The sequence below is a fragment of the Bacillus sp. FSL W8-0102 genome, assembly GCF_038007225.1.
Lineage (GTDB): Bacteria > Bacillota > Bacilli > Bacillales > DSM-4216 > Bacillus_O > Bacillus_O smithii.
Map to the genome: position 1 here is coordinate 2487302 of NZ_JBBOWT010000001.1, position 115343 is coordinate 2602644.

The window sequence follows — 115343 nt, forward strand, 5'->3', positions numbered from 1 at the left end:
ATACACATAACGCAGGATATTTGCCGCTTCGCCAAGCCATTAGCCATTATGTACATAAAAAATATAATTTAACCTATTCGCCGGAAAGCGAAATCATTGTCACGATAGGAGCGAGCGAAGCGATTGACGTTGCCTTAAGAACCATTTTATGCCCGGGAGATGAAGTTATCCTTCCAGGTCCCGTCTATCCCGGCTATGAACCGATCATTCGGATGTGCCAAGGGGTCCCTGTTTTTGCCGATACTAGGGACAACCAATTTAAATTAACAAAAGACGTTCTTGAAAAATATGTCACCGCCAACACGAAATGCGTTATTTTGCCTTATCCGTCCAATCCAACAGGAGTAAGTTTAACAGAGGATGAGTTAAAAGAAATCGCTCTATTTCTTAAAGATAAACCTATTTTCGTGATTGCTGACGAAATCTACAGCGAACTTCTTTACGATCGTCCTCATGTCTCCATCGGCCGTTTTTTAAGAGAACAGACAATAGTCATCAACGGCTTGTCGAAATCGCATTCCATGACTGGATGGCGGATTGGCTTTTTAATGGCGCCGGAAAACATCGCCCAACATTTACTAAAAGTTCATCAATATAACGTGTCTTGCGCTTCTTCTATTTCTCAAATGGCTGCATTGGAAGCTTATACAAATGGAGAAGAAGACTCCGCGGCTATGAGGGAAGAATACAAAAAGCGCCGCGCTTATGTATATGAGCGTCTCGAAAGTTTCGGCTTGGAAGTGGTCCACCCGGACGGGGCATTTTATTTCTTTGTAAAAATACCTGATGCGATAAAACTGGATTCTTTTGATTTTTGCCTTCAATTAGCGCGGGAACAAAAAGTAGCCTTGGTTCCCGGGAGTGCCTTTTCCCACTATGGAGAAGGATACTTTAGGCTGTCGTATGCTGCCTCGATGAAAGAGCTTGAAGAAGGATTGAATAGACTGGAGAATTTTCTAAAAAGCAAACATATCCTGTAATCATTCTGCTTGCTTCGATAATATCGTAAAAATGTTGGCATTCAAAAACGGTAAAAAACTGGTCCTTTTGTGGACCAGTTTTTGCTTCTTTTTTTTATTCAGCCCAATATTTGATAAGGGCTTGCGTCCCACTTGATTCTTCTCCTTTTGCCGACAGTTCCTCATACATTTGTTTAGCCAGCGAAAGTCCCGGAAGTGAAAGATTCATTTTTTCGGCTTCTTCAAGAGCAATCTTCATATCTTTTATAAAGTGTTTAATGTAAAAACCCGGTTCAAAGTCTTCTTTTAAAATACGTGGAGCTAAATGAGACAACGACCAGCTCCCGGCTGCTCCTGTGGAAATGCTTTTTAGCACCATTTCCGGATCCAATCCCGCTTTTTTCGCATAAATAAGCGATTCGCACACACCGATCATATTAGTAGCAATAGCAATCTGATTGCACATTTTTGTATGTTGTCCGGAGCCGGCTTTCCCTTGGTAAACAATATTATTTCCTAAAACGTTTAAAAGATCTTGAACCCGATCAAAAATTTCTTTATCCCCTCCGACCATGATGGCAAGCGTCCCGTTTCTAGCGCCGATATCTCCTCCTGAAACAGGGGCATCTAATGTATAGATTCCTTTCGATTGGGCTGTTTGATAAATGTGTACAGCCAATGACGGCTTGGAAGTGGTCATATCGATAAAAATCTGTCCACTTCGGCCGTTTTCAATCAGTCCGTTTTCAGATAAATAAACTTCTTCCACATCACTTGGCATACCGACTATCGTAAAAACGATGTCCGCCTGTTTCACTAATTCTTTCGGACTGTTCGCCCATTTTGCTCCATTCTTTAATAGCTCATTCGCTTTTTCTTTTGTCCGATTATACACCACCAGCGGATAACCGGCCGCTAAAATATGTCCGGCCATACTTTTCCCCATTACTCCTGTTCCAATAAACCCGACAACCGGTTTCGTCATCCTCCTCCTGATTGACAAAATCCGTATAAACGGGCGAACTCCCATCAGAAGAGATTTCACATCTCCCCAGACCTTTACACCGTAAGTCTGATGTAATCATTCAAAAATACAGAATATTCCTTCTGCTATTCGAATACCCGTTTATATAATTGGATTTTGCAATCAGTTGTTCACCTCCTCCGTTTATTGTAAAACGAGCTGAACCTTTCCATAATAAAATGAACGATCTTAATATACCGAAAAAAAGAAGACCTGTTTCAACAGGTCTTTAAAAGAAAAGGGGGGTTGTGAGTGAGAATCTTTAAAATTCCTCTTTCATCATTAGAATTCCCCCCATTTTCTTTTTTAAACATGTTTTTACAAAACATGTGCCTGTTGTTTTCAATATCATATATTTGATGTTTTTTCGATTCGTCGAACGGTCTTTGAAAATATTAAATGGAACGGACCATGCCGCCGTCGACTAAGAAAGTGCTGCCTGTCATATATGTATTGGCTTCCGAAGCTAAAAACGCTACCACATTCGCAAATTCCTCCGGTTTTCCGTATCTTCCGAGAGGAATCTTACTTTTCATGATTTCTGACATTTCTTCTATGGAGATTCCTTGTTTTTCGGCGCCAATTTTATCCAGCTCGATAATTCTATCAGTTGCGATGCGCCCTGGAGCCACTGTGTTCACTAAAATATTGTACGGAGCAAGTTCCGTAGCCAGTGTTTTAGAAAGCCCTACTATCCCTGTTCGGAATGTATTCGATAAGATTAAACCTGGAATTGGCTCTTTAATGGAAGAAGAAGCAATATTGATGATCTTTCCGCCATTTTGTTTTAAATAAGGCAAAGCGGTTCGAATCATTCGTATATAGGAAAGCAGATTCAATTCAAACGCTTTTTGCCACATTTCATCCGTTATTTCTTCAAACGTTCCGGACGGCGGTCCTCCTGCATTGTTGACCAAAATATCGACTCCGCCATAAACGTCTACCGTTCGTTCGACCAGATGTTGAATATCAGCAAGTTTTGTCACATCGCAAGTTGTCCATTCTATCCGGCCGGGCAATGTCTTGTCCCATTTTTGTTTTAGATCTTTCAGCTTTTGTTCGCTTCTGCTGGAAATCATGACATTGGCTCCGTTAGCCGCGAGTTCCTCCGCAATAGCTTTTCCCAACCCTTGACTAGAAGCGGCAACGATTGCCTTTTTTCCTTCTAAACCTAACTTCAAGCAGAATCCCTCCTTTAACCAAAGTACTTTTATTATAAAACATGCAAAATTTTCTTGCATTTTTTTCGCTTCATTACCGTCTAATCACAAAGTCGCTCCGAAATGCCATGAATTTGGCAGAACAACACCAAACGTTTATTCCCTCCAACCACCAAAAAAGAGGCTGGAACTTTTTAAAACTCCAGCCTCCATAAAGGGGGAAATGAGAATAAAGATCTAAGTTGAGTATTCGTGTGGCATTTAACATTTTTACCCCTGATTAAGAATTTATACATCTTAATGGCTATATTGAGAAGACACTGCTTTTTCAACAAGTTCTACTACTTCAGCAGTAGTTCTTTTATTCAATGCTTCAGAAGCCAATTGTTCCATTTCGGATCGATTTAACTTTTTAATAAGAGATCGAGCTTTTAGAATGGATGTGGCACTCATGGAGAATTCATCAAGACCAAGACCGAGCAAGAGCGGAATGGCCGTCTCATCTCCTGCCATTTCTCCACACATTCCTGCCCATTTACCTTCTTTATGAGCGGCATCGATGACCATTTTCACAAGCCGTAAAATCGCCGGATTGTATGGTTGATACAAATAGGATATGCGTTCATTCATACGGTCTGCTGCCAGCGTATATTGAATTAAATCGTTCGTTCCTATGCTGAAAAAGTCCACTTCTTTTGCAAATTGATCTGCCATTACAGCCGTGGACGGAATTTCCACCATAATGCCGACTTCAATTGAATCCGAAACTTTCGTTCCATCCTGAATCAATTTTTCTTTTTCTTCTTCTAAAATAGCTTTTGCTTCACGAAACTCATTAATGGTTGCAATCATAGGGAACATAATTTTCAGATTGCCGTAAACGCTGGCGCGCAGCAATGCCCGAAGCTGTGTGCGGAACAGATCTTGATCTTCCAAGCATAAGCGAATAGCCCGGAAACCTAGGAACGGGTTCATTTCTTTTGGAAGATTTAAATATGGAAGTTCTTTATCTCCGCCAATATCAAGTGTGCGGACAACGACTGGCTTTCCGTTTAAGCCTTCCAATACCGTTTTATAAGCTTCGAATTGTTCGTCTTCGGACGGCAGCTGATCTCGTCCCATATACAGAAATTCAGTACGGAACAAGCCAACTCCTTCTCCTCCGTTATTGATAACGCCTTCTATATCTTTCGGCGTTCCGATATTGGCGACCAGTTCGACTTGATGGCCATCGCTGGAGTATGTTTTTTCATTCTTCAATTTGGCCCATTCTGCTTTTTCCTTAGCAAATTGTTCCGCTTTGTCTTTATAAGATTCAATGACTTCAGGAACAGGATTGACATGAACCTCTCCATTGATGCCGTCAACGATCACTAAATCGCCATTTTGGATTTCTTTTGTCGCTTCCTTTGTCCCCACAACAGCAGGAATTTCCATTGAACGCGACATGATAGCGGAGTGAGAAGTTCTTCCCCCTACGTCGGTCGTAAAACCTTTAACAAATTGTCGGTTCAATTGAGCAGTATCAGAAGGAGTTAAATCTTCTGCTACTATGATTACTTCTTCCGCAATCAAGCTAGGATTCGGAAGTTCCACTCCTAATAAATGAGCAAGAACACGCTTCGTTACATCTCTAATGTCAGCTGCCCGTTCTTTCATATATTCGTTATCCATGTTTTCAAACATGGAAACAAACATATCAGCTGTTTCTTTTAAAGCAAATTCAGCATTGACTTTTTCATTTTTGATTTTATCTTTAATAGAACCTGTCATCTCAGGATCGCTTAATACAAGAAGATGAGCTTCAAAAATGGCTGCTTTTTCTTCGCCCAATTCTTTTTTGGCATGATCCCGAATCGTTTCAAGCTCGCTTTGAGATTGACGGATTGCTTCTTCAAAACGTTTGGTTTCTTCTTCAGAATTCTGAATGTCTTTTCTTTCTACTTTTAAGTCGGGTTCCACTAAACGGTATGCTTTCGCAATTGCAATCCCGTTTGATGCTGCGATTCCTTTTAAAATCGTCGACATTATTCTGCCAAACCTTCTTTTTTCATAGTTTCTTCAATCGTTTTCAACGCATCCGCTTCATCGCTTCCTTCAGCGGAAATCGTTATTTGGGCGCCTTTTCCGATTCCTAGCGCCATAACACCCATGATGGATTTCAAGTTCACTTTTTTGCCATTATATTCAAGCTGAACATCGCTAGAAAATTTGCTTGCAGTTTGTACTAATTTAGTTGCTGGACGAGCATGGATTCCTGTTTCATCAATAACGGTAAATTGTTTTTGCACCATTTATCATCGTCTCCTTTACTTTTTCGTCATCAATACATTAACGAATCTTTCTTCATTCGTCAATACTGGTCTATACCACATGAAAACTCAATGCAATTCCCCCATGAAAGAATATCATGGAAAACCGGATAGTGACAATAAAGAAAGTGTGTCATTTCTATTATATCTTAAAGAAAGAAATCTTATTTTTTTTGGATTTCTGTAAAGAATTCGGACTATTTCATTCTGTTATGCAAATCACATTGGATTTAAAGGGTTAACTTAGCGCTTTCTCTCTTTTTGCAAGTGCCGTCATCAAAGAAGACTTCTCTTCATTTTTCTTTCAAAGAATATAAAAAAAATAGACCCTATGAAAGAAGTCTAGGATTTTGAAATCGCAAATTGTTTATCGTATTCATTTAATAACAGATCAAGTTCTTTGCTTAATTTTATTGTCTCTTCACTGTTTAACCCTTTTTCAATCCCGACCGCAATCATCGCGATTCTTTTTTCTTCAATTAACTGGATGAGTATAGCCGGGGAACGGTTAGTATTCACATTTCGTCACCACATTTCGAATTTTATCCCCAGAAAAATCGAAGTCTTTCATCTACAATAGATTACTATATTATTGATAATTTTACAATCAATGACATTGTGAATTTATATATGTTTTTACAATATTTGATAATTATATGAAACTTTTATTAACGATGGCTTTCTAACAACTTGTTCGAATCAAATGATAGGAAAAGTTACCAACGTGGGACATTCTTCGGTGCTTCCATCCTTAAAGGCAGGGGCTTTTTGTGGAAAATCGCCGGTCAAATGGCAGCCCAAAAAGGAGAACCGGATGATCGTATACTCCTTATTAAATATTTTTAAAGACATTTACTTTCGAGGTTCTTTATCATAATAAAACAGCACATCTCCCCCTCTTTGGGCCACTCCACGAAAATGTTTGAAATCCGGCCGCTTAACAAGATGGGAGCGAAACTGCATAAAATCCTCTTTTTTCACTAAAAACTCGTGAATTTCCTCGTTTTTCAATTTGTCCAAAATGGATTGTATTTCTTCTTCTTTCAAGAGATTCCCCCCTATTCGTGCTTATCTGCCAAATCCGAATATGGTCTTTAAGCTAGAAAGCGAGCGCAATAGGTTCGATCATCTTTTAAAGTTCAAAAAAACACCAAGACAGCAAAATCATCAATGCGCACAGTACAGCTATACGTTCGTAGTCATGATGATTTTAGAGTGAACTTTTCATTTTTGGAATTCATTATCCAAGCCAGCCGACGATGTTTCCATGTTTTGAGAAAAAGAAAGATCTCCTTCGAAAATAGCGATTTTCAAACAAAAATTATTATAAGACTATTGCTTTCAAAATGCTATAAAAAAGATTATTGAAAAATTATACATTTTTATGTAAAAAGACTTTACCTTTTGATTCTTATAGGGCAAACTATTATTAATTATTTTCCACATCTTGCAAGCAGGAATGCGGGCTTGCTGTTGTTTAATCGCGTCTTATGCAAAATTTGTACTCCGTCCTATGAGTGACTTATTTCGGACTATAATTCAAAGGAGAGAGGGTTATGATCAAAGCAGAAGTAGGAAATATCATTGAGTTTAAAGGCGGATTGAGGGGGATCGTCGAGAAGGTGAACGAAAATTCGGTGATTGTGGATTTAACTTATATGGAAAACTTCAGAGAGTTGGATTTAGAAGAAAAAACAGTGGTCAACCATAAAAATTATACGATCGTACAAAAATAGGTCCATGCTCTCACATCGAAGGTTTGACATCTATAGAAACGTCTTTTCGGAGAAAGCCCAGTATATCTTTTTTCAGTTTCGGCTTTACAAAAAAAGGATTTTGAACCGAATTTGAAAAGAAATTGTAAATCATTTGAAGCAGATTTCCTTTAAAATAGAATCAGAAGCAGAAACAGGCAATGTATATTCATTGAGATTTCCTGTTCTCAATGCTTATTCCCTGATGCCAATCTCGATGCATTGCCGGTTATACAACAAAAGGATAGAGGAGGAAATGGCATGAAAAGTTGGACCAACACTGTTCTTGCATTGGCATTATTGTCAACTCTCAGTTTAGCCGGATGCGGAACGAATGAAAAAACATCTGAAAACGAAAACCAGGCATCATCTAATACTGTCGAAACAAAAGAGCATAAGGACGCTGCAAAACAAGCCGTTCAATCAAACGAATCCAATCAAGAAAGCGAAAATCAAAATACCGCCAGCTCAGAAAACAAGCAAAATGAACAGGAATCAGCGAAAGCAAACGATTCCTCAAACAATCAGACTGAAAAAAAGGCTTCAACCAATGACAGCGTTCAACCTAAGGATAGCTCACAATCCAAAGACAGTACACAATCCGAAAACGTCCGCCCATTCGAGAAAAAAATTCAATATTCCATAGGCGGACAAAACAAAACCGATACAGCTGTATTGGAAGAAAGCGACAACCAAGGGTTTTCCATGTATGTTCTTCCCCACTATGAACTAACAGCCGAAGAACCATACAAAGACGTTGTGTACTTTAAAGACAAAGACCAGCTGTTTATGCGAATTGAATTAATGCAAAAAACCCAAAATTGGGATACATTTAAACAATCGGCTTTCGATCAGTTGAAAGCTATTAATGATGAGGTAAAAACGATTTCGCCGCCAAATACAAGCACGTTTAAAAACGCTACCGCCTATCGGACTAGCACTCAAGATGCAGTGGTCACTGCTTATGTGATACCATCGAGCACCCAGCCGATAAAGATTACCATTTATGATGACAAAGACAGCTCGCATTCAGATGCCTTTTTAAAAATGGCGGATACCATTCAAGTGAAATAACTTTCTTTAGGGAAGCTGATCATCGCTTCCCTTCCCTCTGCCTCTCCCCTTTCTCATTTCATTTATCACCATTTAATCTTTTTCTTTCGACGTTTTATCCCATAGCAGAGAAATCCCGCTCCCATTATTTGATAGGCTTTACCCAAAGAAGAAAGAAGAACAAAAAACTAAAGTATCCGAATAATGGATAAAGAAAAGATAACAATCGCCCGTAATGAAGCTGGCTTAAGCAAAAAGCAATCAAAAAAACGCTGATATAAAGAAGAATAGGCTGAATTGGCCAGTAATGACTCAATTGTCTTTCCAATCCATATATATTTCCGATAATCGAAGTAAAAATTTCTCCATAAATAATACATAAATAAATGCCTGAAATTCCATAGGCGACGTTATTCATAACGCTTGCCATCGGTATTTCCAAGCTAGTTACGTCAGGAAGCTGCAACAAAACAAAGTGGCTGGAAAGGAGAATGATCGTCAAAAATAATCCTCCAATGATTCCCCCCCATCGGATGGTTCTTTCGTCATTGATCTCTGCGGCAACAGGAACTAATACTGCTTGAGCAAGAGCCAAATTAAAAGCCGTATAAGCGAAAGGACTTACTATGGATTGAATACTAATATCGGAAGAAGCTGACGAAAAAAGAGAAGAAAAAAATTCCGGTGTTTGGGATGAAACCAAAAACACAATAAGGTTAAAAGTGATCATCAGCGGAACAACAAATGAATTGACAGCCAATAGTCCTTTCGTTCCATTGATGATCACAATAACCCCTCCAAAAATCGTCAACCAAATCCCCAATTGCTTCGATAATCCTAATTGTTCCTCAAAAAGCGCTCCAGCCCCAGCTAGCATAACGCCGGATACACAGATTAACATGAACAGCATGGCCATATTAAAAAAGAAAGCAAGTTTTTTGCCAAATAAATATTCATTTAATTCTTCATAAGATTGAGCTTTTAACTTGATCGATACTCTCATCGTCTTCGTTCCCATAACAATAAACAAATAGCCGCTTACCATGATTCCGAGGAACCCAATGAATCCAAACTGAGTAAAAAACTCCACGATTTCCTTTCCCGTTGCAAATCCCGCTCCAATCACTGTTCCTACGTAAACAAACGCAATTTGAAGAGCGCCATAAAAAGCCTTCACGAATACTCCCCCAATTCTTTCCCCTCTGTCCATATGTATGTGAAACCATCCCCTTTCATAAGCGGAAAGCAAAAAATTTTATTTTAAGAAACTGTAGTTGAGCAATTTTCATTACAATAATTACCATGTAAAAAGAGACAAACGGAGTACCCCTTATGCCACATGAAGCTGTTTTTTAACGACATCAATGGGAATATCTTGTTTCGCTGCATCGTAAATAAACTCCACGAGGCTATGTCCTTTCTTCTTTCGAAGGAAGTCAAGCCCGGTAGAGAAATCGCTGTTGGATTCGACCATACTGTACACATAAGCGAGTTGCACCAAGATCCAATACCGTTTCACCGCCCGACGCCCGCGAACGCGGTACCCATCGAGCTTCAGCTGGTCTTTCGCTTGTCGAAAAAAGCATTCGATCGACCAACGCTGGGCATAGTAGCGCAAGATCTCTTCATCGCTTAGCTCCCGGTCGGTGCTCAAGACGCAGTGAAGATGTTCAGGTGTCATCGGCTGATCGGCTTTCCAAGCCAACAACACAACGGCATCATCGAGACCTTTCAGCGCTCCCTCGTAGCGATACACGCGATAACGCTCTTCTCCCACCGTGACGAGATGGGTGTCGTTCGGTTCGATATAGCGGGCAAACTGTTTGGCTTGGATGGCGATGCCTTTTGGATAAAGAACCCGATTCGTCTTGAGCATCGCAATGACGTGGAATCCTTTTTTCAGGCAGGCTTCCACGAGTGTTTTCGATGGGTACCAAGAGTCCATGAGCACATAAACGGGTCGACTCACATCCAACGAAGAAAGCATCTCGATCGCGAGTTCCCCTTTGCTTTTCCCCGCCGTCTTGTCGTAGAGGCGAAAGGCAAAAGGAAACGCTTGGGTCATCGTATGAACCATGAGCCAAACGAGAGAATGTCCCCAGATCGACTTTTTCTCTGCGTGAGAATAGTGCCAATCACACCCTTGAATGGCGTGTGTTGCCCGTGACGAGGGCTTCGTTTTTTGGCAAATCGTATCATCGATCGAAACAAAAATGGGTTGATTCTCTCGTTTCGAGCTGCGTTCGACACGATGAAGCACCCACTGCTGGAGTTTGCGAAGCAACGTCTCTTCTTCCCATGGGCTTTTCGTGAAAAAATGGCTGAGTGTCGTGCGATGGTTCGGATGAAAACTCCCGTGATGTAGATCGGTCAGTGTTCCCGAAAAGCCCTTTGTAATCATCGCATCCACGATATGAACGAGATGCTTCATGACAGGTTTTGAGAAATAAAGTGCCAACCCCAACATCGTCAAAAACTTGTGGATTCCTAGGTGATGTGCTAATCTATTCATGAGACATGAACCCCCTTGTGAGTAGTTGTGGCACATCTATTCTAACCAAGGAATCGGGTTCATGTCTTCTTTTTTGTTTGGTTGTAAATTTATGTTAGCGAATTTGCTCATCTACAGTTAAGAAAATCACTTCGTGAGGGTGAGAAAAAAATTTTTTAAAAAAGAACAAAAAAATTTCATCAAAACACTTGAAAGTCAAAAATGGTCAGACTATAATAAAAGCGAAAGGTCAAATTTAGTCAAACTTTTTCGATGATCTTTGACGAAAATCAGTTAACGCTAACAGATGATCCTTTTAAATTCATCTGCTGTTTACGAGCATCTTAAAAGTCAAAGTTAGTCAAAGTCAAAGCCTTTTAAGGAGGTTGAAATAAATGCTCTGTGAAAAATGCCATCAAAAACCTGCCAATATAAGCCTTCATTTGCAAATCAATGGACAATCGAAAGATTACCATTTTTGCGAAGAATGTTATGAGAAAGAAAAACAATCGATCGCTCAATTGCAAGGAGGGATGCCTATGTTCATGAATTTTGGTGGATTTCCGTTCGACGATTTCTTTAAAGGCTTCGGAGAACAACCTCCATTTGAAAACGGAACGCTAAACGCTTTTCCATACCAAGCACAGCCAAAACAAGCCGGAAACGGCAACAGTTTTCTTGACCAGTTTGGCCGCAACTTAACAAATGCAGCAAGAGCCGGCATCATCGATCCTGTTATTGGCCGCGACGAAGAAATCAACCGTGTGATTGAAATTTTAAATAGAAGAAATAAAAACAATCCGGTTCTGATCGGTGAACCAGGTGTCGGAAAAACGGCAATCGCCGAAGGGTTGGCTCTGAAAATCGCCGAAGGATCCGTTCCTTCCAAATTGAAAAATAAAGAAGTATATTTGCTGGATGTCGCTTCACTCGTCGCGAATACAGGAATTCGCGGACAATTTGAGCAAAGAATGAAACAATTAATTGCAGAACTGCAAAAAAGAAAAAATATTATACTCTTTATCGATGAAATTCATCTTTTAGTGGGAGCCGGATCCGCTGAAGGGTCTATGGATGCCGGAAATATTTTGAAACCGGCGCTCGCACGTGGAGAATTGCAAGTGATCGGTGCTACCACATTGAAAGAATATCGACAAATTGAAAAGGATGCTGCTTTGGAACGCCGCTTCCAACCGGTTCAAGTGGATGAACCAGCACCGGAAAAAGCCTTGGAAATTCTGAAAGGTTTGAAGAAACGCTATGAGGATTACCATGGCGTCCAATATACGGATGATGCGCTAGCAGCCTGCGTCCATTTATCACATCGTTATATCCAAGACCGATTCTTGCCAGACAAAGCCATTGATTTAATGGACGAAGCTGGTTCCAAATTGAACTTAACCATTACGACAAACGATAAAGACGCCATTCAAGCGCGGTTGAACCAAATAGCGAAAGAAAAAGAAAAAGCTTTGCAAGAAGAACGCTATGAACTGGCTGCTAAATTAAGAGACGAAGAAGCCAGCCTTGAAAAACAACTGAACAGCGAGGCGGATTCAAACATTCGTCCGGTCGTCACTGTCGCTCATATACAAGAGATTATTGAAAAGAAAACGGGAATTCCGGTCGGCAAATTACAGCAAGATGAACAAGAAAAAATGAAACATTTAGAAGAAAACTTAGCGAAAAAAGTCATCGGCCAAGATGAAGCAGTCAAAAAAGTGGCGAAAGCCATTAAAAGAAGCCGCGCTGGCCTTAAAGCGAAAAATCGACCTATTGGCTCTTTCTTGTTCGTCGGTCCTACCGGAGTTGGGAAAACGGAATTAAGCAAAACGCTTGCCGAAGAATTGTTCGGTTCAAAAGATGCCATGATTCGTCTCGATATGAGTGAATATATGGAAAAACACAGCGTGTCAAAATTGATCGGTTCTCCTCCTGGCTATGTAGGTCATGAAGAAGCTGGTCAATTAACAGAAAAAGTTCGTCGCAATCCATACAGCATCATTTTGTTGGACGAAATTGAAAAAGCCCATCCAGACGTTCAACATATGTTCTTGCAAATTTTAGAAGATGGCCGGTTGACAGATAGTCAAGGACGAACTGTAAGCTTTAAAGACACCGTTATTATCGCAACAAGCAACGCAGGACAATCGGTTAAAACGATTACGGTTGGATTTGAAAAAGGAAATGACAAAAGCGAAAGTTCCGTGCTGGATTCGTTGAAAAATTACTTTAAACCAGAATTCCTCAACCGTTTTGACAGCATTATTGAGTTTAAACCTTTAGAAAAAGAAGAATTGAAGAAGATTGTCGATTTGATGTTGGCGGAATTAAACGAATCATTAAAAGAACAAGAAATGACGATCGAAGTAACCCCTGAAGCAAAAATGAAACTAGCTGAACTCGGCTATCATCCAGAGTTTGGCGCCCGTCCGTTGCGCCGAGTCATTCAAGAACATTTAGAAGATCCGATTGCCGATTATATGTTGGACCATCCGGATGTAAAACATTTAAAAGCCGTGCTGGAAAATGATCACATCGTCATTGCTGCAAACTGATATTGGTCTTGAATGAAAAGAGGCAGACACTAAAAGAGGATACGGTCTATTAAATAGATTTAACTCCACAAAGCCGTATTCTCTCCGTGTCAGCCTCTTTTTTTACTTTACAGCAAGCCAGAAGGATCATCGAATCGCATAAAAGCCTTTTTGATTCGAATGAAAGAGCGAACAGACGGAATGAAGAATTTTCCTATAGAAAATATGGGTTCTATGTGGATAAATCCTTCACGGCAAGTCCAATTTTTTTTAATAAACGGATAGCCGTTTCTTTCTCCTCGTCGTCCAGAACGCTCATCAGTGAATGAATGTTTTCAGCATGCTTTGGAAATATCTCTTCAATAACGGCCCTTCCTTTTTCCGTAATGGCAGCATATGTCACCCTGCGATCGGTAGGGCATGCGACCCGCTCTACCAACCCCTTTTTTTCTAATTTGTCTACTACATAAGTAATACTGCCGCTCGCCAGCAAAATTTTGCTTCCAATTTGCTGCAACGGTTGCGGGCCTTTATGATACAACAATTCCAATACGCCAAATTCCGTAGGATTTAACCCATTTTGATAAATCCATTCATTCGTTTCTTCATTGACGACTTTATATGCTCTTGACAGTACAACAAATAGTTTCAAGGACATTTGTATGTTTTTTTCTTCCATTTTCTCAATCAGTTCCTTCTATTCATAAATTCTGCATTCTTTGCGGCTCAATCACTGTCCAATCATCATGATGGCCAGCAGCTTCGTCTATTTGTACTTGTTGAATTTCGGCAAGTAATCGAGCATGTCCCCATTGCTGATATCATCTGTTTTTCTTTTATACAAAACAGATTTTCACCAATGCCACCGCACCATCACCTATTAACGTTTGCAACATTTGTCCAGACAAGACTTTTTCCTCATTGTAACATAATCTTTCCATTCTTTGGCCATGAGGTTTCGCAATATTGATCAAAATTCCTTCCTGCATATCAACATTATATTACTTAGACTTTGGATGAATAAACAAAGTGGTCATGCCAATTTTTTATTTTTCAATCAGAAAATCACTGCAGACCGTTGAAAGCGCCATTTTTGACGTCTTCTCTGGCAAATAAAATCGTCCATGAATGCTCGCAAACCATTTCCGGTTCTCTTCTGCTTTTTAAAATATAAGCCGCTTTCCAATCTTTCGTCTGTCAAAAGGTCTCATCAAATTCATGCAGAAATCTTGTAAAAACACGACCACTCCTTCAGTTTTATACTTATCCCATAAGAATGATTTCACCCTTGTCAATTTTAAACGTTTGCTCCTATTAAAAGATGTTTATATTCAAATTACTTTTTTTCGATCATTTTAAAGGGAAAACAACATTAAACGATTGATTTTCTCTCATTTTGACTTTTTCCCAAAGGTTTTTTTCTAGCACTTCTCATTTCAAAGTTTCTGATATAATAAAGTAGATTTCAACATCGCAGAAACATTGAATCACGAATCTGCGGGAACCATAATAGTAAGGGCGAATTTTGATGCGAAAAAACAAGAAAAAACAAAAATGGATTTATTTTTGGGTTGTAGTGGTACCAAGTATTCTAACCATCATGCTGTTCTACCGTATTTTATTAGACAATGAAAGAGACAATTATCGTCAACATATTGAATGGATCGCCTCCATTCATCAAAACCAAATCGATCAATTTATAGGGGAAACGATCACGGGATTAAACATTTTAGCTTATAGTCTGGATCCGATGCTGAATGATTTGGATTCGGTCAAAATGATCTTAAAAAAGACTCAAAACCAGGATCCGCGTTATGGAGGAATGTATATTCTAGATTTAAAAGGCAACGTGGTCACCGGAACAAACGACTTGTTAAAACACTATAATTTTAGATATATGGACTACTTTCGAGAAGTTCTTTTAACCAAACATACGGTCGTATCCGATCATCAAGAAAAGATTGATAATCAGCATGTTATTGCAGCCGCTTCTCCCATTTTGTCGAATAATAAAGTCATAGCGGTGCTGGTAGCCCATATACAAGTCGATTATATAAGAAATATCATGAAACAATTGACTCCCGATCAGGCTATATCATTTGAGAATTCAAAAGGAAAGACCATTTTTACTGTCAACAAACCACCGAAAAATAACGATACAGAAAATAAGATTCGTTATCCGCTTGAGCAATTGCCTTGGAATATTGTTCTTACGGCAGACAACCGTTATTATCGGGATGTGATTCGTTCAACCATCTTATTTGCTATCATTCCGTTTATTTTTTTTCATATTCTTTTCCTTGTCTTTAAATATTTTATGCTCAAAAGACAAACGAAACTGGAACGGGTTCAAATCGAGGCTCAAAAACTGGAATTGATAGGAACGCTTGCAGCCGGCATTGCTCATGAAATTCGAAATCCTTTAACTGGAATTAAAGGGCTTGTTCAGCTTTTAAGCGAGAAATATCAAGATCAAACGGATCGTTTTTATTTTTCGGTTATTAATAAAGAAATTGCCCGCATCAATCAAATTGTCAGCGAATTTCTTATTTTAGGAAAGCCGACGGTTCAAAAAATGTCGTACACCGATATTCGTGACATTATTGTTGATTTGAATCCATTGATTTATTCAGAAGCAAACTTATACAACGTTCAATATGAGTATTCACTTCCAGATGAGCCTGCGATTCTATACTGCACGGTGGATCAGATGAAGCAAGTGCTCTTAAATTTAACCAAAAATGCTCTTGAGGCGATGAAAGATGGGGGAATTCTCCAATTAACCGTCACGAAAGCAAGCCGTTCTTGTTTGATTACGATCGCCGATAACGGAGAGGGGATCTCTCAAGAAAACTTGGAAAAGATTTTTACCCCTTTTTTTACATCGAAAGAAAATGGAACAGGGCTCGGCCTGGTCGTATGTAAACGTATCATTGAATCTTTTGGCGGAGAAATTGCGATTGAAAGCAAGCTCAAAATAGGCACCCAAGTTCGGATTACTTTGCCGCTAAAAGAAGATACAAGGGATGATATAACGAAATAATCGAGTAGGAGGGGGTGATTAACCCCCGTCCTCTCACACCACCGTACGTACGGTTTCGTATACGGCGGTTCAATCAAGATAAATGACGCAAGAATTCATAACGTTTCTGTAGACTTTTAAGCCCTTGGTTACTCCAATAGGAGTTTCCAAGGGTTCTGTGTAATATGGGACTTTTTGAGATTCGCCAATAACCTTTGCGACTGTTCCCCCATTCATAAGCTTTCCATTCAGGAACTCCTAGTTTTATGAGGTTGCGTATCCTGGTCTTTGAGGTCTTCCAGTTTTTCCATAAACACATCCGGAGTCTTCGTCGAATCCAGCCATCCAAATCTTCAAAGATACTCTTTGTGTCTGCTAATGCAAAATATCCACACCATCCAAGTAGATATTGGTTAAGTTTCTTAATCCGATATTCCATTGGGTATGGTATTTTTCTTGACGTGATTTCTCGCACCTTTTTCTTCATTCGTTTTAGACTTTGCTTGGCAATCCGAACTTTTGGCTCTTTTGAAGGTGTAAAACTAAATCCTAGAAACTTTCGTTTCCATGGTCGGTCAACCGCAGATTTCTTCTCGTTGACTTTTAGACGAAGTTTTCCCTCAATAAATCGTTTGACACTAGCCATGGTTCTTTCACCAGCCCGTTTTGACTTCACGTAAATATTACAGTCATCGGCATAACGAACAAATTTATGCCCTCTTTTCTCTAATTCTTTGTCTAGTTCATCTAGTACAATATTCGAAAGTAAAGGGCTTAGGGGGCCACCTTGCGGCGTCCCTTCTTCTGTCCTAGATACCACACCATTAATCATGACACCAGCTTGTAGATATTTGCGGATTAGCTTCAATAGTGGCTTTTCTTTAATAGTCTTGGCTAATGTACTCATCAGCCTGTCATGATTCACTCGATCGAAGAACTTTTCTAAATCCATGTCTACTACCCATCTATAACCATCTCTGATATAGCCTTTTGCTTTCCTAACTGCGTCATGAGCACTTCGATTTGAACGAAACCCATAACTATGTTCGGAGAACATAGGGTCATATATCCTCGATAATACTTGGGCAATTGCTTGTTGAATCAAACGGTCTGTTACGGTTGGAATACCTAGTAACCGAACACCGCCATCAGGTTTCGGGATTTCGACTCTTCGAACAGGCATTGGTTCATAGGTACCCTTGAGAATTGCTTCTTTAATGGATATCCAGTTTTCGACTATGTGCTGACGTAGGTTTTGTACGGGCATCATATCTACTCCATGGCTACCTTTGTTCTTTTCTACTCTTTGTAAAGCTAAAAGCATATTCTCCCGTGACAGGATTTGATTCAAAAGCATTGTTATTCTTCCTTCCGTGAATAGCTTATCTTCTTATGCCAGTGGTCACTCCACCCTCCAAGAGGTCCCCCACGGGATTCACCGTTTCCTTCCTCAAGTGAGGTACTACGTTTTCTGTGTTCAACATGACACACTGAATGCAAAGGGCTATTCTCTCTTAATTGTTCAGTCCTTCCGAATTGTTCTAGACCAATTCGTACTATGACCTCTGCTGACTTCTGATGGCTCAGCTACTTATCACTAAGTAGGTTATGAAGGGTACTTCACGTATCCATCAGACCTCCCCGGGTAAGAGTGTAATCTTTCCTTCCATCCATCTGCTTCATTTACTCTGTATCACCTTCGGCAGAAAGGGCTTTGTTTTGTTGTGCAAACTCACCCAGTGATACCTAGCCTCATATGAAGTTCGTGTTCCTCAGATCGGAAGTTTGCCGCCCGCTTCCTTCAGATTCCGCGTCACCACGGACACCCTTGCGTTAAGCTAACTGCTACTTCTGCCTTCGCAGCTCGGGACTTTCACCCTATAGATTACACCCATGCCGGGCGCACACAAAAAAGCCAGGAAGGAAATCTTCTCCTGCCTGGCTTAGCTATCCACAGTGTCAGACCATACTGGCCATACAAGAAGAAAGTGTCGCTTTTCGAATACGGACTGCCACTTTTTTTCCGGACCGGTATCTTTTGATCGTATTGGTTTGCGTTTTGTCGTAGAAGTATTGATAACGATTCAAAAGCTGATCCAATTCTTGGCTGCATTGAATGGTTTCTTTAGCATCAAGTCCCATTAAACTGCCAAGCCGAATCATCTCTTCTCGTTTTTCCTGAATTTTTTCCATCAAATACGCCTGATCATACCAAAAACAATCACTCACTTTACTTCCCCCAGATTATTCTTTTTTTCCAACACAGACGTATCATAACGCTTCGAGATCCGCTAAATTCTCTCATCTCTCGCATTTCATAAGTATTTTACCGTAGGATTATCTCAAGATTTTTCGAAAATGTAAATAGGTTCGGAAAAATAAGACATAAAATGGCATTACTGATCATATTTTGACATATTTTGATTGATCCGTCTGAATCTTTCATCCCATTTGGAAGAAAAACTCTCTCATACGTTTGAAATCCCAAACATGTATACATCCATAAAACTGTCACACCATCATAAACAGACTCGTTTTCTCGAGTTCTAAAAGAATGGCTTTTTTATCAATTTGTTTTCCGGCATAACCAATCAACTGATTGTTTTTCCCGATCACTCGATGACAAGGGATAATGATCGGCATCGGATTGGCTTTATTCGCTTGTCCTACCGCTCTGACGGCATTCTTATTGCCAATCGCTGCCGCAATCTCTTGATAGCTTCTCGTTTCTCCATAAGGAATATGAAGAAGTTCGTTCCATACTTTAAGCTGAAATTCCGTTCCTTTCAGAAAAATTGGAAGCTGAAAAACCTTTCTTTTTCCGTCAAAATACTCCAAAAGCTGTCCTCTGGCCTCCAATAATAAGGCGTCTTTTTCCGCTTTCTTTATCTCTTCATTTTCCGCTTTTTCACCAAATTCCAGTCCGATGATTCGTTCTCTGCTCGATACGATCGTCAAATTTCCGATCGGACTGTTCATCGTTAAAAATAATTTCATCTTTCTCTCTTACTCCTTTTTAACAGGCAAATAAATATAAAATGTTGTTCCCTTGCCAACACTACTTTTTACTTCCACTTTTCCATTATGTTCTTTAATGATTTTGAAGCTGACCATTAAACCAAGCCCCGTCCCCCGTTCTTTTGTCGTGTAAAACGGCTCGCCTAGCTTCTTGATCTTTTCTTCCGGAATGCCCGTCCCTTCATCCGATATCATAATACAAATATACTCTTTTTCCACTTTGCTTTGAATCAAGACATTCCCGCCTTTTGGCATCACTTCAATGGCATTTTTAATAATATTGATAAATACTTGTTTTAATTGATTGGATTCCGCATAAACAACCGGCAAGTTTTGATCCATTTCCATAATAAGCTGAACATTGGTCATTAAGGCCTGTGGCGTAAGGAGGTCAACTGTATGTCTGATGACTTTTCCAATATCGACTTTTTGGAATTGAACCGCTTGAGGCTTGGCCAATATTAAAAACTCGGTAATGATCGATTCAATTCTTTCCAATTCTGTTTTAATGACTTCAAAATACATTGCATATTGACCATTTAAATTATGCTCCAACAGTTGGATAAACCCTTTCATCGCCGTCAAGGGATTCCGGATTTCATGGGCGATGCCTGCCGCCAGCTCGCCGACCACATTCAACGTATCCGATTTTCTCAACTGCTCCTGTATTTTGATTTGTTCCGTCACGTCCCGAATCACCGTTAAATTCAGATGAGTATTTAAATATAGTTTGGAAGCCAGCTCAAAATATTTCGTCTCCTCACCGCATTTTTTCGTTAAAAGCAATTTCGCCTGTCCATGTTTTTTTACCTGACAAAAGTAATTTCTCTCTTCTTCTCTACTGGCATAAGATTTCATAACGTCCCTTACGTCCTGATTCAGGAACGTTTCTTTTTCCGCTTTTAACAAGCGGCAAGCCACATGATTAATATCTTTAATCACATAATGTTCGTCCCATAAAATCATGCCGTCCATCGATTCTTCAAAAACTTTGCGAAAACGCTCTTCACTCTCTCTCAATTCTTTTTCCATCCGATAACGGTCACTGACATTTCGGAAAATACTAAGATGATATTGTCCATCGGATGGCATTTTCACTGTAAATTCCAGATGCTTCTTTTGTCCATTAGGCATTTGAAAAAGCATTTCTTCCCTGGCTTGTCCATCTCGGTTCAGCTGCTTAATCACTTTCTCGTAGTCATCTATGTTATCAATAAAATCAATAAGGTTTCTGTTGAGCAGTTCTTCTAAAGTGCATTCAAACACCTTCAGCGCTGAGCGGTTCGCTTTAATGATCGAACCATCCCGGTTCCAAAACACGATCGCATCTACAGCTTCGTTAAACAATTCCTCAAACATTTTTTCGCTTTTTTTTAATCTGATTTCCATCTGCTCATGTTCGTTCATGCCTTGCATGATCGCCAAATTGATCCCTAAGTCTTTGACGGGAATCACAATATAATCGAAAATCGTCATACCGTTGGCATGGATCATCGGGATTTCTCCGACTGTTTTTCTCCCCAGCTGAATCATCTCTTGAATCTCTTCAAATTGGTTTTGATATTCTTTTGGAACAAAAGAAGCAACCGTTCTCGTTTTTGCTTCCGACATGGTAACAGACATTTCTCGGCAGAACGCAGGATTCACATCCAATATGTTGCCTTGGCAGTCAAACAGAAGAATAGCATTCGATGCGTGTCTGTAAATATTTCTCAACATCATGGAAGTTGTAACAGCAAAGCGATCTTTTTCTTTTAAGTAGGTGATGTCACGCAAATAGTATATAACCATTTGGAGATTTTCATCGCGTTGAATTGTGATTTGCACGAATTTCATCGTGCCATCTTTTAAATGAAGGACCGTTTCATCTTCCAGTTTACCGTGTTCATGCAGCTCCTCGTTAAAATAAACCAAAATTTCCTCTGGAACAGCCGGAAAAAAATCCTTCCATTCATGCTCCATCAATTCACGTTTCGTCAAATGCACCAAATCAGCAGCCGCTTGATTGGCATAAATGATTTCTGAGTCCATAGTAGTGACAATGATAGCTTCCCTTGAGCCTTCCAGTATCTTTTGATAGAATTGCAAAGTGTTCTCATCGGACAGCCGTTCTGCGACCTTTTGCCGTCTCTCCTTCTTTTCCATTCCTTCGCCTCCTAAGTTTTGAAAACACTAAACGTTTATTCCTTAAGCAATCGAGTTTATATGAGTGGTTGTTAGGGTATAACTATAAATGTTTTTGGCCTTTGCGCCATGATGGATACTTCATAATGAAGGTGATCATTCGAATGTCAAAAAGAGATTTCTACTTTGACAACGCAAAATTTATACTCATCTTTTTCGTTGTTTTCGGTCATATCATACAGTCTTATATTCATGACAATTCCATGATTACAGCCTTGTACATGACCATTTATACGTTCCATATGCCGGCGTTTACACTCGTTTCCGGCTATTTCGCTAAAGGGTTTTACAAAAAAGGATATGTAAAAAAATTGGCGAAAAAATTATTGATTCCTTATTTGATCTTCCAAGTGATATATACCATTTTTTACTATTTCCTTTACCAAGAACATACTTTTCAAATCGAGCCGTTCGTTCCACAATGGTCCTTGTGGTTTTTGCTCAGTTTATTTTTCTGGAATGTACTGCTGATTTTGTTCGTGAAAATCTTTCAATTAAAAGAAAGTCTTTCTCTTTTTATTTCTTTGGTTTTTGGCCTTGTGGTTGGATGTTTTGAAGATCATTTGGATGTTCTCAGTTTTTCACGGACGTTTGTGTTCTTTCCGTTTTTCTTGCTCGGATTTTATTTAAAGAAAGAACATTTTTCGTCTATCATCACGACAAAAGCAAGAATCCTTTTTCTAATGGTTTTGTTGACCGTCCTGGTGTCGGTTTATTTTCATCCGAACTTAAATGAAAATTGGCTTTTGGGGTCCAAGTCTTATGCGCAGCTCCATTCTGATAACTTTACCGGGATGGTTTTACGAATTGGCATATACGCCATTAATATTTTGATGGTTTGCTGCTTTTTCGCTTTTGTTCCCCAACGAAAATTTTTCTTTACTCATTGGGGGAAAAATACGTTATATGTGTATCTTCTGCACGGCTTTTTTGTCAAAACTTTCCGTGAAAGCGACATGAAAAATTCGGTGGAGTCTGTCATTCTTTTGCTGATCGTATCGTTTTTGCTGACTGTCTTTTTGTCCAGCTCTTACATGACAGCCGTCGCACAACCAATTATTGAGATGAAGTGGGGAAAATTAAAAAAGATGATCCTCCATTTGAAAAAATCATCGAAATACATGGAAAGCTAGCATCGTTTTCGTACATAAAATAGTATTCGGAAAAAAATGGACATTTCCTGCTAAACAATAAAAAAGACCATTGTTTTTTGTTTTACTAGCTGGACGATACCGAAAAACCGTCTCCCTTCCAAACGACGAAAAATTTTCCCGATGTTGGAAGGGAGATTTATTATGGAAACTTTTCTATATGTTGTCCTTTTTTCCCGTACTTTTATAAAATAGATTTAGTGATTTTCGCACGTTTGAACAAATGAAAAAATATTGAAATCGAATAGAAAAAGGAGTAACATCGATGCGCATAATTGTCAGTACATTGAATGCTAAATTTATACATATGAACTTGGCGATACGCTATTTAAAAGCGTATGTTCAATCAAAATACAATGTGGAAATTGCGGAGTATACCATTAAAGATCCCGTCATGAATATTGCGACCGATTTGTTCAACCGAAAACCCGATGTATTAGGATTTAGCTGCTATATTTGGAATATCGAAGAAACGATTAAAGTAATCAAATTAGTCAAAAAAATTATGCCAAATGTAATCATTGTCCTTGGCGGTCCTGAAGTTTCTTACGATGTCCCTTATTGGCTCAAAAGAATTCCGGAAGCAGATTTTATTGTGATGGGCGAAGGGGAAAAAACGTTTGAACAGCTGCTTGATGAAATCAACGGGAATCAAGATTTCAGCACAGTTCCCGGAATCGGATTTATCAAGGAAGGTAAAGTCCAGATCAATCCCCCTGCAAACAAGCTTGATTTAAGGGAAATGCCGTCGCCGTTTCGATTCGAAGAGGATATACCGGATCTTCCCAACCGGATCGTATATATTGAAACGAGCCGTGGATGTCCTTTTCAATGCCAGTTTTGCCTTTCCTCGATTGAAGTGGGAGTTCGTTACTTTAACCGTGAAAAAATAAAAGATGATATCCGTTACCTGATGAAGAATGGAGCAAAGACTATCAAATTTGTAGACCGAACATTTAATATTAGCCGAAGCTACGCCATGGATATGTTTCAATTTTTAATTGAAGAACATCTCCCGGGCACCGTGTTTCAATTTGAAATCACCGCAGACATTATGAGGCCGGAAGTGATTGAATTTTTGAACCGTGAAGCACCCCCTGGAATATTTCGGTTTGAAATCGGCGTTCAATCGACCAATGATTTAACGAACGAACTGGTGAAAAGAAAACAAAATTTTGCAAAACTGACACGGACCGTCACGATGATAAAAGAAGGCGGGAAAATTGACCAGCATTTAGATTTAATTGCCGGCCTTCCGGAAGAAGATTACCAATCGTTCCAGAAAACGTTCAACGACGTATTTGCACTTAGACCGGAAGAACTCCAACTTGGTTTTTTAAAAATGCTCCGGGGAACCGGTTTGAGAATCAACGCCCGTAAATACGGATATATTTATATGGATCATGCTCCGTATGAAATTTTGCAAAATCATGTTCTGGATTTTGAAGATATTGTCAAAATCAAGCAAGCGGAAGATGTTCTTGGAAAATATTGGAACGATCATCGAATGGATCATACGGTAGAATTTCTCGTCTCCCACGTTTTTCCGTCTCCATTCGATTTTTTCCAATCGTTTGGCAGCTATTGGGAAGAGCGAAAATGGTCAAGAATAGGCCATCAACGAGAAGACCTTTTCTTACGGCTTAAAGAATTTCTGCAAAATGAACGAGTAGAACAATGGCCTTTGATTGAAGGATTCATGAAATACGACTTTTTGACTAACGCTCGCTACAAGCCGCGAAAACCATGGTGGAACACCGTTTTGGATAAAAAAGAACGGGCAGCGGTATATGCACGCTTATTAGAAGAACCGACATTATTAGGCAAAAACTTTGCAAGTCTCAATCTGGATGAAAAAGATTTGTACAAACACACAATTTTAGAAAAAATTCCTTTCGATATAGAGCATTATTTTCAAACAGGAAACATTGTCGATTCGCCAAGCTATCTTCTTGTCTATTATCAGCCCGCTACAGGTGAACCTGTTTCTTTTTTCTTACATGAAAAGGAATGCTGAGCGCTCAGCATTCCTTCTTTTTATTTTGCTTTTTTTTCGCTTCTTTATGGGTGATATCATATAATTTAGAGGCGTTCACATCTCCAAATTCAAGGCCATACTCTACTTGCAATGAAGGTTTCTTTTTTTTCATTATCCTCTACCCTTTCTTCCCTGTTTGGAATTGCGGTTGGCATGTTTGATTGCTTCTTCGCCATTGGCAAACTCAACGGAAAAATCCGTTTCCTTCACATTTTCTTTCGGTGTTTTGCTGTATTTTTCCACCGCATTCTTTTCCGCTTTTCGCTTCGGCAATAAAAGTACCTCCCTTCCATTCGGTTATTTTCTATCATGACCAAAATAAAAACGATTATCCTGACCTACACACGAATAAACAGATCGAACAGTTCATGAAGAAATGCTTATTCCAAATTTTTGTTTCATGATTTGCCGTCATGGGGAAAAAATAAAATTGAATGGACCATTGAACACGAATGGTCTAATATTAAAGTTTTTAAAGGAGGATGCACCAATGGCAGGCAGTCGAAATAAATTATTAATACCAGGAATTGAACAATATCTTGATTCTATCAAATATGAAATTGCCGAAGAATTCGGCGTACAGCTAGGCTCCAACACTGCTTCCCGCTCCAACGGGTCTGTCGGTGGAGAAATAACAAAACGACTTGTGAAGCATGCCCAATCCGAACTAGCTGGATCACAAAATCAAGAATCATGACGTTCAACTAATAAGGAAATTTCAAGATCAAGACCTTCACTCGAGAAGGTTTTGAAAAGTCGCTTTCAAAACATTTTTCAGAACCTATAAAACCATAACAAAAGAGGCTAGACCATATCGAATATGAATAAGTCCGCCTCTTTTGTAATGCTTGTCTTCATTCTTCTTATTGTCTACCAAAATTCTCTTTAACCATTTCTTTTTTTCGCGACACCACATAACCAATAATGGCGATGGCAATCAAAACACCCCAGAAAACGGATTTCCAGCCGATAGATTCCGGAAAATGCTCGTCTAGAATATGAATTTTAGGATGAGCAAGCGTGAAAACAATCAATTTTACACCAACCCACCCCACAATTAAAAAGGCCGCTGTTTCCAACGTTGGATATTTTTCTAGCAGCTGGACGAACCAAGAAGCGGCAAATCGTATTAACACTAACCCAATCATACCGCCAAGAAACATGACGATAAATTGTCCGCCGTCAATTCCACCTATTTGGAACGAGCCGATAGGACTTAATGTGATGGCCATCGCCACAGCTGCCAACATCGAATCGATTGCAAAGGCAATATCCGCTATTTCGACTTTTAGAACCGTCAACCAAAAAGAGGTTCCTTCCAAATTTTTTGGACTTTCCGATTTTTTCTCCTCACGTTTCCATTTTTTGATTAAATGATTGATCATGATATACAGTAAATACAATCCTCCGACGGCTTGAACTTGCCATACATTCACTAAATAGGAAATTAAAAACAAAGCTAAAAAGCGGAAAAGAAACGCCCCGGCCAAACCGTAAAACAGCGCCTTCTTTTGATCTTCTTTTGGCAAATGCTTGACCATCACAGCCATAACAACCGCATTATCAGCTGCCAAAATTCCCTCCAATACGACCAGAATCAACAAAACCCATCCATATTCCATCAGCAATGCAATATCCATTTTTCTCCTCCTCCCTTGATTTACAAAAGTTTCACAAAAAAAGACCTTTGCCCGTTATCGTACAGGCAAAGGTCTTGCGATGCATGATCCAATGTTCATGCCAACAAAGCCGATGGAAAGCTCCATGAATTGACGACTTTGTTGTAGGCTGAATCAGCCCAATGCTACTCCCCTTTGACTTAAAAGCCAAGGTATTCATATTGTTATTAACATTATATGTTTCGAAACAGAAATTGTAAACATTATTTTTTCTGAAAATGCAACAAAAAGATTCTCATCAGTATACCGGCGACCACGCCAAGAAGCAAAAAGAGCATCGGAGTAAATATTGGACCTAAAAATGCAGAGCCAACATAGACTTTCGGCGAGTAAATCAAGCCTAGTGTGACGGTATAAGCTGAAAAAACAAATGGAAAATACGCATATTTTTCTTTCTCATTCGAAGCCATTTTATAGGCATCCCACATCGAAAACATATACAAACACGGATAAAACATAAGCCACTGATAATCGACAATTTCAGCTGCTTTTTTCGTTTTTCCTAAAAAACTAAGTATAATACCTTCATTAAAACGACTAAGAAGGTTAACGCAAATTTCCAATACAACCAATAAAATCCCTTTTACCCATTCACCTGCTAAAAGCTGAGGAAAGCCGGGAAACGCGATGCTCCAAAGCACTGCCTCCAACTTTGTTAGCCTTTTCATATTTTCTTTCGCCGGTTGGCAGCCAGTTGATCTTCTTGAAGTTGAAAAATTCCGCTGCTCATAGAACCTGCCTCCTGATTTCTGCTTATCCATAGTTTATTCGTTTTAAAGCAAATTAAACATCAGCGTAAGGTTCACTTTGCAAGACGGATTTTCCTTTTGCTGCAAAAAGATTTTCCGCTGTCGAATTCATGACCATCCATACAAATTCGAATGATCTTTTTTCGCTCTCGCTTAAAAGGGGCCCATCCATTGACGGCCCCTTGCTTCAAAAAAGTATTTAAAGTTTAGCAACAATAAAAGATTCGTCCTTTAGTCCATTGGATTATATAAATGAATATCGGGATTTTTTTCTTGAAACCAGCGAAGTGCGAAATCATTTTCGAATAAAAAGACCTTTCTGTCAAAGCGATCCTTCACCAACAAACTGCGGCTGCTGGATAAAGAATCATTCACGGCGTCTTCATTTTCAATCCAACGTGCGATTTTGGACCCCATCGGCTCCATTAATACTTCTGAGTTATATTCGTTTTTCATCCGATGTTCAAATACTTCAAATTGCAATTGTCCGACAGCTCCGAGAATATACTCTTCAGTGCGATAAGTTCTAAACAACTGAATGGTCCTTCTTGAACTAACTGCTGTATCCCTTTATGGAAACTTTTTTGTTTCATCACATTTTTTGGAGACACTTTTACAAACAGCTCCGGTGTAAACTGCGGCAGTTTTTCAAAATGAAATAATTTTTTGCCCTCTACAATCGTGTCTCCGATTTGATAGGTCCCGGTATCATATAATCCGATAATATCGCCGCTTACTGCTTCGTCCACAGTACTGCGATCATCGGCCAAGAACTGCGTAGATTGACTAAGCTTCATGCTTTTCCCCGTTCTGGATAAGGTCACTGACATCCCTCTATTGAATTTTCCGGAACAAATTCGAACAAACGCAATTCGATCACGATGAGCGGGATTCATATTGGCCTGGATTTTAAAAACAAATCCTGAAAAAAGATCACTGCAAGGATCTATTTCCCCTTGATCAGATAGCCGAGGCTGAGGTTCGGGGGCAAATTGCAAATACGTCTCTAAAAAGGTTTGTACGCCGAAATTGGTCAAAGCACTTCCAAAAAAGACCGGAGTCAATGTTCCTTCTCTGACACGCTCTTCTGAGAATTCATTTCCCGCTTCATCCAACAGCAAAATTTCTTCCAAAGTTTGTGTATATAAATCGGATTCTTTTATGGGATGGTCGCCGATGATTTCTCCGTTTTCGTCCAGAGAAAGGAACCGTTCTTCTTCCTCTACTCGAAATTGTTCAACGCGGTGATAAAAACGGTCATAAATTCCAAAGAACTCTTTACCCATGCCAATCGGCCAATTCATCGGGTAAGAGTCGATTCCCAAAACCTCTTCTAATTCAGACAACAGTTCAAGCGGTGGTTTCCCTTGCCGATCAAGCTTATTAATAAAAGTGAAGATCGGAATGCCCCGCATGCGGCATACTTTGAACAATTTAATCGTTTGTGCTTCGATCCCTTTCGCCGCATCGATAATCATGACGGCGCTGTCAACGGCCATGAGTGTACGATATGTGTCCTCGCTAAAATCTTGGTGGCCCGGTGTGTCTAAAATATTGACCCGGTAGCCGTTATACTCAAATTGCATAACGGACGAAGTGACGGATATTCCTCTTTGTTTTTCTATTTCCATCCAATCGGAAGTAGCATATTTTCCGGTTTTCTTTCCTTTTACCGTTCCTGCTGCCCGAATGGCGCCCCCAAAAAGAAGCAGCTTTTCCGTAAGAGTGGTTTTTCCCGCATCCGGGTGAGAAATAATTGCAAACGTTCTTCGCGAACGGACTTCTTCCTGTAATGATGCCATATAGAATCAATTTCCTTTCCAAAATTCAACTTAAATGGCCCAAGAATGGCCTTAAGATCGTTACCTTTTCTATCATATTCTTTCAAAATCAGAATTTCAACGTGATTTCACCATAAAAAAGACTTTGAAATCAGGATCTCGGCATGTCTAACGGAAAAACGGCCTTTAATCTAATCTGCTCACTTGCTTCCTTACCGGTCGCCAAATATGTTCCAACAATAAAGCCAGAAGCATTCCAATCATGATACCGTTGCTGGCCACATACTGCACAATGGCCGGCAACCCTTGAAACACAGATTGAGGTAAAAACATAATGGCCGTTCCTAGCGAAAGAGACATGCCGACAATCGTCAAGCGTCTTTCATCCAGAGGGGATTTCAAAATAGAATTCAATCCAATTCCCAACATTTGAGTAAATGTTACTAACATGGCCGCGTATGCAATCGGACCCGGCAAAAGCGACAACGCTTGATAGACAGCCGGTAAAAATGAACTGACAATCAAAAGTACACAACCGATCATATAAGGCTTCATACGGGTTTGGCCCGTCATACGGACAAAACCCGCCGAAATGGACAATGGGACAACCCCAACAGTAGAAAATAAGGAAGACAACAGATTGTTAACCCCGCTGATGATTCCGGCTCGGTTCAGTCTTCCCCTTTCCTCTTGCCGATCAACTACTTGCTGCATGGCCGCCACACTGGCAATAATATTGCTGATTAATACAAAAGCAACTAAAACAGCGGAAACCGCCATGCCTGCGTCCAATTTTGGCCATCCCCAAGCGAAAAACTTAGGAAATGAGACAACTGAAGAGACAGCCGGAGCCTTTTGTTCAAATCCATTTAGCATTATAAAGGTTAACCAGCCGAGAAGAATCCCAATGAGGACAGCGTAACTTTTGAAAAATCCCCTTCCCCATACAGACAAAATAAATACTAATATAAAGACGATAAAAGAAACGAGCACATGGCCTGCTTTTATTTCTCCTCCGGAATCGCCAACACCGATCATACCTTTTAAAAACACACCGGAAAGTTGGAGGGATAAAAGAATTAAATAGACTCCTGTCACGAGAGGCGTAAACAACTCAAGCATATAATTCATCAGCCCCATGGCTCCAATGACAAGCAATACCCCTCCCGCAACTAACATTCCGCCTTCAAGCAATTGTAAAACTTGGAATGGATGAGAATCCCCCGCGGCTGCCATTTCCCCCATCAACACGAAGATGCCAAGCCAAATTCCCGCCGGCCCATCGGCAACCGGCAATCGGTGACCAATCCAGCCGGAAAGCAGGGAAGATATGCCAACAACCAAAAAAGTCCGCTGCAAAAGTTCGGCAATCTGATCGACGGACAAGTGGTAGACTTGTCCAACGACAATAGGAAGTACAATGGAATTGGCAAGTAAAAAAATAAACCACTGCAGTGACGCAACAGCGGTTTCCACTGTCCGTTCTTTCATAAGGGGTCCCTTTCTTTCCATTGAGCGGCACCTCACATCCCTACATCTCTCTTGTCCATTGATAAATCCGCTTTGCCACTTCATCTGATTCGTTTTCTGACAATGCCTTTGACAAAGAATCACTCATTTTCCTTAAAAGCGGTTCCTTTTCCTCTTCGTATGTAAAAAAGATGGACCATTCTATTTCAGGAATAGAAACGACGAAGTAATCCTCTTTTTTATTTTCGTAAATAAAGATATTCGTTTCATTTCCGTTTATTTCTGTTTTACGAATTTTCATTTTGTTTTCCCCTTCCTATAAAAATGCAGTCATTTCAATAACATTGGATGCTGCACTTTCTTCGTATAAATAAGCATCGTTTTTATTTTTGAGCAGGACACGCTGTCGATAAAGGCAGTCATTACTTTTTAGGTCACACTTCTTCAGCCATTGGCGAGTATAAATAGACATACAGCAACTTTTCCGTATTTTCGATTGCCTTTTGATGAGTTCGTTCGAATGCATGGGAAGAATCGATTCCAGGGCCGATCAGACCGTGGACGAGATTGCGTCCCGCTCTCATGGCCGCAGAAGCATCCGAGCCGTAGAAAGGATAAATATCGACTTTATATTGAATTTGATGTTCTTTTGCCAGCTGAACTAAATGCTTTCTTAGTCCGTAATGATAAGGTCCGCTGGAATCTTTCGCACAGATTGACACAGAATACTCGTCTGAAGACTGTCCGTCCCCGATTGCCCCCATATCGACCGCCAAATATTCCTCTGTCTCTTCCGAAATATTGGAATTTCCGCCATAACCGATTTCTTCATTATTAGAAAACAAAAAATGAGTCGTATATGGCAATATACGCTCTTCTTTTTGAATCCTCTTCAAAGTTTGAATTAAAATCGCCGCACCTGCTTTATCATCAAGATGGCGCGATTTTATAAAACCCGACGCTGTCATTTCAACCCTCGGGTCAAATGAAACAAAATCACCAACTTGAATTCCCAGCGATTGAACATCGTTTGCAGATTTTACCTCTTCATCGATGCGCACCTCGATATTTTCATCATTTCTTTTTGCCTCTCCCGCTTCTTTATAAACATGAACAGACTGTTGGTGCATCAGTATCGTTCCTGTATACACGCTGCCGGAATCGGTATGAATACAGCAATATTCGCCTTCAACGGAATTCCAGCGAAATCCGCCGATCATCGTTAATTTCAGCCGTCCGTCTTTTTTGATTTCTTTAACCATCGCTCCTAACGTATCAACATGGGCAGTTACAAACCGGTGTTTGGATGAATCTTTTCCCGGCACCGTCACCAATAAGCCGCCTTTTCGGGTTTTTCTGATTGCAAACGTTGTGTCTTTCAACAAAGACTCCACATATCGAATAATGTTTTCTGTATACCCTGTCGGACTGGGAATCGATACAAGCTCTTGAATCAATTTCATCGTTTCATTGACATCTTCCATCCAGCATACTCCTTTCCATCGATATGATTATACAATATGTATTTTACCTGAATCCGTGACAAAACATCTTTACAATGGTCGCAAACCGTTGATACGATAAGGGAAAACGACGTTGACGATTTTTCATCAAGTAGGTGATGTGATGAAAGATTTCCCGATTCGGTTTGTATTGACAGATGAAGCGATTACCCCAAGTGCTGGGCTTGCTCTCGTTGGCTACTTACTCCATCGAACGAAACTGGATAAACGGGTAAACGCACTTCGGCTTCCAACGGTTCGTCGAGAAGTGCACATTTCCCATAGCGATGTCATTCGCTCGATGATTGGCTTGCTTGCCACAGGAAAAACGGATTTCGATCATATCGAAGCGTATCGTCAGGACGATATCTTTTCGGCATCGATGGGGATTCAGCACGTGCCTTCCTCTCCAACCTTGCGACAACGACTCGATCAGCTCGCTTGTCTTCCGATGACCGAAACGATTCTTTGGGAGGAGTCCATACGTCTGTTGATTCAACGACATGCCACTTTGTCCCCTTGTTGGACCAAAGGAAAGACGACATGGCTTCCCCTTGATATAGATGGTTCCCCATTTGACAACTCCGATACGAAAAAAGAAGGAGTCAGTCGAACGTATAAAGGATTTGACGGTTTTACACCGTTGTTTGCGTATGCAGGGAAGGAAGGGTATCTCGTTCATGCCGAGTTGCGTCCAGGGAAACAACATGTGCAAGACAACATGCCCTCGTTTTTAGTCACCGCTATCCGTCGAGCTCGTCAACTGACTTCATCTCGTCTGCTTGTTCGCATGGATGCAGGAAACGATGCAGAAGCGAATGTGCACGTATGCCTAAAGGAAGACGTGGACTTTGTCATCAAGCGAAACTTACGCCGAGAATCGAAAGCGCTTTGGTTCCAGATCGCTTCGCAAAAGGGCAAACGTGTCGATGATGGACAAAGCGAAGGAGTACAAACCTATGAGCTATGCCTTCCACAGAAGGCAGCGATCGATGGAAACACGTATACGTACGTTCAAGTCACCCAAGTGACGGAACGGACGATGGAACGCAATGGACAGCTGATGCTCGTTCCTGATTATGAAGTGGAAAGCTATTGGGTGCGGCTCAAAGGATACGAGCATGTTCGAATGAGCGATGTGCTCGCGTTGTATCATGACCATGCGACATGCGAACAGTTTCATAGCGAACTGAAGAGCGACTTAGATTTAGAGCGGCTTCCATCTGGGAAGATGAAAACGAATGCGCTCGTGTTGGTCATGGGAGCCTTCGTTTACAATCTTCTTCGTCTGATTGGACAAGATCTATTAAGCGATCCGAGACATCCGTTGCACCACAAAGTGAAACGCCGCCGCATCAAGACGATTATTCAGACGGTGATCACGATGGCAGGGCGACTCGTCCGTCGATCACGACAGATCTGGATGAAACTGACGCGAAGGAGTGGCTATAGCGAGCCCCTACTGAACGTCTATCAGAAATGGAGAGAGGTAAGATAACGAACGAATGTTCGGGCACTAATGTCCAACGTCACTCCCTGTGCTTTTTTGTCTATTTTTTTGGTTCGTATACCTAAAAAAGAGATTTGTTCCATTTTCGGAAATAGAGATGACATAGGTCATAAGCATAAAAAGGGTTTTATGGATTATCAATCCATCAAAATTACAACAAAATCAAAGTCGATTTCAATTCATCACGGATTCAGGTTTTAATAAACATGGAAAAGCGATAACAAGTTGTCAAACATGCAACTTTATTCCAGTATTTAAAATCATCGTGATTGGGGAATACTTCAAATAAAGGAGGAGTGATGAAGATGTTATCGTTTATTCTATATTTAATTGTTGGAGGAATTATCGGCTGGTTAGCCGGTCTTATCTTAGGGAAAGACATTCCCGGGGGAATCATTGGAAATATTATTGCTGGGATTATTGGGGCTTGGCTTGGAGGTTTGATATTGGGACATTGGGGCCCTGATATTAGCGGTATCGCGATCATTCCAGCCTTAATAGGATCCATTATTCTTGTTTTTATTGTTGGCTTGATTTTAAGAGCAGCCAGAACTTAATCAGTACTTCTAATCGCAAACCTATACCTCCACTTTGTTTATATGAACACTTTGCGGGCAGTTCAATTTCCTTTTTTCATTCTAAAAAGGAATTTTTCTGCCCTTTACATATATACCCGGTCCAAAAGCCATTTCAATTATGATCAAGGCCTCTCTAACATCTCCATCCTTGGTGAGTTAGAGAGGCTTGTTTTCCTATTCACTGTTTATAGGCCAGCTTTCAAAACTATATGAACACAACCGATGACTCTGGTTATTCCAGACGTAAAGGCCCTTTATCTCGATGAAAGCATTATACGTATTTCAAGGCATGGTCCAAATCCCGAATCAAATCGTCCGGGTTTTCAAGGCCAACAGATAAACGCAACAGCCCGTCTGTAATTCCTCTTTTTTCTCGTTCTTCTTTTGGCATTGCCGCATGAGACATTTTAGCAGGATATGACAAAATGGATTCCACCGCTCCCAGACTCACTGCAAACACGGGGATTTCTGCGTGTTGTACAAAAGTTCGAACCGCTTCTTCGTCTTTCAACGCAAAGGACAAAACGGCTCCCGCACCTTCAGATTGGCTTTCATGGATCAAATGTCCTTCATGGAATTTCAATCCCGGATAGTAAACATGTTCGACTTTTGGATGTTGAGCCAAAAATTCAGCAATTTTCAAAGCTGAACGGGAAGATTGCGTCAACCTCACATGCAAAGTTTTTAATCCTCTCATGACTAACCAAGAATCGTGCGCCCCTAATACAGCGCCAAATGCATTTTGCAAGGCATACAGTCTGTCCGCCAATTCTTTCTCTTTTACAACAGCCAGCCCGGCCAACACATCACTATGACCGGCTAAAAATTTTGTCGCACTATGAAGAACAATATCAACTCCAAAGTCTAAAGGTCGCTGCAAGGCAGGCGTCATAAACGTATTATCAACGAAAGTAAGACATCGATTCGCTTTTGCCAATTTTACAATTTCTTTTAAATCCGTAATTTTTAATAATGGATTGGAAGGTGTTTCTACATAAATGACCTTCGTATTCTCTTTTATATTTCTCGCGACGGCATCCAAGTCCGTCATATCTACAAACGTATGTTCAATGCCGAATCTATTTAATACAGTTGTAACCATGCGATAGGTTCCGCCATAGACATCCTCTGTCACCAATACGTGGTCGCCTTGGGACAATAACAAAAAAGCTGTTGAAATCGCCGCCATTCCCGATGAAAAAGCAAAACCTCTCGAACCACCCTCAAGCTGGGCAATCACTGACTCAAGAGCCTCGCGTGTTGGATTTCCTGAACGACTGTAATCGTATTTTCCAAATTCATCAAAACTAGTTTGGTGAAAAGTGGAAGCTAATTGAATGGGAACACTCACTGCCCCCGTAACCGGATCGAATTTATGGGAATTATGGAGCAACTCTGTTTGAATGGAAAATTTTCGATCGATCAATTTTTTATTACTCATGCGGATCACCCTTTCATATTTTGAAACGCTTGTTTTAAGTCGGCTAACAAATCTTCCACATTTTCAATGCCGATGGAAAAACGCAGCAGCCGATTGTCAATCCCGTTTTTAATGCGAATTTCTTCCGGAATATCCATATGTGTTTGCGTAGCCGGATACGTAATAAAGCTTTCGACTCCTCCTAAACTCTCAGCAAAAGAAATTAACTGCAAGCTTTGTAAAAAAGGGTTGACCCATTCCTCTTTTTGCAATCGGAAAGATAGCATTCCTCCTCTTCCGGGATATAAAACATCGGTCACCTCGCTACAACATCGCAAAAATTCACTGATTTTCCGGGCATTTTCTTCATGCTGCTTCATTCTTAATCCGAGCGTTTTCATCCCTCGAATCAATAGCCATGAATCAAATGGAGATAAGACCGCTCCGATCGCATTTTGATATTCGCCGATTTTTTGGGATAATTCTTCTCCTTTTGTAGCGACAAGTCCTGCAAGGACGTCATTATGTCCGCCAAGATATTTCGTAGCGCTATGGACGACAATATCGGCCCCTTGAAGAAGCGGCTGCTGCAGAATGGGGGTATAAAACGTATTATCCACAATCAATAAAAGCCCGTATTCTTTTGCTAATTTTGCTGTTTGCTCTATGTCTGCTTCTTGCATTAGGGGATTGGTCGGCGTTTCAAGAAAAATCGCTGCTGTCCGGTCCGTGATTTTTTCTCTTACTTTGGCGATATCTTGAAAATCGTCATATATAAACGTTAAACCAAACTTTTTCCAATTTCTTTCAAACAAACGATAAGTGCCGCCGTATAAATCTTTGGAAACAATCAGTTCATCACCGGATTGAAACAAACTCAAAACCGTTTGAATCGCTGCCATTCCAGAACTGAATGCAAAACCCGCATCGCCTCCTTCCAAGTCGGCAATGGCTTTTTCAACGATTTTTCGCGTCGGATTTCCTGTTCTTATATAATCATATCCAGTCGATTGACCTATCCCTTTATGTCGGTAAGCGCTCGATAAATAAATGGGAGGATTGATCGCGCCGGTGGATTCCTCGCTCCGGTTGCCTATTTGGGCCAGTTTGGTTTGCAAATGATAACGTTCCATTGCATGCATCTCCTCTTGAAATGGTTTTGATAGGACGACATGATGGAAAAAAGAAATTTTTACAAATCAAGTCGATTTCCTAACGCTGTTCATGAACAGTTTCAAATAAAAAAGCCTTCTAAGAAGAAGGCTTTTTTATGACAGTCCTCTTCTTATCTTCCGGATAAATCCGCTGGATTTAGCACCTTGACAGCAATCGTGGATTGCAGCAGGTTGCTGAGGTTTCACAGGGCCAGTCCCTCCACCTCTCTCGATAAGAACGAAATTATTCGAATTTTTCCATCTTTTAATTAAATGTAACCGATCAGGTAAAAAAAAGCAATGATTTTTTATCATCGTTATGGAAAGGTTGAAAAGATGACAGCCTTTCATCCATTTCCTCTTTTGTTTCACATCTGCCAAAACGGTTCGATCAAAACGCCGTTCACTTGTGAATATTTTCCCATTTTCAGCAAAATCCTTCATCGAATCTTGTCATTTATGAGTCTATATTTCTCATGTCCTGTTTTTCTCCCATATGGTATAATTAAGCATATTTTGTGAAAAGGATGTGGGATTGTGCTAGAAGTCATCAAAGCGATTGTGCTAGGATGCGTGGAAGGGCTGACCGAATTTCTTCCGATTTCTTCCACAGGACATTTAATTCTTGTGGGTCATTTTCTTTCATTTACAGGCGACAAAGCAAAAACTTTTGAAATTGTTATCCAATTGGGTTCGATACTTGCCGTGGTCGTTCTTTATTTCAAACGGTTCCTTTCACTGTTTAACTTCAAAAAGCGATCCGGTTTAAACCTTCTACATATTATTATCGGGATGATTCCAGCCTCTGTATTAGGTTTTCTCTTTCATGATGTCATTAAAAACGTACTTTTCTCTCCCTTCACCGTCGGTATCGGTTTATTTTTGGGAGCTTTTTTAATGATCTATGCGGAAAAAAAGAGCAAAACCGAATCTACCCAAGATTTGGATCACTTATCGTATAAACAGGCTTTCATTATCGGTTTGTATCAATGCCTGTCCCTATGGCCTGGTTTTTCAAGAGCAGGATCGACCATCTCAGGAGGACTCCTTGCTGGTGCCAACCATAAAACCGCTGCTGAATATTCCTTTTTGCTAGCTGTCCCCATGATGGTCGCTGCCAGCGGACTTGACTTGTTAAAGAGCTATCAATACTTATCGATTCATGATTTGAACTACTTTGCTGCAGGCTTCATTACCGCCTTTATTGTTGCCATGCTAGCCATTGTCTTCTTTTTGAAAATTTTATCCAAAGTGAAACTCATTCCGTTCGCAATCTATCGAATCATCATCGGAATCATCGTCATCGCATACTTTATTTAAAGCATTAAAGGGGCCTGGCCCCTTTAATGCTTTAAAAATTTATTGTTGGATTATTTGTGGTCTTTGGGTTAAAATACATACTGCTGGGTTGGGTGATAGAAAGGTCTAAGTACCTATTTTTATCCATATCAAAGTAACTCTATACACATTGGAGGTTTACAGCATGAAAAAATACTTTAAGTGGTTTGCTGTTGCTACGCTTATGCTCGTTTTATCAGCATGCGGCAACGGTCAATCAACAGACAAGAATAAGACTTCTCAATCCAACGACTCCGATCTTTATCGTCAAGTCAAAGATAAAGGCGTTCTCGTCATCGGTACAGAAGGTACATATGCTCCGTTTACTTTCCATGATAAAAGCGGAAAACTAACAGGATATGATATCGATGTAGCGAACGAAGTGGCAAAACGCCTTGGGGTCAAAACAGAATATAAGGAAACGCAATGGGATTCCATGTTTGCAGGTTTAAACTCTAAACGTTTTGATATGATTGCAAACGAAGTAGGAATTCGTCCTGACCGCGAAAAGAAATACGATTTCTCCAAACCGTACACCGTCTCTAAAGCGGTAGTAATTGTGAATAAAAACAACAAAAATATTCATTCATTCGCAGATCTGAAAGGGAAAAAATCCGCACAATCACTCACAAGCAACTTTGCGGATCTTGCTAAGCAGAACGGCGCAAACATCGTGGGCGTAGACGGATTTGAACAAGCGATTCAATTATTAACATCCAATCGGGTAGATGCCACGATAAACGATTCATTGTCTTATCTTGATTATAAAAAACAAAAACCAAATGCTCCGATTAAAGTGGTAGCTAAAAGCGATGATGCTTCTCAAAGTGCTTTCATGTTCCGTAAAGGTTCAGGACAATTAGTAGATAAAGTAAACCAAGCATTGGATGACATGAGAAAAGACGGCACTCTAGCCAAAATCTCTAAGAAATGGTTTGGTGAAGATGTATCTAAATAGTATCCAATTACAAGATCCTAGTCATTATATGCAAATTGCACAAAGTTCCCTTCTCCCTATGTTGAAGGGAGCTTTGTATTATACATTGCCATTAACTCTGATTACGTTTTCTATTGGCTTGATTCTTGCTCTTTTAACAGCACTCGCAAGAATTTCAAGCATTAAACCGCTTCAGTGGATAGCGCGTTTTTACGTATCGATTATCCGTGGTACTCCGTTGCTTGTGCAATTATATATTATTTTCTATGGTCTGCCATCCATTCATATCACCATCAATCCATTCCCGGCTGCCGTGATCGGTTTTTCTCTTAATGTAGGAGCTTATGCGTCAGAAATCATACGTGCAGCGATTTTATCGATTCCAAAAGGTCAATGGGAAGCGGGATACTCTATTAATATGAACTATTCGCAAATATTAAGACGGATCATTTTGCCACAAGCGGTGAGAGTATCGATCCCGCCTTTATCCAACACTTTTATTAGTTTAGTGAAAGATACTTCTCTTGCATCACTGATTTTGGTTACAGAAATGTTTAGAAAAGCCCAAGAAATTGCCGCAACCACATATGAATTTTTACTTCTCTATTCAGAAGCGGCTTTAATCTATTGGATTATTTGTTTCATTCTCTCCATCATTCAACAGAAATTGGAAGGTCGTTTCGACAAGTATGTAAGCCATTAAAAAAGCTTTTGTACAACCCAAGCCTTTTATAAAGGAGTATTGAGCATCGACATGATTAAAATTCATGATCTACGTAAACAATTTGATCAACTTGAAGTTTTAAAAGGGATCAACATGAGCATCGAAAAAGGAAAAGTCATAGTGATTATCGGTCCATCCGGCTCCGGAAAAACCACTTTTCTGCGCTGCCTGAATGCCCTTGAAATTCCAACAAGCGGGACGATTCAAATCGGAGATGTAAAAATAGATTTTTCACAACCTGTTTCCAAAAAAGAAATTGCCTCTTTACGCAAAGAATCCGGGATGGTCTTTCAACAATATAATCTTTTTCCGCATAAAACGGTTTTGGAAAACGTAACAGAAGGACCCATTATCGTAAAGAAACTGCCGAAAAATGAAGCCATTCAAAAAGCAGAAAAACTCTTGCAGAAAGTGGGCTTGCTTGATAAAAAAGATGAATACCCGTTCCAACTGTCCGGAGGGCAGCAACAACGGGTTGGAATTGCACGCGCCTTAGCCATGGAACCGGAATTAATGCTGTTTGATGAACCAACTTCCGCTTTAGATCCCGAACTCGTCGGTGAAGTGTTAAATGTTATGAAAGAACTCGCCAATGAAGGAATGACAATGGTCGTTGTCACCCATGAAATGCGATTCGCAAAAGAAGTGGCAGATGAAGTCGTCTTTATGGACCAAGGTGTGATTGTGGAAAGAGGTACACCTGAAGAAATCTTTACACGTCCTAAAGAACAACGGACGAAACAATTTCTGCAATTATTAACATAACCCCTTTCATCCACTTTGATAGATCCTTCCTATCTTTTAAATCATGATGGGAAGGATTTTTTTATTTTTACGTTTCCAACAACCGTTCTGCCTAAGATTCTCTCATTTCTAACGCCAAAACAAGTACTCCATTGTTTTTCCCACCAGTTAAAATCACGTAATCATTTCTTCTTTCTTTTCTTGCTCAAAGCCCATCAGTCATCCTTCCAAATCCAGGATTTTACCGCCTATTTATGCACAATTCTTCAAAAATAGGCATCCCTCTCTTTTATCCATTAGAATCGCCTCCCGGAATTCAACCAGGAGGCGATTCTAATGGATGGTCTTTTTATTTGGTCAGTTCCTTCACATAAGGCGCGATGTCGATTTTTAAACTGTCTGCCAATCGTTGTCCCAACCCTTGATCTGCTTGATAAAAATTCATAATCGAACGAATCGTAATCTTTTGATCTTTTACTTGGCTTAAATCATCCGTTAAGTTTTTAATCACTGTATCTTGTACTTCTTTTGAATATTTTCTCCACACTTGTCCGGCTTGACCAAAATTGTTTGGTTTATAGAAAGCTTGTTTTGCAGCGACTCCATTTATCGGCTGCGGTTCCTCAACATAAGACCGGTCTTCTTTCGGCTCATTTTCATAGCTGTTCGGTTCATAATTGATCGGGCTTTCTTGCTGTTTAAACGGCATATACCCATCACGTTGATAATTATGAACTTCTACACGCGGCGAATTAATCGGAAGTTGCAAATAATTCGGTCCGATCCGATGCCGTTGAGTATCCGAGTAGGAGAATAGACGCCCTTGAAGCAATCTGTCTTCAGATGGCAGCATTCCTGGAACTAACACGCCCGGATTAAACCCTACCGATTCAGTTTCCGCAAAATAATTTTTCGGATTGCGATTTAAAGTCATCGTCCCGACGAATTCGTACGGAATATCTTCCTCGAACCAATCTTTCGTCGCATCGAGTGGATTAAAATCAAATCGATCAAAATCTTTCGGATCAAGCACTTGAACATATAAATCCCATTGAGGAAAATCGCCGTTTTCAATCGCTTCATATAAATCTTTTGTTGCATGGCTATGTTCATGAGCTTGAATTTTTGCTGCTTCTTCAATGCTTAAATTTTTGATTCCTTGTTTCGGCACCCAGCGCAATTTTACATACACTGTTTTCCCTTCAGCATTGATCCATTTAAAAGCATGAACGCTTGAACCTCTCATATGACGATATGTCGCCGGAATCCCTTCATCCGTAAAAACATGAAGAAGCATATTGGTGGATTCTGGAGAAAGCGAGCAGAAGTCCCAAAAACGGTCTTTTGATTGCAAGTTTGTTCTTGGATCCGGTTTAAAAGCATGGATCATATCCGGAAATTTAATGGCGTCTCTAATGAAGAAAACGGGAAGATTATTTCCAACAAAATCATAATTTCCTTCTTCTGTATAAAATTTCACCGCAAAACCTCGTGGATCTCGCAATGTTTCCGGAGAATGATTTCCATTAATCACCGTGGAAAACCTTGCAAAAACAGGAGTTTCCGTTCCCGGTTCTTGAAGAAATTTTGCTGTCGTATATTTGCTCATGCTGTTTTTGGTCACAAACACTCCATGAGCCCCTGCTCCCCGAGCATGAACAACCCGTTCAGGAACACGTTCTCTATCAAAATGAGCCAATTTTTCAATTAATTGATAATCTTCCAGCAAGGTTGGCCCATTCACCCCGGCTGTGCGAGAATTTTGATTATCTCCTACTGGCGCTCCCTGGTTCGTGGTTAACTTTTTCTTCATTCTCTCCGCTCCTTTATCAATCATTATTTTTATTTTAAAATTATTATTATCTAATACACTTTTTATTTTATATAATTGATAATGAAAGTCAACTCCAAATTATAATAATTTTAAATTATTTTTTTCCTTAAATTGCAATATTAAATGCAACAAGTATTGAAAGACCAGATAACCCATGATTAAGTAGAATCGGGACACTCTGCGCGACTTGACGTGGAGTGGTGGGCATGGTAGCCTGGTTGGCCCAGCCAGTACCGTATACCTGGCTTCATGGCTGGTAGCCATGCCCGCAGAGGCTCTTTGTCAAGTTGCTAAAAACCAACCCTTTGGGTTAGCTGGCTTAAGGTTAAGAAGCTAAGCCAGCTAACTCTATTTGGAAACACTCCTCAGGTGTACGATAATTGAGGATCTTCCTTGGAAGATGGTTACACCAATTTTCAACATAAGTAATGGTTTCTTCTGCCACAGAGGAAATGGGTCTCCCCTTTGGTATGAAGCGCCTAATAAGGCCATTATGACGCTCGTTGGTTCCTCGTTCACAGGATGTGTAAGGGTGTGTAAAATAAACCTCTGTTAGATCTTTTTCAACACTAAGGCCGAGGTCAGCAAATTCAGAACCGTTATCAGCCGTAATGGTTTTAAACACTTTAGAGAACCGATTACCATAAGACACTTTCAACTGAGATATGACTTCTGAAACGGATAGACTATCCTTGGCTGTCACTCTCAAAATTATTTCTTTACGGGTTTTGCGCTCAGTAAGAGTCAATAAGGCCTGATCTTTAGTCTTCTTGCCTATAACCGTATCAATTTCCCAGTGACCAAACTCTTGGCGTTCATTGACTTCAATTGGTCGCTCATCGATACTGCGTCCTAAGATCTTCTTATTCTTCCGGTTACGTTTTTTCTTGGTGTTCAGGGTAATTTTCATAGGTAGGTCAATGTTTTTAACGCCTATAAGTCCTAGATCAATATAGTTATAAAGGGTCTTGGTGCAAACCATTTTGTCTTTGAATTTCCCATCACGTTTGGCTCTCCCACATACCGCATCAGGAGACCATTTCTTATCAAGGATCTGAGTTTCGGCATACTTAATAAACTCGATGGCATCGTCTAGTTTTAGCTTGCGGCCACAGGCTTTCCTGTTTCTCTCATAGAGAAGTTGACCTGTGTCTGGAAAATAGACATGAACAATTTTCCCGTTGCTTTTTCTTTGTGGCACTGTACCTCTTCTTAACTCACGGGAGATGGTGCTTTTGTGACAACCAACATAATCTGCAATCTCCTGTTGAGTCTTACCAGCAGCGTGTAAGGCCGCAATTTTCCCACGGTCATAAGCCGTTAAGTGTTTGAAATGCCGAGCTCCTATGGTAGAATTAGTAATTGCCATAGATAAATCCTCCGTATCGATATTGTTTTAGTCGACTTAATCATACGTGGTTTATCTATGGTTTTTCATTTTTTATGCTTGTTGCATTTGATTATACAACTAGCCAATTATTTTTTTCGAGTTTTCGATAAACATAGACTTTCTCATGATTCCCCGCTCAAAAAACAATTTTTACAACGTATGTCTATGTGAAAGAGCAGCTAACATTTATATATATAACTGTAGTTGAGCAATTTTCATTACAATAATTACCATGTAAAAAGAGACAAACGGAGTACCCCTTATGCCACATGAAGCTGTTTTTTAACGACATCAATGGGAATATCTTGTTTCGCTGCATCGTAAATAAACTCCACGAGGCTATGTCCTTTCTTCTTTCGAAGGAAGTCAAGCCCGGTAGAGAAATCGCTGTTGGATTCGACCATACTGTACACATAAGCGAGTTGCACCAAGATCCAATACCGTTTCACCGCCCGACGCCCGCGAACGCGGTACCCATCGAGCTTCAGCTGGTCTTTCGCTTGTCGAAAAAAGCATTCGATCGACCAACGCTGGGCATAGTAGCGCAAGATCTCTTCATCGCTTAGCTCCCGGTCGGTGCTCAAGACGCAGTGAAGATGTTCAGGTGTCATCGGCTGATCGGCTTTCCAAGCCAACAACACAACGGCATCATCGAGACCTTTCAGCGCTCCCTCGTAGCGATACACGCGATAACGCTCTTCTCCCACCGTGACGAGATGGGTGTCGTTCGGTTCGATATAGCGGGCAAACTGTTTGGCTTGGATGGCGATGCCTTTTGGATAAAGAACCCGATTCGTCTTGAGCATCGCAATGACGTGGAATCCTTTTTTCAGGCAGGCTTCCACGAGTGTTTTCGATGGGTACCAAGAGTCCATGAGCACATAAACGGGTCGACTCACATCCAACGAAGAAAGCATCTCGATCGCGAGTTCCCCTTTGCTTTTCCCCGCCGTCTTGTCGTAGAGGCGAAAGGCAAAAGGAAACGCTTGGGTCATCGTATGAACCATGAGCCAAACGAGAGAATGTCCCCAGATCGACTTTTTCTCTGCGTGAGAATAGTGCCAATCACACCCTTGAATGGCGTGTGTTGCCCGTGACGAGGGCTTCGTTTTTTGGCAAATCGTATCATCGATCGAAACAAAAATGGGTTGATTCTCTCGTTTCGAGCTGCGTTCGACACGATGAAGCACCCACTGCTGGAGTTTGCGAAGCAACGTCTCTTCTTCCCATGGGCTTTTCGTGAAAAAATGGCTGAGTGTCGTGCGATGGTTCGGATGAAAACTCCCGTGATGTAGATCGGTCAGTGTTCCCGAAAAGCCCTTTGTAATCATCGCATCCACGATATGAACGAGATGCTTCATGACAGGTTTTGAGAAATAAAGTGCCAACCCCAACATCGTCAAAAACTTGTGGATTCCTAGGTGATGTGCTAATCTATTCATGAGACATGAACCCCCTTGTGAGTAGTTGTGGCACATCTATTCTAACCAAGGAATCGGGTTCATGTCTTCTTTTTTGTTTGGTTGTAAATTTATGTTAGCGAATTTGCTCATCTACAGTATATAAAAAATGAAAAGGGATATTCGCATCGGAATATCCCTTTTTTATTTACCAGCATGTATTTCTGTTGCAGGTTAAGATCTTAATGCCTACAAGCATGATATTTTTTTACACTTTTCCTTCCCTTTTTCTCCGACAAGCACACAAAGGACATTCACTCCTTGTTTCAGACGACCTTTTTAAAAAAAAGTGTAAGAAGAAACTATTTTTAGACCCATCCCAGAACTGATCACTATAACACACATACATAACTTGAAGCCTTATTCCTTTGGCCCCTCTTCATAACCTCTACTGGAAAGAGAACGATCTTCACCATCCAATTGTTCTATTTTCTCGTCAATGGTTCCTTCCGTCACCGTATCGTTGACTTGTTCATGCGTTTTGGCCAAACCAGAAGCCACTTCTGATGAATCTTGATTATCTTCGGGATGAAAATATCTTCCTGCTGAATTTTCACTATTTTGTCGTTTTTGGGCTGCCATTTGTCTTCCCCTTTCCAAATCGTTTATCCCTATTTTTCACTTATAAGAACTCTTTATTCGCTTTTCTCATTTTGGCCTTTATCGCCATTGAAAAAATTGGACTATAGCCATCGCTACGTTTACTCTCCTGTTCATGTATCTTCCCGCAACAATGTTCCTCAACCGTTCATTATAAAAAGATACGTTTTGACCTTTTGAAAAGCGATAGACAATAAAAATCGTTCTACTCCATTTAAAAATTGTGGGAAAACCCTTTCATTCATGTTCTCTAAAAATGAAAAAGTCAAATCCGCAAAAACTTCAAACAAAGATACATCTACAGTAAATTTCCTTTGCAGTTTCTCATGTATATTCACCACTTCATTTGCCCATACTTTTTATCGGATGGTAACTTTTAAATAAACAGGTGATATGCAGATGGAAAATAAGACCTTTACCATTTTTGTAAATGGCGTTGAAATCGAAGCAAGAGAAGATCAGTCGGTTTTTGAAGCGGCGCGGGATCATAACCAATATATCCCCGGAATTTGCTCGTATCAGCCGGATCTCGGCGTTGGTGTGCTGCAAACTTGTGACACTTGTTATGTTGAAATAGACGGGGAACTGCAGCGGGCTTGTGCAACGAAAGCCAAGCCTGGCATGCGGGTAAACTCTTTATCAGACAAGGCGAAGGCAGCACAATTGGAAGGAATGTCACGGATATTGGCCAACCACGAACTCTATTGCACAGTCTGCGACAACAATAATGGCAACTGTGAAGTCCATAATACCGCCGAATACTTGCAAATCGAACATCAAAAGTATGAATTTACACCAAAGCCTTATCCACCCGATCATTCCCACCCTTTTTATCGCTATGAGCCGGATCAGTGCATTCTTTGCGGTCTATGCGTCGAAGCATGCCAAGACCTACAGGTAAGTGAAGTTCTCAGCATTGCTTGGGACAGAGAACGACCTCGTGTCATTTGGGACAATGATGTTCCAATCGATCAATCATCCTGTGTTTCGTGCGGACACTGCGTAACTGTCTGTCCTTGCAATGCTTTAATGGAAAAGTCCATGTTGGGCGAAGCCGGCTACTTAACAGGTATTCCGAAAAATATTTTAGAACCGATGATTGATTTTACGAAAGAAGTGGAACCAGGTTATCAAGAGATTTTCGCTATTTCCAATATGGAATCAAGCATGAGAGAAGCTCGGATCAAAAGAACCAAAACGGTATGCACTTATTGCGGCGTCGGCTGCAGCTTTGAAATATGGACAAAAGGCCGAAAAATATTAAAGGTTCAGCCTGAGCCAGAAGCGCCGGTGAACGGGATTTCCACCTGTGTCAAAGGAAAATTCGGCTGGGACTTTGTGAACAGCGAAGAACGACTGACTAAACCGCTTATCCGAAAAGGCGATCATTTTGTCGAAGCAACGTGGGATGAAGCACTGAATTTAATCGCAGAAAAATTCCAATCTATAAAAGAAAAATACGGTCCCGACTCTCTTGGATTTATTTCGTCCTCTAAATGCAGCAACGAGGAAAATTATTTATTTCAAAAACTGGCGCGAGCTGTTTTCGGTACGAATAATGTCGACAACTGCTCTCGTTATTGTCAAACCCCTGCTTCCACCGGTTTGATGAGAACGGTTGGAATCGGCGGCGATTCCGGCACTATTCAAGATATTGCTAGTGCCGATTTAGTCATCGTGATTGGAGCCAACCCTGCGGAATCCCACCCTGTTTTAGCAACGAGAATCAAACGAGCCCACAAACTGCATGGACAAAAATTAATAGTAGCAGACCTGAGAGTAAATGAACTGGCCGAACGAGCTGATCTCTTTATTCATCCGAAGCCCGGAACCGATCTCGTCTGGTTGTCTGCCGTAACAAAATACATTCTGGATCAAGGCTGGGAAGATAAAACATTTTTACAAAACCGAGTGAATAATGTCGAGGAATATATTCGCTCGCTGGAAAAATTCACATTGGATTATGCAGAAGAAAAAACCGGTTTATCCAAAGACACTCTTGTCAAGATAGCCACTATGATCCACGAAGCAAAAGGCACCTGCATTCTTTGGGCGATGGGAGTTACGCAACATTTGGGCGGAACCGATACAAGCACCGCGATCGCCAATTTGCTTCTAGTGACAGGAAATTTTGGAAAACATGGAGCAGGTGCCTACCCACTTCGCGGACACAACAATGTTCAAGGAGCAAGCGACTTTGGAACAATGCCTGCATGGTTTCCGGGATACGAGCCTGTTGAAAACGACGAAGTACGCGCACGATATGAAAAAGCATGGGGCGTGAAACTGCCGGAAAAACCAGGACTGAACAACCATCAAATAGTAGAAGCCATTCATGATGGAAAAGTGAAAGGAATGTATTTGTTCGGTGAAGAAATGGCTTTAGTGGATTCCAATATTAATCACGTAAACGCTGGATTTGAAAAATTGGAGTTTTTCGTCGTTCAAGACATTTTCTTTTCCAAAACGGCCCAATATGCGGATGTGGTGCTTCCGGCTGCGCCTAGTCTGGAAAAAGAAGGAACGTTCACGAATACAGAACGAAGAATCCAGCGCTTTTACCGAGTGATGGAACCACTTGGCGATTGCAAACCGGATTGGGAAATTTTCCGCGATCTCGCTAATCGTCTAGGTGCCGATTGGCGCTATACCCACCCGTCTGAAATTATGGATGAAGCGGCTAAGTTGGCTCCTGTTTTTGCCGGTGTCCGTTACGATCGACTGGAAGGATGGGAAAGTCTCTTATGGCCTGTTGATCGAGATGGAACAGATTCGCCGCTCTTATTTAAAGACCGATTTGGATTTTCCGACGGAAAAGCAAGATTGTTTCCGGTTGATTGGACACCACCTTTTGAGGCAGGCGATGGCTATGATCTCCATTTGAACAATGGCCGTTTGTTAGAACATTTCCATGAAGGAAATATGACTTATCGCTCAAAAGGCATTACTCATAAAGTGCCGGACACGTGGCTGGAAATTTCTCCGGAGCTAGCGAAAGAACGAAATATCGAAACCGGAGCGCTTGTCCGTCTGACGTCACCATATGGAGAAACAAAAGTCCGAGTTTTGGTCACCGATCGGGTCAAAGGACACGAATTGTATTTTCCGATGAACGGGAACAAAGAATATAATGCCGTTAATAAACTAACAAGCAGTTATCATGATCGGGTGACTCATACCCCTAACTACAAAGAAATGCAAGTGAAAATGGAAGTTCTTGAACCGAAAGGAGAAAGCCCGTTGCCAAAAGTAAATTACAGGTTTGGAAATCCACAGCCGCATATAGGAGCAGAAGTAGAACGAAAATGGAAACGTTCTGACTTTACGCCGATACCGGAGGAAATCAATAGGGAGGGAATCATCGATGGCCAAGCCCATTAGTGCAATTGAAAAACAACATCCCGATCCCCACGAAGAAACATCAGAAGCTTTAGCAGAAATGGGGGAAAAATTAGCGAACAGTCGAGAAGCTGTTTTAAAAACACTGGATATACTTCAAGAGATGCAAAAATCGGGTGTATTGGACATTCTATACGGCCTCTTAAAGTCACGTGAAAAAGTGGGCGCGGTGATGATCGAACAAATCAATCAGCCCAAATATCATCATGTGATTAAAAACGGCTTTCAATTATTGGCCACACTCGAATCAGAACAATTGGAAACTATTTTTAACGCTATGAAAAAAGGGATTGAACAATTGGATCAACCTTCAAAAAAGCAACAATCGCTAAGCCTCTGGGGCATGATGAAAGCAGTGCGAGACCCATATATCAACTCGGCCCTTTCCATGATGCTCCATTTCTTGCATGGCGTTGGTAAGGGATTGGAAAGTCAGAAGCAATTGAAAGAAAGCTGAAAAACTTTGGCCATGGATGGTGAGAAGATTGATTACACGCATGATTTCCATTCCAAATATGACAGAATCAGATAAGGATACGGTAAGCAGAGTGCTTCACGATGTGTGGGGAGTACGAAATATTCAAATGAATGCCGAGAAAAAAACCGTTGCAATCTCATTCGATGAAAATGCAGCCACTTTGGAAGATTTTCGACAAGCCATGATCGATAACGGATTTGAATGTCAGGTGATGGAACATCAGCCGCCTGACATTCCCGACCATATTCAATGAGATCACTGTAAAAATGTTCATCAGTAAGGAGGATGCCTTGATGCCTAGAATTTGCGAAATATGCGGAAGAAAAGAAGAAGTGGAAGATGAACAATGGGAATATGATATTTTAGATGTATGCAAAGACTGTGCAAATGATCGAAAAATGACATTGGATCCTGAAGAACTATAAAGAAAAAGGGATGGCCAACCTCCGTAATGGATAAAATCCAATGGAGGTAGATCATCCCTTCTTTTTTCTTTCAGCCTGTTATGTTCTATAACGGTAGGAAACCTTCTTCTTGACTGGAAGCCTCTTTCCTCTAAAAAACGCTTGACGGGATCCGTATGAAAGAAAAATCTTTATTGAATTCCCTTCGACATGATCCATGCGGCTTATTGGTTTATTGTTCCAATAAGCCGTATTTTTTTTGAAAACGTTGTAGAACTTTGATCCAGCTTTTTGCAAATAAAGCTAGAAAGAAGACATTGGAAAGCCCGTGAGCCAAATCAAATGGAAAACTGGCGCTGTAATACGCTACTATTTGCGGCCAAGTGATGTGGTTCATAACAGAGACGACATACATGAGATTCATACCCCATCCAAATAGAATGCCCACCACGAACCCATAAGCACAGCGGCCAACCGTATTTTCCATCAGCCTTGTTCGTCGCATCAAACCTGCCGTTAACCCGATCATACCCCAAGCATACATTTGCCAAGGCGTCCAGGGGCCTTGTCCTAAAAACATATTGGAAACGAGTGCTGCGAGTGCGCCGACCACAAACCCGCTTTCTGGTCCAAACGCGAGCCCGGTGACAATCACGACGAACGTGGTAGGCTGAACGCTTGGAAGAGGAGCAAACGGAACCCGACTTACTGCGGCAATCGCTCCTAAAACCGCCAACAACACCAGCTCTCGTCCGGCTGCTTTCCGCCTCTCAAAGCGAATGACAAAAGGAAGAAACGTGCCGATCATAAAAATCACGCTGATCCATAAAAAATGGCGCTGTACCGATAAAGGCAAAAAGGCTAGAATCACAAATAAAATAACCGCTAACAGGATGAGAATCATTCTAGAAAGCGCCATTTTTCTCGAGCCTCCTCTACCGTTAACACTTCCGGGACCCGTCCGCCCCTAGAAATCCGATTGGCAATAGTCGTGTAAAACGTATTTCCTTGAAAAAACGTTTTAGTAGGAGCGGTAATCGTTACTTCTCCTTTGAACAGCATGGCGCAGCGAGTCGAGTATTGAGCAGCAAACTCAATATCATGAGTAACCATTACAATCGTAACCCCATTAGCCCTTAAATTTTTTAACAGTTTCCCAAGCTGAAGTTTTGCTTCCGGATCCAATCCTTTTGTCGGTTCATCTATAAGCAGAAGTCGCGGATTCATCAGCATCACACCGGCAAGAGCCGCCTTTTGCATTTCTCCTCCGCTTAAATCATAAGGATGACGGTCTTTAATAGGCGTCAATTGAAACATCTCCATTAATTGTTCCATCTTTTCTCTTCCATGTTGGATTTGGTGCTTATCGATGATGGCCTCTAACTCCGTTTCCACTGTATCCTGCAGGAAGAAAAGTTTCGGATTTTGCGGTAAAAAAGCAATTTCTGATGGAATTGGCTTTTTCAGTTTCTTTCCATTAAAGATAACGGCACCACGCTGCGGCTTTTGGAGACCAGCCATGACTTTCAGCAACGTAGATTTTCCCGATCCATTCGCTCCAACTACCGACAGCCACTCCCCTTCATACACGGAAAGCGACAATTGATCCAGTATTGGTCTAGTCTCCTTTTCATATTGAAAATCAATTCCTTTTAAAGCCAACAAAGGTTTTTTATTTGTAAGATCCTCTTGAAACGGCTGGGTGGGAACGGAGGTCCCTTTCAGGGTTGAAATCCATTTTCTTCCTTCTTTTACTGTCAGCGGAATGCTTTCTGAGGCAGGCTTTTGACTATGTTCTAAATATAGGCGGGCCGGGCTGGGAAGATAGGGATAGATCTGAGAAGAAGGATGTTTTGCCAATTGAGAAACGACTTCACGCGATGGGGCATCATAAATCTTTTTGCCCTTTTCCAAAACCATTACGCGGTCTGCAAGTGAAAACAATTCCTCCAAGCGATGTTCCGCGATGATGACGGTAAGTCCAAATTCTTCATTCATTCTCCGGAGCATGGTCATAAATTCACTTGCAGCCACCGGATCAAGCTGAGCAGTAGGTTCGTCTAAAAGAAGAATACGCGGATGCAACAACAAAACAGCAGCAAGATTGACCAATTGTTTCTGGCCGCCTGACAATTCAAATGTCTTTCGCTCCAACCATCCTTCCAAGCCAAAAAAATGAACCATTTCGGCTATTCGCTTTCGCATGTCCTCCGTTGAATATCCCAAATTTTCAAGACCAAAAACCAACTCCTCCATCACCCGGTCCATAACGATTTGATTTTCCGGATCTTGAAAAACCATGCCAATCTCTTGTGCCATTTGTTTGGCCGACACTTCCATAAAAGATCTTCCGTCCAAAAACAACTCCCCTTCTATCTTTCCATGCGGACGGACTTCTCGCTTTAACAAACGCAGAAGAGTGGACTTTCCGCTGCCGGAAGGGCCGCAAAGGAGAATTAATTCTCCCGGCTCTACTGTAAAAGTGATATCAGATAGAGCAGGTTCTGGTGCATCCGGGTACGTAAAAGTTAAATTTTTCGCTTCCAATAACGCCATAGCAGTGCCTCCCTTACTTGAATTCCTATTGGAAACCCTACGAACATAACGAACATGAGCAGGAAAAACCACTCTCTGCCTTGCAATAATAGTGGTTCCAAAATCGGATAGACTGCCAGCACGCCGTCCCCAAGCCACCATCCAAAAGCCACTGCCGTTCCGAAAACAAGCAAATAAACCATCGCAAACCAATCTTTTCCCTTCATCCGAAAAGGAATATAACGGCTCCGTTTCTGAATCCCATAACCCCTTGCCGCCATGGAATCGGCGGTTTGAATCGCCTCTTCAAGCGACCAAGTTAACAATATTTGCACGAATTCCAGACCATTTCTTACTCTTTGTATGAAGGTGCCTTCTGTGACAGATCGTCCCTTTCCTCTTTGGACCATTTCAATTTCATAAAGCCTTCTTCGTAAGAGCGGAACAAACCGCATGGCCAGCATAGCCAACAGGGCCCATTGCGGGAGCCATTTCGCAAATAAAAATAAAAATTTTTCCGACGTAATCACTTGGTTGTAAGCGGCAAAAGCCGCCATTAAATTAAATAAAGTAAGCGCAAGCATCAATCCTTGCAAAAACGATTCCAACGTGACGGGATTTGCGCCGAAATAAAAGAAAATATGACTGCCGCGGTGATTCGTCAATGGATTGAGTACCAAAAAAAATACGGGAATGGTGATCATCATCCCCTGCCATTTACGCACCGTCTTACCGGAGTCCAACAAAATATTCAATATAAGAAAGAGCACAGCACCCGCCGCTAGAAAGACTGGGTGCTGGTAAAGCATGGAAGACACCATCGCCCCGGCAAAATAAAGAAAGCAAACGAATGGATGGTAAGAATGAATTCCTTTTTTCATGGTTGAGTATCCTTTGTATAGTCATTCGTGTAAATCCATTGAATCACATCCCCCGCCTTGACGGCGACAGCACCTGCACTCCGAGAAACGTACTTATTGTTGACTTTAATCGTCCAACCACTTAACGGACCATGATCAAATTCATAAAGATTCGAAATTCCTTCCACATAAGCCGTGGAATGACTGCCGCGTATACTGACCGGGATGCCCTTTTGCTTGGCGATTCGCAATGTCACTTCCAACGCCGTATCCCCATTTTGCAACGGTACTTTAGTGGGGGAAAGGATGGTTCCCGTTTGTGAATCTCCACGAATCGATACCGTTACCGTTTGTTTGTTAACCGGTTTTGAGGTCGATTTTGGGGCCGGTTTTGGAACAGGCGTTGCGGCTGGTTTCGAAGATGGTTTTTTGGCCGGCTCCGGTTTCACAGTCGATTGACTCTTTGGTGCTTGTGGAGTATGGATTGTCGTCGCATTGCTCTTTTCAGCCGTTGATTTTTGTTCGCTGTTCCCTTTGCTATTCTCTTTCTCCACATTGGCATTGGACGATCCGTTTTTTGACTTTGCAGCTGAATCAGTCGATTTCGACTTTGTTTCTTTGGCATTGCTGGTTTTGGACGAATCTGCGGCCGAATGGGACGGCTTCTCCGCATCTGCAGTTTGATCTTTATTTTGATTATGATCTTCTTTGGAAGTTTTTATCTCTTTTTCTTTTCCGTCTGAAGATGTTTTGTCCGAAGATGACTGAACAGCCGCTGCGTTATGATGGTCGTTATTGGAATGGGGCACGACTTCATCCTTTTGACAGCCTGCCGTAAACAAGATCAACAAAAAAGAGAATAGTAGTAAGAACGCATTTTTCCATTTTCTCATTTACCGTCACCCCCTTGAGAATGTTCCGGATAAGCATAGATGATATAACGTTTCGGTGCATTTCCCACATAACGAAATGGGTAGCATGTCGTTAAAACTAACTCCTCAGTCGGCGCGGTGGAATGAATGACAGAACGATCGTCCTTGTCCACAATTTTCATGCGGCGAATGGTATAAGAAAAGGATCCGTACGACAATCGAATGATCAACTGATCGCCTTTTTTCAGCGTTCCTATTTGTCGAAACACCGTATCCCGGTGGCCGGAAAGAACAATTTGATTATGTTGTTTCGGATAGGCAGAAGCTGAATAATGGCCGACCCCTTTTTCTAAATCTTCCGGAGAAGCTCCTTCGACAATCGGCAGCTTCCGTTTTAAGGCTGGTATCTCTAAAGTACCCACGACTTCTCCGCGCACAGGATGAAAAGATCCTTGTTTATGTTCAGAATGCACAACTTTTTCCGCTTTCCGAAGCGCATCTTTTTGATCCGCATCCATTTTCAGCTTCTGCCATCCAGCGCAGGCTATGAAAAGAAAGCCCCCAGCAATGAATAAAAGGGAGATCTTTTTAATCATGGCCTCTCTCCCGGTATTTCCGGTTATAAACATATAACAGAACACCCGCTATGATCAGAATGATCCCTGCCAAAAGAAGATTATAGATATTCGTTGAAGTATTCGGCAATTTGCCGCCCAAAGACGCGTGTGAAGTTTTGGATCCGGACTGATCGTGATCATTTTTTTCATTTGAATTGTTCGTTACGAGACCGCTGTTCTCATTTTTTGATTCTGAATTAGAATTCTTGCTCGTTTGGGTGTTGTCGGTCCCTTCTTTCGCCGGATTTGGATTTTGTGCCATCCGATAAACGGAACCTTTTCCATCAGCAAAAAGTTGATAAGCGACCATCGCCTCGGCACCTTGCTCGGTTGCCATTTCATCTGCATCACCCGTTGCCGTGTGGCGAAATTGTCCTGCACCATTATAAAAACGGATCAAATAGCTCAACAAATTGCCGTCTTTTTTCGTAAATGCAGCACCTTGAGGATCAACTCCTGCTGCTGTCAAACCTATAATGGCTGCGGATGCTGCTTCACTTGTTTCCCCTAGTTGAGGATCTGCAAAACCACCATTTTCCTTCTGTTCAGCAGACAGCCAATCGACACCTCGTTTAATAGCGGCAGCCACTTCCGGTTCATCCTTATAAGGAGCCAGAGCAGCGATTGCGATTCCGGTCATATCGACAGGTGAACCTTGGCCGTTATATAGCGTCCACTTGCCATCCGCTTCCTGTAATTCTAAAATGCGTTTCTTTAATTTTTCTCTCGTCCAATTAGCGTTTGATGGAACTGGATAATTTCCGCTGTCCAAAGCAATTAAGGCATACAAGATTCCGTTTGTGCCTTGGCGAGTCATTGGACAGCTTTCGTTTTTTTCGCAATAGTCACTGTTGTAGATTTTCTCCACTAAATTATATCCTGCTATATCGCGAGGATCTCCTCCTGCAGCCGTTATACCAATAACATCTCTTTCATAATCGGTAATATTCCGGTACTCTCCTTTTGTCTCTATCACTTGTTGCTTTATGTCATTCAAATAAGATGCAGGAACTTTCATTCCGGCTTGACGAATGGCAACAGCCTCCCACGGACTGTCGACTCCGGATTGAAGAATATGGTTCACCGTCGTTTTTAAAATGTCATTTATTTCGTTTTCACTGACCTTATTTGGTTCGTTTACCGGCGATGTATTGGACCCATCTGATCCATTTTGACCATTGCCGCTGCCTTCATTTCCGGTATTTCCGTTATTTCCACTATTTCCGTTGTTTTCATTATTCCCGTTGTTTCCGTTATATTCGTTCGTTCCCCACGTTTCGACTTTAAAAGTTATATTGTCATCCGGTTGCAGTACATAGGACGATGCACCGACGGAAGCCATTTGGCCATTGACATAAAATGCCCAATATTGCCCCCATGTATCATGAGATTCAAGCCGTTCTGTTCCGATGTTTTGAACGTAAAAACCAAAGTCTTTACTATAAGCAACATCAAGAGGAATCTTTTGATCATCCGCAATCGATTTTAACAAATCGTAAGCCGTCGCATGGCCTTCGGTTGTTCTTTTTACATTCGAAACAAAAGGTTTTCCATCTTTCCCGATGATCGTTAAACTGGCATCTACTTTCTGATTTTTCGTATAATCAGTCGTGTATTCCCACTGAATGTGATCATGGTTGGTCACTTGATATACAGCGGCACTGACAGGAATGGAGAGCCCGTTGACATACACCATCCAGCCGCTAGCCGGTCCGCGGTCGCCTCCATGTAAACCATTGATACCGTCTACATAAACGTTTTCACCGCTTCCCTTCGTTTCGACCGAAAGATGGTTTTCAAGGGCTGCTTTTTGCAAAACGTCCAAAATCGTACTTCCAGAAGGGACATCGACCGCCGTTGTTTGCAAGATCGGACCATTGTCCCCGATGATGGTCACTCCTACTTCTGATTGCTGCTGTTCAGCCGTTATACTGCTATTTGACGGTTCCGACGCGAAAGCAGTAAAACCAAATGCCAATTGGCCTATTATGAAAATAGACATTAAAGCCGTGACAGCTATCTTTTTAATAGAAAACACAAATCCCCCTCCTCAACGATATGTAATAATAAAAAATAACCAAAAGAAAAAGGCACACCTAACGAGATAGGGTGCCAAAAAAAACAAAAATAGCCAGCAACAAACTGACGCACCCTATCCTCGTAGGTATAACGTCGCAAGAAAAAATAGGCAGGTCTCCTGGCTCATGATCATCGCTTTCTAAAGCCTTCCCATCTGCAAAACAGCAAACAGTGGCAAACCATTTAGAAAGCTCCCATTCACAGTGGCGGGACCGCGCCGGATTTTCACCGGACTTCCCTTTTCATGGCAAGAGCCCAACAGCACGGCTTTTGCCAACCTATTTTCCTATTAACTAATTGTACTGTAGATGAGCATTTTTATTAACAATGATTACCATACGAAAAAGAGACAAACGGGGTACCCCTTATGCCACGTGGAGCTGTTTTTTCACGGCATCAATGGGAATATTTTGTTTTGCTGCACGATAAATGAACTCCACGAGGCTATGTCCTTTTCTCTTGCGCAGGAGATCGAGCCCATCCGAAACATCACTGTTCGACTCGAACATGCTGTACACATACGCAAGTTGCACCAAGATCCAATACCGTTTCACCGCCCGACGCCCGCGAACGCGGTATCCATCGAGTTTCAGCTGGTCTTTCGCTTGACGGAAAAAACATTCGATCGACCAACGCTCGGCATAGTAGCACAAGATGTCTTCATCGCTTAGCTCGCGATCGGTGCTCAAGACGCAATGAAGATGTTTCGGTGTCATCGGCTGATCGGCTTTCCATGCGAGCAGCACCACGGCATCCTTGAGACCGTTCAGAGCACCTTCGTAGCGATACACCCGATAACGCTCTTTTCCCACCGTGACGAGGCGGGTATCCCGTGGCTCCATAGATTTGGCAAATTCCTTTGCTTGAATGGCCGTCCCTTTTGGATAGAGAATCCGATTCGTCTTGAGCATCGCGATGACGTGGAACCCTTTTTTCAAGCAGGCTCCCACGAGGGTTTTCGATGGATACCAAGAGTCCATGAGCACATAAACGGGTCGACTCACATCCAACGAAGAAAGCATCTCGATCGCGAGTTCCCCTTTGCTTTTCCCCGCCGTCTTGTCGTAGAGGCGAAAGGCAAAAGGAAACGCTTGGGTCATCGTATGAACCATGAGCCAAACGAGAGAATGTCCCCAGATCGACTTTTTCTCTGCGTGAGAATAGTGCCAATCACACCCTTGAATGGCGTGTGTTGCCCGTGACGAGGGCTTCGTTTTTTGGCAAATCGTATCATCGATCGAAACAAAAATGGGTTGATTCTCTCGTTTCGAGCTGCGTTCGACACGATGAAGCACCCACTGCTGGAGTTTGCGAAGCAACGTCTCTTCTTCCCATGGGCTTTTCGTGAAAAAATGGCTGAGTGTCGTGCGATGGTTCGGATGAAAACTCCCGTGATGTAGATCGGTCAGTGTTCCCGAAAAGCCCTTTGTAATCATCGCATCCACGATATGAACGAGATGCTTCATGACAGGTTTTGAGAAATAAAGTGCCAACCCCAACATCGTCAAAAACTTGTGGATTCCTAGGTGATGTGCTAATCTATTCATGAGACATGAACCCCCTTGTGAGTAGTTGTGGCACATCTATTCTAACCAAGGAATCGGGTTCATGTCTTCTTTTTTGTTTGGTTGTAAATTTATGTTAGCGAATTTGCTCATCTACAGTAATTGTATTTGAATTTATCATAGCCAATCAAAGTGTAAACTGTCAAACGGACAAAAAATGACAAAATGGTTTGCCAAACAATCATTTTTTCTAACATCCATTAAAAAACTTTTTGGTGGCAAGTAAAAGAATCAATCGCTTCGAAATCTGGCTCATAGCCAATCCCGGGTTTTTCAGGGACATGAATCCATCCATTCTCGACGGTCACTTCCGGTTGAATGATATCACGTTCCCAATAATGAGATGAGGCAGCCGTATCCCCTGGCAAAGTAAATTGATCCAGAGTAGTGATGGCAACGTTATGGGCCCGGCCGATTCCTGCTTCAAGCATTCCTCCACACCAAAGCGGAATGTGATGTTCTTTGCAAAAATCGTGAATTTTGATAGACTCTCCTAATCCGCCAACGCGGCCGATTTTCAGATTAATAATTTGACAACTTCCAAGTTCAACAGCTTTTCTTACATCTTCAAGACTATGAATGCTTTCGTCCAAACATATCGGCGTTTTCAGTTCCTTTTGAACCAACGCATGATCGACGATATCATCGTGGGCCAACGGCTGCTCAATCATCATTAAATGAAAGTCATCCAATTGTTTCAATAACGGAACATCTTCCAAACGATAAGCAGAGTTGGCATCGGCCATCAAAGGGAGCTGCGGAAAATAATGACGGATTTGTCTGATCACTTCTACATCCCAACCGGGTTTGATTTTCACTTTCACTCTTTTATATCCTTGTTCCACATAGTTTTTGATCATTTCCAGCAAATCATCGATGGATTTTTGAATGCCAAGGCTGATACCAACCTCTATTTGTCGCTTTTCCCCCCCAATCACTTGGTAAAGCGGTTTGTTTAAACGCTTAGCATATAAATCCCAAATGGCCGTTTCAATAGCGGATTTTGCCATATAATTCCCACGAATCGGCTGAAATATCGAATTTACTTCATGTGGATGAGAAATCTCCCGCCCTTTTATCATGGGGATTAAAAAATCTTCCAAAATATGCCAGTTGGTTTGAAACGTTTCTTCAGTATAGGTGGGTGCGCTAAAGGCAACGGATTCCCCCCAACCTATATTCCCGCTCTCATCTTGCACCTCAACTAAAATGAAATCTTTCATTTGGATGGTGCCAAAACTGGTGACAAAAGGAAGTTTCATTTTCATTTTCATATGGCGCATGCTTATTTTTTCAATAATCATACAAGTCATCCCCTTCTATATCGTTGCACATTCGGAACCAGCAGGTAAATTGAACTGATTCTTTTGCCATTCTAACAAATTTCATTACAACCATTCCCGACTGAACATAATTAAATTAACAAGTCTTGTTTAATGACAATTTCTGCGCCAATGATTTTTCAGCTCATGACCGCTTAGGATCGCTCGATATAGCAAATTGTAATGGTTAGGTGAATAAGCAGAGATCCAACCATCATCGTAAAATCCTATCAATTATTTCCCATGAAACAACAGAAACGGTCCTATTTCTTTGCCATATTAAAGATACTGAAAAACACGTCCATTCAAAAAGTTCGACAGGTATACCGATATTCCGTTGATGAATAAGCTTTCATCACTATTTTGGGCCCATTGTCGGATTGTGAGTTAATTAGAAACGATCGATTTTCATTATACCATTCATCCGGCCTTGTCCTTATCCGACAGTTCGAACGTGCGCATCACTGCATTAGCCAATATTTCGATACCGGTAAAAATTGCTTCCGTTTGAAAGGTCATGTTTGGATGATGAAGCCCTGGACGCAGATCGCAGCCAAGTCCGAGCATCGTAGCTTTTAAATCCGGTTTATGGAAAGTATAATGATGAAAATCCTCGCCCCCCGTTGTCAGCATGCCAGGAACCAGCCCTTCTTCTCCCAATGTTTGGATAATCGCTTTGGACATGATTCTTTCTGCTTCCGGATGGATGGAAGCAGCTTTCACATCGGCTTCCATTTTAGCGTGGATCTTAACGTCAAATTGAATTTCCAATGATTGGAATATTTTCGATACACGTTCCATTAGCTGCTGCATAGCCTCGTTCGTTTGTGCTCTAATATCCATTCGAAAAGAAGCTTTTCCCGGAATGAGGTTTGCCGCTTCCCCGCCGGCATGAAAACTTGTCAACTTCACAGAATAAGGGATTCTGGGATCGAAATGAATTTGATTCAAAGCGTTAACCAAAGCGGCTCCAACTTCAATGGCATTTTGCCCTAAATGAGGCCTGGCGGCATGGGCATCTTCTCCATGAATCTTGCCTTGAAGAAATGCTGATGCGCCATGTTTGATACTTGGTGAAGCCTGACCAAAGCGAAGTTCTTGAATAGGCCGCAAATGAATGCCGTATAAATAGTTCAAGCTATCAATAACGCCTTTTTCAATCATTTTCAGCGCCCCGGTACCTTTTTCTTCTGCAGGCTGAAAGAGAAACATCAACTTTCCGGGAGGACTATAGTTTATTTTTTTGAACAAAAGCATCACGCCAAGAACAATGGCCATATGGGCATCATGGCCGCATGAATGATTGGCTTGCCATATTCCGTCTTTTTCTTGCCATAAAGCATCCATATCGCTTCTGACCCCGACACATATTCCGTTTTTCCCTTGGCCGAATTCTACCACAACTCCCGTACAATCCGTAAACGTTTTTGGTTGATAGCCGAATGTTTTCAGCTGTTCAGCAATAAAGCGTGTCGTTCCAAACTCATGCCAGCTTTTTTCCGGATGATGATGGAAATAGTCAAACAGCTGGTGAACAACAGGCTTTAAAACCTCCAAATCTTTTTTCACGTCCACACCTTCTCCCCATGCGAATCATCATTTTATCATTTAAGCATCCATCCGATTTTAAAACGTTATCTATACGTTTTTCTCCCGATACTTTGTTTAGAATGCGAGTGCACAAACGATTTTTTATAAAAACAAACTATTATGCGTCTTTTCCAGCTCCGAAAATCCATGATTTCCTGTTTTCTTTTATCTTATGGTCCATCAAGATTTATTCTTCTCATACAGCTTCTTTAATTCTATGTACAAGCAAATTTTTGAATTTTCCCGAAATAGGAAACGGATTTTTTTCAAAGAGCTTCTTCACTCAGAACCTTTGTTCAGGTTGGAATCAATTATTTCTTTCGTTTTTCACCTATTGATGAATTCGTTCGTCATCCTAGCCTTTCGGATTTTCCAAACGATCTCTTTTGCTTGATTGAATGTATTAGAAATCAAATTTTTCTAATTTTCAAAATTGTTCTTTCGTCATTCTGCCTAAATCATTTGAAAACGAGCATTAAATATTGTTACACATCCTTTTTAAAAGATAGTGCCCCGATATATCAACATTCGAAGATTATTTTCAGATTTATTGAAACTTTTCCACCGAAACAAATTTTATCATTATTCTTCGATTATTCATATGAGCATTTTGCAAAATTAGATTTTTTGGATAAAAGTATAAAAAATAAAGCACTCGACAAATAGCTACCAGCTTGTTATTTTACAAAATATTACAATAATCTTGTTTTCGGGCATACCTACAGAATTTTTCACATTGAATTTTTTTAAGCGGCTTTCTTCCCTTTATTTTCCTTTGCCATCGCTAGCGCTGAAACAAGTAATACAATAGCGTTCAGGTAAATATGGGTCTTTACTTTTTCAATTCCCCATACATGTAGGGAGTTCGCCGTAAGGTAGCTTTTCATTCTTGAATTACAGCGTTCTACACTTGTCCTCTCGTTGTAAAGCTCTTTCCAACGTTTTGTATCACGGTGCGGATTGGAATATCGGCGCACATCCTTTTTGATGTCGACTTTTACCACCATTCCATAGTTGGAAGATGAACAGGCTGCCATTCCTAATGGGCAATCCACTTTGCCGGTTGCGTGAGGACATCTGAACTTGAGCTGGTCCTTATCAGCTCCCCAATAAGTCATTTCATAACCCATGGAACAACGCGGAGTTCCATTGGAAGAAATCCCTTCAGGAGGCTCTTTTTCGTTGCGCAAATTGAGCGGGATAATGGCTTGCGCTCCAATGTTTTTGGCTGATTCATAGTTTTTTAGTTGGTCATATCCGCCATCCATGATCAGAAATTCAATTTTGGATTTGGTACGCTCTGCCACTTGCTCTATTAATTCTGGTGCGACTTCTCCATCGTTCACATGGGCAGGGGTTACTTTTATGGCCATTGGCAGTTCGCTTGCGGTATCGACTGAAAGATGCATCTTATAGCCAAACCAGGTAATTTTATTGCCGAAGGAATCATATTTTGCGCCCCAATTGGCATTACCCGTTTGTTCACTACGCTTTTTGGGCTGTTTCTTTTCATAGGCATCAATGGCGGCACTGTCGATGGCCTGGTGGCTGCCGTCAATTATTCCTTCCTCCTGAGCTAACTGTACCAAGTCAAGGAAGATCTTTTCAGCCAGCTTTTTTTTGGTAAGTGCCGCAAAAACCCGGCTGAGAGTGGAGATAGACGGTGCGGGGCGATCAATCGATAAACCGCATTGATAACGGAAACGAAGGTCTTTATCCAATCGATGATGAAGGGCGGTAAAGGTGTCGATGCCTTCGAGTGGGGCAGCGATGAGAGCCCTTAGAATCCCTTCTCTGGAATGACCGTCAGCCCCTCGGGGTGAAGAACTTCTCAACTGTTTAGCATAAGGGCGTAAATCAAGCGAGCTAAAAAAGATAGGTAATTTCTCTTTTGACTCTAATTTTTGCAGTTCTTCAAAGGAAAATAGGCTTTCTTGTAGAATATACAAAGTGACTTCCTCCTTTTGAATTTTTGTGCTTTCGTCACTTCAAAAATTCTACATTTTAGGGGTGAAGTCCTTTTTTGTGTCTTTGAAATCCTTATGGCTCTTGGGTCAAAAAATATGCAAAATGCTCATATAAATAATTAAACTGTATGCAGTATAGCGATTTTTTTCATTCCTTTATTCCGATTCTCTAAAACGAGGAGAGGTTATGATTGATCATTATTAATCAAAAATTAGAAGATTTCAGCCAAATGGATCTGGGGACTTTATCCAATGAAGCATCTACAATCCTTCAATTAATGGGGAAATACAGTACGGTTTATGAGTATGAAACAAAGGAGCAACTTGAATTTGAACTTGCGATTAGACTTCAAATCATTCAAGCGGCTAAACGGTTGTATAAAAGCGGTGTCCATTTTGCCACTTTTAGTACATCTAAATGCAACGAAAAATATTGGACGCTTACCGAAAAAGGCGCTTTTGCCCTCAAACCTAATGTTTTGCCCCAAACTGCGATTGAAGACATCTTCCGTAACGGCAGAAAGTATGCTTTTGAATGTGCTACAGCCATGGTGATCGTCTTTTATAAAGCAGTTTTGGAAATCATTGATAAAGAACAGTTTAATCTCCTTTTTTCAAATCTTTATCTATACGATTGGCAATATGACCAAGATCTTGATCTCCGCAGTCATAAAGGAACGGATTTTTTACCCGGAGATTGCGTTTATTTTATCAATCCTGATCATGATCCTAATACTCCGGAATGGCAAGGAGAAAATGCGATCGTATTGGATGAACGTCTCTATTATGCACATGGAATCGGGATTACAACCAGGCAAAGAATCATTGATATAGTGAACTACCCTCCACTTATCAACCTTACGGTTTGATTGAAGTGGGGGCTTCTCGGGTAATCCCGTCTAATGACAGAAAATTGACCGAGCTAACCCTCTCGTTCCGAAAGTTATTATTCTTTATGCTAATAAGCGTAATCCCTCATTTTTGATATTGATTGCTGAATTGTGATCGCGATCTAATACAAAGCCGCAAGAACATTTATATACACGTTCAGATAATGGCATTTCTTTTTCCTTGCCGCAACATGAACACTTCTTAGTGGAGGGAAACCACTTATCAATTTTCACAAGTTGTTTCCCCTGTTCTTTTAGCTTATACGCTAAGAAAGTAGTGAACATCCCCCAGCCGTTATCATGAACGCTTTTTCCAAAGTTGAGGGCTTGAGACATGCCTTTCATGTCTAAGTCCTCAATAATCACAGCGTCATAGTTTGTTGCTAATTCTTTTGACTTATGATGAAGAAAGTTTCTGCGCTGATTCGCTGTCTTTTCATGTAGCTTAGCCACTTTCAGGTGTTGTTTTTCCCATCTTGCAGAACCTTTCTTTCTTCGAGAAAGAATTCGTTGTGCTTTTGCTAATTTATCTAAGGCTTGCCGATAGTAACGTGGGTAATTGGCTTTCTTACCCTGTTCACTCTCGACATATAGACCATCCATAGCAAAATCCAAACCAACAACTTTCTGTATTTTAACTGGACGAATATCTTTCTCATATTCTGTCAAAATTGAAATGTAGTATTTGCCTGTCTTTGTTTTAGAAATAGTGCAAGATTTGATTTTATAATCAGCAGGTATCTCTCTATGCTGTTTCATTTTTATTGGCTTTTTGATTTTTGGCAGTTTGATATGACCATTTTCTAGCTTAATATTTCCGTTGACCATATTAGTTGTATAGGATTGTTTTGCTTTACGATTTTTGAACTTTGGAAAATCCGCATTTCCTTCAAAGAAATTCTTATAAGCAGTCTGTAAGTTCATTTGTGCATTTGCCAAAGCTAAAGAATCCACTTCTTTTAGGAATGGAAATTCACTTTTATATTTTGCAGGGGTCGGAAACTTTTGCTTTTTAAGCAATTCTTTATCATCCTTGAACTTTTCATACGTTTCTTTGCGTTCAGCTAACATCTTATTGTAGACAAAGCGAACACAACCAAATGTCTTAGCTAATAATGCGGATTGTTCTTTGTTTGGTAACAAACGAAACTTGAAAGCTTTGTTTTGCTTGGCCATATCAATTCACCTCACTTTGTGCGGAAAAATTTCGTATATATTGATTATACCGTAAAAAATCCGTACAATCAATATGAGGTGATAATCATGAGAGAAGAGAAAGAACGTGTAGAAATTCGTATGCCTAAGACGATATTAGAAAAATTGGAGCAATATCAAAAAGAAAATGGGATTCCAACTAGAACAGCCGCAATCTTAGAATTGTTGAGAAAGGGATTGGAAAAATAACTTTGGCTAAAGCCAACCGAAATTCATCTCCCACCTACTCATTGGTGCTATTCACACCTTCACATTCCTAGAGGATGGGAGACTTCTTTCGGAAAGACGTTAAATACTAAAAGAAAGCAAAATCCCAATCAATCCGCTTTTTTAACCAATCAAATCACTCGCCTGAATTTTCGGTCTTTACTTCCTTACAAACCAAAAATAAATCGTGATCATCACCACGTGCACCAGCATTCCAGCCTTTTTTCCAATCTAATCATTTCTAAAATAGGTTCGAAAACTTATCTTTTATAATTTTATTACAACTGTCCAAAACTCTTCATTGTTCATTTCGGAAAGAAGTTGGGTTCCCGGCAAAAATTTTGAATGGATGGCAAGCGGTCGATCAAACTCATGACTTTGGATGAGATGTGAACATTGATTTAAATGGAAAAGAATCAGGTTGACCTCATTTTGTTACGTTTAGATGATCTCTTCAGAGTGGTTTGGTTGATGCTAAACGGCGAAAGAATCGTTTTTCATTCAGGTTATAATCCTTTTCATTGAAAAAAGGGGTGACTATAACGAAGTCACCCCCTGATTCATCCTCATTATAGTTTGACTACATGTTCTGCCTGAGGTCCACGATTTCCTTGAACCACTTCAAACTCCACTTGTTGTCCTTCTTCCAACGTCTTATATCCTTCTCCTTGAATGGCGCTGTAATGAACAAATACATCGGATCCACTATCAGATTCGATAAATCCGTATCCTTTTTCAGCATTAAACCATTTAACAGTGCCTCGTTCCATATTAAAACCTCCAACATATAAATTCATTCTTTATTTAGTTTCTCCAAAAAAAGAAAAAACATTCACTTATCCATAAAATATTCTTTTTCTGCCAAAAAAAGGCCCTACATCGATTACGGAACAAACGGAATCGTCGCAATCAATGTAGGACCGCAAATGAACCGTGCTCTTCACGGCTCCTATTGAAACGGATTAATGATTCATTTTATCCAATCGAGTCGTTCTATATTGTTTCACATCGCTCGGTTCTGCCCCGCATCCCCAAACTTTGATCGTTCTTTCAATTTTTACATCGGCTTCATAAGTTCCTTGCTGTTGGCCGTCCGGTGAATGATAATCAATTCGTACCCGAGCCGTATTCTCGCTTTTTTCAACGATCTTCGACTGTTTCATCATTTCTATCCAATCCCAGCCCATTTTCAAAAAGGCTTCCCGCTCTGCTGCTTGTTCAAATGGAGAAATAACTCCCCAGCCTCGGTAAGAACCGGCTAGATCAGAAAATGCACCTTTCCGGAACAATAGAGCATCCAGTTGATTTGGATTCAAATGGCCCCAGTAGCGTCCTTCCGGCAAGTCAAGCATAGTCGGCGCATAGCGATGGCCTCCCAAATGACTGGAACGCCATACGCGTAAACAAGAATCAGGATTTAATGAAAGACGTTCCTGAATTTCCTTATACAGTTCGTAGCCAAACTTTCCACAGCACCGATCGCGGCTGCCTTGTGTACATAAAAACAGCTCTCTGATATGGGATGAAGGCTGCAAGTACTCATCAAATTTCTCTAAAGAAGCGGTATTGGCTAAAAAACCTCGCACCAACTCGTGAACTTTTTGACTCGGAAGCAAATATTCCCGTTTTTCATAATGAGCCAAAAAAGAGTCCGGTCGTTCAAACAAAAAGACGCGCGAATACCCATCAGGAGAAGGGAGAGTATCCGAATGAAACGCTAAAAACCGGAAACTTTTTTCTTGCTCTTCCGCCTCTTTTAATACTTCCAACAATTTTTCATTCATTTTTGGGGACTGTTCTACTTTTTTTGTCCATGGAAATGGCGTTTCCACCAAAATATAGCGCTGATGAACCGGAGCTGAACCGATTGGATCAATTCCATTGGTCTTGGCTACGATGGAACAATAGTCATGTAGATCTGCTTCTTTATGGTTTGTTTTTGTTTCTAACATCCTTTGCATCGTCTCCTTGCTTTTCAACTTAATCGCCTTTTTCTTCATCCACTTGAATATTCTTTCTTCCTATCACTAGTTTAATGATAGGGGGATGTAACTTGCAAATGTATGGTCCGTTTTTTCTTAATAATATGTAGGAATCTTAATTATGAACAAAAAAATCTTCATGTTCACAAAACAAAAACACCGTCCAGCGTACGAACGGTGAAAAAATAAAGTCTTATCAAGAAACCGTAACTATTCATTCCGGACAAAAAAAGTTCTACTTACTACCACTTAACCTGAATTCTAATTAGGAAATAATGCCTTGCAGTTTTTTAAACTTTATTGTGATCTTTGGTCCGAAATGGTTGCATGATTATTTTCGGCACTTAAGGCAGCCAAATCATCGTATGGTGGTCCTGTTGTAGTTCCAGCTAGCAAGACAATATCAAACTCATTTGCCGGGATTCCCCATGAATTACCATTAAATGTCGTGAATGCCCGATCCACTAAAAAACCACCTTTTGTATTATAAACCACGTTATTATTCATAGCACCTGTTACATTTGGATTAATATAAATACCTGTCCGCAGCGAATAAAACGTATTATTTTCAACTATTAAATTCGCTACATTAACCTGTGGCACAACTGCACGATTCACTACCCAGTCAGACATTGGCAATGCTTGTGGAGGACCGAATATTGTGTTATTCATCAGTCTTGTATTCGTACCGGCAACCTGTATGAATTCTTTCTGGTAAGGAATATCACTCGTTATGGTTAAACCATCAATCGTCGTATTATTCGATAATATTAGCAATGGAATAAGATCAGCCTGCAATACAAGCAGTGTTCCTGGCTCGCCTTTTAAAGTAATCCCTTCCTTATTGACGGCAATTTGAGTGGTGATAGGGTATGTTCCACTTAGTATATGGACCGTTCCTCCCGGATTTACGGCTGCAATCCCTTCCACAATGCTACCAAATGGATTCGCTCTGCTTCCATTTCCATCTACTGAGCCTGCAAGAACAAATATATTGTTCGGATCTACGATTTGATCTATTGCATGATTAAGAGCTTGTTGTACACTTGCCACGGTAGGATATCCTGAAACGGGTCGATTCGTTAATACGGTTCCGGCTGCTTGATCTTTTTGTGCCTCTGTTAGGCTGTTGTATGCTGTAAGATCAAGTCCCAATTGTGGATTTTCAAGAGCAGCCCGCATCTCAGCCACTGTTAGAGCATTATTTACTGCCTCTAGACTGCTGTTGCTCCCAGATAAGACGTAATCGGTTAGTTCCTTTGTGATTGTAATCACATCATTAGTATTAAGAAGATTATCAAGCTCACTTCCAACTACGGTTACAAATTGAATTTTGCTATAAAGATCTCCTGCAAAAATAGTAAACAAAGAAATTCCGTTCAGAAAAGAGTTTTGAGCGTTCCCAAAGGTAACGATCTCTGTTTCTCCCGGATCAAGGACAAAAGAAACCGTCCCATCTTGACTTAGCGGGTCATTTCCTTCACGAATCGAGTAGGAGGGAGCGATTAACTCCCGTCCTCTCACACCACCGTACGTACGGTTCCGTATACGGCGGTTCAATTAAGATCATTGACGCAAGTCTTTATAACTTCCGTGAATAGCTGTTCTCTTTATGCCAGTGGTCACTCCACCCTCCAAGAGGTCTCCCACGGGATTCACCGCTTCCTCCCTCAAGTGAGGTACTACGTTTTCTGTGTTCATCATGACTCACTGAATACCAAGGGCTATTCTCTCTTAATTGTTCGGTCCTTCTTAGTTGTTCTAGACCAACTAATACTATGACCTCTGCTGACTTCTGACGGTTCAGCTACTTATCACTAAGTAGGTTATGAAGAGTACTTCACATATCCGCCAGACCTCCCCGGGTAAGTACATGCACTTTCACACCATCTATCCGCCTCATTTACTCGATATGACCTTCGACAGAAAGAGCTTTGTTTTGTTATGCAAACTCACTCAATCATACCTAGCCTTATATGAGGTTCGTGTTCCTCGGACCGGTGTTTTGCCTCCAGCTTCCTTCAGATTCCGCGTCACCACGGACACCCTTGCTCTTGGCTAACCTCTACTTCTGTCTTCGGGGTTCGGGACTTACACCCTATAGTTCATGTACATGCCGGGCGCACATAAAAAGAGTAACTTGTAAAGTGGCCGGGCTCGTGTTTACAAATGTTTTTGTACCTGCCATCTTATTTCCCTCCTTTCTTGCTTAATTGATCAAATATATTATTCCTGAATCCGTGATGAATTGAAATCGACTTTGATTTTGTTGTAATTTTGATGGATTGATAATCCATAAAACCCTTTTTATGCTTATGACCTATGTCATCTCTATTTCCGAAAATGGAACCAATCTCTTTTTTAGGTATACGAACCAAAAAAAGAGACAAAAAAGCACAGGGAGTGACGTTGGACATCAGCGACCGAACATTCGTTCGTTATCTTGCCTCTCTCCATTTCTGATAGACGTTCAGTAGGGGCTCGCTATAACCACTCCTTCGCGTCAGTTTCATCCAGATCTGTCGTGATCGACGGACGAGTCGCCCTGCCATCGTGATCACCGTCTGAATAATCGTCTTGATGCGGCGGCGTTTCACTTTGTGGTGCAACGGATGTCTCGGATCGCTTAATAGATCTTGTCCAATCAGACGAAGAAGATTGTAAACGAAGGCTCCCATGACCAACACGAGCGCATTCGTTTTCATCTTCCCAGATGGAAGCCGCTCTAAATCTAAGTCGCTCTTCAGTTCGCTATGAAACTGTTCGCATGTCGCATGGTCATGATACAACGCGAGCACATCGCTCATTCGAACATGCTCGTATCCTTTGAGCCGCACCCAATAGCTTTCCACTTCATAATCAGGAACGAGCATCAGCTGTCCATTGCGTTCCATCGTCCGTTCCGTCACTTGGGTGACTTGAACGTACGTATACGTGTTTCCATCGATCGCTGCCTTCTGTGGAAGGCATAGCTCATAGGTTTGTACTCCTTCGCTTTGTCCATCATCGACACGTTTGCCCTTTTGCGAAGCGATCTGGAACCAAAGCGCTTTCGATTCTCGGCGTAAGTTTCGCTTGATGACAAAGTCCACGTCTTCCTTTAGGCATACGTGCACATTCGCTTCTGCATCGTTTCCTGCATCCATGCGAACAAGCAGACGAGATGAAGTCAGTTGACGAGCTCGACGGATAGCGGTGACTAAAAACGAGGGCATGTTGTCTTGCACATGTTGTTTCCCTGGACGCAACTCGGCATGAACGAGATACCCTTCCTTCCCTGCATACGCAAACAACGGTGTAAAACCGTCAAATCCTTTATACGTTCGACTGACTCCTTCTTTTTTCGTATCGGAGTTGTCAAATGGGGAACCATCTATATCAAGGGGAAGCCATGTCGTCTTTCCTTTGGTCCAACAAGGGGACAAAGTGGCATGTCGTTGAATCAACAGACGTATGGACTCCTCCCAAAGAATCGTTTCGGTCATCGGAAGACAAGCGAGCTGATCGAGTCGTTGTCGCAAGGTTGGAGAGGAAGGCACGTGCTGAATCCCCATCGATGCCGAAAAGATATCGTCCTGACGATACGCTTCGATATGATCGAAATCCGTTTTTCCTGTGGCAAGCAAGCCAATCATCGAGCGAATGACATCGCTATGGGAAATGTGCACTTCTCGACGAACCGTTGGAAGCCGAAGTGCGTTTACCCGTTTATCCAGTTTCGTTCGATGGAGTAAGTAGCCAACGAGAGCAAGCCCAGCACTTGGGGTAATCGCTTCATCTGTCAATACAAACCGAATCGGGAAATCTTTCATCACATCACCTACTTGATGAAGAATCGTCAACGTCGTTTTCCCTTATCGTATCAACGGTTTGCGACCATTGTAAAGATGTTTTGTCACGGATTCAGGTTATTCATAAATTAGATAAAAATACCAACTGCTTATTAAGAAAGACAGATCACTGTCTTCAGTTCATCATATGTACAAGCTGGTCAAAAGAGTGAAACTAAAATAGCCCTTTTTAAAAAAAGGGCGCAACGGATTCTATTGGGATTTTTCAAAAAATCCAGTTTTAAAAAGAACACATTAAAAAAAGGGGGGCTACTATATTCTTCTTTATATCCATTCCAAAATACCGGTTAAATCTTCATATATTGCATCCGGATATAATTCCAGTTCTTCTATCGGCAATTTGTTCCGATTTATCCAAGCGGTATGAAAACCAAAGTTTTTTGCACCGGAGATATCCCAACCATTTGATGAAATGAACAATACTTCTTCTCGTGAAACTTTTAGCGTATGTAATGCATGATCATAGGCGGCTGGAGTTGGTTTATATTGTTTTACTTCATCAACGCTGACGACATCATCAAAAAGTTCGCCAAATAGAGAATGATCGATCAATGGATCTAGCATATCATGCGACCCATTTGAAAACACAGCCAGAGTCTTGTTCCGTAATTGAAGCAAAACTTCATGGACTTCGGGAAAAGGAGTAAGATGCAAATAAGTTTCCATTAAAAATTCCTCAATTTCAGACGATATGCTCCGTTCATTTTCTTTCAGGGCATAGCGAAGAGCATCTTTTGTTATTTTCCAAAAAGAGCGATATGTTCCCATGAGTTGATGTAAAAACGAGTATTCGACTTGCTTTTTCCGCCAAGCCTGGCTAATAGCCTCACCTTTTCCAGGATATAAAGTTTCCGTTGCTTCTTTTACAGAATGTACATCAAAAAGAGTGCCATATACATCAAATACAAATGCTTTTATGGATTTTGACATTTTTTCTCCCCCCTTTAAAAAATAATAAACTTAATATTCTGAAATTCAAAACCACTATTTGAAATTTTATGATAAAAAAGCAGCCGCATCACAGCGGAATTCATTAAAAAACCCTCTGCGGAGCTTCCACAGAGAGCGAAATATTAGCGATTGTCGATTTTTTCAGGATATAAATCGTGATTCATTAAACGATATTCAGCCATTTTTTCATATTTTGTACCGGGACGTCCGTAATTGACATACGGATCGATCGAGATTCCGCCTCGCGGAGTGAATTTTCCCCAAACCTCAATATAACGCGGATCCATGACATCGATTAAATCGTTCATAATTATATTCACGCAATCCTCATGAAAATCTCCGTGATTACGAAAACTAAATAAATAGAGCTTCAACGATTTGCTTTCGACCATTTTTTTGTCAGGAATATAACTAATATAGATTGTGGCAAAATCCGGCTGGCCCGTTTTTGGACACAAGCTTGTGAATTCCGGGCAATTGAATTTTACAAAATAATCACGGTTCGGATGTTTGTTGTCAAATACTTCGAGAACCTCTGGCGCGTAGTCGAATATATATTTTGTTCCTTGATTGCCTAACAACGTGACTCCTTGCAATTCTTCCTCATTTCTTCCTGCCATTTCGGCTTCCTCCTTTTTCTACTTTTTTGTTTAAACCCCTCGTTTATTTCCCCATAAAAGAGTATGGAGCTGCGGCAGTGCTCGAACATCATTCATTTCAGCCGATGCAGAAATTTTTTCTACAAGCCATTTCATTTTTGTTAATAAATGCTTAATCAACTGATCATCATCGGTCGTAGCTGGATCGTCATTTCCTACTTGGACAAAAAAAGGAACAGAGGGGTAGCGTTGATGGACGGAGACAGCATAATCAAAATCACGATCATCAAATATTACCACTTTTAAACTAAAAGTTTGGTGGTTTTTCGCTTGAAGTTTTTTCACGATGTCATCCAGCACGAAAAAATTGGTTTTCATCCCTGAACTAGGAGGCTTCGGTGAAATCGTTAAATCATCGATTTTCCAAAACCAATCTTGCCAGCGGCTCCCTTGCGTTTCAAGACCTATACGGATTCCTTCCTCTTTCAGCAAATCAATGAATTCTGAAAGGCCAGAGATGAGCGCCGGGTTGCCTCCGGAAATGGTCACATGACTGAAACAATCACCGCCCAGTTGTTTGAGTTCCTTCCATATTTCCTCCGCCGTCATTTGTCGAATGTCTGCTTTTGCCGATCCGTCCCACGTAAAAGCAGAATCGCACCAACTGCATGAATAGTCGCAGCCGGCCGTTCGGACAAACATTGTTTTTTGACCGATTACGCTGCCTTCTCCTTGAATGGTCGGTCCGAATATTTCTAATACAGGCACCTTCTTAGCCATATTACTTCCCTCTCTTCGGCCGATAAACTACATAACTGGTCGGTGTTTCGCGCAAGAACACCTGCAAGCATTTTGGCTTGTTCGGCAATGTGTCCAAATAAGCTTGTATCATTTCGTATATTTTTCGTGCCACTACTTCGGTGGAAGGAAAGTTTTCAGGCTGTTTTTCACTGAACATTTGGTGATCATTCAAAAGTGTATGGTCAAATGGATCCGAAACAATTTTTTTCAACGCTTGAAAGTTCACCAAAAATCCAGAATCATCCAACTCGTCACCTGCAACCGTTATATTGACAAAATACGTATGGCCATGTACATTACGGCACTGCCCTGCATCTGGATGAGGAATGAAATGAGCGGCTGCAAATTGCAGATCTTTGTTTAATTCATACGTATAATCATGCTGCACTTGCGGATAAATTTGTTGGAGCATTACTTACTACCCCCGTTCTTTTTGGATAAATATTCGTCCAATCCCCGCTTCCGTAGTTTACAAGCCGGGCAATGGCCGCATCCATCAGCCATAATACCGTTATAGCAAGTTAACGTATTTTCACGGACATATTCGAGCGCTCCCAACTGATCGGCAAGTTCCCAAGTTTGGGCTTTATTCAGCCACATCAGCGGGGTGTGAATGACAAATTCGTAGTCCATTGCTAAGTTAAGCGTCACATTTAAAGATTTGATAAAAACGTCCCGGCAATCTGGATAGCCGGAAAAATCCGTTTCGCAAACTCCTGTAATAATATGGCGAGCTCCCGATTGTTTTGCCAGCACCGCAGCAAACGATAGAAATAACAAATTTCGACCATCCACAAAAGTAGTAGGGAGCTCCCCCTCTTTTTGCTCAATCTCAATCTCTTTACGAGTCAGTGCATTAGGAGCGAGCTGATTTAATAAAGACATATCCAGCACTGTGTGCTTCACTCCAAGATCATGAGCAATCGTTTTTGCCACTTCTATCTCTTTTCGGTGACGTTGTCCGTAATCAAAAGTCACCGCTTGAACTTCTTGAAAATTTTTCAAAGCCCAAAATAAGCATGTTGTGCTATCTTGTCCTCCGCTGAATACCACAACCGCTTTTTCCTCATTCAACATGATCTTCACCTTTTCTTATATAAATTGTCATTATTGAATTCTTTCTCCATTTGAACAAGGCCTTCCGGGTCCACGAAGTCCATAATTGAGCAATCGTCAACATAATAAAAAAGATTGCGCAGAAAAATGACGCAACCTCCCCCATCCATCAGCAAAGAAACAAACAACTGACTGCCGCTTTTAAAATCAAATCAATAAAAAGCACCTTTCCATTTCGTACGAACTAAAAGGGAAACGTGCTTTAACAGACATGCAAAAACGGCAGCCCGGACATTGTTTCCTGGCTGGATGTCTCCTTAGTTTTTTATAGAGGGAGTTCGCGAACCTCTCCCGTGCGTTATGCACGGATTTCTTATGGAGTTGTTCAAATGATCATTCATCATTCTGATTGTTTACTATAGCATATTTTTATAAATTCGACTACCATCAGGATTCATTCAATTATTTGTCTTTTTTTTCCATTCACAAAGAAAACACACCGTTCCAACAAAACGAACGGTGTGAAAAATCGTAAATTCAACTTCTATTTAGAACAGTTTCAGGTCTGTTATTCCGGATTTTCAATCGCTTCAATCACTTTTTCAGCCGTGCTTTTGCTGGATTGTGGATTTTGTCCTGTTACCAAATTTCCGTCGCGGACAGAGAAATCGGACCACTTTTCACCTGAAACAAAGTTCGCCCCTTTTTCACGCAGCTTGGATTCCAGTAAAAATGGCATATGTCTGTCCAGCTGCGTTTCCCTTTCTTCCTCATTCGTAAAAGCGGCTACTTTTTTCCCTTTCACTAATGGAGTACCGTCTTTATAGGTGACGTTGACAAGCCCCGCCGGACCATGGCAAACAGCGCCAATGACTCTTCCATCTTCGGCGAATTGCTGCAATACATATTGCAACGTTTCATTATCCGGAAAATCAAACATGGTGCCATGCCCTCCAGGGAGGAACACTGCATCAAATCCAGCGGCATCTTCTTTGCTTAATTTCGCTGTGTTTTTTAATTCTTTTTCCGCTTCAACCCAATCCGGATTTTTTTCTTTTATGCTATTTGGATCAAGAGGAACTTCTCCGCCGTTAATGCTCGTTACTTTGACATCATATCCTTTTTCCTTAAAGGTCAAATAAGGCACCGCAAACTCTTCCAGCCAAAGTCCCGTCTTGTGATCATCCGTAATCGTTGTATGGTTCGTCACAACCATGAGAATACGTTTATTGTTCGCCATTTGATGTACCTCCTTTAATTGAGTCTCATGACGTTTTCGAATTTACTATAATGATTCTTTCCCGATAAAACAAAAGATATGCTTCGGTTTGATGAACCTTAAAATCGTTATTAAAGGTCCAATCCATATTCTATGACCTTCAAACTGCCTTGCTGATATTCCCTTTTTTGAAATGCAGAGAGCCACCTCTTATTACACTTTCGAATAGCCATCCAAATTCATGGACACTTTGCTTTAAATGCCAAATGCCAGCCAGTTAATCGATTTATCTGCTTTTTACGAGAAGCTGCACCGCTTCTTTAATGACCTCAGAACGAGCTTGATCTTCTCCCTCTTCCATTTGTTCACGAATGCATTTTTCTAAGTTTGTCGCCACTATTAGTGCAATCGCCCGATCCAAAGCACTTCTTGCTGCACTTAATTGGGTAATTACTTCTTTACAATCTTCCTCTTGGTCCAGCATACGAAGTACTCCGCGAACTTGTCCTTCGATTCGCTTTAAGCGGTTTTTAATATCTTTACTATACTCCATTCCCGGCTATCCCCTTTATCCTTTTTTGATCACACGAACAGTTCGATAATGAATAACTTTTAACTTTAAACCCTTTTCTCGCTAAAAACCGAAGACCTAGATTCAATTCCAGTGGATCTTGCGCAATCAAATGAATGTTGTTTTTGGGAATATCTTTATAAAAACGTTTTAAGTATGCATATGGAATATTCAAAGATGTATGACCGTCCGTTTTCATGACTTCATTATAGTCCCTGATATCCAAGAACGTAATTTGGCCATCTTGGCGCTGTTTCCTTTGATCTATACACGGAATGCCTTTAACCGGATAGTAACGTTTATAAAGTTCTTTTAAGCAAATAAAAATGATGAATAATATCAGCAATCCAACCATAAGCATCTCCCATATCTCGTATATTTTATACTCACAATGGATAGTATACCCTATGGGGTGTTTAGTCAAGCAGATTGATTTATTATGAACCATGAGGCTTTTGCCGCATCTTACATCGTATTTTCTTGTAATTGCTGAACATTCAATAAGAATGAACGTCTATTGGATGCTCAAAACCATTTTCATCCTATCTCTACTACATGTAACTGCTACAATATATAATACTTTTTTTGAGGTGAATGGTATGTGTGGACGATTTACACTGACGGCTTCCATTGCAGAAATTGCTGAACGTTTTAGCGCTGAATATTCATTTAAGGATGAAGATTATTCCTCAAGCTACAATATAGCCCCTTCCCAATCGGTTCTAGCCGTCATCAATGATGGTCAAACCAACCGAATGGGCTTTTTAAGATGGGGATTAATTCCGCCTTGGGCAAAAGATGCGTCCATCGGCCATAAATTAGTGAATGCCAGAGCTGAGACTCTTACTGAAAAACCTAGTTATCGGCATGCGTTTCAAAAAAAACGCTGCCTTATTGTAGCCGATTCCTTTTACGAATGGAAACGAGTGAACAATCAAAAGATTCCGATGAGAATTTTATTAAAATCCCACGAGTTATTTTCGATGGCTGGATTATGGGAACAATGGAAATCGCCGAATGGCGACTCGATATTTTCTTGCACCATCATTACAACCAAATCTAATCCTCTCATGGCGTCTATTCATGACAGAATGCCAGTGATATTAAAACCGCAGGATGAACCGTTATGGTTGGATCCAACTATTAGCGACCCTCAAAAATTAAAGAATTTATTAAAGCCTTATGATGAGCAATGGGTGGAAGCGTACGAAGTTTCTCAATTAGTCAATTCACCGAAAAATAACTCGCCCGATCTAATTCAGCCCATTGACTAGGAAGTTTTAAGGCTTTCTTTTCCCCTTTTTCATCACGATTATAGAGAAGATTTCAATAAACGAATCCTTTTCTGAATTCGATCGAGTGAAATGTCTTCGTTGTTTTTCAGAAAAATATTTGAGGCAAGTATAAAATTCTGATTTTTGATTCAAAATATGGACAAAGGAGGATTCAATGATGAAATATGCTGGCATTTTACTTATAAAATTTATTGCTTGCCTCATCGCATTTGCAGTAGGTCTCGATCTATTTTTTGATGCTACCTATTTGGATATTTTTTCTTTCAGCTTACTGACGACGATTATGTCTTTTTTAATAGGAGATCGGTTGATTCTTCCCTATTTTGGAAATACGTCTGCATCAATAGTTGATTTTCTTCTTGCCTATACGAGCGTTTGGATTTTTGGCAGTATTCTTCTTAATAACTATATGCAGATTGCTTGGGGAAGCATTATTTCAGCCGTTATCATCACAATAGCAGAAGCGTTTATTCATCAATTTATTCTGAATCGTTTTCCGGACGTTCAAACGAACAGACGGACAAAAATGGGAGCCAATCAAAAACTGGCATATAACGCCGAGTTTTCGGAAGATCATGATTTTAACGATAAAAAAGAATAAATTGGTCATTTGATTAGATCCCCTTATAGGCAACGGAAATGAAAGAAACGAATGATACCTAAATGACTATAAGGGGTTTTTGTATGGACTTTAAAACGTGTTGGCCCTATTTCCCATTCGCCCGTTTTTTTTGCAAGAAAACGCCGATTCATCCTGTTTCCAAAAAAATGGTTTCATCCAAAAATAAAAAAATCAGTGTGTGAAAAAGTTCACAAATTATTCATTTATATTGTGAATAAATTCACATTTAGTGTTGTATAATGAACTTGTAAATCGCTGCAGCCATTCCTTTTCCTTCTAAATTATCAACGTTTTATGAAGAACCGTACCCTTTCACGTGTGTCTTTGGCTGCAGCATCTTTTAAATGAATGTTGGCATAACATTTACTGCTAACAAGAAATTATATTCTAATAGTACATAAACTTGTAGACTTACCCTATGTAAACCATTTTTTACATATGGGTTTGGTTAGATTCTCACACATTTCACATCAACCAGAAATGATGAAAGGAGTTTCTTATCATGAAAAAAGAAAAAGTAAATCGTGTTGTTATCGTTGGAACTGGTGCAGTAGGTTGCAGCTATGCTTACTCCCTAATCAATCAAGGTGTAGCTGAAGAAATAGTATTGATAGATGTCAACAAAGCAAAAGCGGAAGGCGAAGCCATGGACCTTAATCACGGAATACCGTTCGCCCCTTCTCCTGCAAAAATTTGGAATGGAGATTATGAAGATTGTAGACAAGCTGATTTAGTTGTCATAACAGCCGGATTAGCACAAAAACCGGGAGAAACCCGTCTGCAATTAGTAGAAAAAAACACTAAGATTTTTAAAGAGATAATTCGAAATATTATGAACAGCGGATTTGACGGAATTTTCCTAGTAGCTACAAATCCGGTCGACATTCTTACTTATGTGACCTGGAAAGAATCAGGACTTCCTAAAGAACGTGTCATCGGTTCCGGCACTGTACTCGACTCAGCCCGGCTGCGCTTTCAACTTGGAGAACGTTTAAAGGTCGATCCAAGAAATATTCACGCAGTTGTTATTGGTGAACACGGCGATACAGAACTTCCGGTTTGGAGCCATGCTACTATTGGTATTGAACCACTCGATTCCTTTATCAAAAAGGGTGAAATCACTAGAGCAGATCTGGATGAGATCTTTGTAAACGTACGGGATGCTGCATACCATATCATCGAAAGAAAAGGAGCCACCTATTACGGAATCGGAATGTCTCTTGTCCGCATCACTAAAGCGATCCTTCAGAATGAAAACAGCATTCTGACTGTATCCGTTCTGCTTGAAGGAGAATACGGTCAAGAAGATCTTTACATCGGTGCACCCGCCGTCGTTAACCGAAATGGGGTTCGTGAAATCATCGAAATGAAATTAAATGAAGAAGAAAAAGAAAAATTCAACCACTCAGCCGCTGTTTTGAAAGAAACGATGAATAAAGTACTTTCTTAAACGACCATACAAAGGGAGCGTTTTAAGTGAAATGCTTATTCCGCTCCCTTTATATATGCCCTGTCTTTTGGCGGGCTTAAGAAGTTTATTTCCAGTTTCTCTCTATCATAAACCATGATTCTGAGAAGACAAAAGCATGCAAAAGCTCATTTGAGAGGGCAAGGTGTATTCAACTCGATTTAATCAAAACGATCGTTATTTTTCGAATTTTAGTTGCATTTCCGCATCGTTCTGGACGCCGAAATGGTTCCATGTATGAAGAAATGATATGTTGATTGAATAAACGAAACTGGCGTTTTTTGGCATTATATAGATTCTGCTTTAGTTTTTTCTATGTTCACTATAATTTTAAAATTTCAAAAATTAAAAACTTCTTTTTGAACTGTCAATAATCCCCTTGAAAATGCGCATTTTTTACACTTATTTGATCTTGCATATTCCCCACCCTGCATTTAAAATTTAATTTGAAACGACTATTTATTATTTTTAGAATTTTATTTCGTCGTTGCGGGGGATTTTGACGTCGATTTTTGTATGTTTTTTAAAATCGATTCACTAATACGCTCGAAAAGTATAAACGAAAAAAGACCGGACAACATAAGAACGCTTAAAATCTTTTATTCATCAAACGTGCGTAGGTTCAGGGAGGAATTTCATTGTCTTTTATCATTAACATCATTGGAATTATCGTTGTTTTTGCTATTGCCTATTTATGCTCTATCAATCGTAAAGGCATAGATTTTGTCTCTATCCTTTTGATGTTTGTTATTCAATTGGTTATTACTTGGTTTATGTTAACCACTAAAATAGGTGGACAATTCATCCAAATCGTTTCAAAGTTTTTCTTATGGCTTATCCATTGCTCTATGTCCGGTATCAATTTCGTCTTTGGTGACCTAGTATCTTTAAATGGTACACCGTCCTTTTTCATGAGCGTATTAATGCCGATTATTTTTATTGTTGCCTTCTTCGATATCTTAACTTATTTCGGCATCCTTCCAGCTTTAATCAACGGCATCGGTTTTGTGCTTTCTAAATTGACGCGTGCTCCCCGCTTTGAAAGTTTTTTTGCTACTCAAGTCATGTTTTTAGGAAACAACGAAGCGTTGGCGGTAACGAGGCAACAACTGAACAAAATGGATGATAAACGGCTGCTGACCGCCTGTATGGTAGGAATGTCTTGTGTCAGCGTTGGAGTTCTCGGCGGATATATGCAGCTCATCGATCCTAAATATGTATTAGTTGCCATTCCATTAAATGCCGTTGGAGCATTAATCATTACATCATTCTTAAATCCATATAAAGTGTCGAAAGAAGAAGACGTCGTTTACAACCCTGCAAAATCCGGAGAGAAAAGAAACTTCTTCGATATGTTGGCAGACAGTATGCTGACTGGAGGAAAACTAGCTTTAATCATCGCCACCATGCTGATCGGATTTACAGCATTAATTACTGCCAGCGACAGCGTTTTAGGATTGATTCATAAAAACCTTTCACTGGAAAATATCTTTGCCGTACTTTTTTCGCCTTTTGCCTATTTAATGGGAGTTACACATTCCCAAGTATTTACCGTTTCTCAATTTATGGGTGAAAAATTAGCGACGAATGAATTTGTAGCAATGGGGAAACTACACCCTATACTTAATAAGCTGAATCCGCACACAGAGGCTGTCATTTCCACGTTTCTTGTTTCTTTTTGTAACTTTTCTACTGTAGGAATTATTTTGGGAAGCGTGAAATCATTATTCAATGAGGAGAAAACAAAACTAATCGCCAAAAATATTTGGCGTCTGCTCGTTTCAGGTATTTTGGTCTCCTTTTTAACTGCGATGGTGGTAGGGTTGTTTGTAAGATAAGGACTTTCCAGAGAAATTCAACTGTTTTTCTGTTCATTGGAAAAGAATATACTTCTCTTTCAGTCGAGGATGACTCAGAAGGTCATGAAAAATGATCTTTTTCAAGTCATCCTCTTTTTCTATTACGAAATTTATTTGGCAACGTTGTTATTAGGGCTATCCAGCTGCAGATTTTCTCTTAAAAAAGAAAAAATTGAAGAAAATACCTTCTACTTTTCTTTCCCTGGTGACAGTTTCACATTTACCTCGCCGAATATTCATCAAAAGGTTTTCAAAAAGTCAGTATAAACAACTCCTTTTTTGAAAAACTACTAATAGCTTAATGGATGGGAGGATTATTATGAAAAGCGCGGAAAATAAAACTACTGACAGCTTGAATCAAGAGGAATCTGATAAAACGACGCAAGGTTTAAATCAACTCATTGAAATCATTAATGCAAAAGGGGATATCGGTGAATTAAATCATATATTGGAACAATCAGAAACGGGCGCTGATCTCGATGAACAAAAAACGGAATAATCTTCTTTCAACTAATCTTTAGGCAAGGATTTGCATTCAAGCAATCAAATAACCCCAATATCTCGATCATGTGCTTCAAAGCTTATACACAATGAATCCGCTTTTAAGTTTTTATAAAAAAGGCTCGTCACAATGGTCAAACGCCCCAATGTTCCGAGCCTCTTTTTCGCATGAAAAAAGAAAATGGAAAACTAGCATTCAATGATCATTCAGAAAGAGCGATTTTTTAAAGGTAAATATGGAATACCCTTCTTTAGCTTTGGCCTTTAGACAAACCGCTTTTAAATACCCAAAGTCGGCTGCCCATAAAAGTAATGGCCATCCCACACAATGTTGCAAAAATCTTACTTACAGCCAGTGGCCATTCAAACTTTTGCTTAAATAAAGAAAGTAAAAGAAGAGTAGTCGCATAGGCAGCCAAATTAATGGTTAGAAATCGAAGCAGCTCTTGAATGTTCGCTTTTTCTTCTGCTTTAAAAGTCCAATTCCTGTTCCATACGTAGCTATTAATCATACCGGCAAGATAAGAACACCCTTGCGCCCATAAGTAATGGACATGTAAACCGGTGAGGACAAAAAAGACGATAAAATCAATAAGTGTATTTCCAACTCCTACCGTACAAAACTTCAGAAGCATTCCCATTTTTTCTTTTAGATGATCCCACATAAAGATACCTCCTTCGTCTTTTGACCGGAAGGCAAAAACCATAGCCCGTCACGTCATTCGAACGCTGTCAGGATTTCACAAAAATTCGAGGAGGCCTGATTGGGAGCTGGACCTCCTCGATGATCAATTCTCGGATGTTTTAGGAGCAGGAGATGATTGTTTCGCTTCTTTTGTATACAAGTCCGTTTCGATCGCGTATCGAGGACGTTTTTTTACTTCTTTAAAGATTTTTCCAATGTATTCTCCAATCAGTCCAATCCCCAATAATTGCAAGCCCCCAATCAACCAAATGGAGAGCATGAGAGAAGTCCATCCTGATACGGTATGGTGCCGCCATTCTTGAATAAGAGCATATCCACCAATCAAAATACTTAAAAGAATAGAAAGAAACCCTAATAACGTCACAAATCGAATGGGAGCTACACTAAACGATGTAATTCCATCAAAAGCAAATGCCAGCATTTTTTTCAAAGGATATTTAGATTCCCCGGCGAAACGTTCCTTTCGATCATACATCACTTTAGTAGATGGGAAGCCGATTAACGGCACAATCCCTCTAAGGAAAAGGTTCACTTCTTTATATTTTAGTAATTCTTCCAAAGCTCTTTTACTCATAAGGCGAAAATCTGCATGATTAAAAATAAGGTTAATGCCCATTTTGTTCATAAGCCGATAAAACGCGACAGCGGTTGTCCGTTTAAAAAACGTATCGGTATCTCGTTTATTTCGTACTCCATATACAATGTCGTAACCTTCCCAATATTTTTCTACAAACGTACGGATGGCACGAATATCATCTTGCAAATCCGCATCAATGGAAATCACGCAGTCGGCTTGTTTGCTGGCGGTTGCTAATCCCGCCAACAAGGCATTTTGGTGCCCGACATTTCGAGCAAGCTTTAAACCTTTTACATAAATATTTTGATTCGTTTCTGCTTCAATCAAATCCCAAGTACGGTCTCGACTGCCATCATCCACAAATAAAATATTGCTTTCTTTTGAAATTAAATGTTCATCGATTAATTCTTTGATCACCTGTGTTAATTGTTTAGACGTTTCTTGAAAAACCTCTTCTTCGTTATAGCAAGGAACGACGATGGTTAAAACTGGGTAATTCAAAGAAATTCCTCCTCAGAATTCTTTATTTTGCTTTGTATAAGTAAATTCTCCACGCTGAATCCGGATCGTCGAAAGCCTTTAAAAAGTGAAGGCCGTCCTCCTCCGCATTCATAATGGGCACGGATGAAAATATATACTGTCCGCCCATTTTCTTAAATTGATCAATGTTCAATTGAAGATGATGAATTTTTTTCTTGCTATTTTTTCGGAAGTCATAATGCTTTCCTAATTCACTTACAAAAATATAGCATCTGCCGCCCCATTGATCAAAGTATGTCTCCAACTCCTTATTTTTCTCCAGTTCTTTCGCAATGATTTTCCTAAATTGGTGCTTGTACGACAAAGGATAAAAATTATTATAGGTATCCAATGTGTAAAAACCGTTATACTGGGCAATGGCAGGGTGAAGCCCTATGCTCGCCACCCGATAAGAAGATTTTGGTTTTCCGATATATTTCGCTATTTCTTCAAACTGATGAGTGGCATAAAACTGTTTAAAAGACGGCGAGTGATTGGCACGATAATAAATCTCTGGATTGGCTGCAAAAAGTATAAGAAGCTGCAGCACTAAACATACCTTCACAAATCTTTTCCATTGAACCCCTTTTTTCCAGAGAATATAAGCACCTACCGCGAACATCACGTAAATGATCATTGGCCGTAAAAAATGGAAACGAGCAAAATTAAACGTATTTAGCAATTGGTACCTTTCTTTTAATGGCTCCCATCCTTTGTAAAACCAGAAGGCATACCAGACCGATAATACGAAGTTAAGGATAAACAAACGAATATAGTTTCTTTCTTGATTCCATTGTTTCTTCTGAATAATGATCGCCATGACGATAAAAGAAAGCGGAACAATCACAAAAGTGTGCAGGGTCATTACGTGCGTATGCCCTAAGAAATAGTTCTTAAACACAAGACGAACAGAATGCCAAAATCCTAATTTAGAACTGACAAATTCATTCCGGCTCGTCGGTTCTGTCGGAAACACCAGCGAATAAACCAGCCGATATTCAATTGCTAAAAAAAGGAAAGTCATATACACGATGCTGCCAAAAAACTTGAGATTCCAATCACGTTTGACAATCACATCGCGCAGCCAAAGGAGCCCCATGGCTACCAGAAAAAAGAAAAACCCTAAAACGAAGCTTGAATAGAAAGGAAGCAAAGTAATCGTCAACCATTCTTTCCAAGTCGCTTTTCGTTCTCTTATATTCAAAAATGCCCATAAAGCAAGCGGCTGTCCAAGCGTGCTTAACATGCCGGAAGGCCAAAAAGGAGTCAGCGCAAAAGCAAGCGACACTCCCACTCGAATTAGATAAGCATCGTCCGCTTTAACAAAATGTCTTTTTAAAAGCAAATACATGCCTATAAAAGCGAATATCCGTGTGATCGTTTGGCTTAATGCGTAAGCTAACATTGGAGGAAACAAATGATGCAGCCATTCGATCCCACTAAACTCCGTACCGTATGCATTACGCGGCAACCCATTGATTACTTGTGGAATGGTAGCATTAATAGGTCCGAATAATTCCCCGCTTCGCTTTAACACCCTATACCAAGCAATGTTCGAGTCCATATTATCATGAACCCGAATATGTGAATTTTCCCCTAATACATACATAGGAAGGAGATATACTCCAATTAATGCAAAAGCAATAATAATCCATTTTTGTTCTTTCGTCCAATTCGAAGCTAATTTTGCCATCATTCCGTTTACACGCACCCCATCTATTTGTTTTAAACCATTCTCTCTTCTTTTTTTATCAGTTGTTTCAATTTTTCTAGTATAGGCTCTCTTAATTCTTCATTTTTTAAAGCAAACTCAATAGTCGTCAAAATAAAGCCCAATTTTTCTCCGACATCATATCGTTTCCCTTCAAAGCAGTAGCCAAACACTTTTTGAGTCTTGCTCAATTTTTGAATGGCGTCGGTAAGCTGAATTTCTCCCCCTGCCCCTCTTTCTTGTTTTTCTAGGTAAGAAAAGATTTCTGGCGTCAGAATATAACGACCCATGATCGCTAAATTAGAAGGGGCTTGTCCTCTTTTCGGTTTTTCCACTAAATTTTTGATTTCATACAGTCGGCCATTCTGAGCCATCGGGTCAATCATTCCATAACGATGACTTTCTTCCAAAGGAACAGGCTGAACTCCAATGACGGATGCTCCCGTTTTTTCATATACATTCATTAGCTGCTTGATGCAAGGAGTTTCCGATTCCACAATATCATCCCCTAATAACACGGCAAAAGGCTCGTCTCCAATAAATTTACGAGCACACCAAACCGCATGGCCCAAACCCAACGGTTCTTTTTGACGAATGTAATGGATGTCAACCATGTTCGATGATTGCTGAACCTTTTCCAACAAATCCAGCTTTCCTGTGTCATAAAGGTTTTTTTCTAATTCAAATGCATGATCAAAATGGTCTTCTATCGCACGTTTTCCTTTGCCGGTCACAATGATAATATCCTCAATCCCAGAATGAATGGCTTCTTCCACAATATATTGAATGGTAGGCTTATCAACAATGGGAAGCATTTCTTTTGGCATCGCTTTTGTCGCAGGCAAAAAACGTGTTCCCAACCCGGCAGCCGGGATGATCGCTTTTTTTACTGATTTCATGACGTTGCACTCTCCCTTGGATGAAAAATTGGTCTTTTTATCATTTTCACCATTCGTTCAACGGTAGAAAAACTCATATCTTCTAAAAATCCTATCTCGCAAGAAAAAAGATTTTAGCCCTTGTTGATTTTCGGGAAGAATCCAATATGAGTTCGGAAGTTAGGCGATCATGGATACAGTCCATTCACTCGTCCTCTCCATCGACCGTACGATCAAAATGAAATGTCATCATGATGATGACATTCTAAAAGACCTATCTATACCATTAAAAGTTCTGCCGGAATTTTTTATTTTCTATCCATTATTACAATATAGATAATATCTCAAACCCATTCTTTGAAAATAATAGAATAGATCGCACGACTTCTCCAAGCTCCCGAAAGATCGGCATTGTAACCATTTCCCCCTTCATCCATTCCACGTTTTATTATAATCCCGGTTTCAAGACGAAAAAGCAGTAATCCCGGCAAAGGCTGAAAAGGAGATTAAAAAAGAGTCCTTATACAGGTTAATGAAAAAGCAGACTTTTAACAATAGAGAACGCCAGTGGAAGAATGAACCTAGAACAAGCTCACTATTACATCTTATTCATAAAAAAACCTTTACGAATCCTCATTTTATGCTGAAATTCGTAAAGGTTTTACTCATTTATGATTATATGGCAGTGCATCTGATGGATGGACACAATTCTATTTTTTAAATCTATCCAACAAGGGTATGAAAAAGGATAAAAAGATTTAGTAAAATGACTAGCGTTGCGACCATCCAGCTAATGACGGTTGTCAGGCGATGATTCACAAGAATCCCCATAATTTTTCGCTTGCTTGTAAAAATAATGAGCGGAATTAAAGCGAAAGCAATGCCAAAAGATAAAACAACTTGGCTGACGACCAACGCTTTTGTAGGATTAATGCCGCTTATAATAATGGCCAACGGCGGCACCATCGTAATGATTCGCCGGACATAAATAGGTATTCTTTTGTTAATAAATCCTTGCATCACCACATCACCGGCCATCGTCCCGACGGAAGAGCTCGACAAGCCAGCAATCAACAAACCAAAACCAAAAAAAGCGGCAGCTGCAGTACCGGATAAATGATGGAAAAGGTAAAAGGCTTTGTCCAAATCTTCTACAACATAACCATTTTTATGGAATAAGGCCGCGGCTACAATCAACATGGCCATATTGATGGCACCCGATATTAACATCGCAAAAAGGATGTCCAAAAACTCAAATTGAAATATTTTCTTTTTCTCTAACTCGCCTTTTCCCACTATACGATTTTGAGTCAAAGAAGAATGAAGGTAAATAGCATGAGGCATGACCGTCGCCCCGAGAATGCCGGAAGCGAGCAGAATACTGTCTGCTCCTATAAACTTCGGCGTAAACAAGCCTTCGGCAACGGCTCCCACATCAGGTTTTGCCAAAACCGTTTGGACCGCAAACGATAAAACCACCATGGAAATCATGACGACAATCACGGTTTCCAATGAACGAAAACCACGGCGCTGACATTCCAAAATCACAAAAGATGCAAAAGCGGTGATAAGAGCGGCAGAAACCATAGGCACCCCGAAAAGCAAGTGAAGCCCTAATGATGAACCAATAAACTCAGCCAAATCCGTTGCGATGATCACTAATTCGCTTTGAATCCATAAAAAGACGGAAACAGGTTTTGGAAAATATCCCCTTGCTACCTCAGGCAAGTTACGGCCTGTTGCAATTCCTAATTTAGCGGATAAAGATTGAATCAGCACCGCCATTAAATTGGATGCCGCAATCACCCATAACAACGCATAGCCATATTTAGATCCCGCTGTGATATTGGTTGCAAAGTTGCCCGGATCCATATAGGCGACAGAAGCAATAAACGCCGGACCCAAGAAAGGAAAAATGCCTTTCCATCCTTTGATTTTGCCCTCTAAAACCGCCTGGGCTGTATAAATAATTTGTTTATTCTTATCATGATTGTTCATTACGAATGATCCTCTCATTTTTGCATAAACACCCAAAATTAATACTTCTACAAAAAAGTTTACTTAAGGAAAAAATAATTGTTTTCATCTTAAATCATTCATGCAAAAATGTAAATTATTTTGCACTAATTCTTACTCGCATAGCCTGGTGAGATACATCCATACATCTTAATCCATTCACCATTATGGCAAAGCATCCATATTCAGTCCATATTTTGTGCTAGAAAGTATTATTCTATCAACAATGCTCCGTTCAGGACTTATCTATTATGACAAAATATAAAATGTTTTCATTTCTCCTTTCTAAAATCATTTCACGTATAGAATGAAAGAGACATGCATAGGCCCGTTATAAAAAAACAGCACTCTTTCACCCGATTTAAGGAAGAGTGCTGCAAGAACGTTTATTGGTTTCAAAAATCAACTTCTCAAAAAGCATTGGAGTTCCGCTGAAAATCTTGGAAAATGATTCAAACTTACACCAAAAGCTGAATCTGATTGTCTGAAGGATCTTTTGTCACGAATACACCGTTTTCTTCTGTTACGGAAGCATCGATTTTCCGCAGTCGGTCGATGATTTGATTTCGAGCTTCATCGCTCGGGAGGACAAGAGAAAACTTTTTCAATCCGACGCTATTTTCTGAAGGCGCAGGTATTCCCACCCCGTTCCAAGTATTTAATCCAATATGATGATGATAGCCGCCTGTCGAGATAAATAACGCCTGTCGACCATATCGGCTTACGATATCAAATCCAAGCCCTTCATGATAAAATTGCTCCGTTTTTTGCAATTCGGAAACGTGCAAATGAATATGTCCAATAACTGTATCTGAAGGAAGTCCTTTCCATGATCCATCTCTTCCTTCTGCAAGCAAATTTTCTACATCCAGCGGCTCGGTTGACATGACCACTTCCCCATTGTTCCAATTCCATGTAGATGATGGACGATCTGCATAAATCTCAATTCCGTTTCCGTCAGGATCCGCTAAATAGAGCGCTTCACTTACAAGATGATCCGATCCCCCTTGCAATGGATAGCGAATTTGAATAAAATGCAGCAATACTTTCGCCAAGTCCGAACGTGTAGGCAGTAGAATGGCAAAATGGTACAAACCGGTTCTATGCGGCTGTTTCGGTATCACATTTTCCGGCTGCTCAATGGTTACCAGAGGCGTTTTTCCATCCGCTGTAAGGACCGCCTTCTTTTTTGACTGTTCCAGTATTTGAAAACCTATCACGTTTTGGTAAAACGCAAGAGAACGTTCTAAATTGGCCACTTTTAAGTCCACTTGTCCCACAAACGTATGGGGCGGGCGATGAAATTCCATATTAATTCCCTCTCTTCGAATAAATAATGAAATTCATTTACTTACCTTCAGTTGTAAAAAAGTAGTTTTCAAAATTTATATAGTTACTTTACGTAAGTAATTTTATTATTGTAATTAAAAACTGTAAGTAACAATCTTGATCATGAAAAATATATTGGAAAATATATGAATGAGGTGGTCATTCGTGCCTTGCCGTTATAATAGTATGTTTTTATTCTTTTAAAGCCAAACAGACAACGTTCAAAAATGATTCCATTCAACCTGCTTCCATTTTCCGATTGTTAATGTTGCTGCTATGTTTTCCTCATTGTTCAATTCAGCCAAACATTTCTCATTTGCTTATTGTCCACAAAGCTGCTCCATTTCGCATCATCATCTTTTTCAAAATTCGCACAAAATATCAGAATATATGGTTTTTAGATATCAAAACATTTCTTGATACCATTTAGCAGCGGCTTTAATTTCACCCAATGTTAATTGATGGCCTTTATTCTCCCAGTGAATGTCAACCTTCGCATGTGCTTGTGCTAATAAAAGTTGAAGTTCCGATGATTCCTGCGGAGAACAGATGGGATCATTTGTGCCCGCTGCGATGAATACCTTTGTCTCTGACAGATCCGGCAAATTAATCCCTCTTCTTGGAACCATCGGATGAAAGAGAATGGCTCCTTTCAACGCATCTTGATAATGAAACAGTAAGCTTGCGGCGATATTAGCTCCGTTGGAATATCCAATAGCCACTATATTATTTCGATCGAATGAATACTTCTTTGACGCTTCGTCTAGAAACTCATATAATTCTTTCGTACGGAACATAAGATCTTTTTCATCGAATACGCCTTCCGCCAATCTTCTAAAGAAACGAGGCATTCCGTTCTCCAGCACATTTCCGCGTACGCTTAAAACGGAAGCATCTGGGGCGATCATACCGGCAAGAGGCAATAGGTCCGATTCATTGCCCCCTGTTCCATGAAGCAAAAGAAAAGTGGGCTTCGCCGGATCGCGGCCTTGTTGAAATAGATGTCTCATGATTTTTCTCCTTTCATACCTCATAACAAGGAAGACGGCTCATTCAATTTCCGATTTTCTTATGGATTGGATCAATGATCGAATCCCAATCATCTAGTCCTGCTTTTAAAAAGAAATTTTTACTTCTGAGTTTTGTCCAATTCTCTTACTTGAATAGGCGGCAAAATTTGTTCCAATTTGCTTCTGTACGGTTCATACCACTCAGGCAGCATTAAATTTTCTCCTAATTTTTCCGGTTCTTCATCAATGGCAAATCCCGGTGGGTCTGTGGCCATTTCAAACAAAATTTTCCCATATTCTCTGAAGTAAATAGAGTGAAAATAATTTCTGTCCTGTACAGGCGTTACTTGATATCCGTGTTTTTCGATGCGTTCTTTCCAATCCAACTGATCCTCGTCATTCTCTGTACGCCAAGCGATATGATGGACCGTTCCGACCCCTACTTGACCGCGGCCGGTTGGAGATGTTTTCAAATCAACCACATTCCCAATGTCGCTTGTCGACCGAAAACGGATATATTCTCCTTCCTCTCCTGCTTGTTCAAGCCCCAGTACGTTTTCGAGCAATTCAGCTGTTTTTTCAGGATCGGCAGAGAAAAGAACGGCTCCTCCAAAACCTTTAATGGCGACATCAGAGGTCACACCGCCAAAACTCCATTGGCTGTTGTCTCCTTCTTCTCTCTCCACCAATTCTATTTCCAACCCATGAGGATCGCTCAAACGTAAATATTGTTCGCCAAATCGTTCTAGTTTGGAAAATGGAACGTGGAATTTCTCGAGCCTTTGTTCCCAAAACAGCATAGCGCCTTTTGGAACAACATATGTTGTCACTCCCACTTGTCCGTCGCCGATTTTCCCTCTGCGCCCATCTGGCCATGGGAAAAAGGTGATAATCGTGCCCGGTTTTCCGGCTTCATTGCCAAAATAAAAGTGGTAAGTGCCCGGATCATCGAAATTAATCGTTTTTTTCACCAATCGCAATCCCAGCACACCAGCGTAAAAGTCGACATTTTCCTGCGGATTCCCCACAATGGCTGTGATGTGATGGATCCCTTTTGTTTTCTTCCCCATCATTCTTCTCTCCTTGAATAGATTGATTCCTTTCCTGATGAAGCAAGTATGGATCATTTTCTAAAAATACAAGTATCTTCCTCGCTTTTGCATGTTAAAAAAGAAGGGGCAAATTTTCTATAATGGATTCTATAATGGCTGATTCACTCTATTACCCCTCCATACTCATTTACTTTAAATTCTCTTTTGATTCCCTCACATTTTGGACAAAATCGTTTTAGAAAAGAACGGCATCCAATGCATATTGGCCAGGACCTGTAAGAGCAATCCCAATGGCAACTGCAATTAATATAAGATTCAATTCATAACCATTTTGTGTCGCCCAAAATCCATTCGGTCCGTGAACTTTTGCAATCGCAACGATCATGGTGGCAGCAATCATGATACCCGCAAGAGGTGTCAGTAATCCTAGAGCGAATAACAGTCCTCCTGCAAATTCTGCTAAACCGGCCAGAAAAGCCATCGTTGCACCTGGTTTAATGCCAATCGATTCCATCCATTGACCGGTGCCCTTTATTCCATAGCCTCCAAACCAGCCGAACAATTTTTGAGCTCCATGGCCGACAAACGACAATCCAATCACTAAACGAATAATTAACAAACCAATACTCATCATCATTTTTCCTCCCTCCTTTAAAATTTATTTTGATCTATATTGAAGGGGCCCATTCTCACCCCGTGCTTAGGATGCTGCTTTCCTTATTCATGCTAAGGAAACGTTCCACTATTCCATCCTGTCTAAAACCAACAGACATCATCATCTTGTTATTTTCCCAACACCCCCTTATATTCATTTTCTTCCACCTCGTTATCTTAAATTCAAATATCTTGAATTCGAGATAATAGTAACGCACATCCAATCATTTGTCAACTCTTATGTTGTAGATTGGAAAATTTTATTGAATGGTATTTTTTGTTCAATCCGCAAAAGGAAAGAACAAAATAAAAATGAGCGTGATGGCAGGCTCAAATAAAGCATTTGTCATAAAGTATATGGTGATAGAAGAATTATGAGATCGATCAAAACCTCCATTAAACATTGGTTTCCTTTGAATTTTATTTTGATAGTTCACATTGTATTCGAATAAAAGCTGGGTACCGTCAAGAATTTTGTGTTATGTAAGATAGATAGGGTATCTCTGAAATGGATTTGGAATGGATAGGGGTTCGATTTCCTCCACACAGGAGACTGAATATTCAGTCTCCTGTGTGGAAAGGGAGAATCCCTTTATTTTGTTCGTTTACAATATTTGGTTAGTTATAACGTTTTTCAAACATTTGTTGAAGGGCTTCATAGGCTTCAGCAAATCCTCGTAATTTCGTCCTGCCCATTTCTCATTAAAATCTTGGATGGTCAAATACACGACTTTTTCAGCGGCTTCTAAACTACTCAAACTGTTCATCGGCTTTAGACGTTTCCGAATCTCTTTGATCGTTCGTTCAATGGCATTGGTCGTGTAAATCACACTTCGAATACTGCTTGGATAATCCATAAATGTAAGGAGGACATCCAACTCATTGGCCCAAGATTGAACTTCTCTTGGATATTTGCTGGACCATTTCGACTCAAACTGTTGAAACATTTGTAACGCCATCTCCTTATTCGGCGCGCGATAAATCAGCTTGAGATCCTCGGCCACTTCGAATTGGTCTTTTTTCCGAACACGATTTAGGGTGTTGCGGACTTTGTGCACGACACAGCGCTGCACATCGGCTTTCGGATACACCGCCTTAAAGGCTTCCTCCAGCCCCGGAAGGCCATCGAAGACGCCAAGAAGCACTTCCTTGACGCCTCTTTGGTAGAGGTGTTGAAGAATTTCCTGCCATACATAGGCGCTTTCTTGTCCTCCCACAAAGAAATCAAGAATTTCGCGATATCCTTCTTCGTTCACCCCTAACACCACATAAACCACTTCTTTCTCCACGGTATCGCGACGAAGTTTTACATACAAGCCGTCTAAATATAAGACAGAATAACGTTTGTGCAGGGGACGTTTGTGCCATTTCTCAATGTCTTCTTTCACGATATCGGTCATACGACTGATCGTTGAAGGAGAATAGGCCTTGCCTAAAATTCGTTCAATAAACTTGCCAATTTCACGCGTACTCATACCACTTTGATACATCTTGATGATGGCTTCCTCGAGCCAGCCCGTATGGCGTTGGTAAGGGGCAAACAGCTGCGTTTGAAATTCCCCGTTTCGGTCTCTTGGAACAGAAAGTCCTTCGATACGACCATACTGCGTGTCTAGGTTTCGATGGTAATAGCCGTTTCTTCTATTCGACGTTCCCTCTTGTTCCATTTCGAGGAAAGTCTGGATTTCTTCCTTCATGATCAGCTCTAATTTTTCCTTTACAAACTCACGAATAACGTTTTCCAGTTGATTCATCCAATCTATATTCGATATACTTTTAGACATAGGTAGGGTACTCCTTTCTCTAAGATTTTTGCCAAATCAGAGAATACCCTACCTTTTTCTTTTGGTCTAACTAAATGCTTGACACAAAATTTTATACATCATCAAAAGCTGTTTCTTCCTGCCGAATCAACACCCAAATAACAGGAATTTTTCTTTTCAATGCTAAAAAAGGTTGTGCCCTATAGTGGACACAACCTTTCGGACCCGGCAAGTTCTTCTCGAAAACAGTTGAACTCTCTTTTTTCCATTAATCCAATTCTGCTAATTTCGCTTTTAAATATTCGATTGACGTTCTTGCATACCAATCAGGTTCTGATTGTCTCGTATGAAATCCTACTTCCATTGACAAATAACCGTCATAATGAATATCTTTTAACGCTTTTAATAAAGATGGAAAATCGCCTCTTCCTTGTCCGGGCGGAAGTCGGTCATGATCAGAAATGTGGACGTGGTGAAGGTATTCTCCCATTCGATAAGCATAATCGCTTGGCACTTCATTTCTGTATAAAGCATGGAAAGTGTCAAACATTACTTTCACATTGGATAAGCCTGTTTGTTCCCTTAAAAGCAAGGCATCATCGGCTGTTTCAATTAAATTGCTGTCCGCAGGAGTAGGTTCTACTACCATCGTCACCCCATGTTTTTTGGCGAAATTGGCTACATCCATTAAACCTTGCAAACTATAATTCCACGCATCTTGTTGAGAAGTGCCATGGACAACCCAGCCGGCAACCCAGATAACGGTTGGACATTCCCATTCAGAAGCTAGCAGTACCTGTTAAAGACTTTGAGAAAAACAGCTGAAATGAAAAAAAATATACTTAGGCAAGGAATACTTTAATCTATCCATGTGAAATAACGTCATCCCTATGAATAGACTCTATGAAAATGAAGTGGTGATTGACGCATAAGCTCTTTTCATTTGCTTCTAAAGAGACAATGTATGTTTCCACAAAAAGATGAAAGTTAAAAGTAATGAAAAGAATACTGGTAAACATCCTTGTAGCAATTTTTATGATGATAGGTGTTCTAGTATATTATACCAACAAATTGTCAATAAAATACTATAGATGAGCAAATTCGCTAACATAAATTTACAACCAAACAAAAAAAGAGACATGAACCCGATTCCTTGATTAGAATAGATGTGTCACCAAAACTATTCACAAGGAGGTTCATGTCTCATGAATAGATTAGCACATCATCAAGGAATCCACAAGTTTTTCACGATGTTGGGGTTGGCACTTTATTTTTCAAAACCTGTCATGAAGCATCTCGTTCATATCGTGGATGCGCTGACCACCAAAGGATTTGCGGGAACATTGACCGATCTTCATCATTGGAGCTTTCATCCGAACCACCGCACGACACTCAGCCATTTTTTCACGAAAAGCCCTTGGGATGAAGAGACGCTGCTTCGCAAACTTCAACAGTGGATGCTTCGTCGTGTCGAACGCATCGCCAAACAGGAGAATCAACCCCTTTTTGTTTCGATCGATGATACGATTTGCCAAAAAACCAAGCCTTCGTCACAGGCAACGCACGCCATTCAAGGGTGTGATTGGCACTATTCTCACACAGAGAAAAAGTCGATCTGGGGACATTCTCTCGTTTGGCTCATGGTTCATACGATGACCCAGGCTTTTCCCTTTGCGTTCCGCCTCTACGACAAGGCGGCTGGGAAAAGCAAGGGGGAACTCGCGATCGAGATGCTTTCTTCTTTGGATGTACACCGTCCTGTTTATGTGCTGATGGACTCTTGGTATCCATCGCAAACGCTCGTGGAAGCTTGTCTGAAAAAGGGATTCCACGTAATCGCAATGCTCAAGGCCAATCGGCTTCTTTATCCAAAAGGCATTGCGGTTCAGGTGAGGGAGTTTGCCCGCTACATCGAACCGAAAGACACTCACCTCGTCACGGTGGGAGAAGAGCGTTATCGGGTTTATCGCTACGAAGGCTCTCTCAAAGGTCTCGATGATGCCGTGGTGCTGCTCGCTTGGAAAGCCGATCAGCCGATGACATCGGAACATCTTCACTGCGTCTTGAGCACCGACCGGGATCTAAGCGATGAAGAGATCTTGCGCTACTATGCCCAGCGTTGGTCGATCGAATGTTTTTTCCGTCAAGCGAAAGACCAGCTGAAACTCGATGGATACCGCGTTCGCGGACGTCGGGCGGTGAAACGCTACTGGATCTTGGTGCAGCTTGCTTACGTGTACAGCATGTTCGAGTCGAACAGCGATTTTTCTGATGGGCTCGATCTTCTGCGCAAGAGAAAAGGACATAGCCTCGTGGAGTTCATTTACCGTGCAGCGAAACAAAATATTCCCATTGATACCGTGAAAAAACAGCTCCACGTGGCATAAGGGGTACCCTGTTTGTCTCTTTTACATGGTAATTATTGTAATTAAAATTGCTCAACTACAGTAAAATAGTAAAAATATCATTCTATTTTATTATTTGAATAGTTTTTATATTCATTTGCTTAAATATATGTCTTTTCGTATAGTATTTTGAACGGAATGTTTTTTCAGCTATTTTTCTTCTCGGCCTAGGATGATCCATTTGAAAAATCTCACAAATCTTCTAAAGAAGATAATCCCATCTTATTCCTGAATCCCAAAGGCTCCTTGTTAAGGGACATTCATTATGAGGGTTTGGAAAAGTCTTTACTCCACAGTAAAGTGATGCGGATCTCTTATAGGTTCTTGCAGCTTAGACCCGCCAAAGGTAGCTTCCTTAGACAGAAGAGTGAATTATGGATCTCACATGTTATATTAGTTAAAATTTTTTGATTTTTATCAATTTTCATTGCGAAAATGCACTTTTTAATACTAATATATAGATGTATTCTAATTTTCATTTTTTTCCACTACAGATTTTTTATCATTCAAGAATTAAAATAAAACTACTTTTCTGTGGTTTGGCAGCTTGGCCTTTTCCTTAGAAGAAAATGAAATTGATCTCCAAAAGAAAGGTAGGATCCTATTGATTAAACTAGTCTTAATGGATTTAGATAATACATTATTGCCCTTTCAATCGTATTGGGAAGAAGCAAATAAGGATGTTTTCCACTCTTCTCATTTAACGAAAAACCTAGATTATCATAAATTTCTCTCTTTATTTAAAAGATATGATAAAGAATTATGGAACCTCCATTCCCAAAATGTCATATCTTTAGATGAATTGCGTCAACAAAGATTAATAAAAACGTTAAACGATTTTCAAATGGATATTACGGTCGAAGAATCTCAGCAGTATTTTCAAGAGTTTTTTCAGAATTTATTAGATAGGATTGCCCCGGACTTTACGCTACATCATCTGTTGACGTCCATAAAAAGCCATTATGAACTTGCGATTTTAACAAACGGGAAAAAATCAGAGCAAAAAGAAAAAATAAAGAGAATGGGACTGGATCAAATCATTAAACCTACCCATATTTTTATTTCAGAGGAGATCGGTTATGAAAAACCCGATCCTAAAGCATTTTATTATGTTTTAGATAAATTACTGTAGTTGAGCAATTTTAATTACAATAATTACCATGTAAAAGAGACAAACAGGGTACCCCTTATGCCACGTGGAGCTGTTTTTTCACGGTATCAATGGGAATATTTTGTTTCGCTGCACGGTAAATGAACTCCACGAGGCTATGTCCTTTTCTCTTGCGCAGAAGATCGAGCCCATCAGAAAAATCGCTGTTCGACTCGAACATGCTGTACACGTAAGCAAGCTGCACCAAGATCCAGTAGCGTTTCACCGCCCGACGTCCGCGAACGCGGTATCCATCGAGTTTCAGCTGGTCTTTCGCTTGACGGAAAAAACATTCGATCGACCAACGCTGGGCATAGTAGCGCAAGATCTCTTCATCGCTTAGATCCCGGTCGGTGCTCAAGACGCAGTGAAGATGTTCCGATGTCATCGGCTGATCGGCTTTCCAAGCGAGCAGCACCACGGCATCATCGAGACCTTTGAGAGAGCCTTCGTAGCGATAAACCCGATAACGCTCTTCTCCCACCGTGACGAGGTGAGTGTCTTTCGGTTCGATGTAGCGGGCAAACTCCCTCACCTGAACCGCAATGCCTTTTGGATAAAGAAGCCGATTGGCCTTGAGCATTGCGATTACGTGGAATCCCTTTTTCAGACAAGCTTCCACGAGCGTTTGCGATGGATACCAAGAGTCCATCAGCACATAAACAGGACGGTGTACATCCAAAGAAGAAAGCATCTCGATCGCGAGTTCCCCCTTGCTTTTCCCAGCCGCCTTGTCGTAGAGGCGGAACGCAAAGGGAAAAGCCTGGGTCATCGTATGAACCATGAGCCAAACGAGAGAATGTCCCCAGATCGACTTTTTCTCTGTGTGAGAATAGTGCCAATCACACCCTTGAATGGCGTGCGTTGCCTGTGACGAAGGCTTGGTTTTTTGGCAAATCGTATCATCGATCGAAACAAAAAGGGGTTGATTCTCCTGTTTGGCGATGCGTTCGACACGACGAAGCATCCACTGTTGAAGTTTGCGAAGCAGCGTCTCTTCATCCCAAGGGCTTTTCGTGAAAAAATGGCTGAGTGTCGTGCGGTGGTTCGGATGAAAGCTCCAATGATGAAGATCGGTCAATGTTCCCGCAAATCCTTTGGTGGTCAGCGCATCCACGATATGAACGAGATGCTTCATGACAGGTTTTGAAAAATAAAGTGCCAACCCCAACATCGTGAAAAACTTGTGGATTCCTTGATGATGTGCTAATCTATTCATGAGACATGAACCTCCTTGTGAATAGTTTTGGTGACACATCTATTCTAATCAAGGAATCGGGTTCATGTCTCTTTTTTTGTTTGGTTGTAAATTTATGTTAGCGAATTTGCTCATCTATAGTAAATTAAATAAGAATCGTGAAGAGGCTATCTACGTTGGAGATTCTTGGTTAAATGATATAGAAGGTTCGGTGAAAGCTGGTCTTAAAGCTGTATGGATCCATCCTTCTTCCACTTTGCCAGACCCTTCTTATCATTCAAAAGTGTATATATGCCCGTCTATTTTAGAACTGGAAGAAGTTTTACAAACGATCCAGATCCCAAACTAAACTCAACAAAGTAACAATGTCTAAAGCTCTTTTACGGGACAATTGGATGAGATGATGTTCTAAATTTAGCAGGACTAAAAAAGAAAACCATATTCTTATCGAAAGAATATGGTTTTCTTTTTCCAAAAAACGCTTCTTTCTCCTTATTAGAAAGTTCGAAAAAATTTTATGTTCTTTTAGTACAATCTTTTCTAAGAAATATATGTATATACAGCAAGTGCAAAAAAGGAGCTCTTACATGATCATTAAACATTATTCTTTTACCATTAAATAAAGAAAGTATGGAACTCCAATGATCGACACAACGATTCCAACCGGTATCTCTGCGGGTGCTACAATATTTCTTGCGATCGTATCGGATATTAACAAAAGGAGCGTCCCCACTAAGGCTGACACGGGCAATAACAACTTATGTTTCGGACCTACTAATTTCCTGGCAATATGCGGAGAAATCAGGCCTAAAAAAGAGATCGTTCCCGCGACAGAAGTAGCGACTCCAGCCAATGCAACCGCAAAAAGAATCAGTATCCGTCGTGCTTTTTCCACTTGAACGCCTAATCCGATGGACAAGTGATCGCCTAAAAGGAAAACATCTAAAAATCTTGCCTTATAAATTGTGAAAAACAGAAAGACTATGATCCATGGTAATATGGTGATGACATATATCCAACTAGTCCCCCATATGCTGCCTGAAATCCAAACCATTACTCTATTAAATTCCTGTGTGGTAAATCGAAGTTGAAAGATAATCATGAGAGCTTGAAAAGCAGAGTTTATTCCGATCCCGATTAAAATCAATCTTGTAGGATTGATCCCTTTTTTCCAGGCAAACAAGTAGATGAGCACGGCCCCCAATATCGATCCAAAGAAAGCTACAACAGGCATCGTCCATATAGTTAAATTACTTACCCCGTCGTAAACATTCCCGTTCATAAAATATATGTACATCACGACAGCTAACGCCGCTCCCGAACTAATTCCCATGATGCCGGGATCCGCTAAATCGTTTTTAGTGATGCTTTGAAGAATGGCGCCAGATACGGCTAAAGCGGTACCTACCAGTATTGCCATCACAATTCTGGGGAGTCTCATACTAAAGAGAACGATTTCTTGTTTTCTAGTACCTTGTCCAAGAAAGGTTTGAACGACTTCCAATGGTTTGATCGAAAAAGAGCCTAATTGTAAACTGATCAGAATCGTGAATAGAATAAGAATTATAAAAACCGTTGTAATCCAAATCACTCTTTTCCGTTTACCAAATGTGATCATGACACTCTAGCACCCTTTCTTACAAGATACAGAAAAAACGGCACTCCTAATAAGGCTGTTATAGAACCCACGGGAGTTTCGTAAGGCTGATTGATCATTCTTGCGATGATATCGCTAAACACTAGCAAAGTAGCCCCCAACACAAATGAACAAGGAATAATCAATCGATAATCCGGCCCAACCAAACTTCTTACTATCTGAGGCACTATAAGCCCTACAAAAGCAATATTTCCCGCCACTGCTACGGAACTACCACTTAACAAAATAACGATGATGATTCCCATTATTCTTACAGTATTTGTCTTTTTCCCTAGACCAATCGCCACTTCTTCCCCTAAGCTTAAGATGGTAATGCTCGGTGAAAGGATGATGGCCGCAATGACTCCCCAAATCCCTGCGAAAAAGAGCAACTGAACCCCTTCCCATTTTGCCGTTGTCAATCCACCTACAATCCAAAAACTCAATTGCTGTGATAAATTGTGGTACATGGCAATGGCCACCGCTACTGATATAAACAAAGTCCCGAGCGCTGTTCCGGCTAAAGCCAGCTTGGCGGGATCCACACCATTTTTCGACCTGGAGCTGAGAAAATATACTAGTAATCCACTCAAACTTGCACCTATAAACGCAATAAACATAAGGCCTGCGCCACCTATTTTCGCTTGCATTGCAAAAGCAATGGATATCGTGAGAGTGGCGCCTTGAGTGATGCCTAAAACGGAGGGTTCTGCAATCGGATTCCTTGTCATTCCTTGCATAACGGCGCCTGATACGGCCAGGAATGCTCCAACCAGAGCCGCTGCGACTGCTCTAGGCAATCTCACATCTCTCACAATTTGAGAGTCTAAAGCATGTTTTCCCGTAAAGATACTGTTCATGACGGTCGAAAAACTGATGTCTTTCGCTCCTAGAGAGATGGAAAGTCCAATACCAAAAACCAACAGTATCAACCCAACTATCAAGAGAGAAATCGTCATGATGACTCGCCGAGACGTCAATTTTTGATGATATACTTGTGATATTTCATCCATTGTGTATTTGCTCCTCCTGAAAAAGCAATACGGGCTGACAAAAGGTAGGACTATTCCTTTCGTCAACCCTGCTTACTATCCTATTTCTTTGTTACTTTTTCTTTAATGTCATCTAGCAGAAGTTCTTTTCCGATTGGTTGATAACATTGAGTAAAGTAAGGGGAGCTATTAAGGAATGTTACATTCCCTTCTTTCACAGCTCTCATCGATTTCCACACAGGATTGCTTTCTAAATTTTTCTTATCTGCATCGGTGGCAATCATAATAATGTGGTCGGCATCAATTTTGGATAATCCTTCAATCGTCACTACAGGCAATGTAATTCCTTTTTGTTTTGGCAGATTAGCTGGTTTTTTCAACTTCATGTCATCATAAAGAATGGAACCCACACCGGCATCAGCTAATACAAAAAATTGGCCGCCGCTCGCTAATACGGATAAATACGTTTGATCCCCATTTTTAGCTGTAATTTCTTTTCCATCTTCTTTCGCCTTTTGGTCATAAGCGCTCAGCCATTTTTTGGCATCTTTTTCTTGACCAAATAACTTGGCAACATCCATCATTCTTGCTCTCCAGTCATTTCCATAATCCTTCATTACAACAACGGGTGCAATCTTTTTCAATTGATCATAAATTTTTTCTTGTCTTTCGCTCATGATAATCAAATCAGGATTCGTATCCAATATCGCTTCTACATCCATCGTATCGTTCATGTTGTAACCTACAATTTTCGCATTCTTCATTTTATCTTTCAGATAGCTTGGGAACTCTTTTATGTTATAGGCATCACTGTTGGCGGTCGCCACCGGCGTATGACCTAGGATGAGCAAGTCTTCGCTGGCACCGGAAATATCCGCAATGCGTTTCGGATTCGCCGGAATTTTCACATCGCCTTTCAGTGTGCTGACCACTCTAGTTTTATTATCCTCTTTGGCTTCTTCTTTTTTATTAGAGCACCCAGAAAATATAGTAAGTGTTAAAAATAATGCGACGATAAGCGCTAAAGACATTTTGTTCTTCATGGTGTTTCCTCCTACATTTCTTAAAATGACTAATTGATGCTGTTATATAAATGGGCTTTTTGAACATTTGCTAGAGTTTTGTATCGACGGAAAGTGAAAGAGAATGAACCCACTCCTGTAACGCTCTTCTCGGTTTTGCTTTCGGTATTTTCTCTTCATCTATGTATCCTAAATGAACAGAACCTATGATTTTTTTAGAAGAAGGGATCCCTAACTCTTTTGCAAATATCGGATCATGAATATAAGGATTAGTCCGCCACACAACCCCTATATTTTTCTCCCAACATAATAATTGAAGGTTTTGAATAAACGCACAAGTAGCTCCTATGGATTCAAAGTCTTTTTGTTCATCTCCAAAGAGATCCGTTGCTACAATTAACGTAATAGGAGTTGATGAAAAATACTGCTCATACGCCTCTCTTATCTTTTTCACACGCTCTTCAGAATAAGCAGCCAACACTCCGGTTCTTTCGTAACTTTTCATCACACAATTCAAAAAATACTTTTTCTCATCCTCAGTAGATACGATGGTGACAGACCAAGGTTCTACTTTGCTGTGAAAGGGTGCATAAGCAGCCATTTCCAACAAGTGTTCCACTTCTTGCATAGGAATGGGAATTTCTTTTGTTACTCGAATCGTTCTTCTTGACACAATGACCGATTCGATGGCAGATTCCGGTTTTAGCATCTCCATAAGCTCCACCTTCTCCTTATATCAGATCCCCGCCGCTTTTCCAATGTCAAGTTGCTCATCTTTCAGCAAATCGTAAGTCAGACACACAGGCCTTTTGGTTCTCGGATCTTGCACAATTTCTGCGTCAATCTGAAAGACCTTCTTTAATATTTCAGTCGTCATCACTTTCTCTGGTTCCCCTTCACATACGATTCGCCCATCGCACATAGCAACCATATAATCGGCAAATCTGGCTGCATGATTCAAATCGTGCAAAACCATGACAACTGTTCGATCTTCTTTTTTATTTAATTCCTTAAGAAGCTCGAGTACTTCCAGTTGATGCGCTAAATCCAAATACGTGGTAGGTTCATCTAGTAAGATGGAGTCCGTTTGTTGGGCAAGTGCCATGGCAATCCAGACACGCTGTCTTTGCCCGCCAGATAAAGCATCGACCGGACGATCTTTAAATGGTAATGTTCCTGTGACAGTTAACGCCCAATGAATGATTTTTTTGTCTTCCGCTGTTATTCTTCCAAAACCGCTTTGATGAGGAAAACGGCCATATGTGACCAGTTCAAAAACCGTCAGCCCTGATGGCGCATCCGGTGCCTGCGGCAAAATAGCCATCTTCTTGGCAATCTCCTTCGTCGATTGTTTATGAATGGCTTTGCCGTCCAAATATACAGTACCTTTCTTTGGTTGCATGATGCGCGCCAACGTTTTTAACGTAGTGGATTTTCCACAGCCATTAGGACCTATAATAATGGTCATTTTCCCTTTAGGGATTTTCAAATTCAGATCCTGAACAATTTTCCTTTCCCCATATGAAATATCAAGATTTTCAGTAGCTAAGTAAGGCATTGCGATCCTCCTTTCTTTTAAAATGACCCGATCTCCGCCTGTATTGTTTGGTTTTATCCGCGAAATCGCTTTTATGTCATGAAAACCGCAATTATTATAATGATAATCATTTTCAATTATAAACGTGGAATCGCTAGTGTCAAGATTATTTCTTAAGAAACACAGCTTAGTCCCTTACGGCATTTGTGTGATCCTACGAAAAAAATCAATAAAGTGAAAGCGGAGAAAATCCCTTTTCAGAAAAAGATAAAATGCAAAGCCGAAACAAGATATAAGGATATCGAAATATCTGATTTTATATTCTTCAAATCAGCGTTAAAAAGAAATTCCACACATATTGTATAAAGAGTAAGAAAGCTTTTGACTAAAAAGGAACTCGCAGCCTACATGCAGGCTGACTCCATAACATATTGAGTCAGCCTGGGCTTTTACAAAAACGTTTGAGTAAAATCAATCGAGTGAAAATTCAGCCATAATACGATATGATGACATCAATCTTTTTATGAAAAACGTGTATGAATCCAAGTTTCAACAACAAAAAAACATTCACAACAACATTCTTCTTAAGATTGCTGATCATTAAGAAAATATTTTTCAATATCATCCAACATTAAATTAGCAGCGATGACACCGCCTGCCGTATTCCAAATAGCATCGTCCACTTTATAAACTTTATGATTCTTCGAAACGGATAAATTTTTGAAAATCGGATCAGAAATCCAATCCTTTTCTAATTCATTTCCTTTATTGTCACCGGTATCATAAGTGAAATAGAAAAGAATGTCGCCATCCATAGCAGACGCACGCTCTTTTGTTACGTGTTGTTCTGCAAAGTCGTTTTTATCTTGTGAGGCAGGGCGAGCAAATCCTAGTTGGTCTAAAATCACTCCAGAAAAGGTGTCTTTATGATAAATCCGAACATCTCCTGGAACAAATCGAACGACAGAAACTTTCATCTTTGTTTTGTCCCCTAGCTTTTGCTTCAATTCCTTTACACGATTATCAAATTTGGCAATGACTTCATTGCCTTCTTTTTCTTTATGTAAAGCTTTCGCATAAAGTTTGAAATTTTCTTTCCAATCTCCGCGTAGTACATCAGAAAAAACAGTAGGCGCAATAGCGCTTAATTGTTTATAAATTTTTTCTTGGCGCATTTTATTCCCAATAATCAAATCCGGTTTCAATGAAGCGATTTCTTCTAAATTTGGTTGGTCTTCTGTACCTACTACTTTGACGCCTTTCATCTGATCTTTAATATGATCATACCAAGGATTCCCTTCCCATGATTGAACAGCTCCAACCGGTTTCACCCCCATCGCAAGCAAAGCTTCTGTCCCTTCATTGGTTAAAATTACAACACGTTTCGGTGTCCCTTTAATCTTTGTAGTACCCATGGCATGTTTGACCGTATAGCTGGTGCTCGGAGAAGCGGTGGTTTTCTTCGAAGATGTATCTCCGCTGCTACTACAAGCTCCCAGAGCAAAGACAGCAACAAGAATAAGTAAAAAAGTAGTTAGTTTGGTAGAAACCATTTGCATATTATTCCCTCCCGAGATAATTGATAGTAATTTTCATTCTCAAATACCATATTATGAGTGATAGAGCCGGTTGTCAATGATTAATTGAAAATGATTATCATAGTCATTGACAGTTTATTATTAATTTTCTAGACTATTAATGAACAAGTATGTTGAAATCGATTAAATAGACAAGGAGAAAGACCTTATGTTAAGCAGCTTTACGACACGATTGGTTGGATTAATCGGGGGATTCATTCTTTTAGCGATTTGTATTGGTTTGAGCATCGTCTTAGGATACACCGATACAAACGTACAAGCAGTGATAGATACTTTTCAACATTTTAACGGCTCAAATACTCAACTTGTGATAAAAAATGTCCGTTTGCCAAGGGCTTTGATTGGCGCGTCGGTAGGTGGTTGTTTAGCTGTAGCGGGAGCTCTTATGCAAGCTCTTACCAAAAATCCTCTTGCCTCTCCTGACATTATGGGAGTAAATGCAGGTGCCGGCCTCTTTATAGTAGTCGCTGTTACCTTTTTTTCTATTAGTTCGCTCCATTCCTTTACATGGATCGCTTTTCTAGGAGCTGCCATTGCCTCTTTTATTGTCTACTGCCTTGGATCACTTGGTAAAGATGGTCTTACACCGATGAAAATGACATTGGCGGGTGCTGCGATTGCGGCTATGTTCGGCTCATTGACCCAAGGGCTGCTTGTTATCAACGAATCTTCTTTAGATCAAGTTTTATTTTGGCTAGCAGGATCTGTTCAAGGACGAAAGCTTGAGATTCTTTTTGCAGTACTTCCCTATATGATTTTTGCTCTTGCTTGTTCCTTTTTATTAGGAAAGCAAATCAATATTTTAGTCATGGGTGAGAAATTGGCGAAGGGATTGGGCCAACGAACAGGGATGGTCAAACTCCTTATGTCTTTAATGGTAGTCCTCTTGGCCGGAGGGGCCGTTGCGGTTGCCGGTCCGATCAGTTTCGTGGGTGTCATGATTCCGCATGTTGCCCGTTGGCTGGTGGGAAATGACCATCGTTGGGTTCTCCCTTATTGTTCTGTTTTAGGTGGAATTTTTTTGATTATCGCGGATATTGGCGCCAGATATATTTTAATGCCCGAAGAAGTACCCGTAGGCGTGTTGACGGCTTTCATAGGGGTTCCCTTTTTCATTTACATAGCGCGCAAGAAAGGAGAAGCGTTATGAAAAATCATCTGTCTTTGCGAACCAAGTACTTTTCTTTTTTAATCAGTAAAAAGTCTTTATTTCTTATTCTGTTTCTTTTTATCCTTTTGCTCGCTTGTTTTACAATCAGCGCAAGCTTGGGAGAAACGTTTATCAACCCATTTCATGTGATCGAGGTATTAGTCGGAAAAGGAAATGCATTTGAACAATTGGTGGTGACCCATTTTCGACTTCCTCGGATTCTCATTGCTATTTTAGTGGGAAGCAGTTTGGCTGTAGCCGGTGCCATTCTACAAGGAATGACGCGCAATCCCCTAGCTTCTCCTGACATTATGGGGATTACAGGAGGAGCCGCTACTGCGGTTGTGCTCTTTTTGACATTCTTTAGTGACAAAGATAATAATTTGACCGTCAGCATTCAATGGTTGCCTTTGAGCGCATTCGTGGGAGCCACCGCCGTTGCACTGCTTTTATATATCTTAGCCAACCATGGCAGGAATCTTTCCCCTATTCGTTTAGTGTTAATTGGAATCGGTTTATCTGCTTTCATGAAGGCCACTACGACCCTCTTTATGATTACCAGTCCTATTTACCGTGCGAGTCAAGCCAATATTTGGATTACGGGAACTGTCTATGGATCTGACTGGCAAGATGTAAACATACTATTGCCGATTACGACTGTATTAATGTTGATCAGTTTCCTCATCATTCGGGACATAAACATTCAAGAATTAGGCGAACCAATTGCCAAAAGTGCTGGAAATCGTGTCCATACATATCGTTTCCTGTTTTTATTGATTTGCACAGGTTTAATCGGCAGCGCAGTAGCTTTTGGGGGAACGATTGGTTTTGTAGGATTGCTGGCCCCTCATATCAGTCGGAGATTAGTCGGATCTTCCTTTGGGTCTTTGCTTCCTTCATCTGCTATCATGGGAGCTCTTTTAGTATTACTGGCTGACCTGGTTGGAAGAACCCTATTTTTACCCATTGAAGTTCCGGCGGGTGTTTTTACGGCGTCTATTGGAGCCCCCTATTTTGTCTATCTTTTATTGAAACAAAGGATTCAGTAATTGCTTAGAAAGGAGAGAATGACACATGGAAGCCATTGAAACAAAATCATTGACTTTATCATATGGAGACAACATCATCATTGAAGAGTTGGACTTACAAATCCCTAAAGGGGAAATTACGGTGTTTATTGGCAGTAATGGATGTGGCAAATCCACATTGTTACAATCTTTAGCTCGATTGCTTAAACCGGCTAACGGGACGATCCTATTAGATGGAAAGCAGATTTTGAAGCTGCCAACAAAAGAAGTGGCAAAACAGCTTGCCATTCTCCCTCAAGGCCCTATTGCACCGGAAGGGATTACCGTATTGCAGTTGGTTAAACAAGGACGCTACCCCCATCAAAGGTGGTTTCAACAATGGTCAGAGGAAGACGAAAATAAAGTTCTAGAAGCATTAAAACTGACAGGAATGGAGACGCTGGCAGACCGTCCTGTGGATTCCCTTTCAGGAGGCCAGAGGCAAAGAGCGTGGATTGCCATGACGCTGGCCCAAGACACTGACACGATTTTATTAGACGAACCTACTACGTATTTAGATATGGCTCATCAAATTGAAATTTTAGATTTGCTATTTGAATTAAATGAAACAAAAAAACGCACGATTGTAATGGTGCTGCACGATTTAAATTTAGCGTGTCGCTATGCTCATCATTTGGTCGCCATTCATGATAAAAAGGTATATGACCAAGGAAAACCTGAAGAAGTGGTAACATGCGAACTTGTCAAAGATGTCTTTCAAATCGATTGCCAAATTGCTGTTGACCCTATTTTCGGCACACCGATGTGTCTTCCCCACGGAAAAGGACGCCGGATTGTACAAAAAGCCGGCCCAACACTACGAGCAGCGGACTACTAATCAAGAAAACGAAATAACAAACAAACATGCTGTTTTTTATAAAACGACCGGCTTATTTGCAATGAAAAATGATCATATGAATCGAATGAATCCTTTCTACTTTATTCTACTCATTTTTTGTACAACTGGTCGGCTATCTGTTTCATTTAGATTCATCATTTTCAGGTGTTCTGCTAATCTTTATAACGGCTAATAAAAAACATGAAATCATCCATTCACAACAGGCAGATCTTATTTGAAGATTGGCAGAGAACTGCTCCTTGTTTATGACTAATTAATACTTCCATGGTTTCTCTTTTACAAGATGTAAAAGAACTTCAATGAATGGTTCATTCATTGAAGTTCGCCCTTTAATATTGAGAATTTATATGATAGGGGGTGGGATCATAAACGTTTTTAACGCAAAAACGATAATTACTTCTTCTTGCTAGTCTGAATGGCTACTTCATACAGTGCATTCGACACTTCTCCATACTCGCTGGCATGCGGACGATCCTCTTCGTCTGCATAACCATAATCGAACATGCGATTTCGATTCAGTGCCAACTTTGTAAACGTTGGACGCAACAAATCAAAGAGCTTGAATCGGTCTTGTAAATGCGAAAATTTTCTTTGATATGATAGGATTTCTTCACGAACAATGCCCCAAAAACGATACTCAGAAAATTGTTCTTTTTCCTGTAAAATGTTGCTTAAATACCGGAAATGGCAAATAAATAATCCGGTTAAAATAAATTGTGTCAATCCTTCAGGCGGCTCGCTGCGCAATACTTTTTTCAACTCGGGAGACAATACCTCAAGTTCCGGAAGAGGCTGGTCGCTAATATTGACATCATCGACAAAATCTTTCATAATGATGCGCTCTGGCTTGTAATCTTTTAACACAAGCACCGTATTTTGGCCATGCGGTGAAAACACGGTACCGTACTGATATAAATAATGAAGCAACGGTGGCAAAATCGCTTTTGCAAGCTTTTTCACCCACTGTTCTACCGTAAGACCGGATCGTTCTACCAATTTGGATACGAAAGGAGTTCCTTCATGATCTACATACAACAATGCTGCAAGTGTAATCGCTCGTTCATCTTCTTTCAGTTCCTTATAGACGCTTTCTCTCCACACCACACCAAGCATTTCAAGATATTGATAAGGAGCGCCTTTTAATTTCGTATAAGTGCGGTGATCGACATTGATGGTCGCCACTTCTCCCAACAGACCAAGGCGGCATTCTTCCTTTAAAAACCAATCGTTTTCCAGAATATTTTTCATATACGTCGTTACTTCGGGAGCGATCACCGTTCTTTCGCTCGGCAATCCTCTGTATACAAGTGTATTAAAAATGCTCATCGGCAGCTTCACATGAAACTTTTCCTTGCTTGTTACATTCACAAAAGTGCGAATAGACTGTTGAGGCAGATATTCATCTTCTCCTTCCCCTAACGGAATCAGCTCTTTTCTTGCTATTTCAGCAGCAAACATAGACACAATCACATTGTTCCATTGCCAGGCATGTATGGGCATGAAATAATAATCCTTCGCTTTGACTCCTGCTTCTTCCAGCTTTTTCAGAAAAAGCTGATAGGTTTTTTCACCAAGTTCTTGTTCGATCACATGCTGATAAGTTAAACCGTCTACCGAATGAAAAGTGCCAATATTTCGATGAACGGCAATCCATGACAGCTGGACCTTTTTCTTTTGCTCCGGTGCGTATTTGACATAGTCATCATACCCGAATCCAATACGGCCTTTATTGTATGTGATCCATGGATGCCCCGTCATTTCACCTTCCAGTTCCGAATAATCTAATGAAATCAGCTCTTGCGACAACGTTGATCTTTCTTTCAAATGAGTATCCGCTACTAATGTATGTAAATACTCTTTTACTAAATGTCCTGCCGTAGAACTTGACATGTTCCCTTCTTCTTTTATGCTTAACAAAAAAGCAAGAGATTGTGGTATATCGCTTTTTTCATTCGTTACCACTTTGATGCTCTCAGGTAAAACATAATAACTGTCAAATAGGCGAGGTTTTGCCTGGAAATAGTAAACATTTCCTTTTTGATCTTTCCATTCGCAATACCGAATGCCTTCTGACTCATCCTCACTGAATACCTTAGGTATTATAATTTCCTCATACATGAACTCTTGAATCATTTTGGCTAAAAGTCGTTGATCAGCTTCTTGAAAAGCTTTTTCTGTTATCATATGGACAGGCGTATCACAAATTTTCACGACGTTCAACTCCCCTTTTCATTGAATTTGAAGATGATGGATCCATATGGATAGAACTCAAGATTATGCTCAGTGTCGAACCCAATAAAAGAAAACCGCACAGGAGAAAAGGTGCTTCCAAGCCGTTATGCTGCACCATCATCAAAGCAGCCATCGGCGATAAAAGCAGGGAAACATTTTGCATCGACGAGACAATACTATAAGACAATGGCGCTTTTTTTCCGATTCCCATTTGGAAAAATAAAAGATCTAATGCCGCCAGACTTACAAAAAAACACATACCATACAAGATTCGAATGAAAACAAACAACCATATGCTTCCGGCAGTCGATTGGATAATAAGCAATCCCCCGGTTATACCCGTTAAGCTAATGAAGATGGCTTTCATATGCGTTTTTAGACAACGCTTCGGCAATAAAAATTGCATTACAATCGCCACAATACTTGGTAATACATATAACAAGCTTGATACTTGTTTTGTTAGGCCAAATCTGTCGCCAAGAAAAACCGTAAAGTAGGGACGTATGGCATTATGTCCAATATAAAAGAGAAAGACAGTGAGCAAATATCCTAAAAATTCCACCGACCACCTTCTACTTTTTCTTTTAACGGAATCTTCTTTCTTTTTTACACACCCCCTTTTTCTCATCGCTTCATTGCGAGAGAAAACAAAGCCACTTGCGATCGCAAAAACGAAATCTATGAATGCAAAAACGTAATAGCTATCGAACGGGAACGGCTGGTTCACCATAAAGCTTCCAGCCATTCCCGATACGACCACACTCCCATGAAAGATCCATAAATAAGTCGTCGTGGCTCTTACTTTTTCTTCCTCATTTTTGCTTGCAGCCACGAGCGTCGGATAAAGCAAATAAATTCCGCTTTGGAAACAGAGTAAAATAAGTGAAACGATTAAAAAATAAAGGAAAGTATGGCCCATAGGGAGGAGGATTTTGCACCCTCCCATAGCCGTCAACAAGATTGGTATACATTTCTGAAAATCTCTTAATTTCCAAATCATCGCCCACAATGGTGTCATCACAATCACAACAAGGCGACAACAAATGATAAAGAAGCTCGTTGCTTGCACCCCATCCACTTGAAAATAGCCGGAAAATAGCTGCGGATAAAAAGGGGATAACAGCATTTCTGATATCAACGTAAACAGTAGACAACTGTAAATAAATCCTTTTTCCCTGTTCGTCATTTCCTTTTTCTACAGCCCGAATTGTTGGAACACATTTTTTTCATAGGTTTGGTAAATTTCTTTTCCTGCCAACTGATTGATAATCGTTGCATTTCGAAAGGCGCCTAGTCCCAAATCAGGTGCACCGACACCGTGAGTATGAAGTTCGCCGTTTTGAACGAATATGTGGTTTTGCCCTTCCTTGTTCAACTTCACTTTATAATTTTCCTGAATGACAAGTTGTCCGTCCTCATCCCAATCCACGATATGCTTGATTCCTTGCAAACAATCCGGGATATAAGGATGATATCCCGTTGCCAGGATCACAACATCCGTATTCAATTGGTGACTCTTTTCTTGTTCATGTTGGTACAGCGTTAAACGATATAGATGATCCCACTCTTCTATAGACACTAATTCAGTTAATGCTTGCAGATGAACATTCAGCACTTTATTTCCCACTGTCCGTTCATACAATAACTCGTAAATGTCGGCAATGGTCTTAAAGCTGATCCCTTTGTAAAGCAGCGCTTGTTTGCTCAAAACTTCTTTTTTCTTTTCTTTCGGCAGCCTATAGAAATATCGTGTATAATCTGGCGAAAAATGCTCGAGACCAAGTTTAGAATATTCCATCGGATAAAATCCTTTGGATCTTGTAAACCAATTCAACTGGTAATCATGTTCCGGCTGCTTTAACAATAAGTCGTGGAAAATTTCCGCTGCACTCTGTCCGGATCCAATCACCGTAATCGAATTCGCGTTCAAAATATTATCTCGCTTGGTCAAATACTGTCCAGAATGAAAAACTCGATCACCAAGAACGTTTTGAAACTTATCGGGAACGTACGGTCTCGTTCCTACGCCTACTACTACATGTTTTGTGTGATACGTTTTTCTTTCCTTTTCTTTCTGGCAATAAACGGTCACTCGATAATATCCTTCTTCTGTTTGCTCAATGTTCTCTACTTCACATCCAAACTGAAGCTGTGGAAGATGGCTGGCCACCCATTGACAATAGTGATTGTATTCTGTACGTGGGATTAGGAATTTTTCAAAAAAGTAAAAACGATACAACCTGTTATGCTCATGTAAATAGTTGAGAAAGCTGAAACGGCTTGTTGGATCGACCATCGTTACGGCATCTGCCATAAAAGGTACCTGCAGAGTCGTTCCCTCCAACAACATTCCCGGATGCCAGTCAAATTGATCTTTTCGATCAAAAAATAAGGAACGACAATCTGTTTTTTCCAGTAAAGCAACTAATCCAAGATTAAAAGGGCCGATTCCGACGCCAATCACATCTAAAATTTGTTCTCTTGCCAATCTGTCCATCTTTTTTCAAATCCTTTCCTCTCACAAATCATAAATAATCCTGTTTTATCAGGGAGATCGACCTCCTTTACGGGCTGAAAACCGCATTTTTGGAATATATGAATCATTTTTTCATTTTTCACATCGGGCTCGGCCACAATGCGAGTCGTTTCTTGTACTTGAAATTTTTTATGCAAAATGGTTAACAATAATGGATAAATGTAGCCTTTTCCCAAAAACTCCTTTGGTCCAATCAATAAATGAATGCCTTGATCATATTCATCAAATTGATAATATTTCCCGATAATATCATCCTTCACCCAGTAGGACTCCCAATAGCTCATTGGAATTCCGTCCATTTCTCCAATGAGAAGTATTTGATGATCGTCATGCAGAAATTTCTGTAAATGTGCTTTATACTCGGTAAAAGGGATATTTAAGTTCCAAAAGGGAATGACATGCGGCTCATGCATCCATGAATGAAGCCGACTCACATCTTCTTCTAAACGAACCGGCCGAAATGTAATCTTTTTTTGAATGACGGGATCATACCTTTCAAATGGATAGCTCTGTTGAGCCATGATATTACACTTCATGCCATTCACCCACCGCAGCAACGATTGGATTAGGTACTCGAACATAAACGGATTGCGATGCAAGAGACCCTACAAGCTCGTCCATATCATGCACTCTTGTCAGTAAGTTCCCCTTGCTCGGCAGCTCTCTTTCCGTTAGCAGAGATTCTATCAAATTCGTACGATCACCCAGTTGAGCTTTTAATTGATTCAACTCTTCTTTAACCATGATCAACAAACGGTTTTCATCTATTAAACGGTTCACTCCGAACGCGTTGATTAAACCAAATAAATGATTAAACAATACGTAGTAGCAAAAACGCTCCTTTGCAATAGCATCGTCGCATGCTGTGTCGCTTTTTTCGTTTAAAGTGCCAACCAGTTCTTTAAGAGCTTCCGCTTTTGATCTCATAAAATAATAGCCTTGGTTATCGCGATAATAGAAAGTGGATGGATAACCTTCTTCGTCCAGTTTGACGATGGAGTTTTGCTGATGGGCTTCTAAGGCAATCCCATACATTTCGTATAACCAGTAAAGAGGCCGCAAACTGATCTCTAAATAACGAGCAAACCACTCCTCGCTCACTTCCGCAACGGAAGTCCCTTCTCGATGTGCAATGTCCAAAATGATGTTGGTTAGATGGGAACGTCCTCCTGTAATATGGTCTTGACATAACGCCGCTAATAAAGTAGTCCGAAGTTCATTTCCTTCTTGAAATGGATTATCACGAATGACGACTTCAAATCCAGTTTCATAAGAATCGGATTTTAACGAAATATAAGCAGGATCTTCAATAATGCGAAATGAAGGGTGCTGTTCTTGTAATTGTTCACGAATCTCTCCGTGAAGCAAACGACTCACTTCCACCCCGCGATGCAGCTC

General features: G+C 40.5%; 102 protein-coding genes, 2 pseudogenes and 3 riboswitches (2 of these 107 running past the window's edge). Of the genes and pseudogenes, 31 read left to right on the forward strand and 73 right to left on the reverse strand.

The genetic code is table 11. From position 1 onward, the window contains the following. A protein-coding gene (locus N1I87_RS11910; protein WP_341101928.1) for an aminotransferase A crosses the window boundary here: on the forward strand, nt 1–980 show its 3' portion. Its footprint begins 181 nt before the window's first position; the window shows 980 of its 1161 coding nt (coding positions 182–1161); its start codon lies beyond the left edge, outside the window; it ends in the stop codon at nt 978–980. A 94-nt stretch (nt 981–1074) separates the two neighbouring features. On the opposite strand, the gene N1I87_RS11915 is transcribed toward N1I87_RS11910, so the two are convergent. The 6 genes from N1I87_RS11915 to N1I87_RS11940 all read right to left on the reverse strand — a co-directional run bounded on the left by N1I87_RS11915 (nt 1075) and on the right by N1I87_RS11940 (nt 6502). Then, entirely contained in the window at nt 1075–1944 is an 870-nt protein-coding gene (locus tag N1I87_RS11915; RefSeq protein WP_341094882.1) for an NAD(P)-dependent oxidoreductase, read from the reverse strand. A 434-nt stretch (nt 1945–2378) separates the two neighbouring features. Continuing rightward, nucleotides 2379–3164, reverse strand: coding sequence for an SDR family oxidoreductase (locus tag N1I87_RS11920; RefSeq protein WP_003354369.1), 786 nt, complete (start codon nt 3162–3164; stop codon nt 2379–2381). 276 nt (nt 3165–3440) lie between these two features. Beyond that, nucleotides 3441–5171 carry a phosphoenolpyruvate--protein phosphotransferase gene (gene ptsP / locus N1I87_RS11925; RefSeq protein WP_270583467.1) on the reverse strand — a complete coding sequence of 577 codons (1731 nt, stop codon included), beginning with the start codon at nt 5169–5171 and terminating at the stop codon, nt 3441–3443. After that, a complete protein-coding gene (locus N1I87_RS11930; RefSeq protein WP_003354366.1) occupies nt 5171–5437 on the reverse strand; it encodes a phosphocarrier protein HPr in 267 nt (88 codons plus the stop codon). The genes ptsP and N1I87_RS11930 overlap by 1 nt, the downstream gene beginning before the upstream one ends. Nucleotides 5438–5797: 360 nt before the next feature. Next, nucleotides 5798–5974, reverse strand: a complete 177-nt coding sequence (locus N1I87_RS11935; RefSeq protein WP_234395482.1) for an aspartyl-phosphate phosphatase Spo0E family protein — start codon at nt 5972–5974, stop codon at nt 5798–5800. 333 nt (nt 5975–6307) lie between these two features. Beyond that, nucleotides 6308–6502: a hypothetical protein gene (locus N1I87_RS11940; protein ID WP_003354365.1), complete on the reverse strand. Its 195-nt coding sequence runs from the start codon at nt 6500–6502 to the stop codon at nt 6308–6310. A 509-nt stretch (nt 6503–7011) separates the two neighbouring features. Here N1I87_RS11940 and N1I87_RS11945 point away from each other — a divergent pair. Beyond that, nucleotides 7012–7191: a YkvS family protein gene (locus tag N1I87_RS11945; protein ID WP_003354364.1), complete on the forward strand. Its 180-nt coding sequence runs from the start codon at nt 7012–7014 to the stop codon at nt 7189–7191. Between the two features lie 279 nt (nt 7192–7470). Then, nucleotides 7471–8283: a hypothetical protein gene (locus N1I87_RS11950; protein WP_341101931.1), complete on the forward strand. Its 813-nt coding sequence runs from the start codon at nt 7471–7473 to the stop codon at nt 8281–8283. Nucleotides 8284–8407: 124 nt separating this feature from the next. On the opposite strand, the gene N1I87_RS11955 is transcribed toward N1I87_RS11950, so the two are convergent. Together N1I87_RS11955 and N1I87_RS11960 are read right to left on the reverse strand one after the other, a co-directional pair. Beyond that, on the reverse strand, nt 8408–9439 hold the full coding sequence (locus N1I87_RS11955; protein WP_048624413.1) for a YkvI family membrane protein: 1032 nt from the start codon (nt 9437–9439) through the stop codon (nt 8408–8410). A gap of 153 nt (nt 9440–9592) precedes the next feature. Beyond that, entirely contained in the window at nt 9593–10774 is a 1182-nt protein-coding gene (locus N1I87_RS11960; RefSeq protein ID WP_341100314.1) for an IS701 family transposase, read from the reverse strand. Nucleotides 10775–11148: 374 nt separating this feature from the next. Here N1I87_RS11960 and N1I87_RS11965 point away from each other — a divergent pair, with 374 nt between their 5' ends. Continuing rightward, on the forward strand, nt 11149–13311 hold the full coding sequence (locus N1I87_RS11965; RefSeq protein WP_341101934.1) for an ATP-dependent Clp protease ATP-binding subunit: 2163 nt from the start codon (nt 11149–11151) through the stop codon (nt 13309–13311). A gap of 211 nt (nt 13312–13522) precedes the next feature. Here the strand turns inward: N1I87_RS11965 and N1I87_RS11970 are convergent, their stop codons facing one another. Beyond that, the gene (locus tag N1I87_RS11970; RefSeq protein WP_003354359.1) at nt 13523–13969 is read right to left on the reverse strand and encodes a MarR family winged helix-turn-helix transcriptional regulator; all 447 of its coding nucleotides are present in this window, start codon (nt 13967–13969) and stop codon (nt 13523–13525) included. An 849-nt stretch (nt 13970–14818) separates the two neighbouring features. Between N1I87_RS11970 and N1I87_RS11975 the strand changes: the two genes are divergently transcribed. Beyond that, nucleotides 14819–16333 carry an ATP-binding protein gene (locus N1I87_RS11975; RefSeq protein ID WP_341101936.1) on the forward strand — a complete coding sequence of 505 codons (1515 nt, stop codon included), beginning with the start codon at nt 14819–14821 and terminating at the stop codon, nt 16331–16333. A gap of 73 nt (nt 16334–16406) precedes the next feature. Here the strand turns inward: N1I87_RS11975 and ltrA are convergent, their stop codons facing one another. The 4 genes from ltrA to N1I87_RS11995 form a co-directional block, all read right to left on the reverse strand. Continuing rightward, a complete protein-coding gene (gene ltrA / locus N1I87_RS11980; RefSeq protein WP_003354109.1) occupies nt 16407–17669 on the reverse strand; it encodes a group II intron reverse transcriptase/maturase in 1263 nt (420 codons plus the stop codon). A 602-nt stretch (nt 17670–18271) separates the two neighbouring features. After that, a complete protein-coding gene (locus tag N1I87_RS11985; RefSeq protein ID WP_341094895.1) occupies nt 18272–18541 on the reverse strand; it encodes an aspartyl-phosphate phosphatase Spo0E family protein in 270 nt (89 codons plus the stop codon). A gap of 282 nt (nt 18542–18823) precedes the next feature. Next, the gene (locus N1I87_RS11990; protein WP_048623034.1) at nt 18824–19309 is read right to left on the reverse strand and encodes a methylated-DNA--[protein]-cysteine S-methyltransferase; all 486 of its coding nucleotides are present in this window, start codon (nt 19307–19309) and stop codon (nt 18824–18826) included. A gap of 9 nt (nt 19310–19318) precedes the next feature. Further along, the gene (locus N1I87_RS11995; protein ID WP_341101938.1) at nt 19319–21475 is read right to left on the reverse strand and encodes a PAS domain S-box protein; all 2157 of its coding nucleotides are present in this window, start codon (nt 21473–21475) and stop codon (nt 19319–19321) included. 143 nt (nt 21476–21618) lie between these two features. Here N1I87_RS11995 and N1I87_RS12000 point away from each other — a divergent pair, with 143 nt between their 5' ends. Next, the gene (locus N1I87_RS12000) at nt 21619–22647 is read left to right on the forward strand and encodes an acyltransferase family protein (RefSeq protein WP_341101940.1); all 1029 of its coding nucleotides are present in this window, start codon (nt 21619–21621) and stop codon (nt 22645–22647) included. 283 nt (nt 22648–22930) lie between these two features. Then, the gene (locus N1I87_RS12005) at nt 22931–24682 is read left to right on the forward strand and encodes a B12-binding domain-containing radical SAM protein (protein ID WP_341101943.1); all 1752 of its coding nucleotides are present in this window, start codon (nt 22931–22933) and stop codon (nt 24680–24682) included. 4 nt (nt 24683–24686) lie between these two features. Here the strand turns inward: N1I87_RS12005 and N1I87_RS12010 are convergent, their stop codons facing one another. Together N1I87_RS12010 and N1I87_RS12015 are read right to left on the reverse strand one after the other, a co-directional pair. Beyond that, a complete protein-coding gene (locus tag N1I87_RS12010; protein ID WP_003354993.1) occupies nt 24687–24815 on the reverse strand; it encodes a hypothetical protein in 129 nt (42 codons plus the stop codon). Beyond that, complete coding sequence (locus tag N1I87_RS12015) at nt 24815–24976, reverse strand: hypothetical protein (RefSeq protein WP_003354994.1); 162 nt, start codon at nt 24974–24976, stop codon at nt 24815–24817. Before N1I87_RS12015 ends, N1I87_RS12010 begins: the two co-directional genes overlap by 1 nt. A gap of 217 nt (nt 24977–25193) precedes the next feature. Between N1I87_RS12015 and N1I87_RS12020 the strand changes: the two genes are divergently transcribed. After that, complete coding sequence (locus N1I87_RS12020; RefSeq protein WP_003354995.1) at nt 25194–25400, forward strand: alpha/beta-type small acid-soluble spore protein; 207 nt, start codon at nt 25194–25196, stop codon at nt 25398–25400. A gap of 166 nt (nt 25401–25566) precedes the next feature. Here the strand turns inward: N1I87_RS12020 and N1I87_RS12025 are convergent, their stop codons facing one another. From N1I87_RS12025 to N1I87_RS12050, 6 genes and pseudogenes are all read right to left on the reverse strand, one after another. Beyond that, a complete protein-coding gene (locus tag N1I87_RS12025; protein WP_270583954.1) occupies nt 25567–26343 on the reverse strand; it encodes a TerC family protein in 777 nt (258 codons plus the stop codon). 242 nt (nt 26344–26585) lie between these two features. After that, on the reverse strand, nt 26586–27050 hold the full coding sequence (locus N1I87_RS12030; protein ID WP_270583955.1) for a hypothetical protein: 465 nt from the start codon (nt 27048–27050) through the stop codon (nt 26586–26588). Between the two features lie 312 nt (nt 27051–27362). Beyond that, a pseudogene (locus N1I87_RS12035) lies at nt 27363–28933 on the reverse strand (peptide chain release factor 3). 165 nt (nt 28934–29098) lie between these two features. After that, a complete protein-coding gene (locus N1I87_RS12040; RefSeq protein ID WP_341101948.1) occupies nt 29099–30424 on the reverse strand; it encodes a purine/pyrimidine permease in 1326 nt (441 codons plus the stop codon). 19 nt (nt 30425–30443) lie between these two features. Then, nucleotides 30444–30683, reverse strand: coding sequence for a YueH family protein (locus tag N1I87_RS12045; RefSeq protein ID WP_048623027.1), 240 nt, complete (start codon nt 30681–30683; stop codon nt 30444–30446). Nucleotides 30684–30816: 133 nt separating this feature from the next. Beyond that, nucleotides 30817–31866, reverse strand: a complete 1050-nt coding sequence (locus N1I87_RS12050; protein ID WP_341101950.1) for a M42 family metallopeptidase — start codon at nt 31864–31866, stop codon at nt 30817–30819. A gap of 142 nt (nt 31867–32008) precedes the next feature. On the opposite strand from N1I87_RS12050, the gene N1I87_RS12055 reads away from it, so the two are divergent. Both N1I87_RS12055 and N1I87_RS12060 read left to right on the forward strand, forming a co-directional pair. Then, nucleotides 32009–33382: an IS1380-like element ISGsp2 family transposase gene (locus N1I87_RS12055; RefSeq protein ID WP_339195758.1), complete on the forward strand. Its 1374-nt coding sequence runs from the start codon at nt 32009–32011 to the stop codon at nt 33380–33382. A 317-nt stretch (nt 33383–33699) separates the two neighbouring features. Then, on the forward strand, nt 33700–33951 hold the full coding sequence (locus N1I87_RS12060; RefSeq protein ID WP_003355003.1) for a GlsB/YeaQ/YmgE family stress response membrane protein: 252 nt from the start codon (nt 33700–33702) through the stop codon (nt 33949–33951). 292 nt (nt 33952–34243) lie between these two features. Here N1I87_RS12060 and metC read toward each other — a convergent pair whose 3' ends face one another. Both metC and N1I87_RS12070 read right to left on the reverse strand, forming a co-directional pair. Continuing rightward, a complete protein-coding gene (gene metC, locus N1I87_RS12065; protein ID WP_429772378.1) occupies nt 34244–35413 on the reverse strand; it encodes a cystathionine beta-lyase in 1170 nt (389 codons plus the stop codon). Between the two features lie 5 nt (nt 35414–35418). Then, nucleotides 35419–36525, reverse strand: a complete 1107-nt coding sequence (locus tag N1I87_RS12070; protein ID WP_270583959.1) for a methionine biosynthesis PLP-dependent protein — start codon at nt 36523–36525, stop codon at nt 35419–35421. Between the two features lie 149 nt (nt 36526–36674). Further along, nucleotides 36675–36785, reverse strand: a riboswitch (SAM riboswitch). A gap of 298 nt (nt 36786–37083) precedes the next feature. Between N1I87_RS12070 and bacA the strand changes: the two genes are divergently transcribed. From bacA to N1I87_RS12090, 4 genes are all read left to right on the forward strand, one after another. Beyond that, entirely contained in the window at nt 37084–37866 is a 783-nt protein-coding gene (gene bacA, locus N1I87_RS12075; RefSeq protein WP_048623022.1) for an undecaprenyl-diphosphate phosphatase, read from the forward strand. 163 nt (nt 37867–38029) lie between these two features. After that, nucleotides 38030–38842, forward strand: a complete 813-nt coding sequence (locus tag N1I87_RS12080) for an amino acid ABC transporter substrate-binding protein (protein ID WP_341101953.1) — start codon at nt 38030–38032, stop codon at nt 38840–38842. After that, nucleotides 38829–39524: an amino acid ABC transporter permease gene (locus tag N1I87_RS12085; RefSeq protein ID WP_327804326.1), complete on the forward strand. Its 696-nt coding sequence runs from the start codon at nt 38829–38831 to the stop codon at nt 39522–39524. The genes N1I87_RS12080 and N1I87_RS12085 overlap by 14 nt, the downstream gene beginning before the upstream one ends. Nucleotides 39525–39575: 51 nt before the next feature. Further along, nucleotides 39576–40310 (forward strand): amino acid ABC transporter ATP-binding protein, encoded by a 735-nt coding sequence (locus tag N1I87_RS12090; RefSeq protein WP_270584711.1) that lies wholly within the window; start codon nt 39576–39578, stop codon nt 40308–40310. Nucleotides 40311–40638: 328 nt separating this feature from the next. On the opposite strand, the gene N1I87_RS12095 is transcribed toward N1I87_RS12090, so the two are convergent. The 4 genes from N1I87_RS12095 to N1I87_RS12110 all read right to left on the reverse strand — a co-directional run bounded on the left by N1I87_RS12095 (nt 40639) and on the right by N1I87_RS12110 (nt 45555). Further along, nucleotides 40639–42102: a catalase gene (locus N1I87_RS12095; RefSeq protein WP_341101960.1), complete on the reverse strand. Its 1464-nt coding sequence runs from the start codon at nt 42100–42102 to the stop codon at nt 40639–40641. 346 nt (nt 42103–42448) lie between these two features. Further along, nucleotides 42449–43492 carry an IS30 family transposase gene (locus N1I87_RS12100; protein WP_341101289.1) on the reverse strand — a complete coding sequence of 348 codons (1044 nt, stop codon included), beginning with the start codon at nt 43490–43492 and terminating at the stop codon, nt 42449–42451. A gap of 281 nt (nt 43493–43773) precedes the next feature. Next, nucleotides 43774–44955, reverse strand: a complete 1182-nt coding sequence (locus N1I87_RS12105; RefSeq protein ID WP_341100314.1) for an IS701 family transposase — start codon at nt 44953–44955, stop codon at nt 43774–43776. 378 nt (nt 44956–45333) lie between these two features. Next, entirely contained in the window at nt 45334–45555 is a 222-nt protein-coding gene (locus N1I87_RS12110; protein ID WP_270584072.1) for a YozQ family protein, read from the reverse strand. Between the two features lie 417 nt (nt 45556–45972). Here N1I87_RS12110 and fdhF point away from each other — a divergent pair, with 417 nt between their 5' ends. From fdhF to N1I87_RS12130, 4 genes are read left to right on the forward strand one after another with little or no spacing between them, the layout of a single operon-like run. Next, a complete protein-coding gene (gene fdhF / locus N1I87_RS12115) occupies nt 45973–48954 on the forward strand; it encodes a formate dehydrogenase subunit alpha (RefSeq protein WP_327804332.1) in 2982 nt (993 codons plus the stop codon). Next, entirely contained in the window at nt 48938–49429 is a 492-nt protein-coding gene (locus tag N1I87_RS12120) for a DUF1641 domain-containing protein (protein ID WP_327804334.1), read from the forward strand. Before fdhF ends, N1I87_RS12120 begins: the two co-directional genes overlap by 17 nt. Nucleotides 49430–49457: 28 nt before the next feature. Continuing rightward, on the forward strand, nt 49458–49703 hold the full coding sequence (locus tag N1I87_RS12125; RefSeq protein WP_328201857.1) for a heavy-metal-associated domain-containing protein: 246 nt from the start codon (nt 49458–49460) through the stop codon (nt 49701–49703). A gap of 40 nt (nt 49704–49743) precedes the next feature. After that, the gene (locus tag N1I87_RS12130; protein WP_255287989.1) at nt 49744–49875 is read left to right on the forward strand and encodes a hypothetical protein; all 132 of its coding nucleotides are present in this window, start codon (nt 49744–49746) and stop codon (nt 49873–49875) included. Between the two features lie 211 nt (nt 49876–50086). Here N1I87_RS12130 and N1I87_RS12135 read toward each other — a convergent pair whose 3' ends face one another. From N1I87_RS12135 to N1I87_RS12180, 10 genes are all read right to left on the reverse strand, one after another. Then, complete coding sequence (locus tag N1I87_RS12135; RefSeq protein ID WP_341101963.1) at nt 50087–50773, reverse strand: ECF transporter S component; 687 nt, start codon at nt 50771–50773, stop codon at nt 50087–50089. Continuing rightward, nucleotides 50755–52410 carry an ABC transporter ATP-binding protein gene (locus N1I87_RS12140; RefSeq protein WP_341101966.1) on the reverse strand — a complete coding sequence of 552 codons (1656 nt, stop codon included), beginning with the start codon at nt 52408–52410 and terminating at the stop codon, nt 50755–50757. Before N1I87_RS12140 ends, N1I87_RS12135 begins: the two co-directional genes overlap by 19 nt. Continuing rightward, nucleotides 52383–53270: an energy-coupling factor transporter transmembrane component T gene (locus N1I87_RS12145; protein WP_341101968.1), complete on the reverse strand. Its 888-nt coding sequence runs from the start codon at nt 53268–53270 to the stop codon at nt 52383–52385. Before N1I87_RS12145 ends, N1I87_RS12140 begins: the two co-directional genes overlap by 28 nt. Further along, entirely contained in the window at nt 53267–54142 is an 876-nt protein-coding gene (locus tag N1I87_RS12150; protein WP_341101972.1) for a DUF4430 domain-containing protein, read from the reverse strand. Before N1I87_RS12150 ends, N1I87_RS12145 begins: the two co-directional genes overlap by 4 nt. Beyond that, complete coding sequence (locus N1I87_RS12155; RefSeq protein ID WP_270584080.1) at nt 54139–54717, reverse strand: class D sortase; 579 nt, start codon at nt 54715–54717, stop codon at nt 54139–54141. The genes N1I87_RS12150 and N1I87_RS12155 overlap by 4 nt, the downstream gene beginning before the upstream one ends. Next, complete coding sequence (locus N1I87_RS12160) at nt 54710–56776, reverse strand: DUF4430 domain-containing protein (RefSeq protein ID WP_341101975.1); 2067 nt, start codon at nt 56774–56776, stop codon at nt 54710–54712. Before N1I87_RS12160 ends, N1I87_RS12155 begins: the two co-directional genes overlap by 8 nt. Before the next feature lie 132 nt (nt 56777–56908). Then, nucleotides 56909–57114, reverse strand: a riboswitch (cobalamin riboswitch). 68 nt (nt 57115–57182) lie between these two features. Further along, nucleotides 57183–58364, reverse strand: a complete 1182-nt coding sequence (locus tag N1I87_RS12165; protein ID WP_003353085.1) for an IS701 family transposase — start codon at nt 58362–58364, stop codon at nt 57183–57185. A 218-nt stretch (nt 58365–58582) separates the two neighbouring features. After that, nucleotides 58583–59686, reverse strand: coding sequence for an o-succinylbenzoate synthase (gene menC / locus N1I87_RS12170; protein WP_341101978.1), 1104 nt, complete (start codon nt 59684–59686; stop codon nt 58583–58585). A 438-nt stretch (nt 59687–60124) separates the two neighbouring features. Continuing rightward, nucleotides 60125–61273: a M20 peptidase aminoacylase family protein gene (locus tag N1I87_RS12175; RefSeq protein ID WP_341101980.1), complete on the reverse strand. Its 1149-nt coding sequence runs from the start codon at nt 61271–61273 to the stop codon at nt 60125–60127. Between the two features lie 767 nt (nt 61274–62040). Beyond that, complete coding sequence (locus N1I87_RS12180; RefSeq protein WP_063210481.1) at nt 62041–63243, reverse strand: transposase; 1203 nt, start codon at nt 63241–63243, stop codon at nt 62041–62043. A gap of 209 nt (nt 63244–63452) precedes the next feature. Between N1I87_RS12180 and N1I87_RS12185 the strand changes: the two genes are divergently transcribed. Beyond that, nucleotides 63453–64130 carry a protein-glutamine gamma-glutamyltransferase gene (locus tag N1I87_RS12185; RefSeq protein WP_341101983.1) on the forward strand — a complete coding sequence of 226 codons (678 nt, stop codon included), beginning with the start codon at nt 63453–63455 and terminating at the stop codon, nt 64128–64130. An 84-nt stretch (nt 64131–64214) separates the two neighbouring features. Here the strand turns inward: N1I87_RS12185 and N1I87_RS12190 are convergent, their stop codons facing one another. Continuing rightward, nucleotides 64215–65327: an RNA-guided endonuclease TnpB family protein gene (locus N1I87_RS12190; protein WP_003353982.1), complete on the reverse strand. Its 1113-nt coding sequence runs from the start codon at nt 65325–65327 to the stop codon at nt 64215–64217. An 87-nt stretch (nt 65328–65414) separates the two neighbouring features. Between N1I87_RS12190 and N1I87_RS12195 the strand changes: the two genes are divergently transcribed. Continuing rightward, entirely contained in the window at nt 65415–65555 is a 141-nt protein-coding gene (locus N1I87_RS12195; protein ID WP_003352379.1) for a ribbon-helix-helix protein, CopG family, read from the forward strand. 587 nt (nt 65556–66142) lie between these two features. Here the strand turns inward: N1I87_RS12195 and N1I87_RS12200 are convergent. The 12 genes from N1I87_RS12200 to N1I87_RS12255 all read right to left on the reverse strand — a co-directional run bounded on the left by N1I87_RS12200 (nt 66143) and on the right by N1I87_RS12255 (nt 76958). Further along, nucleotides 66143–66343: a cold-shock protein gene (locus N1I87_RS12200; RefSeq protein WP_003355029.1), complete on the reverse strand. Its 201-nt coding sequence runs from the start codon at nt 66341–66343 to the stop codon at nt 66143–66145. 192 nt (nt 66344–66535) lie between these two features. Further along, on the reverse strand, nt 66536–67525 hold the full coding sequence (locus N1I87_RS12205; protein ID WP_340397248.1) for a sucrase ferredoxin: 990 nt from the start codon (nt 67523–67525) through the stop codon (nt 66536–66538). 327 nt (nt 67526–67852) lie between these two features. Continuing rightward, on the reverse strand, nt 67853–69079 hold the full coding sequence (locus tag N1I87_RS12210) for a hypothetical protein (RefSeq protein WP_341101986.1): 1227 nt from the start codon (nt 69077–69079) through the stop codon (nt 67853–67855). Nucleotides 69080–69993: 914 nt separating this feature from the next. Beyond that, nucleotides 69994–71367: an IS1380-like element ISGsp2 family transposase gene (locus N1I87_RS12215; RefSeq protein WP_044899598.1), complete on the reverse strand. Its 1374-nt coding sequence runs from the start codon at nt 71365–71367 to the stop codon at nt 69994–69996. A gap of 303 nt (nt 71368–71670) precedes the next feature. Beyond that, entirely contained in the window at nt 71671–72336 is a 666-nt protein-coding gene (locus N1I87_RS12220) for a haloacid dehalogenase type II (protein WP_341101989.1), read from the reverse strand. A 143-nt stretch (nt 72337–72479) separates the two neighbouring features. Beyond that, entirely contained in the window at nt 72480–72977 is a 498-nt protein-coding gene (gene queF / locus N1I87_RS12225; protein WP_003354275.1) for a preQ(1) synthase, read from the reverse strand. A 30-nt stretch (nt 72978–73007) separates the two neighbouring features. Continuing rightward, nucleotides 73008–73736: a 7-carboxy-7-deazaguanine synthase QueE gene (gene queE, locus N1I87_RS12230; RefSeq protein ID WP_340397246.1), complete on the reverse strand. Its 729-nt coding sequence runs from the start codon at nt 73734–73736 to the stop codon at nt 73008–73010. Nucleotide 73737: 1 nt separating this feature from the next. Further along, nucleotides 73738–74169 carry a 6-carboxytetrahydropterin synthase QueD gene (gene queD, locus N1I87_RS12235; protein WP_003354273.1) on the reverse strand — a complete coding sequence of 144 codons (432 nt, stop codon included), beginning with the start codon at nt 74167–74169 and terminating at the stop codon, nt 73738–73740. After that, nucleotides 74169–74834, reverse strand: coding sequence for a 7-cyano-7-deazaguanine synthase QueC (queC, locus tag N1I87_RS12240; protein WP_003354272.1), 666 nt, complete (start codon nt 74832–74834; stop codon nt 74169–74171). The genes queD and queC overlap by 1 nt, the downstream gene beginning before the upstream one ends. Before the next feature lie 290 nt (nt 74835–75124). Continuing rightward, nucleotides 75125–75168: riboswitch (PreQ1 riboswitch) on the reverse strand. Between the two features lie 213 nt (nt 75169–75381). Further along, nucleotides 75382–76053, reverse strand: a complete 672-nt coding sequence (locus N1I87_RS12245; protein ID WP_003354271.1) for a type 1 glutamine amidotransferase domain-containing protein — start codon at nt 76051–76053, stop codon at nt 75382–75384. A gap of 265 nt (nt 76054–76318) precedes the next feature. After that, nucleotides 76319–76585 carry a metal-sensitive transcriptional regulator gene (locus N1I87_RS12250; RefSeq protein ID WP_003354269.1) on the reverse strand — a complete coding sequence of 89 codons (267 nt, stop codon included), beginning with the start codon at nt 76583–76585 and terminating at the stop codon, nt 76319–76321. Next, on the reverse strand, nt 76575–76958 hold the full coding sequence (locus N1I87_RS12255) for a hypothetical protein (protein WP_003354268.1): 384 nt from the start codon (nt 76956–76958) through the stop codon (nt 76575–76577). The genes N1I87_RS12250 and N1I87_RS12255 overlap by 11 nt, the downstream gene beginning before the upstream one ends. 244 nt (nt 76959–77202) lie before the next feature. Here N1I87_RS12255 and N1I87_RS12260 point away from each other — a divergent pair, with 244 nt between their 5' ends. The 5 genes from N1I87_RS12260 to N1I87_RS12280 all read left to right on the forward strand — a co-directional run bounded on the left by N1I87_RS12260 (nt 77203) and on the right by N1I87_RS12280 (nt 82346). After that, complete coding sequence (locus tag N1I87_RS12260) at nt 77203–77877, forward strand: SOS response-associated peptidase (RefSeq protein ID WP_341101993.1); 675 nt, start codon at nt 77203–77205, stop codon at nt 77875–77877. A 178-nt stretch (nt 77878–78055) separates the two neighbouring features. After that, the gene (locus N1I87_RS12265) at nt 78056–78499 is read left to right on the forward strand and encodes a YndM family protein (protein ID WP_327804432.1); all 444 of its coding nucleotides are present in this window, start codon (nt 78056–78058) and stop codon (nt 78497–78499) included. Nucleotides 78500–79022: 523 nt separating this feature from the next. Then, entirely contained in the window at nt 79023–79970 is a 948-nt protein-coding gene (locus N1I87_RS12270) for an L-lactate dehydrogenase (protein WP_341101995.1), read from the forward strand. 656 nt (nt 79971–80626) lie between these two features. Beyond that, a complete protein-coding gene (locus N1I87_RS12275; RefSeq protein WP_340397239.1) occupies nt 80627–81826 on the forward strand; it encodes a NupC/NupG family nucleoside CNT transporter in 1200 nt (399 codons plus the stop codon). Nucleotides 81827–82166: 340 nt separating this feature from the next. Next, on the forward strand, nt 82167–82346 hold the full coding sequence (locus tag N1I87_RS12280) for a hypothetical protein (RefSeq protein ID WP_003354263.1): 180 nt from the start codon (nt 82167–82169) through the stop codon (nt 82344–82346). 253 nt (nt 82347–82599) lie between these two features. Here N1I87_RS12280 and N1I87_RS12285 read toward each other — a convergent pair whose 3' ends face one another. The 11 genes and pseudogenes from N1I87_RS12285 to N1I87_RS12335 all read right to left on the reverse strand — a co-directional run bounded on the left by N1I87_RS12285 (nt 82600) and on the right by N1I87_RS12335 (nt 95356). Continuing rightward, nucleotides 82600–83013 carry a GtrA family protein gene (locus tag N1I87_RS12285; protein ID WP_003354262.1) on the reverse strand — a complete coding sequence of 138 codons (414 nt, stop codon included), beginning with the start codon at nt 83011–83013 and terminating at the stop codon, nt 82600–82602. A gap of 123 nt (nt 83014–83136) precedes the next feature. Continuing rightward, on the reverse strand, nt 83137–84132 hold the full coding sequence (locus tag N1I87_RS12290; protein ID WP_003354261.1) for a glycosyltransferase family 2 protein: 996 nt from the start codon (nt 84130–84132) through the stop codon (nt 83137–83139). 22 nt (nt 84133–84154) lie between these two features. Then, on the reverse strand, nt 84155–85846 hold the full coding sequence (locus N1I87_RS12295) for a DUF6044 family protein (RefSeq protein ID WP_341101999.1): 1692 nt from the start codon (nt 85844–85846) through the stop codon (nt 84155–84157). Between the two features lie 29 nt (nt 85847–85875). Next, on the reverse strand, nt 85876–86760 hold the full coding sequence (galU, locus tag N1I87_RS12300) for a UTP--glucose-1-phosphate uridylyltransferase GalU (protein ID WP_341102001.1): 885 nt from the start codon (nt 86758–86760) through the stop codon (nt 85876–85878). Between the two features lie 702 nt (nt 86761–87462). Further along, nucleotides 87463–88737, reverse strand: a complete 1275-nt coding sequence (locus N1I87_RS12305; protein ID WP_341102003.1) for an Nramp family divalent metal transporter — start codon at nt 88735–88737, stop codon at nt 87463–87465. Nucleotides 88738–89213: 476 nt separating this feature from the next. After that, nucleotides 89214–90065, reverse strand: coding sequence for a VOC family protein (locus N1I87_RS12310; RefSeq protein WP_270584294.1), 852 nt, complete (start codon nt 90063–90065; stop codon nt 89214–89216). 423 nt (nt 90066–90488) lie between these two features. Then, a complete protein-coding gene (locus N1I87_RS12315; protein WP_341102005.1) occupies nt 90489–91094 on the reverse strand; it encodes an alpha/beta hydrolase in 606 nt (201 codons plus the stop codon). A 119-nt stretch (nt 91095–91213) separates the two neighbouring features. Beyond that, nucleotides 91214–92164 carry a ring-cleaving dioxygenase gene (locus N1I87_RS12320; protein WP_327824763.1) on the reverse strand — a complete coding sequence of 317 codons (951 nt, stop codon included), beginning with the start codon at nt 92162–92164 and terminating at the stop codon, nt 91214–91216. Nucleotides 92165–92381: 217 nt separating this feature from the next. Further along, a complete protein-coding gene (locus N1I87_RS12325) occupies nt 92382–92780 on the reverse strand; it encodes a DoxX family protein (protein ID WP_040341371.1) in 399 nt (132 codons plus the stop codon). A 638-nt stretch (nt 92781–93418) separates the two neighbouring features. Next, nucleotides 93419–94584 (reverse strand): annotated as a pseudogene (locus tag N1I87_RS12330) (IS256 family transposase). A gap of 247 nt (nt 94585–94831) precedes the next feature. Then, on the reverse strand, nt 94832–95356 hold the full coding sequence (locus N1I87_RS12335) for a sugar phosphate isomerase/epimerase family protein (protein ID WP_341103381.1): 525 nt from the start codon (nt 95354–95356) through the stop codon (nt 94832–94834). 412 nt (nt 95357–95768) lie between these two features. On the opposite strand from N1I87_RS12335, the gene N1I87_RS12340 reads away from it, so the two are divergent. Beyond that, nucleotides 95769–96950: an IS701 family transposase gene (locus N1I87_RS12340; protein ID WP_040037972.1), complete on the forward strand. Its 1182-nt coding sequence runs from the start codon at nt 95769–95771 to the stop codon at nt 96948–96950. A gap of 622 nt (nt 96951–97572) precedes the next feature. Beyond that, nucleotides 97573–98100: an HAD family hydrolase gene (locus N1I87_RS12345; protein ID WP_341102009.1), complete on the forward strand. Its 528-nt coding sequence runs from the start codon at nt 97573–97575 to the stop codon at nt 98098–98100. Between the two features lie 55 nt (nt 98101–98155). Here the strand turns inward: N1I87_RS12345 and N1I87_RS12350 are convergent, their stop codons facing one another. Further along, nucleotides 98156–99337 (reverse strand): IS701 family transposase, encoded by a 1182-nt coding sequence (locus tag N1I87_RS12350; protein ID WP_040037972.1) that lies wholly within the window; start codon nt 99335–99337, stop codon nt 98156–98158. Nucleotides 99338–99401: 64 nt separating this feature from the next. Here N1I87_RS12350 and N1I87_RS12355 point away from each other — a divergent pair, with 64 nt between their 5' ends. Continuing rightward, nucleotides 99402–99665, forward strand: a complete 264-nt coding sequence (locus N1I87_RS12355; protein WP_341102011.1) for an HAD hydrolase-like protein — start codon at nt 99402–99404, stop codon at nt 99663–99665. A gap of 252 nt (nt 99666–99917) precedes the next feature. On the opposite strand, the gene N1I87_RS12360 is transcribed toward N1I87_RS12355, so the two are convergent. The 6 genes from N1I87_RS12360 to N1I87_RS12385 form a co-directional block, all read right to left on the reverse strand. Next, the gene (locus tag N1I87_RS12360; protein ID WP_270583985.1) at nt 99918–100934 is read right to left on the reverse strand and encodes a FecCD family ABC transporter permease; all 1017 of its coding nucleotides are present in this window, start codon (nt 100932–100934) and stop codon (nt 99918–99920) included. Continuing rightward, a complete protein-coding gene (locus N1I87_RS12365; protein ID WP_003354246.1) occupies nt 100931–101965 on the reverse strand; it encodes a FecCD family ABC transporter permease in 1035 nt (344 codons plus the stop codon). Before N1I87_RS12365 ends, N1I87_RS12360 begins: the two co-directional genes overlap by 4 nt. Before the next feature lie 80 nt (nt 101966–102045). Then, the gene (locus tag N1I87_RS12370) at nt 102046–102987 is read right to left on the reverse strand and encodes an ABC transporter substrate-binding protein (RefSeq protein ID WP_327797608.1); all 942 of its coding nucleotides are present in this window, start codon (nt 102985–102987) and stop codon (nt 102046–102048) included. Between the two features lie 70 nt (nt 102988–103057). Further along, the gene (locus N1I87_RS12375) at nt 103058–103681 is read right to left on the reverse strand and encodes a nitroreductase family protein (protein WP_003354244.1); all 624 of its coding nucleotides are present in this window, start codon (nt 103679–103681) and stop codon (nt 103058–103060) included. A 21-nt stretch (nt 103682–103702) separates the two neighbouring features. After that, nucleotides 103703–104524, reverse strand: coding sequence for an ABC transporter ATP-binding protein (locus N1I87_RS12380; RefSeq protein WP_048622982.1), 822 nt, complete (start codon nt 104522–104524; stop codon nt 103703–103705). A gap of 563 nt (nt 104525–105087) precedes the next feature. Next, nucleotides 105088–106056, reverse strand: coding sequence for an ABC transporter substrate-binding protein (locus tag N1I87_RS12385; RefSeq protein WP_040341383.1), 969 nt, complete (start codon nt 106054–106056; stop codon nt 105088–105090). Nucleotides 106057–106249: 193 nt separating this feature from the next. On the opposite strand from N1I87_RS12385, the gene N1I87_RS12390 reads away from it, so the two are divergent. From N1I87_RS12390 to N1I87_RS12400, 3 genes are read left to right on the forward strand one after another with little or no spacing between them, the layout of a single operon-like run. Then, entirely contained in the window at nt 106250–107251 is a 1002-nt protein-coding gene (locus tag N1I87_RS12390) for a FecCD family ABC transporter permease (RefSeq protein WP_327804401.1), read from the forward strand. After that, on the forward strand, nt 107248–108300 hold the full coding sequence (locus N1I87_RS12395; RefSeq protein WP_341102017.1) for a FecCD family ABC transporter permease: 1053 nt from the start codon (nt 107248–107250) through the stop codon (nt 108298–108300). Before N1I87_RS12390 ends, N1I87_RS12395 begins: the two co-directional genes overlap by 4 nt. Before the next feature lie 25 nt (nt 108301–108325). Continuing rightward, nucleotides 108326–109156 carry an ABC transporter ATP-binding protein gene (locus N1I87_RS12400; protein WP_327804404.1) on the forward strand — a complete coding sequence of 277 codons (831 nt, stop codon included), beginning with the start codon at nt 108326–108328 and terminating at the stop codon, nt 109154–109156. A 414-nt stretch (nt 109157–109570) separates the two neighbouring features. Here the strand turns inward: N1I87_RS12400 and N1I87_RS12405 are convergent, their stop codons facing one another. The 5 genes in view from N1I87_RS12405 to N1I87_RS12425 are tightly spaced (at most 9 nt apart) and all read right to left on the reverse strand, a layout consistent with a single transcriptional unit that may run on beyond the window. After that, a complete protein-coding gene (locus N1I87_RS12405) occupies nt 109571–111388 on the reverse strand; it encodes an IucA/IucC family protein (protein ID WP_341102020.1) in 1818 nt (605 codons plus the stop codon). Continuing rightward, nucleotides 111375–112595, reverse strand: coding sequence for an MFS transporter (locus N1I87_RS12410; protein WP_341102022.1), 1221 nt, complete (start codon nt 112593–112595; stop codon nt 111375–111377). The genes N1I87_RS12405 and N1I87_RS12410 overlap by 14 nt, the downstream gene beginning before the upstream one ends. 9 nt (nt 112596–112604) lie before the next feature. Next, nucleotides 112605–113906, reverse strand: a complete 1302-nt coding sequence (locus tag N1I87_RS12415) for a lysine N(6)-hydroxylase/L-ornithine N(5)-oxygenase family protein (RefSeq protein WP_341102025.1) — start codon at nt 113904–113906, stop codon at nt 112605–112607. Further along, the gene (locus N1I87_RS12420) at nt 113876–114466 is read right to left on the reverse strand and encodes a GNAT family N-acetyltransferase (protein ID WP_270583977.1); all 591 of its coding nucleotides are present in this window, start codon (nt 114464–114466) and stop codon (nt 113876–113878) included. The genes N1I87_RS12415 and N1I87_RS12420 overlap by 31 nt, the downstream gene beginning before the upstream one ends. 4 nt (nt 114467–114470) lie before the next feature. Next, nucleotides 114471–115343, reverse strand: the final stretch of a protein-coding gene (locus N1I87_RS12425; RefSeq protein WP_341102032.1) for an IucA/IucC family protein. 927 nt of this gene lie beyond the right edge of the window; the window shows 873 of its 1800 coding nt (coding positions 928–1800); its start codon lies off the right edge, out of view — the gene reads right to left on this strand; the stop codon is at nt 114471–114473.

Excerpts from the sequence above, each read along its gene's own strand:
- N1I87_RS11930 (WP_003354366.1), bottom strand. The coding sequence starts at position 5,437 with ATGGTGCAAAAACAATTTACCGTTATTGATGAAACAGGAATCCATGCT.
- fdhF (WP_327804332.1), top strand. The coding sequence starts at position 45,973 with ATGGAAAATAAGACCTTTACCATTTTTGTAAATGGCGTTGAAATCGAA.
- N1I87_RS12360 (WP_270583985.1), bottom strand. The coding sequence starts at position 100,934 with ATGATCACATTTGGTAAACGGAAAAGAGTGATTTGGATTACAACGGTT.
- N1I87_RS12050 (WP_341101950.1), bottom strand. The coding sequence starts at position 31,866 with ATGGAAGATGTCAATGAAACGATGAAATTGATTCAAGAGCTTGTATCG.
- N1I87_RS12190 (WP_003353982.1), bottom strand. The coding sequence starts at position 65,327 with ATGGCCAAGCAAAACAAAGCTTTCAAGTTTCGTTTGTTACCAAACAAA.
- N1I87_RS12155 (WP_270584080.1), bottom strand. The coding sequence starts at position 54,717 with ATGATTAAAAAGATCTCCCTTTTATTCATTGCTGGGGGCTTTCTTTTC.
- N1I87_RS12285 (WP_003354262.1), bottom strand. The coding sequence starts at position 83,013 with ATGTGGGATCATCTAAAAGAAAAAATGGGAATGCTTCTGAAGTTTTGT.
- N1I87_RS12090 (WP_270584711.1), top strand. The coding sequence starts at position 39,576 with ATGATTAAAATTCATGATCTACGTAAACAATTTGATCAACTTGAAGTT.
- N1I87_RS12000 (WP_341101940.1), top strand. The coding sequence starts at position 21,619 with ATGTCAAAAAGAGATTTCTACTTTGACAACGCAAAATTTATACTCATC.
- N1I87_RS12220 (WP_341101989.1), bottom strand. The coding sequence starts at position 72,336 with ATGTCAAAATCCATAAAAGCATTTGTATTTGATGTATATGGCACTCTT.
- ltrA (WP_003354109.1), bottom strand. The coding sequence starts at position 17,669 with ATGCTTTTGAATCAAATCCTGTCACGGGAGAATATGCTTTTAGCTTTA.
- N1I87_RS12325 (WP_040341371.1), bottom strand. The coding sequence starts at position 92,780 with ATGATGAGTATTGGTTTGTTAATTATTCGTTTAGTGATTGGATTGTCG.
- N1I87_RS11965 (WP_341101934.1), top strand. The coding sequence starts at position 11,149 with ATGCTCTGTGAAAAATGCCATCAAAAACCTGCCAATATAAGCCTTCAT.
- N1I87_RS12390 (WP_327804401.1), top strand. The coding sequence starts at position 106,250 with ATGTTAAGCAGCTTTACGACACGATTGGTTGGATTAATCGGGGGATTC.
- N1I87_RS12375 (WP_003354244.1), bottom strand. The coding sequence starts at position 103,681 with ATGGAGATGCTAAAACCGGAATCTGCCATCGAATCGGTCATTGTGTCA.
- N1I87_RS12370 (WP_327797608.1), bottom strand. The coding sequence starts at position 102,987 with ATGAAGAACAAAATGTCTTTAGCGCTTATCGTCGCATTATTTTTAACA.
- N1I87_RS12030 (WP_270583955.1), bottom strand. The coding sequence starts at position 27,050 with ATGAAAAGGCTAACAAAGTTGGAGGCAGTGCTTTGGAGCATCGCGTTT.
- N1I87_RS12400 (WP_327804404.1), top strand. The coding sequence starts at position 108,326 with ATGGAAGCCATTGAAACAAAATCATTGACTTTATCATATGGAGACAAC.
- N1I87_RS12110 (WP_270584072.1), bottom strand. The coding sequence starts at position 45,555 with ATGGCAGCCCAAAAACGACAAAATAGTGAAAATTCAGCAGGAAGATAT.
- N1I87_RS12395 (WP_341102017.1), top strand. The coding sequence starts at position 107,248 with ATGAAAAATCATCTGTCTTTGCGAACCAAGTACTTTTCTTTTTTAATC.
- ptsP (WP_270583467.1), bottom strand. The coding sequence starts at position 5,171 with ATGTCGACGATTTTAAAAGGAATCGCAGCATCAAACGGGATTGCAATT.
- galU (WP_341102001.1), bottom strand. The coding sequence starts at position 86,760 with ATGAAATCAGTAAAAAAAGCGATCATCCCGGCTGCCGGGTTGGGAACA.
- N1I87_RS12045 (WP_048623027.1), bottom strand. The coding sequence starts at position 30,683 with ATGAAAATTCGTAAAACAGAAATAAACGGAAATGAAACGAATATCTTT.
- metC (WP_429772378.1), bottom strand. The coding sequence starts at position 35,413 with ATGAGTAATAAAAAATTGATCGATCGAAAATTTTCCATTCAAACAGAG.
- N1I87_RS12100 (WP_341101289.1), bottom strand. The coding sequence starts at position 43,492 with ATGGCAATTACTAATTCTACCATAGGAGCTCGGCATTTCAAACACTTA.
- N1I87_RS12355 (WP_341102011.1), top strand. The coding sequence starts at position 99,402 with ATGTCTCTTTTTTTGTTTGGTTGTAAATTTATGTTAGCGAATTTGCTC.
- N1I87_RS12055 (WP_339195758.1), top strand. The coding sequence starts at position 32,009 with ATGAAAGATTTCCCGATTCGGTTTGTATTGACAGATGAAGCGATTACC.
- N1I87_RS12310 (WP_270584294.1), bottom strand. The coding sequence starts at position 90,065 with ATGGAATTTCATCGCCCGCCCCATACGTTTGTGGGACAAGTGGACTTA.
- N1I87_RS12420 (WP_270583977.1), bottom strand. The coding sequence starts at position 114,466 with ATGGCTCAACAGAGCTATCCATTTGAAAGGTATGATCCCGTCATTCAA.
- N1I87_RS12025 (WP_270583954.1), bottom strand. The coding sequence starts at position 26,343 with ATGGATATTGCATTGCTGATGGAATATGGATGGGTTTTGTTGATTCTG.
- queF (WP_003354275.1), bottom strand. The coding sequence starts at position 72,977 with ATGGCAGGAAGAAATGAGGAAGAATTGCAAGGAGTCACGTTGTTAGGC.
- N1I87_RS11970 (WP_003354359.1), bottom strand. The coding sequence starts at position 13,969 with ATGGAAGAAAAAAACATACAAATGTCCTTGAAACTATTTGTTGTACTG.
- N1I87_RS12150 (WP_341101972.1), bottom strand. The coding sequence starts at position 54,142 with ATGAGAAAATGGAAAAATGCGTTCTTACTACTATTCTCTTTTTTGTTG.
- N1I87_RS12340 (WP_040037972.1), top strand. The coding sequence starts at position 95,769 with ATGAATAGATTAGCACATCATCAAGGAATCCACAAGTTTTTCACGATG.
- N1I87_RS12315 (WP_341102005.1), bottom strand. The coding sequence starts at position 91,094 with ATGAGACATCTATTTCAACAAGGCCGCGATCCGGCGAAGCCCACTTTT.
- queE (WP_340397246.1), bottom strand. The coding sequence starts at position 73,736 with ATGGCTAAGAAGGTGCCTGTATTAGAAATATTCGGACCGACCATTCAA.
- N1I87_RS12020 (WP_003354995.1), top strand. The coding sequence starts at position 25,194 with ATGGCAGGCAGTCGAAATAAATTATTAATACCAGGAATTGAACAATAT.
- N1I87_RS11990 (WP_048623034.1), bottom strand. The coding sequence starts at position 19,309 with ATGAAATTATTTTTAACGATGAACAGTCCGATCGGAAATTTGACGATC.
- N1I87_RS12410 (WP_341102022.1), bottom strand. The coding sequence starts at position 112,595 with ATGACGAACAGGGAAAAAGGATTTATTTACAGTTGTCTACTGTTTACG.
- N1I87_RS12260 (WP_341101993.1), top strand. The coding sequence starts at position 77,203 with ATGTGTGGACGATTTACACTGACGGCTTCCATTGCAGAAATTGCTGAA.
- N1I87_RS12380 (WP_048622982.1), bottom strand. The coding sequence starts at position 104,524 with ATGCCTTACTTAGCTACTGAAAATCTTGATATTTCATATGGGGAAAGG.
- N1I87_RS11945 (WP_003354364.1), top strand. The coding sequence starts at position 7,012 with ATGATCAAAGCAGAAGTAGGAAATATCATTGAGTTTAAAGGCGGATTG.
- N1I87_RS11915 (WP_341094882.1), bottom strand. The coding sequence starts at position 1,944 with ATGACGAAACCGGTTGTCGGGTTTATTGGAACAGGAGTAATGGGGAAA.
- menC (WP_341101978.1), bottom strand. The coding sequence starts at position 59,686 with ATGATTATTGAAAAAATAAGCATGCGCCATATGAAAATGAAAATGAAA.
- N1I87_RS12295 (WP_341101999.1), bottom strand. The coding sequence starts at position 85,846 with ATGATGGCAAAATTAGCTTCGAATTGGACGAAAGAACAAAAATGGATT.
- N1I87_RS11950 (WP_341101931.1), top strand. The coding sequence starts at position 7,471 with ATGAAAAGTTGGACCAACACTGTTCTTGCATTGGCATTATTGTCAACT.
- N1I87_RS12415 (WP_341102025.1), bottom strand. The coding sequence starts at position 113,906 with ATGGACAGATTGGCAAGAGAACAAATTTTAGATGTGATTGGCGTCGGA.
- N1I87_RS12010 (WP_003354993.1), bottom strand. The coding sequence starts at position 24,815 with ATGAAAAAAAAGAAACCTTCATTGCAAGTAGAGTATGGCCTTGAATTT.
- N1I87_RS12085 (WP_327804326.1), top strand. The coding sequence starts at position 38,829 with ATGTATCTAAATAGTATCCAATTACAAGATCCTAGTCATTATATGCAA.
- N1I87_RS12280 (WP_003354263.1), top strand. The coding sequence starts at position 82,167 with ATGAAAAGCGCGGAAAATAAAACTACTGACAGCTTGAATCAAGAGGAA.
- N1I87_RS12070 (WP_270583959.1), bottom strand. The coding sequence starts at position 36,525 with ATGGAACGTTATCATTTGCAAACCAAACTGGCCCAAATAGGCAACCGG.
- N1I87_RS12350 (WP_040037972.1), bottom strand. The coding sequence starts at position 99,337 with ATGAATAGATTAGCACATCATCAAGGAATCCACAAGTTTTTCACGATG.
- N1I87_RS12060 (WP_003355003.1), top strand. The coding sequence starts at position 33,700 with ATGTTATCGTTTATTCTATATTTAATTGTTGGAGGAATTATCGGCTGG.
- queC (WP_003354272.1), bottom strand. The coding sequence starts at position 74,834 with ATGTTGAATGAGGAAAAAGCGGTTGTGGTATTCAGCGGAGGACAAGAT.
- N1I87_RS12135 (WP_341101963.1), bottom strand. The coding sequence starts at position 50,773 with ATGGCGCTTTCTAGAATGATTCTCATCCTGTTAGCGGTTATTTTATTT.
- N1I87_RS12095 (WP_341101960.1), bottom strand. The coding sequence starts at position 42,102 with ATGAAGAAAAAGTTAACCACGAACCAGGGAGCGCCAGTAGGAGATAAT.
- N1I87_RS12200 (WP_003355029.1), bottom strand. The coding sequence starts at position 66,343 with ATGGAACGAGGCACTGTTAAATGGTTTAATGCTGAAAAAGGATACGGA.
- N1I87_RS12140 (WP_341101966.1), bottom strand. The coding sequence starts at position 52,410 with ATGGCGTTATTGGAAGCGAAAAATTTAACTTTTACGTACCCGGATGCA.
- N1I87_RS12320 (WP_327824763.1), bottom strand. The coding sequence starts at position 92,164 with ATGGGGAAGAAAACAAAAGGGATCCATCACATCACAGCCATTGTGGGG.
- N1I87_RS12040 (WP_341101948.1), bottom strand. The coding sequence starts at position 30,424 with ATGGAAAGAAAGGGACCCCTTATGAAAGAACGGACAGTGGAAACCGCT.
- N1I87_RS12080 (WP_341101953.1), top strand. The coding sequence starts at position 38,030 with ATGAAAAAATACTTTAAGTGGTTTGCTGTTGCTACGCTTATGCTCGTT.
- N1I87_RS12105 (WP_341100314.1), bottom strand. The coding sequence starts at position 44,955 with ATGAATAGATTAGCACATCACCTAGGAATCCACAAGTTTTTGACGATG.
- N1I87_RS12205 (WP_340397248.1), bottom strand. The coding sequence starts at position 67,525 with ATGTTAGAAACAAAAACAAACCATAAAGAAGCAGATCTACATGACTAT.
- N1I87_RS11960 (WP_341100314.1), bottom strand. The coding sequence starts at position 10,774 with ATGAATAGATTAGCACATCACCTAGGAATCCACAAGTTTTTGACGATG.
- N1I87_RS12005 (WP_341101943.1), top strand. The coding sequence starts at position 22,931 with ATGCGCATAATTGTCAGTACATTGAATGCTAAATTTATACATATGAAC.
- N1I87_RS12255 (WP_003354268.1), bottom strand. The coding sequence starts at position 76,958 with ATGGTTGGATTGCTGATATTATTCATCATTTTTATTTGCTTAAAAGAA.
- N1I87_RS12165 (WP_003353085.1), bottom strand. The coding sequence starts at position 58,364 with ATGAATAGATTAGCACATCACCTAGGAATCCACAAGTTTTTGACGATG.
- N1I87_RS12120 (WP_327804334.1), top strand. The coding sequence starts at position 48,938 with ATGGCCAAGCCCATTAGTGCAATTGAAAAACAACATCCCGATCCCCAC.
- N1I87_RS12385 (WP_040341383.1), bottom strand. The coding sequence starts at position 106,056 with ATGGTTTCTACCAAACTAACTACTTTTTTACTTATTCTTGTTGCTGTC.
- N1I87_RS11975 (WP_341101936.1), top strand. The coding sequence starts at position 14,819 with ATGCGAAAAAACAAGAAAAAACAAAAATGGATTTATTTTTGGGTTGTA.
- N1I87_RS12265 (WP_327804432.1), top strand. The coding sequence starts at position 78,056 with ATGAAATATGCTGGCATTTTACTTATAAAATTTATTGCTTGCCTCATC.
- N1I87_RS11995 (WP_341101938.1), bottom strand. The coding sequence starts at position 21,475 with ATGGAAAAGAAGGAGAGACGGCAAAAGGTCGCAGAACGGCTGTCCGAT.
- N1I87_RS12145 (WP_341101968.1), bottom strand. The coding sequence starts at position 53,270 with ATGAAAAAAGGAATTCATTCTTACCATCCATTCGTTTGCTTTCTTTAT.
- N1I87_RS12130 (WP_255287989.1), top strand. The coding sequence starts at position 49,744 with ATGCCTAGAATTTGCGAAATATGCGGAAGAAAAGAAGAAGTGGAAGAT.
- N1I87_RS12195 (WP_003352379.1), top strand. The coding sequence starts at position 65,415 with ATGAGAGAAGAGAAAGAACGTGTAGAAATTCGTATGCCTAAGACGATA.
- N1I87_RS12245 (WP_003354271.1), bottom strand. The coding sequence starts at position 76,053 with ATGGCGAACAATAAACGTATTCTCATGGTTGTGACGAACCATACAACG.
- N1I87_RS12305 (WP_341102003.1), bottom strand. The coding sequence starts at position 88,737 with ATGAACAATCATGATAAGAATAAACAAATTATTTATACAGCCCAGGCG.
- N1I87_RS12365 (WP_003354246.1), bottom strand. The coding sequence starts at position 101,965 with ATGGATGAAATATCACAAGTATATCATCAAAAATTGACGTCTCGGCGA.
- queD (WP_003354273.1), bottom strand. The coding sequence starts at position 74,169 with ATGCTCCAACAAATTTATCCGCAAGTGCAGCATGATTATACGTATGAA.
- N1I87_RS12215 (WP_044899598.1), bottom strand. The coding sequence starts at position 71,367 with ATGAAAGATTTCCCGATTCGGTTTGTATTGACAGATGAAGCGATTACC.
- N1I87_RS12250 (WP_003354269.1), bottom strand. The coding sequence starts at position 76,585 with ATGGAGTATAGTAAAGATATTAAAAACCGCTTAAAGCGAATCGAAGGA.
- N1I87_RS12270 (WP_341101995.1), top strand. The coding sequence starts at position 79,023 with ATGAAAAAAGAAAAAGTAAATCGTGTTGTTATCGTTGGAACTGGTGCA.